Annotated in this window: 75 protein-coding genes, 1 tRNA gene and 4 pseudogenes; 37 read left to right on the top strand and 43 right to left on the bottom strand. The window is 55.7% G+C overall.

Going from position 1 to position 88,184, the window contains the following annotated elements; translation table 11 throughout:
• The first annotated feature begins 163 nt into the window (after positions 1–163).
• Positions 164–965: pseudogene (locus JXR15_RS20380) on the top strand (transposase).
• On the opposite strand, the pseudogene JXR15_RS20385 reads toward JXR15_RS20380, so the two are convergent.
• Positions 963–1,786, bottom strand: a pseudogene (locus tag JXR15_RS20385) (transposase); the annotation flags it as partial. The pseudogenes JXR15_RS20380 and JXR15_RS20385 overlap by 3 nt on opposite strands.
• 354 nt (positions 1,787–2,140) lie before the next feature.
• Here JXR15_RS20385 and JXR15_RS20390 point away from each other — a divergent pair.
• A complete protein-coding gene (locus JXR15_RS20390; protein WP_422055038.1) occupies positions 2,141–2,884 on the top strand; it encodes a substrate-binding periplasmic protein in 744 nt (247 codons plus the stop codon).
• Between the two features lie 77 nt (positions 2,885–2,961).
• Positions 2,962–5,592, top strand: a complete 2,631-nt coding sequence (locus JXR15_RS20395) for an ATP-binding protein (protein ID WP_422055039.1) — start codon at positions 2,962–2,964, stop codon at positions 5,590–5,592.
• Between the two features lie 84 nt (positions 5,593–5,676).
• Here JXR15_RS20395 and JXR15_RS20400 read toward each other — a convergent pair whose 3' ends face one another.
• The 5 genes from JXR15_RS20400 to JXR15_RS20420 form a co-directional block, all read right to left on the bottom strand.
• Positions 5,677–6,081 (bottom strand): response regulator, encoded by a 405-nt coding sequence (locus JXR15_RS20400; protein WP_422055040.1) that lies wholly within the window; start codon positions 6,079–6,081, stop codon positions 5,677–5,679.
• 1,136 nt (positions 6,082–7,217) lie between these two features.
• On the bottom strand, positions 7,218–7,778 hold the full coding sequence (locus JXR15_RS20405) for a DUF3833 domain-containing protein (RefSeq protein ID WP_422055041.1): 561 nt from the start codon (positions 7,776–7,778) through the stop codon (positions 7,218–7,220).
• Entirely contained in the window at positions 7,775–9,001 is a 1,227-nt protein-coding gene (locus tag JXR15_RS20410; protein ID WP_422055108.1) for an MFS transporter, read from the bottom strand. Before JXR15_RS20410 ends, JXR15_RS20405 begins: the two co-directional genes overlap by 4 nt.
• A 73-nt stretch (positions 9,002–9,074) precedes the next feature.
• The gene (locus JXR15_RS20415; protein ID WP_422055042.1) at positions 9,075–10,232 is read right to left on the bottom strand and encodes a class I SAM-dependent methyltransferase; all 1,158 of its coding nucleotides are present in this window, start codon (positions 10,230–10,232) and stop codon (positions 9,075–9,077) included.
• Positions 10,171–11,514 (bottom strand): NAD(P)/FAD-dependent oxidoreductase, encoded by a 1,344-nt coding sequence (locus JXR15_RS20420; RefSeq protein WP_422055043.1) that lies wholly within the window; start codon positions 11,512–11,514, stop codon positions 10,171–10,173. The genes JXR15_RS20415 and JXR15_RS20420 overlap by 62 nt, the downstream gene beginning before the upstream one ends.
• Positions 11,515–11,537: 23 nt before the next feature.
• On the opposite strand from JXR15_RS20420, the gene JXR15_RS20425 reads away from it, so the two are divergent.
• Positions 11,538–12,410, top strand: a complete 873-nt coding sequence (locus JXR15_RS20425) for a DUF1365 domain-containing protein (RefSeq protein WP_422055044.1) — start codon at positions 11,538–11,540, stop codon at positions 12,408–12,410.
• The gene (locus JXR15_RS20430; protein ID WP_422055045.1) at positions 12,407–13,132 is read left to right on the top strand and encodes an SDR family NAD(P)-dependent oxidoreductase; all 726 of its coding nucleotides are present in this window, start codon (positions 12,407–12,409) and stop codon (positions 13,130–13,132) included. Before JXR15_RS20425 ends, JXR15_RS20430 begins: the two co-directional genes overlap by 4 nt.
• A gap of 11 nt (positions 13,133–13,143) precedes the next feature.
• Here the strand turns inward: JXR15_RS20430 and JXR15_RS20435 are convergent, their stop codons facing one another.
• From JXR15_RS20435 to JXR15_RS20485, 11 genes are all read right to left on the bottom strand, one after another.
• Positions 13,144–13,650 carry a hypothetical protein gene (locus JXR15_RS20435; protein ID WP_422055109.1) on the bottom strand — a complete coding sequence of 169 codons (507 nt, stop codon included), beginning with the start codon at positions 13,648–13,650 and terminating at the stop codon, positions 13,144–13,146.
• 108 nt (positions 13,651–13,758) lie between these two features.
• Positions 13,759–14,274 (bottom strand): fasciclin domain-containing protein, encoded by a 516-nt coding sequence (locus JXR15_RS20440; RefSeq protein WP_422055046.1) that lies wholly within the window; start codon positions 14,272–14,274, stop codon positions 13,759–13,761.
• Between the two features lie 179 nt (positions 14,275–14,453).
• Entirely contained in the window at positions 14,454–15,089 is a 636-nt protein-coding gene (locus JXR15_RS20445) for a ChrR family anti-sigma-E factor (protein WP_422055047.1), read from the bottom strand.
• On the bottom strand, positions 15,086–15,721 hold the full coding sequence (locus JXR15_RS20450; RefSeq protein ID WP_422055048.1) for a sigma-70 family RNA polymerase sigma factor: 636 nt from the start codon (positions 15,719–15,721) through the stop codon (positions 15,086–15,088). The genes JXR15_RS20445 and JXR15_RS20450 overlap by 4 nt, the downstream gene beginning before the upstream one ends.
• A gap of 483 nt (positions 15,722–16,204) precedes the next feature.
• Complete coding sequence (gene ureG / locus JXR15_RS20455) at positions 16,205–16,834, bottom strand: urease accessory protein UreG (protein WP_422055049.1); 630 nt, start codon at positions 16,832–16,834, stop codon at positions 16,205–16,207.
• Complete coding sequence (locus JXR15_RS20460) at positions 16,831–17,475, bottom strand: urease accessory protein UreF (RefSeq protein WP_422055050.1); 645 nt, start codon at positions 17,473–17,475, stop codon at positions 16,831–16,833. Before JXR15_RS20460 ends, ureG begins: the two co-directional genes overlap by 4 nt.
• Positions 17,459–17,911, bottom strand: a complete 453-nt coding sequence (gene ureE, locus JXR15_RS20465; protein WP_422055051.1) for an urease accessory protein UreE — start codon at positions 17,909–17,911, stop codon at positions 17,459–17,461. Before ureE ends, JXR15_RS20460 begins: the two co-directional genes overlap by 17 nt.
• Before the next feature lie 11 nt (positions 17,912–17,922).
• A complete protein-coding gene (gene ureC, locus JXR15_RS20470) occupies positions 17,923–19,683 on the bottom strand; it encodes an urease subunit alpha (RefSeq protein WP_422055052.1) in 1,761 nt (586 codons plus the stop codon).
• Positions 19,658–19,990, bottom strand: a complete 333-nt coding sequence (locus JXR15_RS20475) for an urease subunit beta (protein WP_422055053.1) — start codon at positions 19,988–19,990, stop codon at positions 19,658–19,660. The genes ureC and JXR15_RS20475 overlap by 26 nt, the downstream gene beginning before the upstream one ends.
• A gap of 178 nt (positions 19,991–20,168) precedes the next feature.
• Positions 20,169–20,471 (bottom strand): urease subunit gamma, encoded by a 303-nt coding sequence (locus JXR15_RS20480; protein ID WP_299428049.1) that lies wholly within the window; start codon positions 20,469–20,471, stop codon positions 20,169–20,171.
• A gap of 1 nt (position 20,472) precedes the next feature.
• Positions 20,473–21,144, bottom strand: coding sequence for an urease accessory protein UreD (locus tag JXR15_RS20485; protein WP_422055054.1), 672 nt, complete (start codon positions 21,142–21,144; stop codon positions 20,473–20,475).
• 551 nt (positions 21,145–21,695) lie between these two features.
• Here JXR15_RS20485 and urtA point away from each other — a divergent pair.
• From urtA to JXR15_RS20545, 12 genes and pseudogenes are all read left to right on the top strand, one after another.
• Positions 21,696–22,976 carry an urea ABC transporter substrate-binding protein gene (gene urtA, locus JXR15_RS20490; protein ID WP_422055055.1) on the top strand — a complete coding sequence of 427 codons (1,281 nt, stop codon included), beginning with the start codon at positions 21,696–21,698 and terminating at the stop codon, positions 22,974–22,976.
• A 67-nt stretch (positions 22,977–23,043) separates the two neighbouring features.
• Positions 23,044–24,999 (top strand): urea ABC transporter permease subunit UrtB, encoded by a 1,956-nt coding sequence (gene urtB / locus JXR15_RS20495; protein ID WP_422055056.1) that lies wholly within the window; start codon positions 23,044–23,046, stop codon positions 24,997–24,999.
• Between the two features lie 3 nt (positions 25,000–25,002).
• A complete protein-coding gene (gene urtC, locus JXR15_RS20500; protein ID WP_422055057.1) occupies positions 25,003–26,232 on the top strand; it encodes an urea ABC transporter permease subunit UrtC in 1,230 nt (409 codons plus the stop codon).
• Entirely contained in the window at positions 26,229–26,969 is a 741-nt protein-coding gene (gene urtD, locus JXR15_RS20505) for an urea ABC transporter ATP-binding protein UrtD (RefSeq protein WP_422055058.1), read from the top strand. Before urtC ends, urtD begins: the two co-directional genes overlap by 4 nt.
• Positions 26,970–26,972: 3 nt before the next feature.
• Positions 26,973–27,668, top strand: a complete 696-nt coding sequence (urtE, locus tag JXR15_RS20510; RefSeq protein ID WP_422055059.1) for an urea ABC transporter ATP-binding subunit UrtE — start codon at positions 26,973–26,975, stop codon at positions 27,666–27,668.
• Between the two features lie 232 nt (positions 27,669–27,900).
• Positions 27,901–29,016, top strand: a complete 1,116-nt coding sequence (locus tag JXR15_RS20515) for a LacI family DNA-binding transcriptional regulator (RefSeq protein WP_422055060.1) — start codon at positions 27,901–27,903, stop codon at positions 29,014–29,016.
• A gap of 22 nt (positions 29,017–29,038) precedes the next feature.
• A complete protein-coding gene (locus JXR15_RS20520; RefSeq protein ID WP_422055061.1) occupies positions 29,039–30,391 on the top strand; it encodes an ABC transporter substrate-binding protein in 1,353 nt (450 codons plus the stop codon).
• An 82-nt stretch (positions 30,392–30,473) separates the two neighbouring features.
• Positions 30,474–31,715, top strand: coding sequence for a carbohydrate ABC transporter permease (locus JXR15_RS20525; RefSeq protein WP_422055062.1), 1,242 nt, complete (start codon positions 30,474–30,476; stop codon positions 31,713–31,715).
• Complete coding sequence (locus JXR15_RS20530; protein WP_422055063.1) at positions 31,712–32,920, top strand: carbohydrate ABC transporter permease; 1,209 nt, start codon at positions 31,712–31,714, stop codon at positions 32,918–32,920. The genes JXR15_RS20525 and JXR15_RS20530 overlap by 4 nt, the downstream gene beginning before the upstream one ends.
• Positions 32,917–34,185: an MGH1-like glycoside hydrolase domain-containing protein gene (locus JXR15_RS20535; RefSeq protein WP_422055064.1), complete on the top strand. Its 1,269-nt coding sequence runs from the start codon at positions 32,917–32,919 to the stop codon at positions 34,183–34,185. Before JXR15_RS20530 ends, JXR15_RS20535 begins: the two co-directional genes overlap by 4 nt.
• The gene (locus tag JXR15_RS20540; protein WP_422055065.1) at positions 34,185–35,234 is read left to right on the top strand and encodes an ABC transporter ATP-binding protein; all 1,050 of its coding nucleotides are present in this window, start codon (positions 34,185–34,187) and stop codon (positions 35,232–35,234) included. Before JXR15_RS20535 ends, JXR15_RS20540 begins: the two co-directional genes overlap by 1 nt.
• Positions 35,235–35,566: 332 nt before the next feature.
• Positions 35,567–35,749: pseudogene (locus JXR15_RS20545) on the top strand (IS3 family transposase); the annotation flags it as partial.
• 61 nt (positions 35,750–35,810) lie between these two features.
• On the opposite strand, the gene JXR15_RS20550 reads toward JXR15_RS20545, so the two are convergent.
• The 7 genes from JXR15_RS20550 to JXR15_RS20580 form a co-directional block, all read right to left on the bottom strand.
• Complete coding sequence (locus JXR15_RS20550; protein WP_422055066.1) at positions 35,811–36,422, bottom strand: histidine phosphatase family protein; 612 nt, start codon at positions 36,420–36,422, stop codon at positions 35,811–35,813.
• Positions 36,419–37,480 carry an ABC transporter ATP-binding protein gene (locus JXR15_RS20555; RefSeq protein ID WP_422055067.1) on the bottom strand — a complete coding sequence of 354 codons (1,062 nt, stop codon included), beginning with the start codon at positions 37,478–37,480 and terminating at the stop codon, positions 36,419–36,421. The genes JXR15_RS20550 and JXR15_RS20555 overlap by 4 nt, the downstream gene beginning before the upstream one ends.
• A 20-nt stretch (positions 37,481–37,500) precedes the next feature.
• Complete coding sequence (locus tag JXR15_RS20560) at positions 37,501–39,252, bottom strand: ABC transporter permease (RefSeq protein ID WP_422055068.1); 1,752 nt, start codon at positions 39,250–39,252, stop codon at positions 37,501–37,503.
• A gap of 106 nt (positions 39,253–39,358) precedes the next feature.
• Entirely contained in the window at positions 39,359–40,684 is a 1,326-nt protein-coding gene (locus JXR15_RS20565) for an ABC transporter substrate-binding protein (RefSeq protein ID WP_422055069.1), read from the bottom strand.
• A gap of 157 nt (positions 40,685–40,841) precedes the next feature.
• Positions 40,842–42,086, bottom strand: a complete 1,245-nt coding sequence (locus tag JXR15_RS20570; RefSeq protein WP_422055070.1) for a sigma-54-dependent transcriptional regulator — start codon at positions 42,084–42,086, stop codon at positions 40,842–40,844.
• Complete coding sequence (locus JXR15_RS20575) at positions 42,058–44,088, bottom strand: ATP-binding protein (protein WP_422055071.1); 2,031 nt, start codon at positions 44,086–44,088, stop codon at positions 42,058–42,060. The genes JXR15_RS20570 and JXR15_RS20575 overlap by 29 nt, the downstream gene beginning before the upstream one ends.
• Positions 44,088–45,368 carry an ABC transporter substrate-binding protein gene (locus tag JXR15_RS20580; protein ID WP_422055072.1) on the bottom strand — a complete coding sequence of 427 codons (1,281 nt, stop codon included), beginning with the start codon at positions 45,366–45,368 and terminating at the stop codon, positions 44,088–44,090. Before JXR15_RS20580 ends, JXR15_RS20575 begins: the two co-directional genes overlap by 1 nt.
• A gap of 213 nt (positions 45,369–45,581) precedes the next feature.
• Between JXR15_RS20580 and JXR15_RS20585 the strand changes: the two genes are divergently transcribed.
• Positions 45,582–46,088 (top strand): winged helix DNA-binding protein, encoded by a 507-nt coding sequence (locus JXR15_RS20585; RefSeq protein ID WP_422055073.1) that lies wholly within the window; start codon positions 45,582–45,584, stop codon positions 46,086–46,088.
• On the opposite strand, the gene JXR15_RS20590 is transcribed toward JXR15_RS20585, so the two are convergent.
• The 3 genes from JXR15_RS20590 to JXR15_RS20600 all read right to left on the bottom strand — a co-directional run bounded on the left by JXR15_RS20590 (position 46,085) and on the right by JXR15_RS20600 (position 48,951).
• On the bottom strand, positions 46,085–47,386 hold the full coding sequence (locus JXR15_RS20590; RefSeq protein ID WP_422055074.1) for a TRAP transporter large permease: 1,302 nt from the start codon (positions 47,384–47,386) through the stop codon (positions 46,085–46,087). The genes JXR15_RS20585 and JXR15_RS20590 overlap by 4 nt on opposite strands.
• Before the next feature lie 3 nt (positions 47,387–47,389).
• The gene (locus JXR15_RS20595; RefSeq protein ID WP_422055075.1) at positions 47,390–47,914 is read right to left on the bottom strand and encodes a TRAP transporter small permease; all 525 of its coding nucleotides are present in this window, start codon (positions 47,912–47,914) and stop codon (positions 47,390–47,392) included.
• 77 nt (positions 47,915–47,991) lie between these two features.
• Positions 47,992–48,951, bottom strand: coding sequence for a TRAP transporter substrate-binding protein (locus JXR15_RS20600; protein ID WP_422055076.1), 960 nt, complete (start codon positions 48,949–48,951; stop codon positions 47,992–47,994).
• Between the two features lie 106 nt (positions 48,952–49,057).
• Here JXR15_RS20600 and JXR15_RS20605 point away from each other — a divergent pair, with 106 nt between their 5' ends.
• Positions 49,058–52,651, top strand: a complete 3,594-nt coding sequence (locus JXR15_RS20605) for a hydantoinase B/oxoprolinase family protein (RefSeq protein ID WP_422055077.1) — start codon at positions 49,058–49,060, stop codon at positions 52,649–52,651.
• A 94-nt stretch (positions 52,652–52,745) separates the two neighbouring features.
• Positions 52,746–53,384: a hypothetical protein gene (locus JXR15_RS20610; protein WP_422055078.1), complete on the top strand. Its 639-nt coding sequence runs from the start codon at positions 52,746–52,748 to the stop codon at positions 53,382–53,384.
• Between the two features lie 10 nt (positions 53,385–53,394).
• On the opposite strand, the pseudogene JXR15_RS20615 reads toward JXR15_RS20610, so the two are convergent.
• Positions 53,395–54,973, bottom strand: a pseudogene (locus tag JXR15_RS20615) (DUF5928 domain-containing protein).
• Between the two features lie 148 nt (positions 54,974–55,121).
• Here JXR15_RS20615 and JXR15_RS20620 point away from each other — a divergent pair.
• From JXR15_RS20620 to hisG, 4 genes are all read left to right on the top strand, one after another.
• The gene (locus JXR15_RS20620) at positions 55,122–55,940 is read left to right on the top strand and encodes a sulfotransferase family protein (protein WP_422055079.1); all 819 of its coding nucleotides are present in this window, start codon (positions 55,122–55,124) and stop codon (positions 55,938–55,940) included.
• Between the two features lie 164 nt (positions 55,941–56,104).
• On the top strand, positions 56,105–57,607 hold the full coding sequence (gene hisS, locus JXR15_RS20625) for a histidine--tRNA ligase (RefSeq protein ID WP_422055080.1): 1,503 nt from the start codon (positions 56,105–56,107) through the stop codon (positions 57,605–57,607).
• Complete coding sequence (locus tag JXR15_RS20630) at positions 57,607–58,692, top strand: ATP phosphoribosyltransferase regulatory subunit (RefSeq protein ID WP_422055081.1); 1,086 nt, start codon at positions 57,607–57,609, stop codon at positions 58,690–58,692. The genes hisS and JXR15_RS20630 overlap by 1 nt, the downstream gene beginning before the upstream one ends.
• The gene (gene hisG / locus JXR15_RS20635; protein ID WP_422055082.1) at positions 58,689–59,387 is read left to right on the top strand and encodes an ATP phosphoribosyltransferase; all 699 of its coding nucleotides are present in this window, start codon (positions 58,689–58,691) and stop codon (positions 59,385–59,387) included. The genes JXR15_RS20630 and hisG overlap by 4 nt, the downstream gene beginning before the upstream one ends.
• Before the next feature lie 57 nt (positions 59,388–59,444).
• Here the strand turns inward: hisG and JXR15_RS20640 are convergent, their stop codons facing one another.
• Positions 59,445–59,900, bottom strand: a complete 456-nt coding sequence (locus tag JXR15_RS20640) for a cupin domain-containing protein (protein WP_422055083.1) — start codon at positions 59,898–59,900, stop codon at positions 59,445–59,447.
• Between the two features lie 201 nt (positions 59,901–60,101).
• Between JXR15_RS20640 and JXR15_RS20645 the strand changes: the two genes are divergently transcribed.
• Positions 60,102–62,453, top strand: coding sequence for a Tex-like N-terminal domain-containing protein (locus JXR15_RS20645; protein ID WP_422055084.1), 2,352 nt, complete (start codon positions 60,102–60,104; stop codon positions 62,451–62,453).
• 49 nt (positions 62,454–62,502) lie between these two features.
• On the opposite strand, the gene aroQ is transcribed toward JXR15_RS20645, so the two are convergent.
• Positions 62,503–62,940 carry a type II 3-dehydroquinate dehydratase gene (aroQ, locus tag JXR15_RS20650; protein WP_422055085.1) on the bottom strand — a complete coding sequence of 146 codons (438 nt, stop codon included), beginning with the start codon at positions 62,938–62,940 and terminating at the stop codon, positions 62,503–62,505.
• 61 nt (positions 62,941–63,001) lie between these two features.
• Positions 63,002–63,442, bottom strand: a complete 441-nt coding sequence (locus tag JXR15_RS20655; protein ID WP_422055086.1) for an Lrp/AsnC family transcriptional regulator — start codon at positions 63,440–63,442, stop codon at positions 63,002–63,004.
• A 131-nt stretch (positions 63,443–63,573) separates the two neighbouring features.
• On the opposite strand from JXR15_RS20655, the gene JXR15_RS20660 reads away from it, so the two are divergent.
• The gene (locus JXR15_RS20660; protein WP_422055087.1) at positions 63,574–66,987 is read left to right on the top strand and encodes an indolepyruvate ferredoxin oxidoreductase family protein; all 3,414 of its coding nucleotides are present in this window, start codon (positions 63,574–63,576) and stop codon (positions 66,985–66,987) included.
• Positions 66,988–67,121: 134 nt separating this feature from the next.
• Here JXR15_RS20660 and JXR15_RS20665 read toward each other — a convergent pair.
• Both JXR15_RS20665 and JXR15_RS20670 read right to left on the bottom strand, forming a co-directional pair.
• Positions 67,122–67,198: transfer RNA gene (locus JXR15_RS20665), tRNA-Met, on the bottom strand.
• A gap of 217 nt (positions 67,199–67,415) precedes the next feature.
• On the bottom strand, positions 67,416–69,014 hold the full coding sequence (locus JXR15_RS20670; RefSeq protein WP_422055088.1) for a phosphoenolpyruvate carboxykinase: 1,599 nt from the start codon (positions 69,012–69,014) through the stop codon (positions 67,416–67,418).
• Positions 69,015–69,387: 373 nt separating this feature from the next.
• On the opposite strand from JXR15_RS20670, the gene JXR15_RS20675 reads away from it, so the two are divergent.
• From JXR15_RS20675 to JXR15_RS20705, 7 genes are read left to right on the top strand one after another with little or no spacing between them, the layout of a single operon-like run.
• Positions 69,388–70,089, top strand: a complete 702-nt coding sequence (locus JXR15_RS20675) for a response regulator transcription factor (RefSeq protein WP_299428249.1) — start codon at positions 69,388–69,390, stop codon at positions 70,087–70,089.
• 33 nt (positions 70,090–70,122) lie between these two features.
• Positions 70,123–71,808: an ATP-binding protein gene (locus JXR15_RS20680; protein ID WP_422055110.1), complete on the top strand. Its 1,686-nt coding sequence runs from the start codon at positions 70,123–70,125 to the stop codon at positions 71,806–71,808.
• Between the two features lie 3 nt (positions 71,809–71,811).
• On the top strand, positions 71,812–72,276 hold the full coding sequence (locus JXR15_RS20685; RefSeq protein ID WP_422055089.1) for an HPr kinase/phosphorylase: 465 nt from the start codon (positions 71,812–71,814) through the stop codon (positions 72,274–72,276).
• Entirely contained in the window at positions 72,277–73,206 is a 930-nt protein-coding gene (rapZ, locus tag JXR15_RS20690) for an RNase adapter RapZ (protein ID WP_422055090.1), read from the top strand. It abuts the gene before it with no gap.
• Positions 73,203–73,595: a PTS sugar transporter subunit IIA gene (locus tag JXR15_RS20695; RefSeq protein ID WP_422055091.1), complete on the top strand. Its 393-nt coding sequence runs from the start codon at positions 73,203–73,205 to the stop codon at positions 73,593–73,595. The genes rapZ and JXR15_RS20695 overlap by 4 nt, the downstream gene beginning before the upstream one ends.
• Positions 73,596–73,599: 4 nt before the next feature.
• On the top strand, positions 73,600–73,878 hold the full coding sequence (locus JXR15_RS20700) for an HPr family phosphocarrier protein (RefSeq protein ID WP_422055092.1): 279 nt from the start codon (positions 73,600–73,602) through the stop codon (positions 73,876–73,878).
• A 27-nt stretch (positions 73,879–73,905) separates the two neighbouring features.
• Positions 73,906–74,793, top strand: a complete 888-nt coding sequence (locus JXR15_RS20705; RefSeq protein WP_422055093.1) for a lysophospholipid acyltransferase family protein — start codon at positions 73,906–73,908, stop codon at positions 74,791–74,793.
• Positions 74,794–74,841: 48 nt separating this feature from the next.
• Here the strand turns inward: JXR15_RS20705 and JXR15_RS20710 are convergent, their stop codons facing one another.
• Entirely contained in the window at positions 74,842–75,717 is an 876-nt protein-coding gene (locus tag JXR15_RS20710; RefSeq protein ID WP_422055094.1) for a 3-hydroxybutyryl-CoA dehydrogenase, read from the bottom strand.
• Between the two features lie 161 nt (positions 75,718–75,878).
• Between JXR15_RS20710 and JXR15_RS20715 the strand changes: the two genes are divergently transcribed.
• Positions 75,879–76,706: a DUF6473 family protein gene (locus JXR15_RS20715; protein ID WP_422055095.1), complete on the top strand. Its 828-nt coding sequence runs from the start codon at positions 75,879–75,881 to the stop codon at positions 76,704–76,706.
• 72 nt (positions 76,707–76,778) lie between these two features.
• On the opposite strand, the gene JXR15_RS20720 is transcribed toward JXR15_RS20715, so the two are convergent.
• From JXR15_RS20720 to JXR15_RS20750, 7 genes are all read right to left on the bottom strand, one after another.
• Positions 76,779–77,708 carry an electron transfer flavoprotein subunit alpha/FixB family protein gene (locus JXR15_RS20720; protein WP_422055096.1) on the bottom strand — a complete coding sequence of 310 codons (930 nt, stop codon included), beginning with the start codon at positions 77,706–77,708 and terminating at the stop codon, positions 76,779–76,781.
• Complete coding sequence (locus JXR15_RS20725; RefSeq protein WP_422055097.1) at positions 77,708–78,466, bottom strand: electron transfer flavoprotein subunit beta/FixA family protein; 759 nt, start codon at positions 78,464–78,466, stop codon at positions 77,708–77,710. The genes JXR15_RS20720 and JXR15_RS20725 overlap by 1 nt, the downstream gene beginning before the upstream one ends.
• Before the next feature lie 246 nt (positions 78,467–78,712).
• Positions 78,713–79,285 carry a cob(I)yrinic acid a,c-diamide adenosyltransferase gene (locus JXR15_RS20730; RefSeq protein ID WP_422055098.1) on the bottom strand — a complete coding sequence of 191 codons (573 nt, stop codon included), beginning with the start codon at positions 79,283–79,285 and terminating at the stop codon, positions 78,713–78,715.
• Positions 79,286–79,289: 4 nt separating this feature from the next.
• Positions 79,290–79,493, bottom strand: a complete 204-nt coding sequence (locus JXR15_RS20735; RefSeq protein ID WP_422055099.1) for a twin transmembrane helix small protein — start codon at positions 79,491–79,493, stop codon at positions 79,290–79,292.
• Between the two features lie 79 nt (positions 79,494–79,572).
• Complete coding sequence (locus JXR15_RS20740; protein ID WP_422055100.1) at positions 79,573–80,406, bottom strand: SDR family NAD(P)-dependent oxidoreductase; 834 nt, start codon at positions 80,404–80,406, stop codon at positions 79,573–79,575.
• Positions 80,407–80,434: 28 nt separating this feature from the next.
• Positions 80,435–80,923 carry a bacterioferritin gene (gene bfr / locus JXR15_RS20745; RefSeq protein WP_422055101.1) on the bottom strand — a complete coding sequence of 163 codons (489 nt, stop codon included), beginning with the start codon at positions 80,921–80,923 and terminating at the stop codon, positions 80,435–80,437.
• 314 nt (positions 80,924–81,237) lie between these two features.
• Positions 81,238–81,864, bottom strand: coding sequence for an SH3 domain-containing protein (locus JXR15_RS20750; RefSeq protein ID WP_422055102.1), 627 nt, complete (start codon positions 81,862–81,864; stop codon positions 81,238–81,240).
• Positions 81,865–82,024: 160 nt separating this feature from the next.
• Here JXR15_RS20750 and JXR15_RS20755 point away from each other — a divergent pair, with 160 nt between their 5' ends.
• Both JXR15_RS20755 and JXR15_RS20760 read left to right on the top strand, forming a co-directional pair.
• A complete protein-coding gene (locus JXR15_RS20755) occupies positions 82,025–84,370 on the top strand; it encodes a DNA topoisomerase IV subunit A (RefSeq protein WP_422055103.1) in 2,346 nt (781 codons plus the stop codon).
• Positions 84,371–84,684: 314 nt separating this feature from the next.
• Positions 84,685–84,984: a hypothetical protein gene (locus JXR15_RS20760; RefSeq protein WP_422055104.1), complete on the top strand. Its 300-nt coding sequence runs from the start codon at positions 84,685–84,687 to the stop codon at positions 84,982–84,984.
• Between the two features lie 20 nt (positions 84,985–85,004).
• Here the strand turns inward: JXR15_RS20760 and JXR15_RS20765 are convergent, their stop codons facing one another.
• Positions 85,005–85,823: a DUF2189 domain-containing protein gene (locus JXR15_RS20765; protein ID WP_422055105.1), complete on the bottom strand. Its 819-nt coding sequence runs from the start codon at positions 85,821–85,823 to the stop codon at positions 85,005–85,007.
• A 64-nt stretch (positions 85,824–85,887) separates the two neighbouring features.
• Positions 85,888–87,270: a cytochrome P450 gene (locus JXR15_RS20770; RefSeq protein WP_422055106.1), complete on the bottom strand. Its 1,383-nt coding sequence runs from the start codon at positions 87,268–87,270 to the stop codon at positions 85,888–85,890.
• 127 nt (positions 87,271–87,397) lie between these two features.
• On the opposite strand from JXR15_RS20770, the gene JXR15_RS20775 reads away from it, so the two are divergent.
• Positions 87,398–88,033 carry a hypothetical protein gene (locus tag JXR15_RS20775; protein ID WP_422055107.1) on the top strand — a complete coding sequence of 212 codons (636 nt, stop codon included), beginning with the start codon at positions 87,398–87,400 and terminating at the stop codon, positions 88,031–88,033.
• Positions 88,034–88,184: the final 151 nt, after the last annotated feature.

The following is an 88,184-nucleotide window of genomic DNA, read 5'->3' on the forward strand; positions in this document are numbered from 1 at the left end:
CAAATCCTGCTCCCGCAACCAACGATACTTGCGAAACCGCCTCAGCCACATCGGCTACGGCGGTTTTTGCTTTTTTGAGCATGGCCATGAGCTCCCTGTGACCTGCTCCCCTGAGATGTCCGGCGTTTAGGGTTAGCCTGTTCTCTAACTGAGGAGACAGACGATGAAGAGAAGCCGTTTTAGCGAAGAGCAGATCATTGGGATTTTGAAAGAGCATCAGGCGGGGCTTGGCGCAAAGGAGCTATGCCGCAAGCATGGCGTCAGCGATGCGACCTTTGACAAATGGCGGTCCAAGTATGGCGGCATGGAGGTTTCTGACGCGAAGAAGCTAAAGGCGCTGGAAGTTGAGAATGGCAAGCTGAAGAGGTTACTGGCAGAGCAGATGATGGATGTATCGACACTCAAGGAGATGCTGGGAAAAAACTTATGAAGCCCGGATCGCGACGCAGAGCTGCGAGCTGGGCCATGACAGAGAAACGATACAATCAGAAGCGGGCATGCGCATTGGCTGGGATTGATCCTGAACCTGATCGACAACTTCAGCCGTGAATGCCTGGCTGCTGTGGTGGACACTTCCTTGTCAGGCGAACGTGTGGCCCGTGAACTGGATCGCATTGCCGATATGCGGGGCTATCCCTGCTTGGTAGTCAGCGACAACGGCGCAGAGCTGACCAGCAACGCGATCTTGAAGTGGCAGGAGGACCTCAAAGTCGAATGGTACTACATCGCACCGGGCAAGCCGATGCAGAATGGCTTTGTGGGGTCGTTTAATGGCCGGATGCGGGACGAATGCCTGAAATTTAGTGGCGGTATGGCGCATAGACTTCAACCACCACCGCCCACATTCCAGCCCCGCTGGATTGACACCACAGGAATATGCTAACCGGTCAACGGAAGACCAAAACCTGAACAGAACTAACCTAAAATGGCGGACTCTCAGGGGAGAAGGTCAGCATGTTGACTAAATCGGTCAAGGCATCAATCACATCTACAGAGTTCAGCTTCCGATTCACCAAGTTCATCCCGTTGCCCGGCAGGCGATTTGACAAAGCCAAATCTGCCGAGAAGAGGGCAGTACTGGCTGTGCGCATCAAGGACTTTCAGCGTCCGAAAGACCTTGCCGTCATCTGTCCGGCAGTAAACGCAGTCATAAGATCCCGCCGCCTGGAAGCACATGCGTGCAGGTGCGAAAGCAGGACATGGTTTAGATGCTCAGGCCGCAGCCTCACACATGATACATCTGTCCGCCACAGCCGTTTCTTCTTCGGTTGTCTCCGCGGAACCTTCCGCCCCTCTCTTCGCCATAGTCGTTCCAAACGTCCATCGCTGACGGACCAAGCTGCCTCTCGGCGCAAGGCCGCAATCCGACAATAGCCGTATCGACCATTCTGCCTGGCCAACTCGATCAAGTTGGCCTCCAACCGATCCTCATCTGCGCGCTCTCTCGACGCATATCTCTATGTCGAACGATGTTGCCTCAGCACAGGGCAGGCCCGGCGCTCAGACACTTTGATCTGTCTGCGGACATGCTCGATGCAGGCACGGCGACGGGAGGAACTCAGTAGTTTCCTCTTGCCGCGTACCTGAGGAGCAAGTTGTCGAGCGTCAGGTAGAATTTAGTTCTACGCAGCCGGACGTTCTCCTTCTGCCGCCGCTTAAGTTCCTTCAACGGATCTAAGCCCATGCCACCGTATTGCTTGCGCCAGCGGTATTAGGTCTGTTCAACATCGCCAAGCTGTCTGATCGCATCCAGACGAGGCATGTCATGCCAGATCAGCACTTCAATCTGACGTAAATTCGAGGCAAACTCTTCGGGCTACGGTCGTTTGTTCGCCATTCTTGGTCCTCCGTGTCCTAGACGTAGTGGTGAACCAGTTCAGTTGGGCAGGCTCAACGCTATCAAACAGCATCTTGGTGGAATTTGTCCCGTTATTTCAGTGCCCTATTCGATCTCCTTTGTTGCACTAAATGCTATCAACGGAGCGGCATCAAACCGCGACAGGTTCAGTTATGCCCCACGGCTCAACGTTCCTATTTCAGGGGCTTGATCCGGTCGCCCAAAAAGTAACAACATACGTAAACTCATCTCGGTCCTGAGGAGAGCCATTTTTGAAACGGACACAGAGCGGGGCATTTTGCCATGAAACAATCTTTGAACTATGTGGTGTCAATGATCGTCGCTGTGTTCGGAGCGAACGCGAGTACGGCCGAAACTGTTGAGTTCGGAACGTTCGACTTTGCACCTTATGTGCTTCACGACGACCCAGAAGACCGTCTTGGACTCTTTGTGGAAATCATGGCGGCCATTGTTGATCGCGCGGATGTTCCGGTTAACAACAGCGTCCTGCCCATTGCGCGGGTGATCAAAAATCTGGAACGCGGCCTGACCGACTGTGTGATTGCGTTGGAAACACCGTGGTCATTGGAGAACTTGGATCAAGTTTCCGAAATCCACGATCGAATGGAAATTATTATTGCGACGCGTTCGGATTTTGAAATCACTCAACTCAGTGATCTGCACGGCCAACGTCTGGCGATTCCACGGGGAACTTTCCGAGGTTCCCCTGTTACAGCCGAGCCAAATATCGAACATGTTTTGACAAACGGCTACGAGCAAAGCATTGACTTGCTAAAGGCTGGTCGGGTTGATGCAATTGCTGGAACTGCGCTTAGTCTTTACCATAGTTTTACAATCGAGAACGTGAAACGGAGTGACATCGGTGTTGTCGTTCCGGTCGAGAGTAATTCCCTGTGGTTGCAATGTGCCAAAGGTCTGGTTTCGGAAGATACCATGGCAAAAATGGATCAGGCGACTCGTGCTTTGAGGGACGAAGGTGCAATTGAAGCCCTTGTACAGCGCTACATTCCACCAGAGTTCAAATAGTGCCAGACTCGGATAGCACTGAACCAAAAAAGTTTACGAACAGCCTTTCGTTTCGACAGGCACGAGTTGCTGTGCTCGTGGGGTTCGTTTTGGGCATTGGCTTTAGCGCCATCCAGATTTTTTCGGATCTGCGACGCGAAATTCAACAAATTGACACGACGTTTGAGCAGTCCCTGAAAATACTGAAGGACTCCGCCTATCAAGCCGCATATGGACTCGACAATGTGTTGGCCCAGACCGTTGTGGACGGCGTGTTTCACCAGTTGGCGATTTCCGAAGCGACCATCATCGATAGCTACGGCGACACGATGTATTCGCGAACGCGCCCACAGCTGGAAACATCCCTGTCTTGGCTGGCTGAAGGGATCTTTGGAGAGGTTAAGTCGTACTCGACGCAACTGTTAGAGGAGGGAAGCGGCTTCTATGCAGGTGAGTTGATCATCCGCGTCGACACCAATGTTATCGCCAGAGATTTTTTCAAACGCTCCGGGCTTGTCTTGGGTTTTGGTGTCCTCCGAAACCTCTTGTTGGCGACTGTCCTTGCCTTACTTTATCACAGAATGTTGACCAAGCCGCTTCGAGAGATCGCTGACCTTATCCACGAAGGGGCAGCGGAACTGCCTGTTACCAAGGCGCACAAAAACGACGAATTGGGCGAGATTGCGCTTGAGTACAATAAGCTCTCCTTCGACCGCGCCCAGGCTCTCCTGCGCCTCAAAGAAGAGGAGCAGAGATACCGGCGGCTGATCGCAAACAGTCAGGTTTCGCTATCCAACGCCGATTACTCAGAGGTCATCAAATCGCTCAACCAACTTCGCAATGAAGGGGTTGATGATCTGCGGGGCTACCTTGATCTGAACGAGGAAGCGGCTTGGCGTCTATTCTCATCAATAGAAATACTGAGCGCAAACGACGCAACTTTGAAACTGTTTGGGGCAGAGTCTGAAAATGAGCTGATGCAGCAGTCCCAAAAAACCTTTGGTCCAGAAACACTTGAGATGTTTGAGGATCAGCTGTGCGCCATTTGGGACAAACATAGCATGTTTCGGGCGGAGACCGTTTTTCACACATTGGCTGGAGAGGAAATCATTGGTGTGATCTCGCTCCCTCTGCCTGACACAGACGCAGGATTTACCAGTATTCCTGTCAGTATTCTGGATGTGACCGAATTCAAGAATGCGGAAACAGAACTCACGTTCCGAGGCGAGATCATAGAGGTGGTTGGCGAAGGCGTGCTTGTTTCCCGGGTGTCTGATGGCGCGATTATATACACAAACGCGTCGCTTGACGCCACGTTTGGCTACGATCGTGGTGAGCTCAAGGACCAAGTGGTGAGCCTGCTTAACGCCAAAACTGAGACCACACCCGAAGAGGTCTCATCGACCATTGCGGACAAAATTCTGAAAGGTGATCGATGGGAAGGAGAAGTGCTCAACGTGCGCAAGGACGGATCACTGTTTCGCAGTGAGCTGTCTGTGACCGGCTTTGAGCACTCCGTGCATGGGGCTTTGGCTATCGCGGTGCAATCCGATATATCGGATCGAAAGTTGCTTGAAGACCAACTCCGACAATCGCAGCGTATGGAAGCGGTTGGCCAACTGACAGGAGGGGTGGCACACGATTTCAACAACTTGCTGGCGGTGATGCTTGGCAATACCGAATTGCTTGAGGATCTGGCTGACGAGACACCGGAAACAACAAAATTCATCAAGACCATCAAGTCGGCTGTGGACCGGGCGTCCTCGCTAACTGGGCGATTGTTGGCCTTCTCCAGGCAATCGACGCTGGCGCCTGTTCCGGCAGATGTTTGCGATTTGATTGGCGGTATCGAAGACATGCTGCAAAGAACACTGGGGGCCACCATCGACCTGACCGTTGCGTGCCCGGACGATCTCTGGCCGGCGTTGATCGACACCCATGCGTTTGAAAACGCGTTGGTAAATCTCGTGCTGAATGCGCGGGACGCTATGCCACGGGGAGGGCGCCTGACCATCGAAACTCAGAACGCCACTTTGGATGCATCATATGCAGCGCAATCAACAGAAGTTACGCCTGGAGATTATGTGCAGGTGACGGTGAGTGATACTGGGGAGGGGATGTCAGAGGATGTTCAACGCAAGGTGTTTGAGCCCTTCTTCACAACAAAAGATGTCGGTAAGGGAAGTGGCCTTGGACTCAGCATGGTTTTTGGCTTTGCCAAACAGTCAAGCGGGCACGTCACGATCTACAGCGAGGAAGGTCATGGGACCTCTGTGAGCCTCTACTTGCCCCGCTCTAGCGACGTGGCCACCGAACTGACGACAATTCCAAACATGAATATGCACGCGCAGGGCGTCGGGCACATCCTGGTGGTCGAAGACGACGCTGCCGTGCGGAGTATCTCGGTTTCCATATTGCGCGCTCACGGCTACACGGTCCAAGAGGCAGGGAATGGCCAGGAGGCGGCCCAACACCTGCAAGACGGTCAGAAGTTCGATCTCTTGTTCACGGATATGGTGTTGCCGGGAGGCTTCACCGGGATTGAAATTGCCGCGCTGGCCCAAAAAGATCAGCCTGATATCAAGGTGCTTTACACCACGGGATTTGCGGAAAATTCATCTGTCGAGATTCAACAATTGGTCAGCGGTGGATTGTTGATCAACAAACCGTTTCAACGGGCGACCTTATTGGAAAAAGTGCACCAAGTTTTGGACGGCAAACGAACGTGAGGCGTGCAGTCCGGGCCCATGCGAGCTTTGGCTCCCCCTTGCGCCCGGCCGTGGCAAACGCCTTGTTTGGCAAGACCGGAGGCTTCACAAGGATTGCGCTTGCATCTGAGCCAAAGCGACCGCTTCGGTTTTTAGGACGTCTCTCAGAAAGTCCCGAGACAGCGGTTTGTGAATGTTGTCGCCGACATCAATGTCACGCGCCTGCGCAATCAATTTTGCCGCTTCCATGGACGGCGCTCCGCCACCCGTCATAAAGCGCAACCGCATTGGTCGGTTGAGCGCCGCTATTCCGGAGATAACCTCGATCCCGTCCATATGAGGCATGTTAATATCAACAAGCAACAAAGCTGGCTCGTCACCTTTTTTCAGTTTTTCCAAAAGTTTGAGACCGTTGCTGCATATTTCAGCTTCCCACCCATCTCGGGTTGCAACATGCGCCAAATACTCCGCAAACTCGACATTGTCGTCCGCGATGTACAATTTTTGCATCCGGGCTGTCCTAGATAGTTGGGAAAAGACAAATTTAAGCCTACCCAATCCCCGACAAAAAGCAACTCATCGCCCGCTTCCAAGGCCAGTTTCGGTTGCCAAATCGTGTGGGTGAATTTCATTTCTACAAAAGTTTTTTGCCTTATGAAGAGTAAGAACCACATTTCCTAACCTGTTGTTAAAAACATCTTGCGGTTACCCTCACCGAGAGCCTGATTTGGCAGGTCCATTTTGGCTGAGACCGACCACTACACCAGTTGCGGTCAACAGTGGCCTGGTCCGCTTGACGATCTCGGACAAAACGTCGATGTCGCAGGCATAGCGAAGGGCCCGTTCAGTGAGGATGCACTTCTGCGTACCCTAAGCCGATAGACGTCCGCTTTGGGCGGTGAGTTCAATGGACAATTTGTTATTGAGATGTCACCGAACCGCGAATGAGCAAAAAGTGACTACAAGGTTGTTATCTGATTTGGATTGAGGCGTTCCCGCCGTTGTAGCGCGCGGCATATGTGCTGACGAATTTGACTGTGAGCTCTGAAATTACCTATTGGCCGAGATATCTTCTGTGAGGTGTAACAGGCTTGCATTCCTTGAGTGCGACGGAGTGAGAGCTTTAGATCCGCAGCTCGGCGCCTAACCAAGATGGGCTGAAATAGTGGTGCAGCGTGTATCAGAACCCGCTATCTTGCTTCGTTGGGTGTGTCCGCTTTGACACCGAGACACGAAACTGTCGCCTTTTCCATTCATACGACGGGGTGCCGCTATCTGTGAAACCAGCTCACATTCACCCGTGGGTTTGGCAAAAAAGTGTAGGAACCCCTGCCCGCAATTGCAGCAATTGTATTTTGACACGCCAGGTTGTCGGGCAACTGAACACAGCCGCAGGGTGGTTCTGTTGGTGTGTTGCGGCAATCAGTCGAACCCATCGCCCATAGAGAACATTTGGCAATCACACGCTTGCTACAGTGAGGCTGTTCCCAAGCGGACATCTAAAACTATTAACAATAACCCGAACACTGACCCGCTGCCTTCAGGCTTGAGCTACAGGTAGAAACGCAAGCGTGTCGGCATCGAGCTCCCTAAGAAACAGGTGAGCGGCCGATCTATCGTAACGGACGGCCGACCTATTTGGGAGCCTAATTGGCTGGCGGGGATGCGGGGCGCATGGTGGCGACCAGCTCGGCGACCTTCACCCCAAATTTGCGCAATTCGGACCTATTCATGATGACGCCAGTCTCTGTGAGGTACAGCCAATCAGTGACCGACAGAGTATGGCCTCCGGACGCCTCTGGAAGGACAATTTGATAGCTCATCTTGATGGTCGATCCGGACACGACACCTTGAGCCTCGCCAATGATATCATCAGCCGTAGCGGTGAAGGTGTTGCCTTCACTCAGTTTTAAAAACCACTTTCGGCTTTGACGTGTGCCATTGGAATAGGTGAACTCTTCGCTCAATGTCCCAGTGTCCCCCTCCCATTCGCCAACCATTTTGGCAACAAAGCTGTTTGTCACCTTCCCGGTAGGTCCAAAAATCACGCCTTCTGACATGATTGGGCCCGACAGATGGGTTTTCAGAGACACTTTGGGGGCGGTGTCGGCATAGTCCTCAGGGGATTGGGATCGAAAACTGAACAACAGTGTTTTGGCCAACATGGCCAGGACAATCAGCCCGGAAAGAACAACCAAGAATTTCATGACGGTGTGCCTTCTGATGGAAGTGTAAGAACCAGTCCCAACGCAGCCAGCTTCAGGAGGCAGGGAATGACAGCATAGGAGATGTTCAGACTGGCCAGCGCAGAGGCTGTGTTGGACGTGCCGGGTTCGAAACCTTGAGACTCCAGCAACGGCAGGACCAAAAAGGCTGCGAGCGCGAGGCCTAGTTTTCCGGCGAAGGACCAGATACCAAAAGCAAACGAGGGTTCTAATCCTGCCCGATTGAGGGCGACAGAGAACATCGTTGGCAAGATCACCATGTCCGCGCCAAGTGCTGCCCCGGAAGCGATGCAGATCAGGGCGAAGCCCACCAAATTTCCAGTTGATAGAAACGCGGCGCCGACAAATCCCAGGATCGCAAGCGGCATTGCAAGCAGTAGAGTTTGTTTTGCACCACGTCGCTGGCTGAGTTTTGTCCAGATCGGCAAGCTGAGGCCCGCACTGAGAAAGAACAGGATCAACAGAGGTCCCGCTTTACCGGGCAATTGCAGGCGATCTTCGACAAAGAAAAGAAACAAGGTGGAGGTGATTGCAACCGGCAGGCTGTTGACAAGTGCCAGTCCTAACAAGCGCAAAGCCCCCGAGTATTTGAGGTCCGAGACAGTTATTGGCTTTCCCACAACGGGCCGACGTCGCCATATAGGGAATGAGACAGTGGCGCATGTGACGGCCAGTGCCCCCAGGAACACGCCGAAAGCGGGGTAGCCTTGAGTGCTAGCCCCAAGCGCCACAAAAGTTGCGGGCGCAATTGCAGCAAGCACAACGCCTGCCAGCATCCCGCCTTCTCGAAATGTGGCCATTGTCATTACGTCGTCTGGCGCAGGTGTCGCGGCAAGCGTTATGCTTCTGGCATACATCAGGATCATGCCCAAGCTGTAAGACGAAAACAAAAGCACGAGTATCCCGACGAGCCAAACCACCGTGTTGGATCCTTCGGTCAGTGAGAACAGCAGCGGGAAGCCGACAGCCAATCCAAACGCAGCGATAAGTGCAAAACCACGTTGGGCTTGCGGCCACCGGTCAATGGCCCAGCCAAACAGTGGGTCCTGCAGCAAATCTATCAGCCGAATGGCCAACAAAATCGTGCCAATCGTTCCCAGCCCTATACCAAGATTCACCGATGCGAACCGCGGCAGGTGAATGTACAAAGGAATGCCTGCCGCCGCCAACATCAACGCATATATGCTGACACGTGGGTAGTGCATCAATGACATGCCCTACGACGCCTCCATTTGTTGAGGGCGTGTTGGAGGTCGCCCATTTTCACCGTGTGTCAGACTAGGCATGGGCCAGCTCCACTTGCACGACATTGGTGTGTCCCACCGCGAACGATGCAGCACAGATTTCAAGGTAATACTGCCAGTTGCGGAAGAAGTTTTCGGTATAGCCCATCGCTTCAATCCGGCTTTTTTGAGCGCATAAACGTTGGGCCCAGATCCGACAGGTTTGCGCGTAGTCCTGCCCAAAGGCATAGCTGTCCTGCACCGCAAATCCTGCGTGTTTTGCTTGGCGTTCAATCACGCTGTCAGAGAGAAGCATGCCGCCGGGAAAGACATATTGGCGGATGTAGTCAGATGAGTGTCTGTAGGTCTCAAAAAAGCTGTCTTTGACGGTGATCGCCTGCAAAAGTACCCGTCCACCTTCTGCCAAGTTTCGTTTGAGGGTGGAGAAGTAATTTGGCCAGTATCGGGCTCCAACAGCCTCGACCATTTCGATGGAAACGATGTTGTCATACTGGCCGTGGACGTCTCGGTAGTCCCGCAGTTGGATGTCTGCACGGCCGTCCAAGCGGCATTCGGCGTAGCTGTGTTGGTTGTGCGAAATCGTGACGCCGGTTACGTGCCGGCCTTCTTGGCTGGCTTGTTCCGCAAACCCGCCCCAGCCGCAGCCGACTTCCAGCACTCTCTCGCCACCTCCAAGCCGAGACAAAATCCGATCGTTCTTGCGGCTTTGGGCCCGCGCCAGATCGGTGTCTCCAGGTGAAAACAGCCCTGAGGAATAGGTCATGCCGTCGTCGAGCCACAGCGCGTAAAACTCATTGCCGACGTCATAGTGCGACCGAATATTCTTGCGAGACCCGCGCCGAGAGTTCCTACGCAAGATCGTATCAACCATGCGAAATTTGGCTTTGTGTAGCGCATTGGCATGGTCATAGGCACCAAGTGCGTCGCGATTGCGCATTGCCAATGACATCAAGGCTTCTATCGACGGGGTGTCCCACAACCCTTGCACATAGCTTTCGCCTAAACCGACCTGACCCTGCGCCGCCATGGCCGAAACCGCTGCCCAGTCATGAATGGTGAGTTCCGCTTCTGGACCGGATTGACCAAAGTGATAACGTGCGCCTTCTGGCGTCCGCAGGGTTAACTGGCCATCACGCAGTTGCTCGCATGTCGATAGGAAATTTGTTTTCAGCGCCTTGTCCGTAAACCGCATGGTCCGATCCTTCAATTAATTGTGGGGGGGTAAGTGCGCGCACAATGCGCATCGCGCTGGCAATGCCATCTTCGTGGAAGCCATGCCTGTTCCATGCGCCAGCAAACCAAGTATGGTTCTGACCTTGCATATCGCGGATGCGTTGCTGCGCCTTTAAAGCAGCCTTGTCAAAAACCGGGTGATGGAACTGCACTTCATCGTAAATGGCGTCCTGCGGAATTTCGCGGGTAGGGTTCAGAGTTACAAACAAGGGATCATTTTCTGGGATGCCCTGTAGTTTGTTCATCCAATAGGTGACACCAATATCGCCTTCTTGCGAATGGTAAGACCAACTAGACCAACAGGCCTTGCGTCGCGGCATCTGTTTGACGTCGCAGTGCAACACGGCGGTGTTAGGCTGGTAACGAATGGCGCCAAGTGCTGCGGCTTCCTCGCTGGAAGCATCGTTCCCTAGTATCTTCAGAGTTTGGTCTGAGTGGCAGGCAAGGATCAACTCGTCAAAAACGGGCAGCGTGCCATTGTTGGTTTTGATGTGAACGCCAAAATCATCCCGTTGGACATGCGCAACCGGTGTTCCCTTCCGGATGTCACAACCCCGCGCGATCAACGCGGCTTCCAGCCTCCGAACGTACTCAATGCTGCCGCCATCAACAGTCCACCACTGGTGCTCTTTTGCGCCAGCCAAAAGCGCATGGTTGCGGAAAAACCGGACCAGAGATTTGGCTGGGAACTGGTCAACTTCGCTCACGGGGGTTGACCAAATAGCACCGCACATGGGCATCAGGTAATTGTCTCGGAACCATTGTCCCAATTTTAAGTCATCCACCAACTCGCCAATGGTCTTTTCGTCATCCACCGCCGCGGCTTCTGCACGCTTTCCGAAGCGTACGATGTCGGCAATCATCTTGAAAAACTGTGGGCGAAGTAAGTTTTCCTTTTGCGCTGTTATCGCGCTCAGCGTGTTCAGGCCGTACTCCAGCTTGCCGCCGTCGATGCTGGCTCCAAAACTCATCTCGCTCTTGATCACAGGCACATCAAGATCGCGAAATAGACGCGTTAAGAAAGGATATGTCGCGTAGTTGAAGACGATGAAGCCTGTATCGACGGGTTGACTGCCGTGCTTTCCTGCCATCACCGTCCGCGCGTGCCCTCCTAGTCTTGGAGCGGCCTCAAACAAAGTCACATCATGATAGGGGGCCAGATAATACGCAGCAGAAAGGCCCGCGATGCCACCGCCGACAATGGCTATCCTCTTCCGCGGGCCGTGAGTTTGATCGTACATACTGTCCTCGCCATTGTTTTGTTGTGGAGGAGTTACGTAAGGCCTTGGTGTTCGGATCAATTTTCTTTCGGGGAACCGACATGCAAGGTGATCCAAGCGGCGCACCCACGCGTAACATGGTCATGACTTTGGAACACGTTCAGGCCCAAACACATCATGCGCGCCGTGGCGCTTTGAAAAATGCGTTTACGTATGGTGTGGATTATGTGTTGACCGATTTTGGGTCGGACACGCCACATTTACTGTCGCGCAATCGGTTCAATTTGTGGTCGCTGTGGGACCATCATCATGGCGGCAAACGCAAAGAGGGGCGAGGTGTCGAGTGGTTTCGAGCCGAGCTCAAACGACGCGGGCTTGTCACAGACAACCTACAGATCCTGTTACTGACGCAACCCAATTTTCTGTGGTTCCATTTTAACCCCGTGAGCTTCTGGATCGCCCTGGTCGACGGCACCCCATGCGCTTTTGTGGCGGAGGTCAACAACACCTTTGGCCAGAGGCATTGCTATTTTTGCGCCAAAGAGGACTTCGCGCCCATTGGCAAAGAAGATTGCCTTTTTGCGGAAAAGCTCATGCATGTTTCGCCCTTCCAGAAAATAGCCGGCCGCTATGAATTCAACTTCGGGATGACCGATGAGGCGATCGACATACGGATCACTTTCAGGAACGGGGACGCGGGGGTGTTGGCCACGTTGCAAGGAAAGCGCCAGCCTGCGACCAACAGGTCTTTGATTTGGGCTGCTCTTCGGCGTCCACTTGGCGCAATGCGTGTGGTTGCGTTGATCCATTGGCAGGCAGCGATCCTCTACCTTAAACGAGCGCCATTCCTCAAAAAGCAGCTCCCACCAGATCGCTTAATCAGCGATGGTCATGATTTGTTGGATGCAGAGAAATGACCCAGTTTCAGGGAAAAACCGTCTGGCTTATTGGCGCCAGCGAAGGTCTGGGGAGAGCGCTGGCAAAACGGTTGGATCAGGAAGGTGCGCAACTGATCCTTTCAGCGCGCAACACGGGGCGGCTTGATGACTTGCACCGGATGTTGAGCAACTCAAAAGTGGTGCCGCTGGACGTGACCAAAATCGAAGCTGTCAAATGGGCGGCGAAGGTCGCTGGTCCGGTTGACGCAGTGGTCTACAATGCTGGGGTTTATGAACCCATGCGGACAACGGAATGGGACAGCGAAGCCATCTTGCGAATGGCGGATGTCAATTTCTCAGGTGCGCTCCGGGTTCTTGGACAGGTGGTTCCTGATTTTGTCGAAAGAGGTCACGGCGATGTCACGTTGATTGGGTCGTTGTCTGGGTATCGAGGACTGCCGGCTGCGGTTGGCTATGGCGCCAGCAAAGCTGCACTGATCAGCCTGGCGGAGACCATGCGGCTTGATCTGAAAGACACCGGCGTCACAGTGAGGTTGGTAAATCCGGGGTTTATCAAAACCCGTCTAACCGAAAAAAACGGCTTTTACATGCCCATGCTGATGACTCCGGAAAAGGCAGCAGAGCGTGTTTTGGCAGCCATGCGAAAACGACGGTTCCGCACGGATTTCCCGGCACCATTTTCTTGGGTGATCCGCGCGTTCAACTGGCTGCCTGATGCCCTTGTTTATCGCGGTAAGTAGCACGTTGGGTCTTAGATGAAGGGATCGTAAGACCACTGGAGTAACGCTTGGCGCTGTCGCGGCCTACAAAACACATCGCCAGGGTAACAATTAGCTCGAACCTGTCCCGCATGACGTGCAAATCCCTTCCAGCGACCAATTTGAATGCGGTCAATGTCAGGCAGTCTGCGGCCTAGATAGTATCGACAATACCATTGAAACCACCCGCGCGGGTCTGGACCGTAAATCCAACCTTTTTCGCGCCAAACACTCAATGGTTGACGGCTTTTGATGCCAAAATGGTTCAAGCTCACATCCGGCTGATCGCTGATTTTGGCTTCAGCGTACCAAGAGCCCGGAAACTCATTGGTACAGTCGGAGAGGTATTTTCCCTCAAAAACGCCAAGTTTTAACATCTCTTCTGGCGTGTAATGAGGACAAAAATCCGGAGCGAAGCCTTCTCCGGTCTGCGCGACAAGTTCATAGCTATAGTCCGTCTGCATTTTGTCAGACACAATTATTTTCTGGAGGGGTGCCATGATCAATTTATTCTCCGGTTCTGTCGTGGCCTAATGCACTGTAGCCGGTGATCCTGCAAGATCACCGGCTGAATGCGTGTCCATCTGGTTTTCGGTGGTGCCTGCCAATCAGTGGCAGGTTGGGCGTGTGCCGGGCAGCAACACTTTATCCACAACATGAATCACCCCGTTGTCCGCCTCAATATTCGCTATCACGACGTTTGCCATTTCTCCCGTGCCGTCTGCGATCATCACCCCGTCTGCCCCTGACGTGATGCAAAGCCGCTCGCTGGCAAGCAGTGGCTTGAAATAGTTGGATCCAGCGGGGATCATGTCCGCGGTGAGTTTGCGGTCATCGACATGGTACAAAAGCACATCAGTCAGTTGCTGTTTGTTTTCAGGCTTGAGCAACGTATCAACTGTACCGGCGGGTAGAGCAGCAAAGGCATCATTGACCGGGGCATATACGGTGAATGGCCCGGGACCGGACAGCGTATCAGCCAAACCAGCCGCAGTTACAGCCGCCACCAGAGTTGAAAAACGGTCATCGCCGACGGCAATGTCGACGATTGTGTTGGCGTGTGAAGCAGCTGCCGATACGCTTAGTGCTACAGCGGCGATGGTTGTCTTTAGCTTCAATGTCACTGGAATTACTCCTTGTCGATGTGCAGGAATTGCACGGTTTTATATTTGGTTCGTACAAGGAATACGCATCCCTACCGTCGCTGGATTTTCACCTCACGACGCTGTGAATAAGTGTTTGAAGAAAAAAAGAAACCACCGGAATTCCGGTGGTTTCAATAGCGGTAAAGCTGCCTTAGATACTAAATTCGAAACAGCGGCTGCAATAGCCTGGGAACAAGCGCATTAAAGCGCAGTCTTGCGTCTGTGGCCGCCAGGCAAATACAGGGCGCACCAGGGTCCGCGACAGGCGTGTGCTCTACGGTTTCGTCGGCAATTTCCAGATCTCCGACGCCAAACCGACCAGTTTCATCGCTAAAACTGCCTTGCAGGACAAGAGTCATTTCCAACCCATTGTGGCTGTGATCCGGCACAGCTTGTCCCGGCGGAATATAAAGCAAACGAACAGATCCATGAGCGTCCGCCGACAAAATATCTTGCCGCACGCCCATCCCCAGCTTTTTCCAGCGCGGCGCACGCCCCTGCATCGCCTCCCTAACTGGGCCGGGAAAAATCCCGCTACGCTCGTAAACGGGTTCCGGCGTGAATGGCATATCAAGCTGAGCCAGAATGCTGTTTTTCAAACTACTGGACACCGCCATGGCCTCTGTATCTTCCAAAATCACACCACCAACGGCCTGATGCGCTTCAAGTGCCGCGCGGCAGTGAGCGCACAGGGAAACATGGCTGGCCACGGCCACTGCAAAAGCCTGTGGCAGGCTTCCAGCTGCATAGGCTGCCAAAATGGCGTCCGGCACGTGATGGGTTATGGCACTCATTGTGTGAGGTCCTTTAGTTCATGGCGTAACCGCTGCAATCCAAGCCGGATGCGCGATTTGATTGTTCCGAGTGGCAGGCCGGTTTGCGTGCTGATTTCTTGATGCGTCAGCTCGCCTAAGTAGGCTTTCTCTATCACCTCGCGCTGCTCTGGTCTCAGTGACGCAAGTGCTTGTTTCAACTGCGTTGTTTCCTGTTCCAATCCAAGGATTTGGCTGGCGTCAGGCTCAAGCTCCGGTTCTTCTTTCAGTGCCTCCGGCATGGGGCGGTTTTCTTTGCGGGCGATGTCAATCCGACGATTACGCGCTATTTGGTATATCCAAGCTGATACCTGAGCTCGATGAGGATCGAACATGTCGGCTTTTCGCCAGATCGTCAGCATCACGTCTTGAACAATTTCCTCCGCCTGCTGCGGGCTTGCACCTCCTTTTATGATGAAGCCTTTCAGGCGCGGTGCAAAATGGTCGAACAAGGCAGCAAAGGCTTCGCGATCGCGATTGTCACGCACCGCAAGCATCCAAAGGGTTTCGTTCGAGTATTCGGTTTTGACTTGAGACACAGATTCTCTTTCGCGCCGAGGCATGACTTTTTCGCTTTTCGCGAGGTTCTGGCGATCTATGGTCTGTGTCAACATATCTTGTTTACGCAGACGCCTAAGAAGCGGATCACTTTTTCAAGTCCCACCCAGCCTGCAAGTGAAGCAATCAAAATCTATCCTTGAATAGCCGCTTTCAATCCTCTCTTGGGTTATAGTGCAGTTGCAGCGAGCCTCCACTTTCCGCCCATGTTACTTCGGCAGGTTCAATCCCAAGGCCGACATGTCCGATTTGCAGGAAGGGTGAAGAGCGGTCATTCGCTGCGCTCACGCGAAAGTCACAGCCAAGCCTAAGGAGCTGACATTCAGCCAGCGCTTTGCTCCTACCTTTTCGCCCATTGTCGATCTAAGGCAGCTGACCGCATTCAGCGAACGGACAGTCCAAGCCCGTTAACTTGCAGGGGGGCAGCCAGTCGGTGTCTTGGCCAAGCGCCCGCTGGCAATTTCAGTCATTCCCAAGCTTAGACATTGTGTCGCAAACGCTGATAGCACCCAACTGAACATCAGACACTGCCATTGTGTCTACCTTTGCGTTGAAGTGGCCAGACCACCGACACTTGATAGTAGGGCAACAATCTTATCCACGCCTTCCCGTTTGCGCAGCGAAGCAAAGACAAATGGCCGCTCGCTACGCATCCTCTTTGCATCCCGCTCCATGACCTCCAGCGACGCCCCCACAAAGGGAGCAAGGTCAGTTTTGTTGATGACCAAGATATCGGATTTGGTGATGGCAGGGCCGCCTTTGCGCGGGATTTCTTCACCCGCGGCCACATCAATTACATAGAGCGTCACATCCGCTAACTCCGGACTGAAAGTGGCTGACAGATTGTCGCCACCGCTTTCAATCAAAACAACTTCGACATCCGGGTGTCGGTCCACCATCTCAGCCACAGCGGCTAGGTTTATCGAGGCATCCTCTCGGATCGCAGTGTGAGGGCACCCGCCGGTCTCAACCCCGATAATACGGTCCTGTGGCAGGACCTGCATGCGCATCAATGCCTCGGCATCTTCCCGCGTGTAGATGTCGTTTGTGATGACACCAATTGAGTGGGTGTCCCGCAAGGCTTCGCAGAGGGCAGCCGTGAGCGTCGTTTTGCCAGCTCCTACAGGACCACCAATACCGACGCGAAGCGGGCCATTCATCTGTGTCATGTGCGGAAAATCCTTGAGTATTGAGTTTCGTGTTTCATCGCCGCGATATCCGTCAAAAAGCTCGTACTGGCCAAGTCGTCCAGAGTGGCGGTCGTCGCGCTCTCAGCGATCGCACAACATAACGGGGTCAAAGCGCGGATCAGTTTCTGCCCGTCTGTTTGACCAAGGGGCACAAGGCGCATCGCGACCGCGGCGAGATTGGACACGAAGGCTTGCAAGTAGAATTGGATGGTGAGCTCAAGCGGCAAGCTTTTCAGCCGTGCCGCGCGGCCAACGGCAACCGGATAGGTCAGTCCTTTTAAGTCTAAAGCCCAGATTTCACCCGTCACATTACAAAACGCAGCGCCCTGAAGCTGGGTTTCCTTCAACCGCTCTGCCGACGCCGAAAATGCGCGGCTTGTGGCGTCTACCTCGCAAAGGTCTTTGGCGCTTGCGCTGTAGGCCGCGCCAATGAACAGGCTGTCGTTCCATCCGGCACCATGTTGCAACACATCGGCGATCCAGAGACCAGCCTGCTCTGAGTTGACAACGTCTCCGGTATCGATGGCCCACTCCAATCCGTGTGAATAGGCGAAAGCGCCCACCGGAAAGGCAGGGGAGATCCATTGTGTGAGTGTCAGGATATCAGTGGCTGTGGCCATGGGTGCGTCCGTGCCCATAGGCCCCGCCTTCCGGCGTGAAGGGCTCGATCACTTCACGCACTGTGGCGCCAATCTTGTCCAGCATATCGCGGATAACATGGTCGCGCTGAATGAGCAGCCGACCGTCCTCGATTTGGCAGGGCGTATGGCGGTTTCCGATATGCCAAGCGAGACGCGGCAGGTCGTCTCCTGTGACCTCCAGCAAGTCTTCTTTGGCAGCAACAACCTCAATTAGGCGGCCGTCTTCCAAGGCAAATGCATCCCCATGGTCAAGTGACGTTGTATGCGCCAAATCAACAAGGAACTGTTCTGCACGCACTGTTGATAACATTTTGCGCCGCAGGAACCGGTCATCGTAATTAAGCGTCACACAATCATAGGCACCGGACCAATGGCCGGGTTTGCGAATTTGGCGACTGGGGGGAAGCGTGGTCATTGGATGCACCTTCAGAACATGAAATAGCGTTGCGCCATGGGGAGAACCTCGGCGGGTTGGCAGGTAAGAAGCTCGCCGTCAGCACGCACCTCGTAGGTTTCAGGATCCACTTCGACCATTGGGGTTGCGGTGTTCAGAAGCAGATCGGATTTGCCAATGTTACGGGTGTTTTTTACCGCGAGCGTGTCTTTGGCGAGGCCCAATCGCGCACCAATTCCGGCGTCTTGCGCTGCCTCGCTGACAAAGCAGACGGCGGAGTTTTCAACCGAACGTCCATAAGCTCCAAACATCGGGCGGGAGTAGACAGGTTGCGGCGTTGGGATCGAAGCGTTGGGGTCACCCATCTGCGCCATAACGATGCTGCCGCCAAGTAAAACCATCTCAGGCTTCACGCCAAAGAAGGCCGGATCCCACAACACCAAATCGGCGCGCTTGCCAACTTCAATGCTGCCAATTTCATGGGCAATACCATGCGCAATGGCGGGGTTGATGGTGTATTTGGCGATGTAGCGGCGCACGCGGTAATTGTCGTTGTCTCCCGTTTCCTCAGACAGTCTGCCCCGCTGTTTCTTCATCTTGTCGGCTGTCTGCCAAGTGCGGATCAACACTTCGCCGACGCGCCCCATGGCTTGACTATCTGAGGCGATAATCGAAAACGCCCCCATGTCGTGAAGAATATCCTCAGCAGCGATGGTTTCGCGACGTATCCGGCTTTCCGCAAAGGCGACATCTTCCGGAATCGACTTGTCGAGATGGTGACAGACCATCAGCATATCGAGATGCTCTTCCAGAGTGTTCACTGTGAAAGGGCGGGTGGGATTGGTTGAGGACGGCAAGACATGCTCTTCGCCACAAATTTTGATGATGTCCGGTGCATGGCCACCACCTGCACCTTCGGTGTGAAAGGCATGGATTGTGCGGCCCTTTAGGGCTGCCACTGTGTTCTCAACAAAACCGGATTCGTTGAGCGTGTCCGTGTGGATCATCACCTGAACATCCAGGTCATCAGCAACTGACAGGCAGCAATCGATGGCGGCAGGCGTTGTCCCCCAATCCTCGTGTAATTTTAGAGCGCAAGCCCCACCTAGAATTTGCTCTTCCAACGCGGCCGGAAGGGACGCGTTTCCTTTACCGGCAAAGGCGAGGTTCATAGGGAAGGCATCTGCAGCCTGCAACATCCGGCCAATATGCCACGGTCCGGGGGTGCAAGTCGTGGCCAAGGTGCCATGCGCCGGACCCGTGCCACCGCCCAACATTGTGGTCAGGCCGGAATGCAGCGCGTCCTCGATCTGCTGTGGGCAGATAAAGTGGATATGGCTGTCAAAACCACCGGCCGTCAAAATGCGGTTTTCGCCCGCAATGACCTCGGTGCCCGGGCCAACAATGACATCTACACCGGGCTGTGTGTCCGGGTTTCCGGCTTTGCCGATGGTCTGGATACGCCCATCTTTTAGGCCGACGTCCGCTTTGTAAATGCCAGAGTGATCGACGATCAGCGCGTTGGTGATAACCGTGTCCACGGCGCCTTCGGCGCGTGTGGCCTGCGACTGTCCCATCCCATCACGAATGACTTTGCCACCGCCAAACTTCACCTCTTCTCCGTAGACATCCTCTCGCAGGCCCGTTGCACTGAACTGCGCCGCAGTGGCGCGTTCCACGATCAGATCTTTTTCAACCTCAATTATGAGGTCCGTGTCCGCCAGCCGCACTTTGTCGCCCACAGTGGGGCCGAACATAGCAGCATAGTCACTCCGGCTTATCTTGCCCGGCATCTTTCAGCGCTCCCATGATGTGTTGATTAAAGCCATAGATGTGTCGCCGTCCCATAAAGGGCACCAACATCACCTCCCGGCGTTGTCCGGGTTCAAAACGGACGGCTGTGCCCGCAGGAATGTCCAAGCGTCTGCCCAAGGCCGCATGACGATCAAATTCCAACGCTGGATTTGCTTCGGCAAAATGATAGTGACTGCCCACCTGCACAGGGCGATCGCCGGTATTGGCCACCAACACCATACGCGCACTGCGCCCGGCGTTGAGCGTGAGCGCGCCTTCGGCGGGAAATGTTTCACCCGGGATCATGTGCGCCGCCGTTTCCGGACAACAGGCATCGTCCCACCCACGATCACTGCGGACAGAACCACGGCAATCCAAGAGTACTCCCCATGACTATGGGGATGTGCTCCGGAATGGGCCATGGCTGGAGATGCTAAGAACCCACCCAAAAACGGTACAATATGTTTCATTGGCTCTAGCTCCTCTAACGAATTGGTTTGTGAACGGTGACAAGCTTGGTGCCATCCGGGAAAGTGGCTTCGACCTGCACTTCGTGGATCATCTCCGGGATGCCCTCCATGCATTGGTCGGCTGAGACAACCTGTGCACCCGCTTCCATCATATCGGCTACAGAACGGCCATCACGTGCGCCTTCAACAACGCTGTCGGTAATCAAGGCGATGGCTTCTGGGTGATTGAGTTTAACACCCCGTGCCAAGCGCTTGCGGGCCACTTCGGCGGCCATGGCAATCAACAGTTTGTCTTTTTCTCTTGGGGTTAGGTTCATGTCAGATCATCCAGCATCGAGGAAGGTCGCCACCATGCAGCTCTCGCAGAACCGGCAGCAGGGTTTTTCTGAGGGTGAAATCGTCTTCAGCAAGCAGGCGCAGGACCAACACATCCTGTTGGAGCAGGCTCACACCACCGGTTTCCGGAAGCGTCTCTCGTAGCGTGGCCAGATGCCGCTCCGCATCCTTTGCCACCAAAACCACCAGAGCCATCGCCCCAGCGCCGTTGGCGATAAACGGCTTATTCAGATGCGCCTGCACGTTTTCAGCCAAAGACATCGCATCGACAAAGAGGGGGCTGCCTCCACGCCGTACCTCAATCCGGTCGCGAAACCGTACATCGGTCAGCACTTCGCCCATTGCCGGGCGGCCAAAGACCAAAGGCTCGACCATAAGCAGAGATGCGCCCGGATCCAGATCAATGCTCAGGCGACGGTCCAACGCACTCCCGTTGAACAGAATGGTTTCTTGAGGCAACCAATTGAGCCGTGCTCCCACTTCAACCCGAAGGCGGTTGCGGATCTGGCCAGTCTGATTGGGTTGCGCCTTGTACGCCCGTTCGCACGCTTGGGTCGTCAAGGTGAGCGTGGTGTCCCTTGCCAAATGACCCGAGAAGGTGAATTGGTCGCCGCCTGTGATCCCGCCAGCCGTGTTCAACAGGACGACATCCATCGCTGCCCCGCAGGATTTTGGGAACAAACATCTGAACGACCCGGCTTGGTGTAGGTCGTCCAAAACAGAACGGTCCCCAACCATTTTTGTGCTCACGCGCAACGTCCCCTTCGCGCGTGGCGGCTGCGTAGCGTGGTGGGGTGATATGTCTGCGAGACGGGTGATCAGCGTTTCCTCTTGGCGCGTAGAACTGTTCTTGGTTCTGACGTCTTGAGGGCAAAACGCCATCCGAAATGGCAGATTTGCAGCGTCGCGCAAGCTCGTACGTCTATTTTTTGCGCGCTCGCTGTATTTTTTGCCTAAAAAACAAGCATTCACGAAGGCCTGCATGGATTTGCCGGAACTCAGGTTTGCTTATTGCGCCGCGATGCAGAATCGATTGGGCACCTGCCGGCGACACGTTGTCAAAAAGCCGGAGGTGTGTGACGGCCATACGAATTGGACCTCGAAGCGGCCGCCACACGAATTGCAACATGACGTTGCGGGGACAGGTAAGGGAAATCGGCACATATGTGCAAGATCTCTCTCCAGCGCCCTGCCTGGAGGCTAATATGAATTTTCTCAAATCCACTCTCGCCGGATCTATCGTCTTTGCGTCACTGGCCGGTACCGCCATGGCTGACGAAGACACCATCAAAGTTGGCGTTCTGCACTCTCTTTCTGGCACAATGGCGATCTCTGAGACCACTTTGAAAGACACCATGTTGATGCTGATTGATCAGCAGAACGCAAAGGGCGGTCTGCTTGGTAAACAGCTGGAAGCTGTGGTGGTCGACCCTGCTTCAGATTGGCCACTGTTTGCCGAGAAAGCGCGCGAGTTGCTGACGGTGCATGATGTTGACGTGATCTTTGGAAACTGGACGTCAGTGTCACGTAAATCTGTACTGCCGGTGATCGAAGAACTGAACGGCCTGCTGTTCTATCCCGTGCAGTACGAAGGCGAAGAATCGTCTAAGAACGTGTTCTACACCGGTGCCGCGCCAAACCAGCAAGCTATCCCTGCTACAGATTATTTCCTGGATGAGCTGGGTGTCGAAAAATTTGCCCTGCTGGGAACAGACTACGTGTACCCACGCACCACAAACAACATTCTCGAAAGCTATCTCAAAGGCAAAGGCGTTTCCGATAGCGACTTGTTTGTGAACTACACACCGTTTGGCCATTCTGACTGGTCCAAAATCGTGGCTGATGTTGTGGCTCTTGGCGCTGACGGCAAAAAGGTCGGCGTGATTTCAACCATCAACGGTGACGCCAACATCGGCTTCTACAAAGAACTGGCCGCGGCCGGTGTGTCGGCTGACGACATTCCAGTTGTCGCTTTCTCAGTGGGTGAAGAAGAACTGGCAGGCCTCGATACCTCTAACCTCGTGGGTCATCTCGCAGCGTGGAACTATTTCCAGTCTGCGGACGGTAAGGTGAACGCCGAGTTTGTGAAAACTTGGAAGGCCACAATGGGTGAGGAGCGTGTCACCAACGATCCAATGGAGGCCCACTTCATCGGGTTCAACATGTGGGTGAATGCGGCCACAGAAGCAGGGTCTACGGAAGTGGACGCTGTGCGATCTGCCATGTACGGACAAGAATACCCGAACCTGACAGGTGGGACCGCGGTGATGTTGCCAAACCACCACTTGGCCAAGCCGGTCCTGATTGGCGAAATCCAAGACGACGGACAGTTTGATATCATCAGCCAGACCAGCGAAGTCCCCGGTGATGCCTGGACTGACTTCCTGCCTGAATCAGCTGTGCTGATGTCAGATTGGAAAGATCTGGACTGCGGTATGTACAACACCGAGACCAAGACCTGCGTTCAAACGCTGTCGAACTACTAAGACCAGCACTTGCGAAGAGGGCCGACACTCGGCCCTCTTCCATCCAAATGACGCGGACACTTCCGACATGATCAGACTATACTTTGCGGGGCTCGCCTTTCTGTTGTCGTGCCTGACGGCCACCGCGCAGGACGCGCACATCCAGCCCATCTTGCAAGAGTATCAAGCAGAAATTGCCAAAAGCTCGCGCAAGACCATTGGCCCGGTGATTGATGCAATCGCTAACAGTGGATTACCACAGGCTCAGCACATGCTTGAGACGTGGGCCGCCAAAAATATGTGGATGCGCAAGTCAGACGGTCTATTCTTTGTTGGAGAGAAGGCCGACACCAAAAGCTACCTGCTCACAGATTTTGACAGCGGAGATGTTGTTGGAAGCTATCCCAAGAGTGACCTGAAACAACTTAAGCCAAACAGCGGCGTCCGCGCCATGATTGCGACAGCGTTGGTCCAATTCCAATTGATGGATCCGGACGCGGCCAAACGGCAAGATGCACTGACCTCAATTCAACGAGATCCCGGTCCCACGCTTCTCGCCCCTTTGCGGGCCTCGATTTACAGTGAACCCGATCCGACGCTGAAGGCGCAGAAACAACGGCTCGAGCGCTTGCTCACCATTGGCTACGATGAAGACACCAAAGCGCGTGTCGCTGCCATCGAAGACATGTCAGGCGACCTTGGAGTCGATGTCCGTGCGACACTCAACCCGTTGGTGGCAAAGACACTCAATGTAGCAACCGGGAACATTCCAACCGGTGTAAACGTGGCCGCAACACTGGAGCCCGGCACTGATCAGTTTTCCAAGACCGACGCCTATGACCTGTTGGTGGTCAAAGGCATGGCTCCGGCGCTGATTTCTTCTGGCGATATGCGCTCAGCACTGGCCGCAAATATTGAAGGCGGCCGTGTTGGCGGAATACCGGTGGCTCAACTAGATACCGACGCTGCACGCAATGCTGCATACGCGGCGCTCGCGGACGCCGGAAAAGTGCCCGCACTTATCACACCAGCGGACATGGACACCGCGCTTGCAAGCCACGTCTTCTTCGAAACTTTTGCAGAACCTTCAGCTGAGGTGACAACGGCGGCCACCGATGCGTTGGAGGCCATTAACCTGAAAGTTGGATTGAACCAAACCCTAGACCTGACTCTTGACGCTCTGTCCTTGGCGTCGATCTATTTTCTCGCGGCCATCGGCCTCGCAATCACCTTTGGTGTCATGGGCGTGATCAACATGGCGCATGGCGAATTCATCATGATGGGCGCTTATACAGGCTACGTGGTGCAACAGATCATCCCGGATCACACTTTGTCGATCATTGTCGCAATCCCAATGGCCTTCGCCGTGACCTTTGCGGCGGGTGTGGCAATGGAGCGGTTGGTGATCCGATGGCTGTATGACCGCCCACTGGAAACGCTGCTTGCAACCTTTGGCATCTCAATTGCGTTGCAACAGCTGGCAAAAAACATCTTTGGCACGCAAGCCCGCCCTTTGACCGCGCCGGGCTGGCTTGATGGCGCACTTGTGGTGAATGATGTCGTCTCGATCAGTTTTATCCGCATCGCCATCTTCATCCTTGCGCTCGTTTTCCTTGGTGTTTTCCTATTCATCATGAAGCGCACGAGGCTGGGGCTGGAAACCCGCGCTGTGACCCAAAACCCACGCATGGCTGCCTCAATGGGGATCAACCCCGGCAAAGTGAATATGCTGACCTTCGGCCTTGGATCAGGCATTGCCGGCATCGCCGGTGTCGCTATCGGTCTCTTTGCCAAAGTGACGTCCGAGCTGGGCAACGATTACATCGTGCAAAGCTTCATGACCGTGGTGGTCGGCGGGGTTGGCAACATCTGGGGTACGCTTGCGGGCGCTGCGATGATCGGATTCTTCCAAAAAGGGATCGAGTGGCTGAACCCGTCAAACACGCTCGCCGCGCAGACCTACATGATCGTCTTCATCATCATATTTATTCAGTTCCGGCCAAGAGGCATTATCGCCCTCAAAGGCCGCGCGGCGGGGGATTGATCCATGCAACGATCTTTCATTGCTAAGAACCCTTCGATTCTGATCTTTCTTGCCTGTCTGGCCTTGTTCACTCTGATTGTGACGGTTCTGTCCGAAGGCTTGGGTGTCGGGGTAATTTCAACCAGCTTTGTCAAAACACTGGGTAAGACGCTTTGCCTGTGCCTCGTCGCAGTGGCCATGGACCTGATCTGGGGATTCACCGGCATCCTGTCGCTTGGCCATTTCGCCTTCTTTGGCCTGGGGGGCTACATGATTGGCATGTGGCTGATGTACGAGCGCACCCGTCTGATCGTGGTCGAGTCGCTCAGCCAAACAGAAATCCCTCCCACCGGTTCTGAAATTATTGATGGCATTGGAAATCAAATCTTCGGTGTGGTCGGCTCCAGTAATTTTCCTCTGATCTGGGCTTTTTCTGATAGTCTGGTTCTACAGCTCGCAATGGTGGTTCTGGTGCCAGGAGTGTTGGCACTGGTGTTTGGATGGCTCGCCTTCCGAAGCCGCGTCACCGGGGTTTACCTGTCAATCCTGACCCAGGCGATGACGCTGGCTCTGGCTTTGTATCTATTCCAAAACGACAGCGGTCTGCGTGGTAACAACGGGCTCTCAGGCCTGCAGAACCTACCAGGTGTGGGCGCTACTCAGGACGAGGTGTCCCTGTGGTTCCTCTGGGCCTCAGCTTTGGCTCTTGGCCTTGGATATTTGCTGGCGGCTTGGGTTGTTTCCGGCAAACTTGGCTCTGTTATTATTGGCATCCGAGACAACGAGGCACGGGTGCGCTTTCTTGGCTATTCGGTCGAGACCTACAAGCTGGTGGTCTTCACATTTACCGCCTGTATCGCCGCCATCGCTGGAGCGCTCTACTACCCGCAGGCAGGGATCATAAATCCCGCTGAAATCGCACCTATCGCGTCGATCTATCTGGCGGTCTGGGTCGCAATTGGTGGGCGTGGTCGGCTTTATGGTGCTGTAATCGGCGCCGCCTTTGTCAGTCTTCTCAGCACGTGGTTCACCGGAGGCCAAGCACCGGACATTCCGCTGGGGTTCTACACAATCAAATGGGTGGACTGGTGGCTGGTGCTTTTGGGTTTGTCTTTTGTCGCTGTCACCCTGTTTGCGCCCAAGGGTATGGGAGGGCTGGTGGATCTTCTGACGCAACGCAAAAGCCCCAATCGTCATGGCGCAAACCTGGGTCCTGATGACGGCGCTTTGCGCGAACAGGAGGCCAGCCAATGAATACGCTCCTTGAAGTTTCTGGCGTGTCAGTCACCTTTGACGGCTTCCGCGCCATCAACAATCTATCGTTCCAGATTGGTGAGGCTGAGCTGCGCGCGGTTATCGGCCCCAACGGGGCGGGCAAAACCACCTTTATGGATATCGTTACCGGAAAAACCAGGCCGGACGAGGGCAGGGTGATCTGGGGGGACAAATCCCAGTCCCTTCTGAAAATGAATGAAGCAAAAATTGCCCAAGCTGGGATTGGCCGAAAGTTCCAGAAACCCACGGTGTTCGAAGATCAGACGGTTCAAGAAAACTTGCTGATGGCCCTGAAAAAGCCGCGTGGCTGGCTGTCAGTGCTGATGTATCGACCCAGCACTACAGACCTTGAGAAAACGGCCAACCTGGCACAGGAAATCGGTTTGCTGGACGCGCTGAGCCGCAAATCCGGAGAGCTGAGCCACGGACAAAAGCAATGGCTGGAAATAGGCATGTTACTGGCGCAGGAACCGCGTTTGTTGCTGGTGGATGAACCGGCAGCAGGGATGACACCTCAAGAACGCGAACACACGACCGACCTGTTGCTGGAAGCGGCTAAAACCCGCGCTGTGGTGGTGGTCGAACATGACATGGAATTTGTACGCCGCCTGAATTGCAAGGTGACCGTACTACATGAAGGGTCGGTTTTGGCCGAAGGCAGTCTTGACCATGTCACCTCCAATCAAAACGTCATTGATGTCTATCTGGGGCGCTGAACTATGTTGAAACTTCAAGACCTTACCTTGCACTACGGGCACTCTCAAATTCTCAACGGAGTTTCGATGCAAGCTGACCTCGGAGAAGTGACTTGCGTGATGGGCACCAACGGAGTTGGTAAAACCAGCTTGATCAAAGCCATTTCGGGCACGCACGCGAGATCAGGCGGCAGCGTCGAGCTGGCAGGCAAAATGCTGGACGTTATGCCAGCGCACAAACTGGCGCATAAGGGGATCGCTTATGTGCCACAGGGACGGGAGATCTTTCCTCTTCTGACAGTGCGCGAAAACCTAGAAACCGGGTTTGTTTGTTTGCCACCCGCCGAGCATTTCATACCGAATGAGATTTTTGAACTCTTCCCGGTTTTGAAGCAAATGCAGAGCCGGCGTGGCGGGGATTTGTCCGGCGGACAGCAACAACAACTGGCTATTGCCCGGGCACTAATCACCAAGCCGCGGTTGCTGCTTTTGGATGAACCCACAGAGGGCATTCAACCCAACATTATTCAGCAAATCGGTGAGGTGATCCGACAACTCAGAGATAAAGGTGACATGGCAATTGTTCTTGTGGAGCAATATTTTGAGTTTGCCTATGGGCTGGCAGATAGGTTCGTGGTCTTGCGTCGAGGCGAAGTCATGATGGCTGGCAAAAAAGGCGCTGTTGCAAAAGAAGATTTGCTTAAAGGTGTCTCTGTGTGAGGTGAAGAAAACATGCGGTAAACAAGCCGTGCGCGCCAATTGAAGTGAGGTAAAACACCTCATCTGCGGCGGACAAGTAGCCGTCAAAGCCGAAAGGCTTCTGATCTCAGATTTTTGATCCAATTTGCACCAACCGCCAACGGTCGTTTCAACCAAATTGCAAAAAGTCGTCAAAACCTCTTGCCGAAACCGGTTTCGGAAACTTTTCTAGTCATCCAAGGGAGGATGACGCGTGCAGACTGGTTCGACAAAAACATCTAATGAACAGCCGCGGCGTGCCCGTACACGGGTGACAATTGCGGATGTTGCCAACCATCTTGGCGTGACCAAAAGCACGGTAAGTCGAGCGCTGAACGGCTATGCCGATATTTCGGACTCCACACGGCTGCGCATCAGTCGGGCGGCGGAGCGTCTTGGGTATCGCCCGCTCAGCCATGCTCAAGCAATCCGCACGGGACGGGTGCGGTCGCTTGGGCTGGTGCTTCAGGTCGACAACGAAGACAGCGCGCGCCCTTTTCTTGCGGATTTCATTGCAGGGGTCACTCAAGCAGCGAGTGCCGAGAATTGGACCGTCACAATTGCAACCGCCGAAACCGAACGCGGGGTGCAGGAAACGCTGTCGCGTCTTGTCGACGAGCACAAAGCGGACGGATTTATTCTTCCGCGCACGCGGTCACGTGACAAGCGCGTTGAGGCTCTGCGTGCGCAAGACATCCCGTTTATCATGTTCGGGCGTACCGAAGATCCGTCAGGATGTTCTTGGTACGATATCAAAGGCGAAGACGCGATGCGTGCGGCAACGGCACGCCTTGCGAGCCAAGGGCACAGGCGGATTGCGCACGTACCAGGCGGCAGTGAATACACCTATTCCAAGCTGCGAATTGACGGGTTCCGCGACGGCTTGACCGCCGCCGGCCTCTCGATTGACCCGGCCTTGATCACTTCACCTGCGATTACACATGACGCTGGAGAGGCTGCTACGCGGTCCCTTTTGATGTTGGCAGAGCCACCCACAGCGATCACCTTCGCTGTGGATCGCGCCGCACTTGGTGCCTACCGGGTGGCGCAAGACTTGGGACTACGCATTGGAAGCGATTTTTCAGTGATTGCTTATGACGGCATTCCTGAAGGCGCCTATGCGAACCCTGGCCTTACGACCTTTGCGGTCAACAGCCGTCAGGCGGGGGACCGGCTAGCATCATTATTGATCAAACGAATTCGGGGTGCCGCTCCGGAAGAACTTCGCGAGTTGGCTCCGGCCACGCTCGTTGAGCGGGGGTCAGATGGGCCTCCACGTCTGACACCCGCCGAATTGGCGCAGTGTCTAAAGGACATACAAAAAACGTGAAGTCCAATGGGAGGAACCAACAATGAAACTTCAGAGAAAAACCAAATTATTGAGCAGCGCAGCACTTGCGCTGGTGATGGTGTCGGGTGCCGTCAATGCGGATACGATCCGGTTCTGGACAACCGAAGAGCAACCTGAGCGGCTCGCTAAGCAGCAAGAAATGGCGGCTGAGTTTCAGGCGGCCACCGGCACCGAAGTCCAGGTCATTCCGGTGACAGAATCCGACCTGGGCACACGCGCGACGGCTGCATTTGCCGCCGGCGATCTGCCTGACGTGATTTACCACCCGCTGCAATATGCGCTGCCTTGGGCAGAAGCCGGTATCTTGGATACCGAGGCTGCATCAGAAGTTGTCGAAGGACTTGGCCAAGGCACGTTTGCACCTGGCCCACTTGCGATGGCAGCTGTTGAAGGGGGAGTAGCCTCCGTTCCTGTAGATGGTTGGACCCAAATGATCGTCTACCGTGCGGACAAGTTCGAAGAAGCTGGCCTAGAAGCGCCAACGTCGTTCGCCAATGTCGTTGCGGCACTCGACAAGCTCCACAACCCACCAGAGATGTACGGTTTTGTTGCCGCAACAAAAGTGGATGAAAACTTCATGTCACAGGTGCTGGAGCATGTGTTCCTCGCCAACGGCGTTTCGCCTGTGAACTATGACGGGGCGGCTGCGCTTGATCCGGCTGCAACCACCGAGGTGCTCGAATTCTACAAGGCAATTGCCGAAGCCTCTCCTCCCGGTGAGTTGTACTGGAAACAATCGCGTGAGCTGTTCTTTGCCGGACAAGCGGCGATGATCATCTGGTCACCATTTATTCTGGATGAGTTGGCCGGTTTGCGCGACAGCGCTCCGCCCACAATCAATGACGACCCTACATCGTCCGAGCTGGCATCAAAGACCGGCATCGTAACCAACTTCTCTGGACCGTCGAACCCAGATGGGGCCGCATGGGGCGATGTGCGTTACTTTGGTATCACCAATGATGCTGACACTGATCTGGCTATGGATTTTGTGAAGTTCTCTATGGATGAGGGCTACACCCAAACACTGTCGATTGCGCCGGAAGGGAAGTTCCCGGTGCGTCGCGGCACGGCAGATGAGCCTTCAAAATTCTCAGAGGCCTGGTCGATGTTGCCTGTTGGTGTGGACCGCAAAGCACCTCTTGGCGACCTATACGATCAAGCAATGATCAACGAAATTGTTGGTGGTCTGGATGTCGCCAAGCGTTGGGGTGTTGCCGAAGGTCAGCTGGGACTCGCCTCCAAAATGATCAACAGCCAAGTCATCAACCGCGTGGTGCGACTGTACATTGACGGCGAAATTGATGCCGCCGCCGCTGTGGCCGCAATGAACGAGCAACTTTCTGCAGTCGAGTAGAAGTTGGCTCCATGCCCTGCTCCGACATCTGTCGGGGTAGGGATACCAATTATTCCGACCAATGGGTTGACCGGAGACCTTCATGAACATTGCAACCCCTCCTAAAGGGCGCGGCCCGCTGGCAAAGCGCGAAGCCCGGCTGGCGTGGTCTTTGCTGTTGCCAACGATCACGATGGTGTCGTTGGTGGTGATTTTACCGCTGCTTGCGATTTTCTGGATCAGTTTTAAGCCCATTGGACTCGCCGACCTGCGACCTCCTGCACCCGTGTTGCGCGAGAGTTTGCGTGGATCGGGAGACGACTTACGGATCGAATATCGGTTGCGAAATTCGAGCCAAGAAACGGAAATAACCGACGTCACGATACGTGACACCTGGCCTGAAAGTCTGATTGTTGCCGGCGACTTACCTGCAGGATGTCATTTGGAAGGCACCGTATTTGCCTGTGACCTGGGCACTTTAGAACCTGGTTTCAATGAACGGCTGCGTGTGCCGGTTGCGTTAGCTGATGGCGCCGACAAAGATACGGCGGAAGACGCCGCCGAAGGCAACAAACCGCAGGTGCAGGGCAACGCAGAGTCTATCCTGACAAACTTCGAGTTTACGCTCGACAACTTCGCCAAGGTTTTTGACGGGGACGAATTCTGGTCGGTGATGTGGGTCACGATCTTTTACACAGTGTTTGGTACCGTTGGGGCATTGCTTTTAGGCCTGTTTGCAGCACTGCTTTTAAACAAGAGTTTCCGGGGGCAGGGCATCCTGCGCGGGCTCTACCTGTTTCCATATGTGGCCCCGGTGATCGCGGTGGCATTTACCTGGGTCAACCTGTTTGATCCGTTCTCGGGGTCTGCGAATGCGCTGCTTCTGCAGATGGGAGTGACCAGTGAGGCCATCAACTTCTTTGGACAGCGGCCGCTCGCGCTCATCATGGTGACTGTGTTTGAAATCTGGCGCTATTTCCCGCTCAGTTTTCTGTTCATCCTTGCACGGCTTCAATCAATCGACACCGACATGTACGAGGCCGCCGATATGGACGGAGCCTCGCCGTTTCAGAAATTTTGGTACCTGAGTTTGCCAATGTTGTTGGGCATCCTGTCGGTCCTCTTCCTGCTGCGATTCATTTGGACGTTCAACAAGTTTGACGACATCTTCCTGTTGACTGGCGGCAACGCAGGAACACGCACATTGACCGTTAACGTCTATGAACAAGCGTTTGCGGTCTCAAACATCGGTGCGGGTGCTGCGGTGGCGGTTATCATCTTTGGCTGTTTGTTGGTGTTCAGTGTTTTCTTCTTCAAGTTTATCAGCCGGGAGGAAGGGCTATGAGCCTCTTACGGTATGGATATGTGAGTGGCCCCGTCATCGGCGCAATTTGGCTCTTTGTCCTCGCGACCACCATGTCGGTCACAATGTCCTTCGCCACCGGCGACGCGTTTAGACCAGCGTTGGCATCATCATTGGTTTTGGGAGCTCTGGCAGGTTGGATCGCAGTGATGCCCCAAAACAAAATCACAAAAATTGCCATGATCTCGGTTTTTGTTTTTGCAATATCCCTCACCGGGTTTGGCCCGACCGTGATGCAAAGCACCGCAACGTCTCAGGGATTTGTCGCAATCATGCTTGCCCTTGTGATGGGCTGGTCAATTGTCGCGATCATGGCAGACGTGCCGTTTGGCAGCTTGTCGCGGCATGAAATGGAAGAGGCCTGGATCCGTTTTTTGACTGGGTTTGGCTATATTTTCTTCACCGCAATCGTGTTGATCCCGTTCTATGTGATGGTGATGACTTCGCTGAAGTCCCAATCAGACCTTCTGCAAAATCCGCTGGATTTCTCGCTGGATCTCGACAAAGGCGCGGCCCTGTTTCGCAGCTACTATGAGCTGTTCCGGGACTTCAATTTTGGCACCTATATGTGGACCAGTTTCTATGTCTCAGTGCTGACTGTTCTCATCACGCTCGCGTTCTCCATCCCAGGGGCTTACGCCGTCGCGCGCTTGAATTTTCGCGGTCAAAAGGCCTTCTCGCGCTCAATTCTCTTGATCTACATGGTGCCAATGATCGTTTTGGCGTTGCCAATTTACATTGCGTTTTCTGTCACTGGCCTGCGCAATACGGTGATCGGCATCATTCTGATCTATCCGGTCACAACGATCCCCGTGGCGCTCTATATGTTGCAAGGCTATTTTCGTGGCTTGCCGCCGGAGGTGGAAGAAGCGGGGCTTATGGACGGTTTGAACCGCCTGCAGGTTATCTGGAAAATCACACTGCCTTTGGCTTTGCCCGCGCTGGCATCGGTGAGCCTGTATGTCTTCATGATTGCCTGGAACGAGTTCCTGCTGGCTTTCATGCTGTTGGACGATCCTTCGAAATTCACACTAACGCGTGGCGTCGCCATGCTTAACAGCTCAGAAATTCCCCGCGAACATCTGATGGCAGGGGCGGTCATTGCGACCGTGCCGGTCATGGTTTTGTTCCTCGGGTTGGAGAAATTCATGACCAAAGGTCTTACTGCAGGGAGCGTGAAAGGATGAACGCGCAAGCTATGCCAGATATGGATGAACAAGCGCGCGCGATTTTGCGCGGCAATGATCGCGGCGGATACACCGTGCCGACCGCTGGATTATACCCTTATCAATGGAACTGGGACAGCGCCTTTGCCGCCTGGGGATTTGCGACCTTCGATGTCGAAAGAGGCTGGGATGAAATTGAGACTTTGTTCTCAGGCCAATGGGGCAATGGCATGGTGCCCCACATTCTGTTTCATCGCCCTGATCCCGGCTACTTTCCGGGACCTGAGGTGTGGGGCGGCATAGGGCCCGTCGCCTCATCAGGCATCAGCCAGCCACCTGTCGCCGCGAGTTTTGCGCGGCGGATTTTTGATCTTGATCCAGAGGCCGGCCTTCCAGTGGTGGCTCGTCTCTATCCCAAGATGCTGGCGTGGCACCGGTGGTTCATGGAATGGCGTCTGGATCAGGGCGCTGTCTGTATCACGCATCCATGGGAAGCAGGCCGAGATAACACGCCAGATTGGGATGGGGCGATGGCGGGCATCGATCCCAAAGATGTTGGGGACTACACTCGTCGAGACACCTTCCACGTTGATCCGGAGATGCGCCCCACGAAGTACGATTACGACAGATATGTCTGGTTGGTGCGACTGGGCCGTCGTTTAAACTGGGATGAGGCGGCCTTGCTGGAGCAAAACCCCTTCCGCGTGGCCGACCCGACAATGACATTCACCCTTTTGCGCGCACAGCGTGACCTGGCGGCGCTGGGCCGTATTCTGAAAGAAGACGTCAGCGAAATCGAAGCTGCAATCGCCGTTTTGGAGGCCGGGGCCGAGACGCTTTGGAACGCCGAACTTGCCAGCTATGACGCGCGCGACGTGCGCTCAGGCCAATGGGCCAACTGCGTATCCAACGCCTCCTTTCTGTGTTGGTACGCCGGTATCCAAAACCCGGCCATGGAAGCGCAATATGACCGCATCACGTCGGTCTGCACCTATCCGGTTCCCAGCCACGACCCTAGCTCTGACCGGTTTGATCCCAAACGCTATTGGAGAGGGCCAACCTGGGGCATCATGAACGCGCTCATCGGGATTGGCTTACAGGACTGCGGCCTTGTTGAAAGAGCAGAAAATCTGCGCACATCCACGGCTGACTTGATCCGTGAATACGGTTTTGCCGAATATTTCGACCCTCTTACAGGAGACGCCGCAGGTGGGGGCACATTCACTTGGACTGCGGCTGTATGGCTGGGCTGGGCCTCACCGTCACGTCCAAAAGGAGCGTTCTAATGGGATCGATCAAGCTTGAAGGCGTCGAAAAATGGTTTGGCGATGTCCAAGTCATCAAAGGCATCGATCTTGACATAGAGGACGGCGAATTTGTCATTTTTGTCGGCCCGTCCGGGTGCGGAAAATCCACACTGCTGCGGATGATCGGTGGCCTTGAGGAGACCTCACGCGGAGCCATTCGGATCGACGGTCGCGACGTGACGGCCGAGCCACCGGCAAAACGTGGCCTGACAATGGTGTTCCAAAGCTATGCGCTTTATCCGCATATGAGCGTGCGCGACAACATGGGGTTCTCGCTCAAAACCGCTGGTGCACCCGAGTCTGAGATTGACGAAAAGGTCAATCATGCAGCCAGTGTGCTGAAGCTGGAGCAATACCTCGACCGACGCCCCAAGGATCTGTCTGGCGGCCAACGTCAGAGGGTTGCGATCGGGCGCTCAATAGTACGCGACCCCACGGCCTTTTTGTTTGACGAGCCATTGTCGAATTTGGACGCGGCACTCCGGGTGGAGATGCGTTACGAAATTGCCAAACTTCATCAATCCCTTGGATCAACGATGATTTATGTGACGCACGATCAGGTCGAAGCGATGACGCTTGCGGACAAGATCGTGGTCCTGGAATTTGGCAAAGTTGCACAGGTCGGCTCGCCACGGGAACTTTATGAACGTCCTGCCAATCTTTTTGTGGCGCAGTTTATTGGCTCACCAAAAATGAATGTCATTCCATGCAGCGTAAAAGGGTCTTCGTATAGCCTCCCTGGCGGGCGTGGCGGCGACTATCAGGGTGCTGGCGAAGCTACCCAGCTTGGCATTCGCCCAGAACACATGGAAATTGTGTCTGTTGGAGAGGGCGCGTTGGACAGTGTGATTGATGTCGTCGAGTATCTAGGCGCCGACTGTTTTGTCATCTTGGACTGTGGCGCGTTGGGGAAATTAACCGCCCGCGTATCTGGAGAAACCAGTTTGAAATCGGGCGACAGAGTTGGCTTGAGTTTCCCGACTGACCGAATTCATTTCTTCGACAGCGACGGAAAGACGGTTTGCTGAATTTAAGCCTCGAGGCGCCGCCGCTTTACCGCCTCGGCAATCGGCAAAGCGTCTTCAAACTCGACACCATGGTATTGGACAGTGCTGTCCATCTAAGTGGTTTTCTCATCGGCCACTCCTGTGTGGTTACGGTGAGCAACAAACCTTCTCTAAGTGAACAACCCAATTTGGACCCTTTCGCGCCGACGTCAGACATTTCGCGCGCCAAAAGCCATGAGGTTTAGGTTCATCGAGGCACCCCGTAACAGCTTTCTCACCTACCGGCTGTGTAACGTCATGAAGGTCAGTCCCGGAGGCTTACGGGCTTTCCGTAACCGTCCAGCCAGCCGCCTGCAGCGGTCGAAGCCTACTTCAAGACAATCAAGGCTGAATTGCTGTGGCCGCAATCTTGGCGGGCGCGTCGCGACGCTGAAATGGCCACCTTCGATTAAATCAATGGGCCCTATAATCCGCGCCGCCGACATTCAGCCCTCGGATGGAAATGCCCCTTGGCCTTCGAACGAAAGGCCGCTTAAGTGAGCAATCGGAGCGGCACCAAAGCGCAACAGGTCCATTTGGCCTTTCGACCTGATGGCCTCAGGCGCAGGTAGTCGGAACGCCATGTGGCGACCAGAGCGTTTCTTGTCCCATTTTTACGTCGTAAACCACGCCCTGCGGACGATCCAAGGCCTCTATGTCTTTTTGTGATAGGCCACGAATGAGACCGCGGATCATACAAAGCGTCACGGAATGGGACACAAGGATGGTTGGGCGCTCGAGTTCACTCAAAAAAGCCGCACATCGGCCGCGTAGCACGTCAAAGCCTTCGCCTCCAGGTGCCGTCAGGAAGAGCCGCATCATCTCGCTGTCTTCAAAGGTGTCGTCAGACCCCACGATGTCCCGGTAAGTTTTGCCTTCCCAGGCGCCAGCATTGATCTCTGCCACCAAAGGATCCAGCCGGGGCAGTTTGCCAACAGGCCCGAGCGCGATGCGCGCGGTTTCTTGGGCGCGACCTAAGGGGCTGCACACCGCATCAAAGCGTTCAATGCCATTGATCTGTTTCAGGATTTCTCCCTGTTGGCGGGCTTGCGCCCGCCCCAGGTCCGTGAGTGGTGAGTTTTTGCGGCCCTGAAGCCGGCCCTGCCGGTTCCATTCCGTCTCGCCGTGACGCAACAAAAGCAGGCGCGGGCCGGAGTACGTAAAACTCATGAGGCAACAATCACCGCTTCATTGGTGTTGACCTTCAGGTGCACATCACTGCCGGTGTCATGCCAGTCATGGCCCACGTGGTGGAACTGATCGACAATCATCTCTGTTCCGGAAGTGCGCACGATGTAGCGCACCTGGCTGCCCATAAACTCGCGGTGCAGGATGGTGCCGGGCAGGGTGTCAGCGCCTGCCTGATCCACAATCTGCATGTTCTGAGGTCGCAGAACAATGGAACCCGCCCCTGCGTGGCCGTCACTGAGCGGCAGCACATCGCCAGCACTGGTGCGGAAACGCTTGGCGCTGCCGTCGCTTTCCACCTGTCCACCTAGGATATTGGCGGTGCCAAGGAACTCCGCCACAAACAGGTTTTCCGGCGTGTCATACAGAACCTGTGGTGTGCCAATTTGTTGGATCACGCCTTTGTCCAACACCGCCATGCGATCGGCAGTGGTGTTGGCCTCTTCCTGATCGTGGGTCACAAAGATGGTGGTCAGGCCAAGCTTGCGTTGCAGAGCCAGCAATTCGCGGCGCATTTGCACCCGCAGGCTGGCGTCCAGGTTGGACAGTGGTTCATCGAGCAACAACACTTCCGGTTCCACAACCACAGTGCGCGCCAAGGCGATCCGCTGTTGCTGTCCGCCGGAGAGTTGGTTGGGCATCCGGTCAGCCAGATGGCTCAACCCCACAAGGTCCAGCGCGGCGTCTACCCTTGGCGCAATCTCCGATGCAGGCATTTTGCGTTCCTTGAGACCAAAGCCGACGTTGTCGCGCACCGACATATGTGGCCACAGCGCGTACGACTGGAACACCATACCCACATTACGCTTCCACGGCGGCAGGTTGACCACATTGCGCCCACCAATGCGGATGCTGCCTTGCGGTGTTGGTCCAAACCCCGCAATGGAGCGCAAGAGTGTTGATTTTCCAGAGCCGGAGGGGCCGAGGAAGGCGAAAAATTCGCCCGGTTGAATGTCGAGGTTCACCCCGGTCAACACCTCGGTGTCTCCAAAGGAAAGGTGCAGATCGTTGATTTCAATTCCGACCATTTGATTTGTCATAGTTCTATACTCCCGCACCTTTAGTGCGACTGATCCGTGGATTTGAATTTCTTGTCACGCTCAATCATCAGCTGCGACAGGAAGGTGCCGAGGCCGACGATGATGACTGCAACCACACCAAGGGCTGCGCCAGCGCCACGTCCGGACGGCGTTTGCATAAAGAGGTAGATGCCATAGGCGAGCGGCGCGTCACTTTCTGAGCTCACCAGCATGATGGTGGCTGAGAGTTCCACCGCCGCAGTGGCAAAGGAGGTCACAAAGCCTGCCAGAATGCCGCCCGACATCAGCGGGATCACGATCCGGCGGATGGTGGACCCTTTGGTTGCGCCAAGGCTCTCCGCAGCTTCTTCCAAAGCGAGCGACACCTGTTGCAACGCGGCGGTACAAGCACGCAATGCATAAGGCAGACGTCGGATCATCAGGGCCAACGCAATGATCACCCACCAGCTCGCCATCGGCTTATCCGTGAATGGGATGTCGATGGAGTGGAACACCCGCAGGTAACCAATGCCCAACACGACACCCGGCACAGCCAAAGCGGCGGTCGCGAGGTAGTCCAGAGACTTGCGGCCCCAGATGCCGGTGCGGATCACGATATAGGCAATAGCGGTGCCAATGATCACATCCAGCACAGCTGCGATGCCCGCATAGATCACCGTGTTGGTGATGAACTGCTTCGAGTTCTCCCACATCACGATGTAGTTCTGGATGGTGAACCCGTCAGGCAGCGGCGCAAAGCTCCAGATGGTGGCAAAGCTGAGTAGTGTCAGGCCGATGTGTGGGCTCAGCACCAGAATGAGGATGAAGGCCACAACCGCGAAGGCGGCAATCTTCTCCCCGGTGCGCAGGTCACGCCGAGACAGACCGCCGCCACCCTTTTGAACCGTGGAGTAGTCTTTGCCACGCATCACAAGGAAGGACGCCCAGAGCGAGAAGATTGAGAAAGCCACCAGGATAAAGCTGATCACATAGCCCATCGGGTCGCTGATCCCGATCGAGCTGATCCGCAGGAAGGCCTGTGGTGCGAGCATGTTGTTCACGTTGAGCAGCAGGGGGGTGCCCAGATCGTCAAACACCTTGATGAACACCAGCGCGGCACCCGCCACATAGCCGGGCATGGCCAGCGGGAACACAATCCGGCGGAACAGACGCATGCCTTGCGAGCCAAGGTTTTGCGCAGCCTCTTCCATCGAGCGGTCGATGTTGCGCAGGCTGGTGGAGAGGTTGATCAGGATAAACGGGAAGTAATGGATCGACTGCACCAGAATGACGCCGTTGAGCCCCTCCATAAAGGGGAGGTTGATGCCAAACTTCTCTTCCATCAGCAGGTTGAGCGTGCCGTTGCGGCCGAAAATCAACTGCATTGCCACCGCGCCGACAAACGGCGGCATGATTAGTGGGATGAAACCTAGGCTTTGGATCACCACCGAGCCGGCAAAGTTAAAGCGGGTGGTGATGTACGCCAAGGGCAGGGCGATGACGGTGGCAAAGACCACAGACATGGCGGAGACGTAAAACGAGTTCCAGAAGCTTTCACGGAACAGCGACGTGCGGAAGAAATCCACAAAGTTCTGCAGCGTCAACGCGCCGGTGTTGGGGTCCAGAAAGGCAACGTAGATCACCTGAAGGACGGGGATGATCAGCAGACCGATCAGCAGGATGGCAATGATCAGCGCGGCGGCATGAAGCCCGGTGACGCGCGGAAAGATCGACGCCGGAAGACGGTCAAGCAGAGACTGACCGCCGGTGGAGTGCGGCGAGGCATTCGACATGGGAAATTACCCGAGAATTTAGAGGAGAGTGGCTTTGGTGCCGGGGAGTGACCTGCACCACAGCGCGAAGGGCGGGGCAGCATGGTGCCGCCCCGCGGGAGGTGCGTTACAGAGCGGAGGCTTTGTCAGCCAGCTCTTTGGCTTTGCGGTAGTTTTCCACCACCATAGCGTCCCAGCGCTGTTCAACTTCGGCCTGGCGCTCGCCAACCGTGTCGGTGGCTTTCTTACGCTTTTTGGTGAAGATGCCAGCAAACTCCGGATCCAGGGATTTGGCTTCGTCGATCGGGTTGGCGTCGATCAAGGCGCGGGCCTCTGCGATCAGCGCTTTGGCCTCCGCATTGTCCCCACCGGCGTGCTTGGCCTCAGCAACTTGAACCGCACCAACGGCGGCACGCAGATCGTCCAGACGGTAGGTGATCATCACGTCAAACATAGAGTTCACCAGATTGTAACGTGCACCGGATTTGGCAACGTCAAACTTCACAGCCGCCCCAATGGAGCCATCCTCAAACGGGTTTGGGAAGCCTTCTGGTGCACTTGCGTAAGTCGCTGGGTTGATGGGCAAGCGCATGATCGCCGGATCCAGCAGCACTTCCTGACCGGCAGGGGTCAGCAGGTATTCCACAAAGGTTTTGGCAGCTGTCTCGTTTGGTGCGTTGTTCACCACTGCGATGTTGGCGGGCACCAGGGCTGTGACCTCAGGATACGCAAAATCAACCGGGAAACCGGAGGCTTTGGAGCTGAAGCCAAAGAAGTCGATCACAATGCCGAGGCCGAAGTTGCCGGTGTTCACGCCATCCGGCACACCAAAGGAGCGTTCGGTCACGGTGGAGAAGTTGCCGCCAATCCATTTCCATTCGGCCCAGCCTTTGTCCCAGCCTTCGCCTTGCAGTACTGTTTCCACAGTCAGGTGGGTGGTGCCGGAGCGCGATGGCGCGGACATGCCAACGTGGCCATGATAGGCCGCGTCTTTGAGCTCTGCCCAGTTTTTGGCAGGCGCCAGTTTCTTGGCTTTCAGGTAGCGGTCGTTCCACATGATGCCGTACCCGGCAGCGGCAAAGCCATAATATTTGCCGTCTGGATCATTCATCGGATAGGCACCGATTTTTTCCGGAATGCCGTCGGAGTTGATCTCGACCGAGGCCAGCAGCCCGTCACCTTTGAGCACTTCAAAAGCGTCCGGTGCGGAGGCCCAGAAGATGTCCGCCGTGTTGGCGTCTGAAATTTCTTGAATGTATTTCACACCTGCGGAGGTCTTCTTGTTCAGGATCTCCAGATCAATGCCCGGGTTGGCCGCTTCAAAAGCCGCCTCAATTGGACCGGTCATCGAGTTGGGGAACGAGGTGACCACAACCACCTTGTCCGCCGCAAAGGCTGCGGATGCGGAGCTCAGGGCCAGAGCGGCCACAGATGCGCGAAAAGTTCGTTTCATATTTTCCTCCCATGGATGGGCATCACAAGTATAGCCCAACAATGGCCAAACCCTAGCGAGCCAATATGAATTGGCTCAACGGATGATTTCGAAACCGTTTTGATTGTGGGTTTGGGTCAAATTTGACACGTGCAATTGTGTCAAATTTGACCGATTTTCAATCGATGCCGCAGTGCTTTAGGCGCAGGTAAAGCCGCTTGCGCGGGACACCAAGCAACTCTGCCGCCGCCGCCTTGCGTCCACCGCTTTGAATCAGCGCGTTGCTGAGCAGCTCGCGCTCGTGCCGCAGCATGGCCTCGTCATAGGTTTCCGTGACGGCTGCTGAGGCCCGTTCGTCCAGACGTACGGTCAGGCCCACCACCAGCTTTTCAGCCACATTGCGCAGCTCCCGCACGTTGCCGGGCCAGGTGTATTTGCCAAGCGCATCCAGATCCGGCACCGGCAGCGCCTTTTGCGATTTGCCATGGCGTGCGGCGGCGCGCTGAATGAAGTGGTCCAGCAGGACAAATACATCCCGCCCACGCTCTTTGAGCGGCGGCATCTCAATCTGGGCCACATTGATCCGGTACAGCAAATCGCTGCGCAGCTTGCCCTCGGCCAGAAGCTCCTCTGGCTTCTGACTGACCGACGCCACCACACGCGGCGCATCCCTGCTGTCAAAAATCCGCAGCAACTGCGCCTGCAGTTGATCGGACAGGGCTTCGACATCCTGCAAATGCAAGGTGCCGCCTGATGCCCGCGCCACCGCGCCACCCTCTTCAAACAACGTGCGCTCAATCGTGTCTTGCGACACGGCGGAACAGTTCACCACAACAAAGGCACCACCTGCATTGGGGGACAGATCGTGGATTGCCCGCGCGGCGGCGGTCTTGCCGGTGCCATCTTGCCCCCACAACAACACATCCACTTGCAAGGGCGCCACCGCTTGCAGGTCGCGTCGCACAAACCGCATGACTTTGGAGCGCCCAACTAGCCGTTCTTCCAACGGCAACGTATCGCGCGTCTTGTGTTGCAGGTTGGTCAGTTCTACCTGCAGGCTGCGCATCTTTAAGGCGCGCAAAACCACTTGATGCAGGTGATCTGGATGCACCGGTTTTTCCAAGAACTCAAAGGCCCCGTTGCGCATCGCCTGCACCGCAACCGGCACATCCCCGTGTCCGGTGAACAGGATCACCGGCACATCCGGCGCAAGCCGTTTGACTTCTTCCTGAAAGGCCAGCCCATCCATGCCGGGCATGCGTATATCGCTGAGCACCACACCGGGCCACTCCGGGTCCAATGCTTCCAGAGCGTCCGCCGCGCGGGCAAACCCTTTGGCGGCCAGTTTATGCTTTTCTAAGGTGTCCAGAACCGCGTCGCGCAGATCGTCGTCGTCATCCACCAAAATTATCTGCGACTGCATCTGCTCCCCCTGTGCGTAGAACAAGCGTTGCCGTTGCGCCCGGCCCATCCGTGTTGGGGCTCAGTTGCAAGTCGCCGTTCAGGTCTTTCATGATGTTGTAGGAAATCGACAACCCCAATCCCAGCCCCTTTCCAACCTCCTTGGTGGTCACAAAGGGGTCCAGCGCCTCGGCAGCGGGGATCAGGTCAAATCCCGCGCCATTGTCGCGCACCGTGAGATGCACGGCATTGTCGATCAGTTGGGCGCTGATGGTGATCTGGCTTGGCCGCTCTGCTTGCTGGGTGGCGTCCAGCGCGTTGGAGAGGATGTTGACCAGCACCTGTTCGATCAGGATTTTATCCCCGATCACAGCCAATTGGGGCAGGTCATCCGTCACCGTGATCTCGGTGGCCTCCTGCGCAATCCTGGCTTTCAAGAGCGCAAGAGAGTCGCTCACCAGTTCATCCAACGGAAGCCTGTCTTCGCTGAATTCCGAGCGTCGCGCAAAGTTGCGCAGATAGGCAATGGTGCGGGTCATGCGCTCTATCAAACCATCCAGACGTGACAACTGCCGCGCAGTCATCTCGGCATCACCTTCCGCCACATAGCCGTCCAGCAATTGCAACCGGTGCTGCATCGCGGCCAGAGGTTGGTTCAGCTCATGGGCAATGCCGGCCGACATCTGTCCCAGCGCGGCCATCTTCCCAGCTTGGATCAATTCCATCTGCGTTTGTTTGAGAGTCTCTACTGCGCGGCGGCGTTCCTGCACCTCCCCTTCAAGTGAGGCCAGAGCGGCGTCACGTGTTTCAATGGAACGCTCAAACTCGGAAATCGCCACCGAAAGCTGCACAATCTCGTCGTCTTCTTTGTTTGGTGGCAGTTTTAGATTCTGACCTTGTGCAATGTCGCTGAGGTTTTTGGTCATTTGCCGCAGCGGGCGCACAATGCCACTGCGCACATAGCCAAACAAAACCACCACCCCCACTATGGCGGCCAACAGGGTCAAACCCACCAGCCAACGGATTGCGACAGCAGACGCCCGTCGGGCTTTATCGGTGTCGTCAAGAATGCGCGCCCGTTGCTCTGCGCCTGCCGTGGACAGGGTCGATTGCAGTTTACTCAGATCGGCCTGCAACGTGGAGAGGCTGGTCAGAATCTGCGCCTGTCCGTCCAGCCAGGTGCGACGCAGGCTGAACACCCCTGTCTTGCTGGTGGCCACCGGCACCAACGCATCAACCGATTGGCGCAATGTGGCCAACTCCGGTTTGTGGGGCAATTGTTGTTGCAACAGCGACATGCGGACCAGTGCGTCATCAGTCAAACCACGCAGTTGTTGCAGCCGGGGGAGGCTTTCCGCAACAGCTGCCTGAAACACTAGGGTGGCGACATTGGCGGTGCCGTCTCCCAAACGCCGGACTGTGTCCCTTTGGCGGGCTTCCCCTTCGATCAAAACCGCCTGGCGCGCGCGGAAATTGGCGTCGGCGCTGTTGACGATGCTGCTCATGGCCAGCGCAATGTTGAAGGAAAAGTCACTCAGAAGCGGATCCACCTCATCCTGTACATCCGCATTGAGCCACCGCAGCGCATTGAGCTGCGTGCCCATCTGTCGCTCCGCCTGCGAAATGGCCGTTTGCAGCGCCTGAATGTGGCCCAACTCGTCTGTGACATGAGCCACCACCTCAGCAGCTTCATGGGTTTCGTTGGTCTGTGTAATGGCCTCCAGGCTGCCCAACAGCGCCTTTTTGATGTCCAGAAATTCGCCACCGGTGTTTGTACCTGTGCTCTGCCCCACAATCTGCGTGGCCATGGTGGAGAGCTGTGCCGAGTGTTCGGCCAAGGCGCTCACCGCTGCCAATGCTGGGATTTGTTCTGAGGCGATGGCGGCATAGTCGCGCTGGGCTTTTAGGAAGAATACAATTGAGACCGCCAGTACCAACCAGACAATCAAAATGATCCCGGAAATGCTGAGCAACAATCGGTTCCAGACCGACGCGCGTGGGCGTTTGGTAAAAACCGCCCGCATCAGTCGCGCACCACGTCTTGTGCAACCCGCTGTTCCAAAACGCGCAACAAACTATCGGCCTCGTGCAAACTGCGTTGCGACGCCGTGCGCCAAGATTGCACGCTGTCTTTCTGTTGGTCCGACAGGGTGGCAAAAGCATTGCCACTGGTGGTCTGTCCTTCGTTGCCAACATCGGCCTCCCCAATTGGGATGGATGTCAAAAGGCGTCGAATTCTGTGCATCTCCACTGTGGGCGCTTCCCGTTGAGCTTCCAGGGCCCGCAGTCGGCGCCAAGCCTCTCGACGTGTCTCAAACACCTCAAATACAAAGGCATCAAACAAGGCATTCACTGCCCAATACCGTTCACTGGCCAGAGCCGCATCATATTCCAGCCAATTCAACGTCAGCGCATCCTCCAAGACCTGATGATACGGCGCCGTGGCTTCTGCCCGAATGCTGGCGGAATGCGGCGTGCGGGCAATATCAGGCGCGGTCAGCAGCCTTTGGCCGGCGTCGGAAATCACAAAGTCAACAAAGTGGCGCGCCGCGGTCGGTGCGTTCCCGCCCGCCAGAATGCCTACCCGCGCGGGGGTGACCATCACCGGTGTGCCATAGACAAACGCCAGATTGTCCTCTGTCCGGGCATGGGCCAGAAAATCGATTGTCAGACCCACATCAAACCGTCCATTGGCGACGCCGTCCAACACGGTGAAGCTGCGCGCCGTGATGGTGCTTAGATTGCCGGCCAGTTCCAGCAGGTAGGCCCACCCTTCCTGCCAGCCGCGCACCTGCAACGTGCGTTCCAGCATCATATGGGTCGAGCCGGAGCGCGAGGGCCGTGCCATCGCAATGGTGCCGGTTCTGTCGGATGACAAAAGCGCGTCCCAGCCTGCGGTTTTGGCCGCCGGGCCAGACCGTTTTTGGGTCCAGCCCAAGGCAGAGTAGGCAAAGGAGTATACCTCCGGCGCCCCGGAAGTTTCTGACACCGCCAAATGTCCATTTTGGAGCAACAGCTCAAACGCTTCCGGAGACGAGGACCAAAACACATCAAACTGCCGCTCATTGCCGCGCAGCAACTCATCCACGGAGGCATTGGTGTTTTTGTTGAGCATGGCCACTTCGACATCCGGAAAACGCGCGCCAAACGCTGTCACAAATGGTTGGTAAAAGCTGGGGGGCATGGAGGTCAGCACACGCAGTTGTTCCGCCTGTAAAGTTGTGCCGAATATGCTCAGGAAACAGGCCGCAAATGTCATGGGGCCTTTGAGCCACGGCATCGCCTTCCACATCAAATTTGTCACTGTATGCCTCCCCAAGCCGATGCAATCTCTCCGTTTGGCCGAAGGGCAGGCACCGTGGCTTGGCAGCATAGCGCGCAAGTCCAAGCTGGCAACCGATGACGTGAGTCAGGTGTTTGCCGAAAAACGTACAGGATTTACTGGGTTTGCATGTCCGCAATCATGGGGGTACGCTGAGAACACGCTGGCAATTTACCGATATGATGGGGTCATACCATGGAAAAACGACGCATTGTCTCTTCGCGCCATCTCGCCGAAGGCGACGGCTGGGAAGCCTCGGAAGTCGAATACGGCATGATCATTGCATATAACGCCTTTTCGCGTTGGATGACCCGCTGCATGGCGGCGGCGGGCAATGCCGATATGACACCTTTGGAAATTTTGGTGCTGCACAATCTCAATCACCGGGATCGGGATAAGCGTCTGACGGATATTGGTTTTCTGCTCAATATCGAGGACAGTCATACCGTCAACTACGCGCTCAAAAAGCTGTTGAAAATGGGGCTGATTGAATCCGAGAAACGCGGCAAAGAGGTGTTTTATCGTCCCTCTGAAACTGGAATTGCGCTGTGTGAAGACTATCGCACCGTGCGGGATCGTTGCTTTGTCGAGGGGCTCTCGCGCCTTGATATGACCGGAGACGACATGCGTGACATCGCCTCCAGTCTGCGTTTGTTGTCCGGCCAATATGATCAGGCCAGCCGGGCGGCCGCCTCGCTTTAGCGGCTCATCAGTTCGGGCAGGTAGGTCACGATCTGCGGGAATACCGCGATCAGACCCACGCCCACCAGCAGCAACAGGAAGAAGGGGAAGGCCGCCTTGGCCACCTCCAGGATGTTGATGCCGGTCATGCCTTGGATGACAAACAGGTTGAAGCCCACCGGCGGGGTGATCTGGCTCATCTCCACCACGATCACCAGATAGATGCCAAACCACAGCGGGTCGATGCCCACGGCGGCGATCATTGGCATGATGATGGAGGTAGTCAGCACAACCACCGAAATACCGTCCAGGAAGCAGCCCAGGATGATGAAGAAGATGGTCAGCGCAAACAGCAACATCGGCGCGGAGAGGTTCATCTCGGCGATCCAGGTCGCAAGGTTACGTGGTAGACCGGTGAAGCCCATCGCCACAGACAGATAAGCCGCACCCAGTAGGATAAAGGCAATCATGCAGGAGGTGCGCGTGGCTGACAGCAGCGCATCCATAAACAGCTTCCAACTAAACCCGCCTGATAGCCACGCCAGCAGGGTCGCCAGAACCACACCCAAAGCCGCCGCGTCTGTTGGGGAGGCGAGGCCGGTGTAAATGGAGCCAATCACACCAATGATCAGCAATGCAACGGGGATCAGGTTGCGGGAGGCTTTGATGCGCTCTGCAAAGCTGAACTGTTTGGCTTCTTGTGGGATCAATTCCGGGTTCATCCAGGCGCGCACCGCCACATAGCCTGCAAAGAGGGTGATCAGCATAACGCCGGGCAACACGCCTGCGATGAACAGGCGCGCAATCGATTGCTCAGTCGCCACGCCATAGACAATCAAGATGATCGACGGCGGGATCAGCAGGCCCAGCGTGGCAGAGCCTGCCAATGTGCCAAGGATCAGGCTCTGCGGGTATCCGCGCTCGGTCAACTCGGGCACCGACATCCGGCCAATCGTGGCGGCGGTGGCAGCAGAAGAGCCAGACACGGCCGCAAAGATTGCGCAGCCAAAGACGTTCACATGCAAAAGCCGTCCCGGTGCGCGGCCAAGCCACGGAGCAAGACCGGAGAACATGTCGTTGCTCAGGCGTGAGCGTAACAGGATTTCACCCATCAGGATAAACAAGGGCAGGGCGGTGAGTGCCCAGCTGTGGGAATGCCCCCAGAATGTGGTGGCCAATACCAATCCAGCCGGCGCGTTGGAGAAGGCCAACAGCGCAACAAGCGCCACAGCGCCAAGGGACAAAGCCACCCAAAGACCTGCCGCCAAACACAGAAGAAGCAGCCCCAACAGGACCAGAGCAATAAGAGGATCAGCCATGTCTTAAACCTCGTCTGGGGTGTTGAGAACGGGGGAGCCTGTTGTCACCAGCTCCCCAAGCGTGTGGAGCAGGGCGACAAGCAGCAACCCAATACCAAAAGTCATGGCGGATTGCGGCAGCCAAAGCGGCACGGGGATGATGCCATTGGAAACATCGCCGTAATGCAGGCTTTCCAGAACCAAAGCACCACTGAAGTAGAGCGCGTAGCTGACAAAGACACTGGCCACGGTGAGGGCGAGGAATTCAGCAATGAGGACAACGCGGGGAGACAGGCGCTGCACCACGAGGTTCACGCGGATGTGCCCGCCAGAACGCAGCGTGTAAGCCATCGCCAGGAAAGTGGCTCCCGCCAGCATGAAACCGGCGAAATCTGCGTATGATGGGATGGTCGAGGGCAACACACCGGGCATCAAACGGCCCACGCCATTGAGTACGATCTGCGCGCTGATCAACAGGCAAATTGCCAGGATCAGAAAGGCGCTGAACATTCCTGCGGCCTTATAAGTTGCGTTTAGAAAACGGTGCATACAAACCTCTCCCCATCGGTTTGGTGATACAAAAAGACCGGCGGCACGGGGTGTCGCCGGTCTTTCGTGAGTGGTGGTTATTGCTGGTACGTGGTCAGGATCGACAGTGCAGCGTCAGAGGCATTGCCTTTCCAGTTGTCCAGCATTTTGGTGCCGATGCCCTGCAGGCCTTCGACCAATGCCGCGCTTGGCTCGTAAACGGTGATGCCGTTTGCTGCGAGCTCCGCGGTTTTTGCTTCAGCTTCCGCTGCAGACATCTCCCAGCCGCGGGTTTCCGCGGTGGCTGCCGCTGCCAAAACAGCCGCTTTGGTGTCGTCGCTCAGCTTGTCAAACACACGCTGGTTCACAACCACGATGTTCTTAGGAACCCACGCGTTGATCGGGCTGTAGTGGGTCACAAAATCCCAGGCGGTGGAGTTTACGCCAGTGGAGGGCGAGGTGATCATCGCCTGCACCTGACCAGTGGAGAACGCCTGAGGAATGTTGGAGGCTTCCACCTGTACCGGCGCGGCACCGGCCAGCGTGGCAAACTCTTCCAACGCGGCGTTATAGGCGCGGAAACGCAGACCGTTCAGATCGTCGACAGTGGCAATTTCGCCATTGGTATAGAGACCCTGCGCTGGCCATGGCACGGAAAACAATGGCACCAGGCCTTGCTCTGCCAGCAGCTCGGTCACAACCGGCTTCTGCGCGTCCCACAGCTTCTTGGCTTCGTCATAAGACGTCGCCACCAGCGGCTGGCTGTCGATGCCATAGGCCAGGTCTTCGTTGGACAGGCGGGACAGGAAGAACTCACCAGCAGGCACCTGACGTGAACGCACAGCGTTTTTGATCTCTGCGTGCGGAATCAGCGAGCCCGCAGTGTGCAGGGTGATGTCCAGATCGCCATTGGTGGCCTCACGTACGTCATCAGCAAACTGTGCGATGTTCTGGGTGTGGAAGGTGCTGTCGCCATAGGGCGTTGGCATGTCCCAGGCATCAGCAAATGCAGGGGCGGCGCAGGTCAACGCCGCCGTGAAGGCGATTACATGTTTCATAGGTTGCTCCCTGTTCGTTTTTACGATTCTGATAATTACATTACGTTGACAAATTGTCAGCGTTATAAACATAAAGCAACAGTAAAGTTGATTCGAGGAGAACGGCATGTCCACGCAACCAGCAGAGAAGTGGCAGTTTTGGGTCGACCGTGGCGGCACGTTCACGGATATTGTGGCCAAGGCCCCGGACGGTGCGCTGCACAGCCATAAGCTCTTGTCAGAAAACCCGGAAATCTACCGGGATGCGGCGGTGCACGGCATCCGCACGCTATTGAAACTCGACGCCGACACAGCGATTCCCGAAGGCAAAATCGCTGCTGTAAAAATGGGCACAACGGTTGCGACCAACGCACTTTTGGAACGCAAAGGCGAGCCAGTGGTGCTGCTGATTACCAAAGGTCTGCGCGATTTGCTGCGGATCGGGTATCAGAATCGCCCGAAACTTTTCGACCTCGACATCCAACTGCCGGAACTCCTCTATGATGAGGTCATCGAAATCGACGAACGTCTGGATGCGGACGGCAACATCATCACAGAACTGGATGAAAGCGCCGCTCGCGCCGCGTTGGCTGAGGCGCACGCCAAAGGCTTCCGCTCTGTTGCCATCGCGCTGATGCACGCCTACCGCTTCCCGGACCATGAACAGCGGCTTGGCAAACTGGCCGAGGGCATCGGCTTCTCTCAAATCTCTCTCAGCCATGAGGCCAGCCCGCTGATCAAGCTGGTGGGGCGCGGCGACACCGCTGTGGTGGACGCGTATCTCTCGCCGATCCTGCGCCGTTATGTGGATCAGGTCGCCGATGCGCTGGGCACCGATCAGGGGGGCTGTGACCGTCTGATGTTCATGCAGTCCAACGGCGGCCTGACCGACGCCAGCCTGTTTCAGGGCCGCGACGCTATTTTGTCCGGTCCCGCCGGCGGCGTTGTCGGCATGGTGCGCTCCGCGGCCGAACTGGGTTTTGACCAACTCATCGGCTTTGACATGGGCGGCACCTCCACCGACGTCTGCCACTACGCGGGCGAATACGAACGCTCCTTTGAAACCGAGGTTGCCGGCGTGCGCATGCGTGCCCCGATGATGTCGATTCACACTGTTGCAGCAGGCGGTGGCTCGATCCTGTCCTATCGCGACGGCCGCATGCAGGTGGGCCCAGAAAGTGCAGGCGCTAATCCCGGACCCTGTGCCTACCGTCGCGGCGGCCCGCTCACCGTCACCGATTGCAACGTCCTGTTGGGCAAACTGCACCCGGATCACTTCCCGCATGTCTTTGGCCCCAATGGCGACCTGCCGCTGGACGCGGACGCCGTGCGCGCCAAATTCGAAGCGCTGAAGGCTGAGATTGGCACCGACAAATCGGTGGAAGACTTGGCCGAAGGCTTCCTGCGCATCGCGGTGGAAAACATGGCCAACGCGATCAAGAAAATCTCGGTGCAACGTGGCTATGACGTCACCCGCTACACCATGAACTGCTTTGGCGGCGCGGGCGGTCAACACGCCTGTCTGGTGGCCGATGCGCTGGGGATGGAAAGCATCTTCATCCACCCCTTTGCTGGCGTGCTCTCTGCCTTTGGCATGGGGCTGGCCAACATCCGCGCCATGCGCGAGGCCCAGCTGGGCTGCGCGTTGGAAGACAGCAACGCCGCGGAGCAGCTGGCGGAAATCGCCGCCGCCGCCCGTACTGAAGTCGCCAGCCAGGGTGTGGCCGAAGCGGACATCATCGTGGAGCAACGCGCCCATATCCGTCCGCAGGGTGCACAGCAAAGCCTGCCGGTGGAGTTTGGCAACGCCGATAAAATGCGTGCCGACTTTATCACCGCCCACAAACAACGCTTTGGTTTTGCGCCGGACACCGATGACCTGATCATCGACGTGTTGGAGGCAGAGGCCGTGGGCCAAACCGGCGAGCCTGTGACCATGCCCAACCCCACTGGTGGCACGCGCACAGACGCAACTGTGCCGTTCCACCTCTATGGTGGTTGGCAGAACATTCCTCTGGTTGATCGTACTACCCTGGCTATTGGTGACAGTGTCACCGGTCCAGCGATCCTGACAGAACCCACCGGCACTAATATGATCGAAGACGGGTGGCAGGCCACCTGTGCGGCAGGCGGCAACCTCGTGCTCAAACGCATTGTACCGCTGGCTCGCAAAGAGGCGATTGGCACCTCGGTGGATCCGGTCATGCTGGAGGTGTTCAACAATCTCTTTATGTCGATTGCTGAACAGATGGGGGCCACTTTGGCCAACACCGCCTATTCGGTGAACATCAAAGAGCGTTACGATTTCTCTTGCGCCATGTTTGACCAAAATGGCGACCTGGTGGCCAATGCGCCCCACGTGCCGGTGCACCTCGGTTCCATGTCGGAAAGTGTGCGCACGGTGCTGAACACCAATGCAGGCAAAATCCGTCCGGGTGATGTGTTCATGATGAACAACCCGTTCAACGGCGGCACCCACCTTCCGGATGTGACTGTCATCACCCCTGTGTTTGACGCGGCGGGGGAAAACATCCTCTACACCGTGGCGTCCCGTGGCCACCACGCCGACATTGGCGGCAAGACCCCGGGTTCCGCGCCGCCCGACAGCCGCACGATTGATGAAGAAGGCATCGTGATCGACAACTTCCTGTTGGTGGATCGTGGCACCCTGCGCGAAGAGGCCGCGCGTGAGTTGCTGGCCTCCGGCCCATATCCGTGTCGCAACGTTGATCAGAACATGGCCGATCTTGCAGCACAGATTGCGGCCAACGAAACCGGCGCATCCGAGCTGCGCAAGATCACAACGCAGTTTGGCCACGGAACGGTGCAGGCTTACATGGGGCACGTGCAAGACAACGCCGAAGAAAGCGTGCGCCGTGTGCTGGACGTGCTGCATGATTGCAGATTCTCCTATCCACTGGATGATGGCGCCAAGATCGAGGTGGCTATTTTCGTAGACAAGGCCGCGCGCAGCGCCACCATCGACTTCACCGGCACCTCCGATCAAAGCCCGCTGAACTACAACGCGCCCATGGCGATCTGTCGGGCCGTGGTGCTCTACGTCTTCCGCACCATGGTGGGCAGCGACATTCCGATGAACGAAGGGTGCCTGAAGCCGCTGAGCTTGATTGTGCCCGAAGGCAGTATGATCAATCCGCGCTATCCAGCTGCGGTGATCTCTGGCAACACCGAAGTCAGTCAGGCGATCTGCGACACGCTCTATGGCGCGCTGGGCGTGATTGCCGGCAGTCAAGGCACCATGAACAACTTTGTCTATGGCAACGACACGCGTCAGAACTATGAAACCATCTGTGGCGGTACAGGGGCAGGGGACGGTTTTGACGGCACCAGCGCGGTGCACAGCCATATGACCAACACCCGCATGACCGATCCTGAGGTTCTGGAAACCCGCTTCCCGGTGCGCGTCGACGAATTTTCGATCCGTCACGGGTCCGGCGGGCAGGGGCAAACATCCGGCGGCAACGGCATTGTGCGCCGCTTGCGGTTTAACGAGCCAATGACCGTGACCGTGTTGTCATCGCACCGAGTTGTGCAGCCTCATGGCGCGCAGGGCGGTGGTTCAGGCGCGGTTGGTGAAAACAGCGTTGTGCGTGTCGACGGTGCGGTTGTTGCTCTTCAAGGCAATGACCAAGCAGACCTTGAAGTTGGGGATGTGTTTGTGATGAAAACGCCCGGCGGTGGCGGTTTTGGCGCGCTCTAGGCGCCAAAATACGCACCTCCGTGATACAGTCGCGATACAGACGTAATACCGACGTCCCAAATTCGTACATTTGGGACGTCCTTTGAGGGGCAGAATGACACAAAAACCAACCATCCTGGTGTCCGGTTACGGCTCTTGGGCCAAAGCCAGAAACAACCCCGCCGCCTTGGTCGCCGCGCGGTTGGGGCAAGAAAAGTTTGACTGCTGCAACCTTGTGGCGGTCGAGCTGGAAGTTGACACTAACGCCCTGCAAGATAACGTAAATCACCTTCTGGACGCGCACCAACCTGATGGCTGGATTGGTCTTGGCGTGTCCGGCGCGGCGGTGGTGCAGCCGGAAATGGTCGGCATCAACTGGCGCCATTTCAGCGTTCCCGACGTCACCGGCGCCCAGCTGCGCGCCACGTCAATCGTCGAGGACGGCCAGGCCGCCTACAACGCCACCCTCCCATGCGTCGAAATGGTGGAAAAACTCCGCGCCAACCACATCCCCGCCGCCCTCTCTTTTTCGGCTGGGACACACCTGTGCAATCAGCTGATCTACACGCTCGCACACACAGCGGAGAAGCGTGGAGGTGCCCTGCGGAGTGGGTTTGTCCACATCCCACAATCACCTGAAAATATTTCGGAAAAGAGTGGTTTGGAGGAGTATGGCGCGTCCATGGATCTGGCAATGTCCACGCGAGCCATCAGGCTTTGCGTTGAGCTTTTGGCAGCAGAATTAACCGCCTGAACCAGCTCAATCAGTCGGCAAAAAGATATTCAGTTCGCGCAATTTCACGCGCCTGATCTTCGGAGATATGTAGGAAGTCCATCACCGCCGCAACATGCTCCTCTTCGCTGCCGGACTGCACCATGCGGCTGACGTTTTCGAACTCAGCGTCCCGAATGCGATCACTTTCACTCAGGATATCGCGCCGGATGGTGGGCAATAGCCGCTCCAGTGTTTCTGGCGAAGTTTGTTCCCCTGCGAGCCCAATGCGGATCGCATGGCCTGTCAGGTACTCGTCCGTGAAATCACATTGTATTTCCAGCATTCTCGTGGTGGATCGGTCGCCAAAGAAATCCTGCATCAGGTCCATGGCGCTGGGGTCCAGGCAGACGACAAGCCGATTGGTTTCATAATAATCAAACAGCATCCGCATCAAGGCACGGCGGTGCCTTGTGCGTTTGCCCAGCGTCGATTGAATGCCGCCCAGATCGGGCAGAGGTGTGCCTTCTTCATTGAACAGGTAGGCAATGGTCGGGCGGTCCGTGACTTGATCGACCTTTTCCAGCAACCGCTTGGCAACGTGCCACTTTTTGCAGACTGATTAGCATCAGTTCCCGGTCGCGTCCCAGCGAGCTTTCGGTTTCCCAGAAGCGGCTGGCAAAGCGTTTCCCCTGTCGCCCGCGGCCGGTTAAAAACTTGAACAAGCTCGGGCCTTCCGCCGAGATTTGGAAGTTTACGCCTTCCTCGGCATACAGCTGGCCGAGCCGTTCCTTAAGATCCAAAGCGTCCGGGCTGATTTTTCGGGCAAAGAGATAGTCTTGACTGATCAGCAAGTCGTAGTGGTCGTTGTAAAACGTCAACGGCATTCCGTAGTCCGTGAACATCAAGAAAGTGAGTGTTCGTGTGCGGATTTCGGTGGATGGCACCAGATGGCGCACAATGGTCTGAAAAAACGTCTCGTCAGGAATCCAGGTTGTCTTGAAGAACCGCATCACATCACGACGAGATTCGGTGAAATGTAGAACGGCTTCAATGGTTTGGCGTCGCAAGCACCACCATTGACTGCCAATCATGACTTGAATATCTGCCGGAATTTCGCGGGTCAGACCCAGCTTTTTTTGAACATTGAATGTCGCGTAAAACCGGCGTTTTTGGGTGCGTTCGTTAAACCAATGGCGATAGATCAACCGCTCGGATTTCATACCGGTTTTTATCCAGTCGCTCTCGAAAAAATCGAAACTTTCAATGAAGTCGACGTCGTTGTCGTCCAGAAATTCGTGGATGTATTCCGACGACTTAATCACCATGCAATCGCCGGAAAGCATGTAAAAATGGGAGGCTCGCGGAAATTTTTTGACCGCTGTCTGCACCGCATAAAGTGTAGCTTCAACGAGGCTCCATTCCCCCCAGCCGCATTTGATCCGCTTCTCAGAAAACGCAACGTTTGGGTTTGGACCAAGAACCTCTTGCAACATTGAAAAATGCTCAGGCTTTGCACGGGCGTCAAAGTGAATGGAGATGTAGTCCCCTGTTGCCGTAAGCCGTTCTGCCTGCTTAATGATCGCTTCAGGATCCTTGTGGCACAGAAGAATGTAAGCAATTCTCGCCATCTAGCTTCTTCGATCCCCACTTTGACGTCTTGTGTTTATCCATTTAAAGATGAATGCGCGTTGAATAAACAGGCTTTGTTCGGAATTTTTTGATACGCGCTAAGACCGTGACCTAAGAAGTAACCACGGCGGCTATGGAGGCAGAAACATGGGATTTCCCGGCACTTGGATGACGGAAAGCGAAAGTGTGGTGTATCGAGTTGTGCCAAAATGCGCATGCTCCACCATCGGCCAGATCATGTTCTACTCGGACCATGGCGAGTTCTTTGACGGCGATATCCACGATGCCAAAGGCGGCATGCACAAGTGGGCCATCGAAGAGAGCCACAAGCCGATCACAGATAACGTGCGTGAGCACCGCTCTTATGCGTTCACCTGCGTACGCAATCCCTACACGCGTATTTTGTCGTCTTTTTTTGACAAGATTTGCGGCATCCAGAGAAACGGCAAGCGTTACCGGGGTAACTTGGTGCCGATGCTGATCCAGAAATACGGCATCGAAGTGGGTGGCGATGATGGCAAACAGGAGTTTGACCAGATTCAAAGCTTCCGCCGCTTCTTGTTGTTTGCCCGTGACACCATCCGCTGGCGGCGCCCAATGGACCCAGACATTCATTGGTCCGCCATGTCCGGCCACGTGTCGACCTTTATCGTGAACGGTGGCGCCTATGACAATATATTCTGGACCGAGCAGTTTAACGACGGAATGCAGGGCGTTTTGAATAGTATTGAAACGCCACATGCTGTTGATCTGAAACAGATTCCTCGGTTCAATGAATCCGAAGGGCATGGGCCAAAGCGGGCTCACCCAGTGGAAGACTATTTCGATGATTTGTCGATGCATCTAGTCTATGAAATCTACAAGCGTGATTTTCAGCTGTTCAAATATGACTTTGAAAACCCTGGAAACAAGTTGCCAATTGGCGAAATTGACTTGGATGAAGTGCACGCAAAGCTGGGCGATTAAGTCAGCCAGTTTTTGGGTTTGACACCGTTGAGGCCGCGCTTTTGAACGAGCGCGGCTTTTTGATGTTTGTGTGACGTTTTGGTTGCCAAGAGGAGCCTCTCCTTGCCCATTGGCACCCCATTCGCTAAAGGCACTGACGTAATTATTTCACAAGGACCATAGCGATGGCCAAGCAGAAGAAAGCCCCGCGCCCTAAGGCAATCACGCCAAAGGGCTTCCGCGACTATTTTGGTGTTGAGGTGACCGAGCGCACCGAGATGCTACATCAGATCGCCGGGGTGTATCATCGCTATGGGTTTGAAGCTTTGGAAAGCAGCGCGGTGGAAACCGTTGAGGCGCTCGGGAAGTTTTTGCCGGATGTGGATCGCCCCAACGAAGGTGTGTTTGCCTGGCAGGAGTTTGACGAGAAAGACAACGGCGATTGGATGGCGCTGCGCTATGATTTGACGGCGCCTTTGGCGCGGGTTTACGCGCAGCACCGCAACGATTTGCCAAATCCCTATCGCCGCTACGCGATGGGGCCGGTGTGGCGCAATGAAAAGCCGGGGCCAGGGCGCTATCGTCAGTTCTATCAGTGTGACGCAGATACAGTGGGCACCGCCTCCATGGCGGCGGACGCTGAGATTTGCGCAATGTTGTCTGATACGTTGGAGACAGTTGGCATTCCGCGCGGCGACTACCTGGTGCGGGTGAACAACCGTAAAGTCATGAATGGTGTGTTGGAAGTCATGGGGCTTGGCGAAGACCAAGTTGCCAAGGACAACGTCCTGCGCACCATTGATAAGTTTGATAAAGTTGGTGAGAGCGGTGTGCGTGAGCTGCTTGGCAAAGGACGTTTGGATGCGTCGGGTGCCTATATCGACGGCGTGGGACTGTCTGACGATCAAATCGAGCCGGTGATCGCGTTTTTGACCTCCAAGGCGGATGACGTGGCCAAGACCTTTGAAAACCTGCGCGGGGCTGTTGGCGCCTCTGCTGTGGGGGCCGAAGGCATTGCGGAGCTGGAACAGATTGGTGATCTTCTGGCTGCGGGTGGCTATGGCAATGATCGGATCGAGATTGATCCAAGCATTGTGCGCGGCTTGGGCTATTACACAGGACCCGTGTTTGAAGCTGAGTTGACCTTTGAAATCTTTGATGACAAGGGCCGCAAGCGGCAGTTTGGCTCTGTGTCTGGCGGCGGGCGCTATGATGATTTGGTCAAGCGTTTTACCGGTCAGGCGGTGCCCGCGACGGGGCTGTCGATTGGGGTTGATCGCCTTCTTGCGGCACTACGTGAGAAAGGGCGTATGGGCGGTGTCTCCGCAGGCCCTGTGGTGGTGACCGTGATGGATCGCGACCGCATGGCAGATTATCAGGCCATGGTTACGGAACTCCGCAATGCGCGGATTCGTGCCGAGGTTTACCTTGGCAATCCGAAGAACTTCGGCAATCAGCTGAAATATGCAGATAAGCGTAATTCGCCTGTGGCAATCATCGAAGGTGGTGATGAAAAGGCCAACGGCGTGGTGCAGATCAAGGATTTGATCCTCGGTGCCAAGATCGCTGAGACGGCCACCCACGAAGAGTGGAAAGAACGCCCAAGTCAATTTGAGGTGCCGCGTGGTGATTTGATCGCGAAGGTGCGTGAAATTCTGGCCAGTCAAAATGAAGGGCAGGCCGGCTGATGACCCAAAAATCGAAAATCAGGGCGCGCGCTGCTGCACTGGCTTCGGATTTTGAAGCTGCGGGCGCGCTGCCGGTAGAAACGCCGGTATTGCTCCCGGCCGAAGCATTGCTTGATCTCTACGGAGAGGACATTCGTGGACGGGCGTATGTCACGTCGGATGCCCTGCGTGGGGAGCAGATGCTGCGCCCGGACTTCACCGTGCCGGTGGTGCAAATGCACATGGCGCATGGGGCGGAACCGGCGCGCTATACCTATGCGGGTGAGGTGTTTCGGAGGCAAGAAGATGATCCGGCTCGGGCCAATGAATATATTCAGGTGGGCTACGAGGTTTTTGATCGTGAGAACCCTGCGGCAAGTGATGCTGAAGTTTTTGCGGTGATGCAGGAGGCGCTGAAAGGCGTCGAGTTGCGCGCCGCAACAGGTGACATTGGCATCCTCGCCGCCGCAGTGGCTGGCTTGGAAACAACCGAGCGTCGCAAGCGTGCGCTGGCGCGCCACATCTGGCGGCCGCGGAAATTCAAGGCGTTGTTGGATCGGTATTCCGGCAGAGTTGAAATGCCTGGCAGCCGCGCTGCTATTCTGGCTAAAGACGACCCAATGGCGCATGGCTTTCCCGACATTGGCTTGAGGTCGCAAGCGGAAGTGGCAGAGCGGATCGACGGCTTGCGTGACGAGGCCGCTGCAGATCCGATTTCACCGTTGCAAGTGGAACTCATCGAAGCCCTGTTGAACGTGTGTGAAACCTTGCCCAATGCGCTTGAGCATATTCGTGATTTGGCCGTGGACATGCCAGCGATTACGGAAGCTACGTTTCGTCTAAGGGATCGGATGCATGCGCTTGAGGCGCGTGGGGTCGACGTTGCGAGCCTTGAGTTTGAAGCGAGCTATGGCCGCACGTCGATGGAGTACTATGACGGTTTTGTCTTTGGGTTTTATGTCCCCGGTCGAGCAGACTTGCCGCCAGTGGCCTCCGGCGGGCGTTATGATGCGCTGACCCAGGTGCTTGGGCAAGGAAAAGAAATTCCAGCTGTTGGTGGCGTGATCCGCCCTGGCATTCTTGTTCAACTGGAGGACGCGCTATGACCATCAAACTGGGAGTGCCTTCCAAAGGGCGTTTGATGGAGAAGACCTTTGATTGGTTTGGCGCACGCGGTGTGGCTCTGAGCCGGACCGGATCGGACCGCGAGTATGCCGGGGCCGTTGATGGTGTCGAGGGCGTCGAACTTGTCTTGTTGTCCGCGGGGGAAATCCCTCGTGAATTGGCCGCTGGGCGCATTCACCTTGGTGTCACTGGCACTGACTTGGTGCGCGAAAAGCTGGGTCAGTGGGAACAGCAAGTACAGGAGAAAGCAGAGCTGGGTTTTGGCCATGCTGATCTGATCATTGCCGTGCCCGCCTGTTGGGTGGATGTGGATACGTTGGAGGATCTGGATGCGGCGTCTGCGGCTTTCCGGAAGAAACATGGGTTCCGTTTGAGAATTGCAACCAAGTATCACCGGCTGGTGCGTGAGTATTTGCAGGACAACGGTGTTGCTGACTATCAACTGGTGGACAGCCAGGGCGCGACCGAGGGAACGATCAAGAACCTGACTGCTGAAGGCGTGGCGGATATCACCTCAACCGGAGACACTTTGCGCGCCAATCACCTGAAAATCCTGAGTGATGCCCTTGTGTTGAAATCCCAAGCGACGCTTTTCAAAAGCCGTAAGTCGAACATGGATGATGCGGAACGCGCGGTCATGTCCGCTTTGATGTCAAAACTCGGTCTTGAGGGATAGGCGCCTTGCCTTGGTATCTGGAGCGTGCCTGTTTTTAGGCCCGCTCCAACGGCTCGTTTAAAGAGGTGGGCCAACAAAAGTTTGCCCATGAGACTGTGCGATTTCTGCCATATCGGTCTCACTGATTTCGCCACCTGCGGCCGCTTTGTGAAACGCGTGAAACATGGCTTCCATTTTTAAGGCTGGCGAAAAAATGTACCGCAGCCGGCCAACGGTTGTGCCGACGTTCTTGAAGGCATGGACAGTGCCGCGGGGGATAAAAGCAACGTCACCTGGGGCCATTTCGTGTACTGTGCCGTCGATTTCTACGATGAAGTCACCCTCGAGAAAGAAAAATGTTTCATCTTGATCGTGATGCACGTGGCGGCCGGGGCCAATTCCAGGTTGCACGATGTCCTCGAAGACTTCTTGGGCGCCGCCTGTCTCTTCTCCGCTTAGGAGGATGCGCAGGGTAATCGCTCCAGGAAAATCTAAGACTTCGCTATTGGTGTATCTGCTGTGAGTGATGGGCATTGATGCGTCTCCTTGGCGTTTCGTACATCCTAAATTGCGTTTCCCTTTGAACAATTGGGTATTTGAGGAGGTTGTATTGTGCGTTTTTGCGCGGGTGGGCAAAGCCTGTCGGCTGGTTTTTTCTGGCTGGCAAAATCGGTGCTTGGCGCGGTGGATGGCAATGCTAATAAGAACGCTCCATCGCAGATCAGGAGAGCCCCTTTGGACACGAACACGCGTATTTTCCGGACCATTGCGGGGGAGATCTCCGCACAATCACAGCAAGTGGCTGCAGCGGTGAATTTGCTGGATGAGGGGGCGACGGTTCCATTTGTGGCGCGTTACCGGAAAGAGGTGACTGGCGGGCTGGATGACACGCAGCTGCGCACCTTGGCGGAGCGATTGGCCTATTTGCGTGAGTTGGAAGCCCGTCGGGAAACTGTGGCGGCATCCATTTCTGAGCAAGGCAAGATGACGGATGATCTGGCAAAGGCCATTGTTGGCGCGGAAACCAAGGCAGCCTTGGAAGACATTTATCTGCCCTACAAGCCGAAACGCCGTACCAAAGCGATGATCGCGCGGGAAAATGGGCTGGAACCTTTGGCGCAAGCCATTTTGGCGGATCGATCTGCCGCGCCGGAAGCTCTGGCATCGGCTTACCTTTCAGAAACTGTGGCCGACACCAAGGCGGCTTTGGATGGTGCTCGCGATATCGTTGCGGAAGGGCTGACTGAGAACGCCAAGTTGTTGGGGGAGTTACGGGGCTTCCTTCAAAAAGAGGCGATTGTGGCGGCCAAAGTCATTGCAGGTCAGGAACAATCGGGCGCGAAGTTTTCTGACTATTTTGCGCATTCTGAACTGTGGTCCAAAGTGCCAAGCCACCGTGCGTTGGCGATGATGCGCGCGTCTAAGGAAGGCGTGATTACGCTGGATATCGGGCCGGACCCGGAAGGCGGCAAGGAGCGCGCGGAAACAATGGTTGCGAGTTATCTCGAAACCCGCAGCGACGCACCTGGGGATGTTTGGTTGCGCAAGGTTGCAGGCTGGACGTGGCGGGTGAAGTTGAGCTTGACCATGACCGTGGATTTGATGGGCGAGCTGCGCGCCCGGGCACAGGAAGAGGCCATTCAAGTTTTTGCTCGCAACCTTAAAGATTTGCTTTTGGCCGCACCAGCTGGGGCAAAGGCGACATTGGGGTTGGATCCGGGCATTCGGACCGGGGTGAAGGCGGCCGTGGTCGACAGCACTGGGAAGCTGTTGGAGACGGCGACGCTCTACCCATTCCAGCCCAAGAATGACATCCGTGGGGCTGAGGCTGCCATTTTGGCGTTGGTTGCAAAGCACAACGTAGAGCTTGTCGCGATTGGCAATGGCACAGCGAGCCGGGAGACTGAAAAGCTGGTGGGAGAGACGCTCAAACTCCTGCCGAAAGCCGTGAAGGCACCAACCAAGGTTGTTGTGAGCGAGGCCGGGGCTTCGGTGTATTCCGCATCTGAGTTGGCGGCGCGCGAGTTCCCGAATTTGGACGTGTCGTTGCGTGGGGCTGTGTCTATTGCGCGGCGCTTGCAGGATCCGCTGGCGGAGCTGGTGAAAATCGAGCCAAAATCAATTGGTGTGGGGCAATATCAACACGACGTGGACCAACATCGACTGGGCAAATCGCTCGAAGCAGTTGTTGAAGACGCAGTAAACGCCGTGGGGGTGGACCTCAATATGGCGTCGGCGCCTTTGTTGGCACATGTGTCGGGGCTTGGGCCTGGCTTGGCTGAAGCGGTCGTTGCACATCGCGATGCCAACGGCGCTTTTGGCACGCGCAAAGATCTTCTGAAGGTTGCCCGCCTGGGCCCCGTGGCGTTTGAGCAATGTGCTGGGTTTTTGCGTATTTCTGAGGGGGAGGAGCCGCTGGATGCGAGCTCGGTTCACCCGGAAGCCTATGATGTCGCGCGTAAAATTATCTCGGCTTGCGGCCGGGATGTGCGCAGCCTGATGGGGGATGACGGGGTGCTAAAACGTATGCGCGCGGAGGATTTTGTTGATGACAAGTTTGGTTTGCCCACCGTTCGCGACATTCTGAGCGAGCTTGAGAAGCCAGGCCGGGATCCGCGACCAACCTTCAAAACCGCTACGTTTACGGACGGTGTTGAAGAAATTTCAGACCTCAAACCAGGCATGTCGCTAGAAGGCACAGTGACCAATGTGGCGGCTTTTGGGGCGTTTGTCGATGTTGGCGTGCATCAGGATGGTTTGGTGCATGTGAGCCAGTTGGCTGACCGCTTTGTGAAAGACCCACATGAGGTGGTGAAAGCCGGGGACGTGGTGCAGGTGACCGTGGTCGAGGTTGATGTGCCACGTAAACGGATTGGTCTGTCAATGCGCAAGGATGGTGGAGCAAGCGCGAAAGAGGATCGTAACGCGCGCGCAGGCTTTGGCAGCAAAGGGTCGGGCGCTGGCCCGCGGGGTAAGTCTCCGCGCGGCGGCGGGCACTCTTCGGCCAAGCCTAAGCAGGGTGGTAAAATCGACGCAGGCAATGGCGCACTGGGTGCGGCGCTGTTGGATGCGATGCGGAAGAAGTAAATCGACGAGCCTTGATTGCGCCTCCGAGGTTGATTGCCTCGGGGGCGAATTACGCCAACAAAGTGCCCATGTGCTGCATCGCCAAGGCATATCCGTTGACGCCAAAACCGGCAATCACGCCGTCCGCACGGGCAGAGACATAGCTGTGATGGCGGAAGGTTTCGCGTTTGTGGATGTTGGAGATATGCACCTCCAGTACCGGCCCCTCAAAGGTGTTGAGCGCATCAAGGATTGCCACGGATGTATGGCTGTAGGCAGCCGGATTGATGATTATGCCTGCAGCGTTTTCTCGGGCCTCATGGATCATTTCGACAATCTCGCCTTCGTGGTTGGATTGCTGTAGTTTCACCGATAGCCCTAGGATCTTACCTACAGCGGCGCAATTTGTCTCCACATCGGCCAAGGTGTCATGGCCATAGATTTCCGGCTCACGCTTACCCAAAAGATTCAGGTTGGGGCCATTCAGGATGTAGATCATTTTGCTCATTGCAGAAGCTCGCTTTGCCTTTGCTTCAGAAGTAGCCGGGAAATTGGCGCGAGAGCAAGGCTTAGGGCTTTAAGTCTCTGAGTATGACGTTTGTCTGTGCCGAACTTACCGCAGGCAAGGTAAAGAGGAAGTCCTCGAGGAAACGGTTGTATGCTTCGATGTCGGTGCAGCGCACGCGCATGTGGTAGTCTGCTGTGCCGGTTGTGGCGAAACACATGCGGATTTCTTCTCTGGCGGTGATCGCTTCGATGAAGCGTTTCAGATTGGCTGGATCGTGGCGTGTGAGTTGAACGTGCACAATCGCGTGAAAAGCGAGACCGAGCTTCTCTGGTCGCAAGCGCGCGCCGTAGCCTGCGATGAGCCCTGCATCCTCAAAGGCGCGGATCCTGCGCCAACAGGCAGAGGTCGACATGCCAATTTCGGAGGCCAGTTCCGCGTTGGATAAACGGCAGTCTTTTTCCAATAAAGCGAGCAACTTCCGGTCTTTCGAGTCCAAGTTCATGGCATAACGATCCAGCTTCGTGGGGGTTTTCGGTTTTCTGAACCATTACTATACCGGAACCATGGTGATTTGGAACGGCAATCCAGCAATTTCGTGAGATCCTTTCAGAATCTAGGAGGAGCGCGCGACCAATGACCAAAGCCAGCCACAATTTTGAAAGTTATGCCCTGTCAGACCGATATGATCGTACGGAAGGGAGAGTGTTCCTGACCGGCACGCAGGCGCTGGTACGGATCATGTTTGATCAAGCGCGACGCGACCGAAACGCTGGGCTGAACACAGGGGGCTTTGTGTCCGGATATCGCGGGTCTCCTCTTGGAGCGCTGGACTTGGAGTTCTGGCGCGAGCGGGATCGGGTGAAAGATCAGAACATCACCTTTATGCCCGCTGTAAATGAAGACCTTGGCGCAACAGCGGTATTGGGGGCACAGCAAGCAACGCTGGACCCTGATTGCGACGTCGAGGGGCTGTTTTCCATGTGGTATGGCAAAGGACCGGGCCTGGACCGGTCCGGCGACGCTCTAAAGCACGGCAACGCCTATGGCTCCTCCCCCAAAGGCGGTGTGCTGGTTGTGGCCGGCGATGACCACGGATGTGTCAGTTCCTCGATGCCGCACCAATCGGATGTGGCGTTTATGTCGTGGTTCATGCCAACCCTCAATCCGGCCAGCGTTGATGAGTATCAGGCTTTTGGTGAATATGGCATCGCGCTATCGCGTTTCTCGGGAACTTGGGTTGGGTTCAAGGCGATTTCTGAAACGGTGGAATCCGGGCGGTCTGTGGAATTGGTCCCGGACCGAGCGTTTGTGACGCCAGAATTTGACATGCCTGCAGGCGGTCTTCACGTACGCCCCAGCGATTTGCCCAGCCCGGAAATCGAGACCCGCATTGAACATAAGTTGAATGCGGTGGAGGCATTTGTTGAAGCCAATCCAATTGATCAGCGTATCTACGACATTCCGGAGGCTACATTTGGGTTTGTAACCACCGGTAAAGGGCATTTGGACCTCATGGAGGCGTTGCGTCTTTTGGGCCTTGATGAGGCGACTTGTCGGCGATTGGGCATAGACGTCTACAAAGTGGGCATGGTGTGGCCGTTGGCGCGCCGAGACGCGTTGGCCTTTGTGCGCGGCAAAACAGAAGTGCTGGTCGTGGAAGAGAAGCGCGGCATTATCGAGAGCCAGTTCAAAGAGTACTTTTATGACTGGCCAGGTGATAAACCGGAAAAGATGGTTGGCAAACACCGGGCCGCGGGCGATCCTTTGTTGCCTTGGACCGGCGAGCTGTCTCCTAAAGTTTTGGTTCCGGTGGTGGCTGAGCGGTTGGCCCGTCTTTTCCCAGACGAAGGCTTGCTGGAGAAGGCAGCGGTGCTAACCGAAGAGCAGCCGCCTTTGCTAAATGTTTCCGGGGCGAACCGCACGCCGTATTTCTGTTCTGGTTGTCCACATAACACCTCCACCAAATTGCCTGATGGGTCTAAAGCGATGAGTGGCATTGGCTGTCACGTGATGGCCAGCTGGATGAACCGGGAAACCGGGGGCTACGCCCAGATGGGCGGAGAAGGTGTGCCTGTGGCCGTTGCGCAAAAATACAATGGCAACAAGCATATCTTCCAAAACCTTGGCGAGGGGACCTGGTATCACTCTGGGTCATTGGCAATCCGCCAAGCGGTGGCCGCAAAGGCCAACATCACCTACAAAGTTTTGTTCAACGACGCGGTGGCAATGACCGGTGGACAGCCTGTGGACGGTCCTGTTTCGGTGCACGGCATCGCTTGGAATGCACGCGCTGAGGGGGTGGCGCGGATCGCCTTGGTCAGTGACGACATCTCCAAATTCTCCAAAGGAGATTTCCCGCCGGACACATCTTTCCATGACCGCAATGACATGGATCCGGTGCAGCGCGAGTTGCGCGACATCGAAGGTGTGACGCTGCTGATTTACGAGCAGACCTGCGCGACCGAAAAACGCCGCCGTCGCAAGCGCGGCACTATGGAAGATCCGGATACCTTTGCTTTTATCAACGATTTGGTTTGCGAAGGTTGTGGGGATTGCTCAAAAGCGTCCAATTGCCTGAGCGTGGAGCCGGTGGAGACTGAATTTGGCCGCAAGCGTAAGATCAACCTTTCGACGTGCAACAAAGACTTCTCCTGTGTTGATGGGTTTTGCCCAAGCTTCGTGACGGTGACAGGGGCCAAACGACGTCGCAAGGATGGGGCAGAGGTTGATGTGACCTCATTGTTGGCCCATGTGCCGGCGCCTGCGGTGCCAGCCTTGGACAAGCCATTCGATTTGTTGGTGACCGGCGTGGGAGGCACAGGGGTTGTGACCGTCGGGGCTTTGATCACAATGGCCGCGCATTTGGAAGGCCTTGGCAGTTCTGTTCTGGATTTCACCGGATTTGCCCAGAAATTTGGCACGGTGTTGAGCTACATCCGTCTGGGCATAAGTCCATCGGCGGTGAACCAGGTGCGTATTGAAAGTGGCGCCGCGGATGCTGTGATTGGCTGTGACGTAGTGGTAAGTTCCGCGCCCAAGGCCAGTGTCCACTATCGCGAGGGCGCACAGGTGGTGCTGAATACGGCGGAAATGCCAACCGGCGATCTGGTGCTCAATCGTGATGCGGACCTGAAGGTTGGCTTGCGCGAGCAGGTTATTCGCAAGGCGGTTGGCGCAGATAACGTGCGGGCCCTCAATGCGAATAATATGGCAGACAAGCTCATGGGAGACAGTGTGTTTGCCAATGTGATGATGCTTGGATTCGCTTATCAGCGCGGGCTGGTTCCGGTCAGCGAGGTGGCGCTAAAGCAGGCGATCCTTCTTAACGGCGTGGCTGTAGAGAAAAACGCCAAGGCGTTTGATATCGGGCGGGTGCTTGCGCATGATCCGGAGGCGATCTCGCTGGAAACGCCCCATGCTGCGGAAACCTCAGAATCTGTGATCGCAAAGCGGGCTGCTTTCCTTACCGACTACCAGAGCGCGTCTTATGCAGTACGGTTTGAGGATCGCATGACGGCGCTGGCACAGGTGTTGCCAGAAGAGTTGCTGATCGAAGCTGCAAAGTCTCTGTTCAAACTCATGGCTTATAAGGATGAGTATGAGGTTGCGCGTCTTCAGTTGGATACCGGTTTTGCCGCGCGTTTGAATGAGGAGTTTGAGGGCGACTTTAAGGTGAATTACCACATGGCGCCGCCAATTTTGCCCCTGGGGCGTGATTCACAAGGCCGCCCAAAGAAGATCAAGCTGGGGCCGTGGATGCGCCCGGTGCTCGGGGTGCTGGCAAAGGCACGTGTCCTGCGTGGCTCGATCGCGGACCCGTTTAGGTTCAGCGCTGATCGCAAGCTGGATCGTGACCTGCTGGAGTGGTTTGAAAGTGTTCTTGATTTGGTCGAGAGCGGTTACAGCGAAAAGGATCGTGAGTCCTGTTGGGCGCTTTTGACTGCGCCAAAGGACATCCGTGGATATGGCGTGGTTCGAGAGGAGGCCGCGGACAAAGCGCGCAAGAGTGCAATGATGCTGGAGACGATGTTGTCGGCAAAACACTAACACTGGCCCCGATTGAAGGTGGTTTTGAATAAGTGCGTGCGGCGGGTCCAAGGGGTCCGCCGCTTTGTTTTGTGACGTGGCTTTTGGGCCAAAAGAAAAGCCCGGATGGCGGTCCATCCGGGCTTAGGAATTCTTGGTGGCGGTACAGGGACTTGAACCCCGGACACGCGGATTATGATTCCGCTGCTCTAACCAACTGAGCTATACCGCCGCAAGTGAAGTGCGATTTAGGCGCTTCCAGGGATGGGGTCAAGAGAGAAATCGCATCGAATGCTCAGGTTTTTTTGTTTCTTGGGACCCCTGTTCAAAATGGGAAATCTGCGGCTGCTTTCTCCTGGCTTTGCAGGCGCCAATGCACCCCTATCTGCGCCTAAAAAAGAAAAGCCCCGACAACTGTCGGGGCTTTTCGAAGCAAGAGCTTAGGGCGTTTAGCCGATGGCGGCTGCTTTCACGTCTGCGTCAATGTAAGGCAGGTACTGCTCAAAATTATCGGCGAACATACCAACCAACTTGGCTGCCTGCGCATCATAGGCATCTTTGTCCGCCCAGGTGCCGCGTGGATCCAGCAGAGCACCGTCTACGCCTGGTACAGAGACCGGCACCTCAAAGCCAAAGTTGGCATCCTTGCGAAACTCAACGTGGTTCAGGGAGCCATCCAGAGCCGCCGTCAGCAGAGCGCGGGTGGCTTTGATTGGCATTCGGGAGCCAGTGCCGTAGGCGCCGCCGGTCCAGCCGGTGTTCACCAGCCAGCAGGTGGTGCCAAACTCAGCGATCTTCTGGCGCAGAAGGGCGCCATAGACTTCCGGGCGACGTGGCATGAACGGCGCGCCAAAGCAGGTGGAGAAGGCTGGTGTTGGCTCGGTTAGGCCGCGCTCGGTGCCTGCCATTTTGGCGGTGAAGCCAGACAGGAAGTGGTACTCGGCTTGGGCTGGTGTCAGGCGAGCCACTGGCGGCAAAACACCAAACGCATCACAGGTGAGCATGATCACGTTCTTTGGGTGACCGCCAAGGCCGTTGTCCGACGCGTTCGGGATCGAGTCCAGCGGATACGCGCAGCGCATGTTTTCGGTGAGGCTTTTGTCCTCAAAGTCGAGCTCTTTGGTTTCTTCGTCAAAAACCATGTTCTCGATCACGGTGCCAAACATCTTGGTGGTGGCGTAGATTTCCGGCTCGGCCTCAGGGTTGAGGCCGATGGTTTTGGCGTAGCAGCCGCCTTCGAAGTTGAAGGTGCCGCGATCAGACCAGCCGTGCTCATCGTCACCAATCAGGGTGCGATTTGGATCTGCAGACAGTGTGGTTTTGCCGGTGCCGGACAGGCCAAAGAACACCGCGCTGTCGACAGGGTTGTCTTTGGCGTGGTTGGCCGAGCAGTGCATTGGCATGATGCCTTTTTCCGGCAACAGGTAGTTCAACAGGCCAAAGACGGACTTTTTGTTCTCACCGGCGTACTCTGTGTTGCCGATCAGGATCATCTTTTTCTCGATGTTCACAGCAATCACGGTTTCGGTGCGGCACCCGTGTTTGGCGGGATCGGCCTTAAAGCTCGGGCAGTTGATAATGGTGTAGTCCGCCACAAAGCCATCCAGCGCGTCCTGATCCGGGCGACGCAGAAGGTGACGAATAAAGAGGTTGTGCCAGGCCAGCTCGTTCACAACGCGCACGTTGATGGCGTGAGACGGGTCAGCACCTGCGGTCAGGTCCTGAACGAAGTAGTCACGGCCTTTCATGTGTTCCAGCATATCGGTATGCAGGCGATCAAAAGCGTCAGATTCCATCGGGGCATTGTTTTCCCACCAGATGGTGTCTTCGGTCATTGGGGTCCGGACAGTGAACTTGTCTTTTGGAGAGCGACCGGTGAATTCGCCGGTGCTGACCAAAAAGGCGCCGCCGTTGCCCAGAGTACCCTCGCCGCGTTTTAGCGCAGACTCAATGAGGGCAGGCTCCATAAAGTTGTAATAGACATTTCCCAGACCTTCGATCCCTTGATCTTGCAAGCGGAATTGCGGGTTTACCCGTCCAAATGTCATTATCTTACTCCTGTAGCCGCGTGTCCTGTTGCGGCGGTCCTTGAAAGTCCTCGGGGCGAAATATTCTTGCGCGTCAAAGCACCCCGAAGTGCGACAAGGGCCTCATAACATGCCAAATATTGATAAGAACAGGACGCTTTGGCGCAGTTAGCGCAACCAAATGCAGGTTAGCGCAATCAAGCGTTCCGATCGGAAAGTGCGCGTCGCGATTGTTGTCAAAAGTGAGACAATTTAGCCATTGCTCAAGGAATTTCGGGCTAAATAGGTCGGGTTTGTTACCCGAATCGCACTTTAACGTTGATTGCCTCAGCCTGAATTGCGCATAATGCCGCAAAAAATAGACATAATAAGAGCAGCAATAAGGACCGATCCCATGTCGAAAATTGCCCTTGTGGATGACGACAGGAATATCCTGACGTCGGTTTCTATCACCCTTGAGGCGGAGGGGTTTGAAGTCGAGACCTACAATGACGGTCAGCAGGCGCTGGACGCATTTAACAAAAAACTTCCTGACATGGCTGTCTTGGATATCAAAATGCCACGGATGGACGGCATGGATCTGCTGCAGCGCTTGCGGCAGAAAACAAGCATGCCTGTGATCTTCCTGACCTCCAAAGACGACGAAATCGACGAAGTGCTTGGGTTGCGTATGGGGGCGGACGACTACGTCAAAAAGCCATTCAGCCAACGCTTGCTGGTCGAACGTATTCGCGCTTTGCTGCGCCGCCAGGAAGCTGTCGACGGCGAGATCGTCGGGGATACAGAAGATACTAAGATTATGGAGCGCGGTGATCTGACCATGGATCCGCTACGCCACTCTGTGAGTTGGAGGGGGCAGGATGTGACCTTAACGGTCACCGAGTTCCTCTTGCTTCAAGCACTTGCCCAGCGTCCAGGTTTTGTAAAAAGCCGGGATCAACTGATGGACGTGGCTTATGATGATCAGGTTTACGTGGATGACCGGACAATCGACAGCCACATAAAACGTCTTCGTAAAAAGATGCGGACTGTGGATCGGGACTTCTCTGCAATTGAGACGCTCTACGGCATCGGTTATAGGTACAACGAAGAGTAACGACACAAGGCCGGAAGGACCAACGTGCAAGACATGGCCCAAGGGCGGGACGGAGACGTTGTTTTGGGCGATGATTGGGTCGCTCCAGCAGGCAATGTCGAAGAAGAATTGCAGGGCCGGCGCGAACGTCGCCGGCTTTTGCCTCTTGGTAAGTCCCCACTAACACGTAAAATCATTACCTTTAATATGATCGCACTGCTGGTGTTGGTCGCAGGTATCCTATTTCTCAACAGTGCGCGGGACAGCTTTGCTGTGCAGCGGGCAACGGGGCTTGTTACAGAGGCGCGGCTCATTGCGGGCGCCTTTGAGGCGCAGCTGCCGTCTGGCGCGCCGGCAAATCTGGCGACCAATGATGGTGTGGATGTTGCTGCGACACTTGAAAAACTGCCTTTGCAGGTAGGCACGACCGTGCACGTTTTTGATGCGGCTGCTCAAACCGCCGGCAAAAAGGAAGGCAAGGCCTCCGCGGAGGCTGCGGAGGTACTGGCGGAGCGTCCAGACGGCGCACCGTTGACGTCCGCACTCAATAAAATCTGGAGTTCGATTTCCGGCAAGGGTGGTGGTCAAGACACCGGTGTAGGGCAGTTAAACAACCAGCTGGAAATTATGGCGCAATCCGCTGTGAATGGCACCGAGGCTCTGGAAACGCTTGTTGCCGCAGATGGCGGTCACGTCTTTGCCATGGCCGTGCCTATCCGCCAGAATGACCGGGTGGTAGGCGCGGTTGTTCTGTCCAGCGCTTCCGGTGAGTTGGACCGGATGGTGAGTTCGGAGCGTGAACGTGTCTTACAGATGTTCCTGATCGCAACTGTGGTATCCGTTGGCCTGTCCATGGTGCTGGCTTCCACCATTTCCAATCCACTCTCAGATCTGGCTGCGGCAGCAGAGCTTGGTCGCGATAGTGACAGCCGCAAAGTGAACCCAGGTCGGGTGCGTATCCCGGATCTGACGGCAAGGCCTGATGAGATTGGACGTTTGTCGGGTGCATTGCGGGGCATGGTGTCAGCTCTCTATGAGCGGATCGACAGCAACGAACAGTTTGCCGCTGATGTCGCGCATGAGATTAAGAACCCGCTGGCTTCGTTGCGCTCCGCTGTGGGCTCTCTGCGCGTGGTGAAGAAAGAAGAGCACCGTGAAAAGCTGCTCGATGTTATTGAGCATGACGTCCGCCGATTGGACCGACTTGTCAGCGATATCTCCAACGCCTCTCGTCTGGACAGTGAGCTGGTTAAGGAAGAAGAGGAAACCTTTAATCTGCTCGGCATGGTTGGCAATTTGACCCAATACCTGGGCGAAGATGCCAAAGGCAAAGGCATTGATTTTATCACCGATCTGCCTGAAGCCGCCATAGACATCACTGGGTTGGAAGCGCGATTGGCACAGGTCTTTGTGAACCTTATCACCAATGCCATTAGCTTTTGCGAAGACGGGGATGCCATTCGGGTTTGGGCGCGCAAGCGTGAGAACCGTGTGCTGGTTGTGGTCGAGGATACCGGGCCAGGCATTCCGGAGCAGGCGCTCAACAAGATTTTCAATCGCTTTTACTCCCACCGTCCAGAAGCGCAGTTTGGCAACAATTCTGGTTTGGGCTTGGCAATTTCAAAGCAGATTGTTGAAGCACATGGTGGCGTGATCTGGGCCGAGAACATTCGCCCAACCGACGCTGACGTCACGTCTGAGCCACTTGGCGCGCGGTTTGTGGTGGGGCTGCCGGTGTAAGGTATGGCGCAGGCGGATGACTTGTTTTCTGTGGCGCCCACAAATGCTGATGAGGAAAGCCTTTTGCATGCATCCTGCGTGTCAGATGGCGGGCGCGCTGTTCTCATTTGTGGGGCTTCCGGGCGCGGCAAGTCCGGGCTTGCGCTTCAACTGATGGCCTATGGGGCGCAACTGGTTGCGGATGATCAAACCATTGTCCGTCAAACGGGAGCGCAACTGTTGGCCTCGGCGCCGGACACAACAAGTGGCTTGATAGAGGCGCGTGGGGTTGGGATATTGCGCGCGGTTCCGGTGAAGAACGTGCCTGTACACTTGGTGGTGGACCTGGATCAAGTTGAGGATCAAAGACTGCCTCATCCAAAGGACGTTCACATAATGGGCCTGGTGCTTCCGGTAATTTACAAAGTGGACGCGCCGTATTTTGCCGCGGCAGTGCTGCAGTTTCTACGCCATGGAAGGAACGCATAAATGACCAATGCGAAAGGTCCGCAAGACGAGCTCCCGTTGGTGTTGTTGACTGGCCCTTCAGGTGCGGGACGCTCCACGGCCATCAAGGCTCTGGAGGATGCAGGGTTTGAAACCATTGACAATTTGCCGCTTGGCCTGCTGCCGCGTTTGTTGTCTGGGCAGCCTCCAAAACGGCCGATGGCGCTGAGTTTGGATGTCCGCAATCGGGACTTTTCACCCGCCGCGATAATTGATGCTTTGGAGCTCGTTGATGAGTTTCCCAATGTCGCCCCAGAGTTACTGTACCTGGATTGTCGTGCCGAGGTTTTGCGGCGGCGCTACAACGAAACCAGACGCAATCACCCACTTGATCGCAAGGAAGATCCAAATGCCGGTATCGAAAGAGAACTCGCTCTTTTGGAAGATGTGCGTGCGCGTGCGACGGTGTTGATGGACACTTCAGAAATGACTCCACATGAATTGCGTCATGCAGTTCAGAGCCGGTTTGCCCCGCATACGGATCAAGCGATTGGTATCACCGTTCAGTCGTTCAGCTACAAGCGTGGATTGCCTCAAGGGGCGGATCTGGTGCTTGATTGCCGTTTTCTACACAATCCCCATTGGCAAGATGGACTGCGTGACATGGATGGCGGAGACGCTCCAGTTGGGGCTTACATCGCGACGGATCCTGGCTTTGCACCATTTGTGCAATCCATCGAGACGGCACTGGAGCATGCGCTGCCTGGATATGTCCGCGAGGGCCGCAATCATCTCCAGGTCGCATTTGGTTGTACGGGAGGGAAACACCGGTCCGTTTTCCTGACTGAGACCATTGCCGAATCCCTTGCAAATAGGGGCTGGCGGGTGTCTATAAGACATCGCGAACTCAATCGTTACGCCGTGCTTGGCGCGGCGCCGCAGGTCGCAAAAGATGGGGAACAGATAGCTTGATCGGTATCGTGATCGTGGCACATGGTGGGCTTGCCAATGAATATTTGGCGGCCATGGAGCATGTCGTTGGCGCGCAAAATGGCGTCAGCGCGATTACTATTGAGCCAGATCACGATCGTGCCCAAAAACAGCGTGAAATCTGTGCCGCGGCAGATGTTGTGGACCAAGGCGACGGGGTCGTTGTGGTCACTGATATGTTTGGCGGCTCTCCGTCGAATTTAAGTTTGCGCGCCTGTGCCCCTGCCAATCGGCGCATTCTTTACGGTGCAAATTTGCCGATGTTGATTAAACTGGCAAAAAGCCGTCATCTCGACGTTGCAGATGCGGTCAGAGCGGCATTGGAAGCTGGTCGCAAATATATCGATAGTCAGAATATTCAAACAGGGTAGGCAGATGAGCAAGGTCATCCAACGCACGATGCAAATCGTGAATGAAAAAGGCCTGCATGCGCGGGCATCTGCAAAGCTGGTTGAGGTTGTTGAAGGCTTTGACGCGACGGCAGAAGTGTCAAAGGATGGCTTGAGTGCAGGGGGCGACAGTATTATGGGGTTGCTGATGCTGGCAGCTTCCAAGGGTACCAGCATTGAAGTGGAAACCTGCGGGCCTGATTCGCAGGCCTTGGCCGATGCCATTGAGGCGCTTGTTGTTGACAAGTTCGGTGAAGGGTTCTGAGTTAAACGGCAGCATAGGAAGACGAACTTGGTAGATACGGTGCCAGAGGCGCAGGTTGGCAAGCCTGCAACCGAAACGGAAGGTCAAATCTATGACCGCCGGACGCTGACCTATGCCAATTCGTTTGATGACCGTTGGACGTCGTTTGCTATTCGCACAATTGAGTGGATGACTGGCAAACTGAAGATATTGCGCATGGTCAACAAATTTGAGCGTGATAACGAACAATACCGTGGGCAGAAATTTTGGCGCGGCGCGCTCAATGTCATGGGCATTGAGCTAAAAACCCCGCTTGAACAGCTGCAGAACATCCCGACCGACGGGCCTGTTGTGGTTGTGGCCAATCACCCTCACGGGATGGTTGATGGCATGATTTTTGCCGATTTGATTGGGCGTGTGCGGCAGGATTACCGAATTCTGACGCGCTCGGTTCTGACTGGGCTGGACGAAGCAGCGTCCAGTTTTATGATTCCGGTGCCGTTCCCGCATGACCCTGATGCGCAACGCAAAATGGTCGAGATGCGCGGCAAGACAATGTCTCATCTAAAAGATGGTGGCGTTGTGGCCCTGTTTCCGTCCGGTGTCGTGATGAGCTCTGATACATGGTTTGGTCCGGCGGTTGAGCAGGAGTGGAACGTGTTCACGGCACAGCTGATCCGCCGCTCAGGGGCCCGTGTTGTGCCGATTTTCTATCCGGGACAAAACAGTCGCGCATATCAGATCGCGAACAAAGTGTCCCCGATTTTCCGGCAGGGTCTGCTGCTGCATGAGATTGTGCGCTCTTGTAACAAGCCTCAGGCCCCTGTTGTTGGGGAGCCGCTAACCGACGAGCAGATGGCCCAACTGCACACCGATCCGCGCGGATTCATGGCGTGGCTGCGGCAGCATACGCTTGATTTGGGCAAAGAGGCCTGATGGACAGACCAAATAAAAAAGCGAGGCCCAGGCCTCGCTTTTATTTGGTCACCGTGTCGGGAGTGGCGTGTCGCCGCGGTAGTCGTAGAAACCTCGTTTGGTTTTGCGTCCAAGCCACCCGGCTTCAACATATTTGGTCAACAGCGGGCAAGGGCGATATTTCGTGTCAGCTAAGCCGTCATGCAGCACGTTCATGATTGCGAGGCAGGTGTCCAAGCCAATAAAATCAGCCAGTTCAAGTGGCCCCATTGGGTGGTTTGCTCCAAGTTTTAGGGCGTTGTCGATAGACGCAACATTTCCCACCCCTTCGTACAACGTGTAGCAGGCCTCATTGATCATTGGGATCAGGATACGGTTCACGATAAATGCAGGGAAGTCTTCGGAACTGGCCGCCGTTTTGCCAAGTTTCTCAACAATGTCATGGCAGGTTTTATAGGTCTCTTCGTCGGTGGCGATGCCGCGGATCAGTTCGACCAGTTTCATCATCGGAACCGGGTTCATGAAGTGGAACCCCATAAACCGTTCAGGACGGTCGGTGCGCGAGGCCAGTCGGGTAATAGAGATCGAGGATGTATTGGATGTGAGGAGCGTGTCTGGGCCGAGATGGGGCTTCAAAGTATCAAAAATTTGATGTTTGATCTCTTCTCTTTCGGTTGCTGCTTCGATTATCAGATCGGTACCGCCAAGAGCCGGCAGCTCCAGAGTGGTTTGAATGCGGCCCATCGCGGTGGCTTTTTCAGGCTCTGAAATCAGCTCTTTGCTGACCTGGCGTTCCAAGTTTTTGTCGATCCGCGCGACAGCTGCATCAAGCGCGTTCTGGTTGATATCATTCAATAGTACATCATATCCAGCAAGCGCCATGACATGCGCGATACCGTTGCCCATTTGGCCTGCTCCAACGACGCCAATCGACTTGATGTCCATAGTTGATATCCTCTCAAAATGCCTGGCTGACCATAGGCCTGCGGGCGCGGAACCTGCAAGAGGGCAGGGCCTCTAAAACTTGCCTCAAAGTGACCCATTAGCTTTTTCGCAAGGGCTTTCGGCGATTCTCTATCTTGGGTGAGAAAAGTAGTGGTGAGAAAATGTCTTACGAGAAGATGTCGGGCACCGAGCTCAATTACGAGCCGTGCCAATATGGGGAATCGCGTTTATTGTTTCGTGGTCCCAAAAAGGAGTTGGATGCTCCCTTTGTTGCGTTTCTTGGGGGTACTGAAACCTACGGAAAATTTGTACCCCAGCCGTTTGTGAGTCTTTTGGACGCGGCTTTGCCAGTAACATGTGTGAATTTCGGATATGTGAACGCGGGCATCGATGCCTTTCTGGCTGAACCGTCGGTACTGCACACTGCACAGCAATCGGACGTGACCGTGATACAGGTTATGGGGGCACAGAATATGTCCAACCGGTATTACAAGGTGCATCCGCGCCGGAATGATCGCTTCATCGGCGCGTCAAACATGATGCAAATGGTGTTTAACGAGATCGACTTCAGCGAATTTCACTTCACGCGACATATGCTGGGTACTCTGTGCGCCCGTGCGCCCGATCGCTACGCGATGGTGCGGGATGAGTTGCGCATGGCGTGGAGCGCGCGCATGAAGCTGTTGCTGAACACCATTGGCGGCAAAATTGTGCTGTTGTGGGTGGCAGATCATGCGCCAGAAACCGCCATGGGCACCAGTGGACTGGGACCCGATCCGCTGTTCGTGGATCGGTTTATGATCGAAGAGCTGCGCCCAATGGTGGATGACATTGTGGAAGTGGTGGTGAGCGAAGATGCGCAAGCCAAAGGGATCGAAGGCATGCAATGCACTGACATGGAGCGGGTTGCGGCGCAACGCATGTTGGGGGTCGCGGCCCATCAAGAAACGGCCGAAGCGCTTCAGAAAGCGCTCTCGGAACTGACCTAGCACCAAAGCACGGTGCCAACAAAAAAGGCCCGCCAGGGTGGCGGGCCTTTGGTATTTTGGAGCTGTGTTGGCTTAACCGAGTTTCTCGGTCAGCGCGGGCACGGCGTCAAACAGATCGGCAACCAGACCAAAGTCCGCAACCTGGAAGATTGGCGCTTCTTCGTCTTTGTTGATGGCAACAATGATCTTGGAGTCCTTCATGCCTGCAAGGTGCTGAATTGCGCCGGAGATACCCGCTGCAATGTACAGCTCAGGAGCAACCACCTTACCGGTTTGACCCACTTGCCAGTCGTTTGGCGCGTAGCCGGAGTCAACTGCCGCACGGGACGCACCAACAGCGGCACCCAGTTTGTCAGCAAGAGCTTCGATGATTTTGAAGTCTTCTTCCGAGCCAACACCGCGGCCACCGGAGACAACCACACCTGCGGAGGTCAGTTCTGGACGATCGCTTTCAGCTACTTTGTCTTCAACCCATTCGGACAGGCCGGGGTTGTCAGCTGCATCTGTGGTTTCCACAGAGGCGGAGCCGCCTTCACCAGCTGCGTCGAAGGTCGAGGTGCGGAAGGTGATGACTTTGGTCGCGTCCGAGGATTTCACAGTCTGGATTGCGTTGCCGGCGTAGATCGGGCGCTCGAATGTGTCTGCGTCAACGACGGCGGTCACATCAGACAGCACCATCACGTCCAATAGCGCAGCCACACGTGGCATCACGTTTTTGGCGTCGGTGGTCGCTGGGGCCACGATGTGGCTGTAGTCGCCTGCGAGCGAAACGATCAGCGCAGCTGTTGGTTCCGCCAGGCGGTGGCCCAAAGATGCGTCCTCGGCAACCAGAACTTTGGCAACACCGTCGATCTTAGCGGCGGCTTCACCAGCTGCAGCAGCAGAGGCGCCAGCGGCTAGAACGGTCACGTCACCCAGCGCTTTGGCGGCGGTGACAGCTTTGGCGGTGGCGTCCAGAGCCAGTTCGCCGTTGTTGACTTCTGCGAGAAGAAGAACAGCCATTACACAGCCCCCGCTTCTTTGAGTTTCTCAACCAGCTCGTCCACGGAGCCTACGATGATGCCAGCAGCGCGCTCAGATGGCTCGGATGTTTTTACAACTTCCAGACGCGGCGTGACATCCACGCCGTAGTCACCAGCGGTTTTCTCATCCAGCGGCTTTTTCTTCGCCTTCATGATGTTTGGCAGGGACGCATAACGCGGCTCGTTCAAACGCAGGTCTACGGTGATGATGGTTGGTGTGTTGACCTTGATGGTCTGCAGACCGCCATCCACTTCGCGAGTTACAACAGCTTTGTCGCCGTCGATGTCCACTTCGGAAGCAAAAGTCGCTTGGGACCAGCCCAACAGCGCTGACAACATCTGGCCTGTGGCGTTCATGTCGTTGTCGATTGCCTGCTTGCCGCAGAGAACAACGCCTGGCTGCTCTTCTTCGACAATTTTGGCTAGAATTTTGGCAACGGCCAGCGGCTCGATGTCCTGGTCAACGCTGTCCGCAGCCACAACCAGAATAGCGCGGTCCGCACCCATGGCCAGAGCCGTGCGCAGGGTTTCCTGAGCTTGCTTCACGCCAATTGAAACGGCGACGATCTCGTCCGCTTTGCCTGCTTCCTTCAGACGGATGGCCTCTTCAACGGCAATCTCATCAAATGGGTTCATGGACATTTTCACGTTGGCGAGATCGACACCTGTGCCATCCGCTTTCACGCGGACCTTCACGTTGTAGTCAATCACGCGCTTGACAGGTACCAGTACCTTCATGGGCGTAGGACTCCTCAAAGTTTGTCAAAGCCGCCTAAGGCAGCTCATCGGAATGCTCTCTCCGCGTTGATATAGTGTGCGGCGCAGCTGAAACAGAGCAAAATCGTCACGTTTTAGGGCAACGACGTCGCGTACCAGCGTTTTCACGCCACGTTTCTTGCAAGAATGTTTCCGCACTGCAGAAAAGTTACGTAAGGGGAATTTGCGTCAATGGATTTGTTGGCGCTAACGGCATGATTCAACCTTTCAGCGATTCGCTCCTGGCACCCAAAGCACGTCTGCACGGCCTTCATCATTGGCAATGCGCGCAGCAACAAAGAACCAGTCGCTGAGGCGATTGAGGTAGGTCACAGCATCGGCATTGATGTCTTCTGTCTGGGACAGTTCAACCGACAAGCGTTCGGCACGACGGGCGACGGTGCGGCAAACATGCAGCTGTGCCGCCAGCGCAGACCCGCCGGGCAGGATAAAGCTGCGCAGCGGTTCAAGCTGGGCGTTCATCACATCAATTTCGGTTTCAAGGCGTTCGACCTGTGACGCGACAACGCGCAGCGGCGGATATTCTGCCTCCGCATCTTTAGCCATGTCTGGCCTACAAAGGTCTGCGCCCAAATCAAAAAGATCATTCTGAATGCGGGCTAAAGCTGCATCCGCGTCCCCGTCCGCATGCAGGCGGGCAACGCCTAGAAATGCGTTTAGCTCATCCGTGGTGCCATAGGCAGCCACCCGTGCGTCGTGTTTGGCAACGCGGTCTCCATTGCCCAAGGCGGTGGTGCCTTTGTCGCCGGTCCGTGTGTAGATCTTGTTGAGAACCACCATGAGATCACCCTCCGCTGCGCAGCCAGACAAAGCCGACGATCAAAACCACAGCCACAAATTGCGCCATTAGGCGGAGGCGCATGATTTTGTTGGCATACTTTTTGTTGAACTCGCCACCTTTGGCGAAGCCGCCAATACCAACCAGCAAAATAAACAGCACGGCAAGGCATGCCACAGCGGCAAACCAGAACAGGGGATCATTGGCCATTTGAGACTCCATCTTCAGCGGTGACACCGGTGTAACTTGTCATGGCGTGGAACTGAACCACCTTTGACATGACGTCGCATCAGGCCTTGGAGACCACCCAATCAAGCAGCGATGTGGGGAGCACACGGCGAAATACATTCATGACATGGGCAGGGGTGGTCACCCGATAGCGCGCACGGGGGTGCTTGGCCTCCAGGGCATGGATCAGCTTTTTGCAAACGGCCTCCGCCGGAAGTTCAAACGGGTCGAGGCCTTCCTGCTTTTCGGTGAACCGTTTGACCAGTCCTTGCCTGTAATCCTCCGCGAAGGCCGAGTTTTCCCAATCAATCCATTCAAAGAACTGCGCCGCGTTGTTTTTGCGCATATCTGACGTGATCGGGCCTGGCTCAATGAGGCTGACGTGGATTGGCGTGTCGCGCAGTTCAATTCGCATGCTGTCAGTTAAGCCTTCGAGCGCGTGTTTGCTGGCGACATAAGCGCCACGATAGCGCATGGATACATAGCCGAGAACCGATGAGTTTTGCACGATCCGGCCATGTCCCTGCGCCCGCATTACCCGAATCACCTGTTGGGTGAGGTCATGCCAGCCAATGATGTTACTTTCCATGAGGTCTCGCAATCCATCGGCCGGTAGATCCTCAATGGCGCCGGGCATGCCGCGGGCCCCATTGTTGAAGAGAGCATCCAAAGTGCCGCCCGTTGCTTTCAGTGCCTCGTGCAGTCCAGAGCGAATACTGGCGCTGTCTCGCAGTTCGATATGTGGGCTTTCGAAGCCTTCCGATATCAATCGCGCGCAGTCCTTTGGATTGCGACAAGACGCAAACACACGCCAACCGCGGGCCCGCAAACTATGTGCTGCAGCCAATCCTATGCCGGAGGAGCAGCCGGTAATCAAAATGGATCTTTGTGTCATTTCTTTTCCGGTTGCCCAGCTATTAAGGTTAGTCGTCAGCTTCGTCGGCGCTGTCGGCGTTCAATTGACCGTAGTTTTGGGCGCCAATCGCATCGTGAAGCTCAAGTTGCGTTTCGAGGAAGTCGATATGCCCTTGCTCGTCATTGATCAACTCTTCGAAAAGGCCCATCGAGGCGTAGTCACCAGCCTCTGCACAGAATTTTCGGGCTTCATTGTAGAGCGCAACAGCTTCCATTTCTGCTTCGAGATCACACGCAAGCGTCTCACGAACGTTTTCACCGATCCGCAGCGGATCCAAGGTTTGTAAGTTTGGGTGCCCCTCGAGAAAAATAATGCGGTCAATCAGCTTGTCCGCATGCTCCATTTCTTCGATGCTTTCTTCGCGCATCTTCTTGGCCAGTTTGCCATAGCCCCAATCTTTCTGAAGACGGTAGTGCAGCCAGAACTGGCTAACTGCGGTGAGTTCAACCCGCAGCGCCTTGTTGAGATACTCGATAACCTTTGGATCGCCCTTCATTGCCAATACTCCTTCTGGCTGGCTCACTTCGCAACCCGCGAAGCTCTGCTGGTACTTCCAGATTAGTATTGGTGCGCATCTTGGCAACAAAAAGCTTCATGCAGCCGCCGCACTCCGGCGATTTTCCGAGGGCATGATAAATTTTTCCCGGAGTGATTATGGTCGCTTCATCCGCGCAGCGCATCCAATCAATGGCGGCGTGAATGTCATGGTCGCTTATCGTTTGGCAATGGCACACAATCATAGGCTCGTCCTTGCTGGATGAGCTGTTAATTTACTAAATCAGTCAGCAAGTCAATCCTGACTAAAATACTCTAATTGCTTGCGGCGATATCACGGGCGGTGAGCATCTTTGCTGCCATCCAACCAATTCGCCCGCTGCCCGTGTCACGCAGTTTCACCCAGCCGGACCCGTTTTCACGGAGGACTTCGACTTCGCTATCGCGCGCCAACACCGTCAGTACACTGTAGGATGTGCCGGGCCCTCCGCGCATATTCACGCGGGAGCCGCGCACGCGTCGAAAATCCTTTAATTGCTGAGTCTCCAGCGCCAGGGCAACCGAGTTTTCAATGGCTGCGTCCGTAGCAATCGAACTTGCAAGCACTGGCGTACCAGGAGTCGCAAAAGAGTCCAGCCCGGTTGCCAAAGACGCAATGACGACCGGCGCGGCCTCAGGCTGCGCCTCGCTTCCAGCAATCGCAACGGTTGTCGGCAAAAGCTCGGATGTTTCAGCGGTATGGGTGACCGCTGGTGCCGCCGTGACTTTGGTAATTGGTACAGAAAGGGAGGCACGCGAGACGATAGTCGCATCTTCAATTTGCCGAGGTGTACTGTCCTCGATCACTTGAGCGCGCGATTTGGGTTCGAAATCAGACCCTCCGCTGAGCTCCCAAAATACCCACCCCAACAATGCAAGACTTAGAAATACAAACTTATTCACAATTCAACCCCCAGGAGAATCACCTGTTCACACACCAGTGTCGGCTAACAGGTTCTAGGAAAGGTTTACACTGCGGATATCTTATCATGTCGGGGAAAAAATCACGAGTGTTCCCTTGCATCTGCTTTACCGGCGCACCGTCAAAAGCTATCAGCAGGGTATGACTGATCTGATCGATGATGACCTCCCTTCACAGAATGTGACCGAGCCGCTGCGACGCGCTATTGGTGACCGCTACCTGACCTATGCGCTGAGCACGATTATGCACCGTGCTTTGCCGGATGCGCGGGACGGGTTGAAGCCAGTTCACCGGCGTATTCTCTATGCAATGCGTGAACTAAAGCTTAGCGCGACGGGCGGCTTCCGGAAATCGGCGAAGATTTCCGGCGATGTGATGGGCAACTATCACCCGCACGGTGATGCGGCGATTTACGACGCCATGGCGCGTTTGGCACAAGACTTTAACGTGCGGTATCCACTGGTCGATGGTCAGGGGAACTTCGGCAATATCGACGGTGATAACCCGGCGGCGAGCCGATACACAGAAGCGCGGATGACTTCTGTTGCAGAGGCTCTGCTGGATGGGCTCAACGAAGATGCCGTTGATTTTAGGGAAAATTACGACGGCACTCTGCGCGAGCCGGTGGTTTTGCCAGCAACATTTCCCAACCTTTTGGCCAATGGCTCAAGCGGTATTGCTGTGGGTATGGCCACCAACATTCCGCCGCATAATATCAGTGAGCTGTGTGACGCCTGTCTGCACATGATCAAAACGCCGGACGTGCGGGAAGATACACTGCTCAACTACGTGCCGGGGCCGGATTTCCCAACCGGGGGCGTGATTGTTGAGCCGCCCGAAAGTATTGCGCAGGCGTATCGCACAGGTCGTGGGTCGTTCCGTCTGCGCTGTAAGTGGGAGAAAGAAGATCTTGGGCGTGGGCAGTGGCAGATTGTGGTCACCGAGATCCCGTATCAGGTTCAAAAGTCCAAACTGATCGAGAAGCTGGCGGAGCTGATCCAGACTAAGAAGGTGCCCATTCTCGCCGATGTGCGCGATGAATCGGCAGATGACATTCGCGTGATCTTGGAGCCCAAAAGCAAGAACGTTGAGCCAGAAGTGCTCATGAACATGCTTTATCGCAGCAGTGATCTGGAGATTCGATTCTCTTTGAATATGAACGTCTTGATTGATGGGGTGACGCCAAAAGTCTGCTCCATGAAGGAAGTTCTGCGGGCGTTTTTGGACTTCCGCCGCGAGGTTCTGATCCGTCGATCCAAGCACCGGATGGAGAAGATTGATCACAGGTTAGAAGTGCTGGATGGGTTCATCATTGCCTTCCTCAACCTGGATCGTGTGATTGATATCATCCGCTATGACGATGCGCCCAAACAGGCGTTGATGGCGGAAAATTGGGATCTGGATCATCCGCGTGCACGAGATGAGAAAGACTACAAATCGCCGCTACTAGGCTCCGACAAGACGCAACTCTCCGAAGTGCAGGCCGAAGCCATTCTCAACATGCGACTGCGCAGTTTACGGCGTTTGGAAGAGATGGAACTGGTGCGAGAACGCGATGCGCTTCTGGAAGAACGTGCTGGAATTGTTGCGCTTTTGGGCAGTGATGAGTTGCAATGGCAGCGTATTTCCGAGCAGCTCAAAGAAGCTAAAAAGACCTTTGGCAAAGACTACGAAGGTGGCGCGCGGCGCACGGTGTTCTCTGAGGCGGCTGAGGTTGAAGAGGTGCCGATTGAGGCCATGATTGATCGTGAGCCCATCACCATTGTCTGCTCTGAAATGGGGTGGATTCGGGCGATGTCAGGCCACATTGATCTGAAACGCGAGTTGAAGTTCAAAGACGGCGATGGGCCGCGGTTTATCTTCCATGCGGAGACCACGGACCGGCTTTTGATGTTTGGCTCCAACGGGCGGTTCTACACGCTGAGCGCGGCGAATTTGCCGGGCGGGCGCGGCATGGGCGAGCCTGTTCGCTTGATGGTCGATTTGCCGAATGAGGCTGAAATCATTGATATTTTCGTGCATAAGCCGGATCGCAAGTTGCTGGTGGCCAGCAGTGCGGGCGACGGGTTTGTGGTGCCAGAAAAGGACGTGATTGCGCAGACCCGGACGGGCAAGCAGGTGTTGAACGTCAAAGACGACAACCGCGCGATGATCTGCCATCCGGTGGCGGGTGATCACGTGGCTGTGGTGTCCAAAAATGGCCGTTTCCTTGTCTTCCCAATTTCCGAAATGCCAGAACTTGGCCGCGGAAAAGGTGTGCGAATTCAGAAGTATAACATGGCGCGCGGGCGTCAGGGGACGCTGGAGCTGGACGGCGGGCTGTCTGATATCACGACCTTTGAATGGGAGAACGGTCTGACCTGGTCGATGGGGGGCAGTGGCAAAACGCGGCATGAGCCGGACCTGTCAGATTGGCTTGGGAAACGGGCCGGGGTGGGTAAGAAAGCCCCCTACGGGTTCCCCAAAGACTACAAGTTCGACACATAAATTTCGGGGGCCGTTGCGTCCCCGTTTTTCATTGAAATGGCACGTCGGTATTGTGTCGGTATCACGACTGTTTTGCGGAGGTGCGCGTTTTTGCTGAAAAGCGACAGGCGCAACGGTCGGTGTGACTACGAATCGTAGCGATTCTGCGCGTTTGGGTTGAGTGCCTAAAAAGCCGTAGGGGACACAATTTGGAATGTGTCTGGCTCAAAGTCCGAAATGATTGGCGGCTTGTCTCAAGGTAAGATTCCTTTGCATCGCCATCTCTCTCTTTAGGAGGGAACGAAGCCCTCTTCTGAATTGCGGAGGGAGATGACATGTCAGATTGGATCGCAAAAGGAGCAGAGCGCGCCTATTGGGACGCCTGCAGGACCGTTGCCGAAGGAACCTATTTTGTCGAGGGGTGTTGGGCATGGAAGGCTGATGACGAACCGTCTGAAAATGTTTCTTTCGAAGTGACCTCTTTTGAGGGGCAGAAAGAGGTTGAGGTTATTCAGGCACTGAACACGCAATACATTGATTGGTGCGCGGCGAGCGGTTTCAAGCCGCGCAAGACATATGCTTTTGAGGGTCTCACAGAAACGCTGGATGGGCGCGCGATAGATCTGCGCGCCTGACCGATAGCAGGGGCATTGGGCTAATCGACTGTCGGCTCCACAGCCCGTTGATACAGATGCCACGTGGTGTGGCCTAAAATCGGTAAGCTGAAGATCAACCCCAAGAAAGCAGGTACCAGCGACAGCAGCATGGTGGCGGAGATGATTGCGGACCATGTCAGCATGACCACGGGGTTCTCTTTGACCACGTGCACAGAGGTCAGCATCGCGGTCACAAAGTCGGTTTCCCGATCCAACAGCATCGGCATGGCGATCACGGTCACGGAAAACAGGGCTGCGGCGAGCAGGGCGCCGGCGCAGGTGCCAATCGCGAGGAAGATCCAGCCTTCAGGCGTGAGGAAGACCACGTTTAGGAAACCGGCGAAGTCGGAGAAAGACGCGTCCTGTAGGACGATCGCGAGCCAGAGGCGGATTTGGTAGACCCAGACCCAGAAGATGAAGAGCGTTACAAAGGCCATCCAGCCCAACTCGCGTGTGCGTTGGCGGGCCATGACGGTGAGGATGTCGGACCAGTTGAAATTTTGCCCCGTTTGGCGGCGACGGGACATTTCATAAAGGCCTGCGGCGGCAAAGGGCGCGACCAGCGGGAAGCCAACTGAGGCCGGGATGATCATCCAGATTTTCCCAAGCCAGGCGAGACACCAGACAAAAAGGATGCCGAAGGCGGCATAAAACAGGCCGAAGAAGCCGCTCATCACAGGGTGGGCGAGGAAGTCGACAATCCCGGCTTTGAGCGCATCGGTGATGTCTTGCGGCGTCAGTTTGTTGGTGTCGGGGACGAGCTGCGGCCGTGGGGGCAGCTTTTCTTGCGCGCTGGGCTTGGTGGTCTCGGATGTCATGACATGGGCCTCCCTTGGCAGGAAGTGTGCGGCATGGGGCGGCGATCCGGCAAGGGGTGTGTTCTCAGGTTAGTGGTGTCGCTTGCAACCAAACGCCCCCTTCAGGGCGCAGGGTGAGGATCATCACAGGTTTGGGCGGCTTGCCCTCGACCAGGTCAAAACGAAAGCGATTGAGCAAAGTGGCGAGCACAATCACGGCTTCCTGAATGGCAAAACTGGCGCCGATGCAGATGCGGGGGCCGTCGCCGAAGGGCAGGTAGGCGTAGCGGTCGATGACTTTGCGGTCGGCAAAACGCTCCGGTTTGAACGCGTCGGGGTCGTCCCAGAGCAGGCGATTGCGCTGCAAGGTGTAGATCGGGATCATGACGGTGTCGCCGGGGCGGATGTCCCGTGCACAGAGCATGTCATTGGACTGTGCGGTGCGCGAGATAATGCCCGCCGGTGGGTAGAGGCGCAGGGTTTCATCGATGATCTGACGCACGAAGGTCAGCTGCATGGCCTGTTCACCAGTGATCGGGCCGTCATCGCAGATGTCGGCAATTTCGGCGCGGGCTTTTTCCTGTACGTCCTGGTCAAAGGCACAGAGATAAAGCGCCCAGGCGAGGGTGAGCGCTGTGGTTTCGTGGCCTGCCACAATAAAGGTCAGCAGGTTGTCGCGCAGTTCCGCAGTGTTCATGGTTTTCTTGGTTTCCGGATCGACACCGGCGAGCAGCAGATCAAGCAGGTCGGGCGTGTCCTTGGCGCCGCGGGCTTTTCGGGCTTCGATTGCGGTGTCGGCGACCTGCTTCATGTCGCCCACGGCGTTGCCGGACATCATGCGGCCGGGACGCGGCACCCAGTCGGGCACACCCAGCATATCCAAAAGCGAGATCTTGCCCGCCTCGGCGATGTAGTCATCGATGGCTTGATGCACTTTGGAGCTGTCAAAGCTGCCATCGCCGGAAAATGTCACTTCGCTAATCACGTCAAAGGTGGTCTGCACCATCTCACTCATCATATCGACGGCCTGGGGGGCTTGGTCTGCGATACGGGTGGCGGCGCGCTCGGCGGCCTGGGCCATGACCGGGGCGAGATTGGCGATGTTGCGATGGGTGAACACCGGGGCAGCGGCGCGGCGTTGCCAGCGCCAGTGGGAACCTTCGGCGATGAACAGACTGTCGCCAATCGCCGGGCGCAGGATGTTTTTGGTGGCTTTGGACTTTGGGTAGTCGTCAACCTTCTCCAAAAGAATGCGGCGGATCGCACCCGGGTCCATGACCATGTGCCAGCGAATGCCGGTGCGGCCGGAAACCATGGGTTGGCGCACAGCCAGTTCCGGCAGGATCGAGAGCAGGTTGCTGCGGGCGGCTTTGAGCGAGCCAAACAGGCCAAGCGGCTCGGTCGCGAGCTTGGCGTGCACGGGCAGGGGGGGCTTTGTGTCGTCAGGGACGGGCGCGGGATGAGACATCATGGTTCTCCTTACGCACCAGAATAGGCGAGGGATCAGAGCACACAAAGCCTTTGATTGCGCGGGCACAGGCAATCCGATATGTCAGCCGCTAATAATTGAGGAAGAGCGGCGGAGAATAATGCCCATGATCAGACTGGTAGCATGCATCGCGGCATTGGCTGCGCTGGTGTCTTGTACGGCGCCCACAATTGAGGTCACGGATGAGACGCTGGATTTGGGCGATTTTGTGCTGGGCCACAACATCGTGGTTGCGCCGGATATTCAGAAAGGCCCGCTGTCGCGTGAGGCGGACACCGAGGCGTTTATTGCCAGCATGAAAAACGCGATTGATGCCCGCATGGGGGCCGCGCGCTATGACGGTACGCGGTTGGTGCATTTTGGTGTGAACATCAACGGCTACGCGCTGGCGCAAAAAGGCGTGCCGCTGATCCTGCAGCCAAAGTCGGCGATCATCCTCACCGTGACGGCGTGGGATGACCGGGCGGGCGGCAAGTTCAATGAAGAGGCCAAAGAGATCTTTGTGTTGGAAAGCTTCACCGGATCTTCGCTGATTGCCTCCAGCGGCTTCTCGATGACCGCGGAAGAACAGATGGCCAATTTGACCTACAATGCGGCCCTTCAAATCGAAAAATGGATGCATGAAAACCGCGCCTGTTTGGTGGATGATGTGTCGGCTGCAGACCTTGCTAACTGTTGGAATGACAACAAAGACGAGGAAATGCGGAACCGGCTGCGCGAGCATAAAGAGCGCCAGGGTTAAAGCAGGCTTGATTTTTTTCGCGTTAGGCCATATGTCGCGCGCGGTAGAGGAAAACGGGTCAATGTGACCCAACCACAATGAGAAGGCGCCCGAGATGGCTAAGGAAAAGTTTGAGCCCAGTAAACCGCACTGCAACATCGGCACCATTGGT

The sequence above is a fragment of the Shimia sp. genome, from assembly GCF_049116215.1.
GTDB lineage: Bacteria > Pseudomonadota > Alphaproteobacteria > Rhodobacterales > Rhodobacteraceae > Shimia.

Coding starts and splice junctions, on each gene's coding strand:
- JXR15_RS20595 (WP_422055075.1), bottom strand. CDS start 47,914: ATGCACCGTTTTCTAAACGCAACTTATAAGGCCGCAGGAATGTTCAGC.
- JXR15_RS20720 (WP_422055096.1), bottom strand. CDS start 77,708: ATGGCTGTTCTTCTTCTCGCAGAAGTCAACAACGGCGAACTGGCTCTG.
- JXR15_RS20570 (WP_422055070.1), bottom strand. CDS start 42,086: ATGCAGTCGCAGATAATTTTGGTGGATGACGACGACGATCTGCGCGAC.
- hisS (WP_422055080.1), top strand. CDS start 56,105: ATGGCCAAGCAGAAGAAAGCCCCGCGCCCTAAGGCAATCACGCCAAAG.
- JXR15_RS20610 (WP_422055078.1), top strand. CDS start 52,746: ATGACACAAAAACCAACCATCCTGGTGTCCGGTTACGGCTCTTGGGCC.
- urtA (WP_422055055.1), top strand. CDS start 21,696: ATGAATTTTCTCAAATCCACTCTCGCCGGATCTATCGTCTTTGCGTCA.
- JXR15_RS20530 (WP_422055063.1), top strand. CDS start 31,712: ATGAGCCTCTTACGGTATGGATATGTGAGTGGCCCCGTCATCGGCGCA.
- JXR15_RS20770 (WP_422055106.1), bottom strand. CDS start 87,270: ATGTCTCATCCCGCGCCCGTCCCTGACGACACAAAGCCCCCCCTGCCC.
- JXR15_RS20620 (WP_422055079.1), top strand. CDS start 55,122: ATGGGATTTCCCGGCACTTGGATGACGGAAAGCGAAAGTGTGGTGTAT.
- JXR15_RS20760 (WP_422055104.1), top strand. CDS start 84,685: ATGTCAGATTGGATCGCAAAAGGAGCAGAGCGCGCCTATTGGGACGCC.
- JXR15_RS20725 (WP_422055097.1), bottom strand. CDS start 78,466: ATGAAGGTACTGGTACCTGTCAAGCGCGTGATTGACTACAACGTGAAG.
- JXR15_RS20740 (WP_422055100.1), bottom strand. CDS start 80,406: ATGACACAAAGATCCATTTTGATTACCGGCTGCTCCTCCGGCATAGGA.
- JXR15_RS20585 (WP_422055073.1), top strand. CDS start 45,582: ATGGAAAAACGACGCATTGTCTCTTCGCGCCATCTCGCCGAAGGCGAC.
- JXR15_RS20555 (WP_422055067.1), bottom strand. CDS start 37,480: ATGACAAATCAAATGGTCGGAATTGAAATCAACGATCTGCACCTTTCC.
- JXR15_RS20775 (WP_422055107.1), top strand. CDS start 87,398: ATGATCAGACTGGTAGCATGCATCGCGGCATTGGCTGCGCTGGTGTCT.
- JXR15_RS20435 (WP_422055109.1), bottom strand. CDS start 13,650: ATGGCACCCCTCCAGAAAATAATTGTGTCTGACAAAATGCAGACGGAC.
- JXR15_RS20710 (WP_422055094.1), bottom strand. CDS start 75,717: ATGGACATCAAGTCGATTGGCGTCGTTGGAGCAGGCCAAATGGGCAAC.
- JXR15_RS20525 (WP_422055062.1), top strand. CDS start 30,474: ATGAACATTGCAACCCCTCCTAAAGGGCGCGGCCCGCTGGCAAAGCGC.
- JXR15_RS20715 (WP_422055095.1), top strand. CDS start 75,879: ATGTCTTACGAGAAGATGTCGGGCACCGAGCTCAATTACGAGCCGTGC.
- JXR15_RS20735 (WP_422055099.1), bottom strand. CDS start 79,493: ATGGCCAATGATCCCCTGTTCTGGTTTGCCGCTGTGGCATGCCTTGCC.
- JXR15_RS20410 (WP_422055108.1), bottom strand. CDS start 9,001: ATGCACTACCCACGTGTCAGCATATATGCGTTGATGTTGGCGGCGGCA.
- JXR15_RS20730 (WP_422055098.1), bottom strand. CDS start 79,285: ATGGTGGTTCTCAACAAGATCTACACACGGACCGGCGACAAAGGCACC.
- ureG (WP_422055049.1), bottom strand. CDS start 16,834: ATGACACAGATGAATGGCCCGCTTCGCGTCGGTATTGGTGGTCCTGTA.
- JXR15_RS20670 (WP_422055088.1), bottom strand. CDS start 69,014: ATGACATTTGGACGGGTAAACCCGCAATTCCGCTTGCAAGATCAAGGG.
- JXR15_RS20390 (WP_422055038.1), top strand. CDS start 2,141: ATGAAACAATCTTTGAACTATGTGGTGTCAATGATCGTCGCTGTGTTC.
- JXR15_RS20590 (WP_422055074.1), bottom strand. CDS start 47,386: ATGGCTGATCCTCTTATTGCTCTGGTCCTGTTGGGGCTGCTTCTTCTG.
- JXR15_RS20680 (WP_422055110.1), top strand. CDS start 70,123: ATGGCCCAAGGGCGGGACGGAGACGTTGTTTTGGGCGATGATTGGGTC.
- rapZ (WP_422055090.1), top strand. CDS start 72,277: ATGACCAATGCGAAAGGTCCGCAAGACGAGCTCCCGTTGGTGTTGTTG.
- JXR15_RS20765 (WP_422055105.1), bottom strand. CDS start 85,823: ATGACATCCGAGACCACCAAGCCCAGCGCGCAAGAAAAGCTGCCCCCA.
- JXR15_RS20485 (WP_422055054.1), bottom strand. CDS start 21,144: ATGGATGTCGTCCTGTTGAACACGGCTGGCGGGATCACAGGCGGCGAC.
- JXR15_RS20660 (WP_422055087.1), top strand. CDS start 63,574: ATGACCAAAGCCAGCCACAATTTTGAAAGTTATGCCCTGTCAGACCGA.
- urtC (WP_422055057.1), top strand. CDS start 25,003: ATGCAACGATCTTTCATTGCTAAGAACCCTTCGATTCTGATCTTTCTT.
- JXR15_RS20430 (WP_422055045.1), top strand. CDS start 12,407: ATGACCCAGTTTCAGGGAAAAACCGTCTGGCTTATTGGCGCCAGCGAA.
- ureC (WP_422055052.1), bottom strand. CDS start 19,683: ATGCCGGGCAAGATAAGCCGGAGTGACTATGCTGCTATGTTCGGCCCC.
- JXR15_RS20685 (WP_422055089.1), top strand. CDS start 71,812: ATGGCGCAGGCGGATGACTTGTTTTCTGTGGCGCCCACAAATGCTGAT.
- JXR15_RS20405 (WP_422055041.1), bottom strand. CDS start 7,778: ATGAAATTCTTGGTTGTTCTTTCCGGGCTGATTGTCCTGGCCATGTTG.
- JXR15_RS20540 (WP_422055065.1), top strand. CDS start 34,185: ATGGGATCGATCAAGCTTGAAGGCGTCGAAAAATGGTTTGGCGATGTC.
- JXR15_RS20550 (WP_422055066.1), bottom strand. CDS start 36,422: ATGAGTTTTACGTACTCCGGCCCGCGCCTGCTTTTGTTGCGTCACGGC.
- JXR15_RS20630 (WP_422055081.1), top strand. CDS start 57,607: ATGACCCAAAAATCGAAAATCAGGGCGCGCGCTGCTGCACTGGCTTCG.
- JXR15_RS20700 (WP_422055092.1), top strand. CDS start 73,600: ATGAGCAAGGTCATCCAACGCACGATGCAAATCGTGAATGAAAAAGGC.
- JXR15_RS20445 (WP_422055047.1), bottom strand. CDS start 15,089: ATGAGTGCCATAACCCATCACGTGCCGGACGCCATTTTGGCAGCCTAT.
- urtE (WP_422055059.1), top strand. CDS start 26,973: ATGTTGAAACTTCAAGACCTTACCTTGCACTACGGGCACTCTCAAATT.
- JXR15_RS20450 (WP_422055048.1), bottom strand. CDS start 15,721: ATGTTGACACAGACCATAGATCGCCAGAACCTCGCGAAAAGCGAAAAA.
- hisG (WP_422055082.1), top strand. CDS start 58,689: ATGACCATCAAACTGGGAGTGCCTTCCAAAGGGCGTTTGATGGAGAAG.
- JXR15_RS20415 (WP_422055042.1), bottom strand. CDS start 10,232: ATGCGGTTTACGGACAAGGCGCTGAAAACAAATTTCCTATCGACATGC.
- JXR15_RS20640 (WP_422055083.1), bottom strand. CDS start 59,900: ATGCCCATCACTCACAGCAGATACACCAATAGCGAAGTCTTAGATTTT.
- JXR15_RS20605 (WP_422055077.1), top strand. CDS start 49,058: ATGTCCACGCAACCAGCAGAGAAGTGGCAGTTTTGGGTCGACCGTGGC.
- JXR15_RS20560 (WP_422055068.1), bottom strand. CDS start 39,252: ATGTCGAATGCCTCGCCGCACTCCACCGGCGGTCAGTCTCTGCTTGAC.
- JXR15_RS20480 (WP_299428049.1), bottom strand. CDS start 20,471: ATGAACCTAACCCCAAGAGAAAAAGACAAACTGTTGATTGCCATGGCC.
- JXR15_RS20600 (WP_422055076.1), bottom strand. CDS start 48,951: ATGAAACATGTAATCGCCTTCACGGCGGCGTTGACCTGCGCCGCCCCT.
- JXR15_RS20520 (WP_422055061.1), top strand. CDS start 29,039: ATGAAACTTCAGAGAAAAACCAAATTATTGAGCAGCGCAGCACTTGCG.
- JXR15_RS20420 (WP_422055043.1), bottom strand. CDS start 11,514: ATGTACGATCAAACTCACGGCCCGCGGAAGAGGATAGCCATTGTCGGC.
- urtB (WP_422055056.1), top strand. CDS start 23,044: ATGATCAGACTATACTTTGCGGGGCTCGCCTTTCTGTTGTCGTGCCTG.
- JXR15_RS20565 (WP_422055069.1), bottom strand. CDS start 40,684: ATGAAACGAACTTTTCGCGCATCTGTGGCCGCTCTGGCCCTGAGCTCC.
- JXR15_RS20755 (WP_422055103.1), top strand. CDS start 82,025: ATGACTGATCTGATCGATGATGACCTCCCTTCACAGAATGTGACCGAG.
- aroQ (WP_422055085.1), bottom strand. CDS start 62,940: ATGAGCAAAATGATCTACATCCTGAATGGCCCCAACCTGAATCTTTTG.
- bfr (WP_422055101.1), bottom strand. CDS start 80,923: ATGAAGGGCGATCCAAAGGTTATCGAGTATCTCAACAAGGCGCTGCGG.
- JXR15_RS20400 (WP_422055040.1), bottom strand. CDS start 6,081: ATGCAAAAATTGTACATCGCGGACGACAATGTCGAGTTTGCGGAGTAT.
- ureE (WP_422055051.1), bottom strand. CDS start 17,911: ATGACCACGCTTCCCCCCAGTCGCCAAATTCGCAAACCCGGCCATTGG.
- urtD (WP_422055058.1), top strand. CDS start 26,229: ATGAATACGCTCCTTGAAGTTTCTGGCGTGTCAGTCACCTTTGACGGC.
- JXR15_RS20655 (WP_422055086.1), bottom strand. CDS start 63,442: ATGAACTTGGACTCGAAAGACCGGAAGTTGCTCGCTTTATTGGAAAAA.
- JXR15_RS20675 (WP_299428249.1), top strand. CDS start 69,388: ATGTCGAAAATTGCCCTTGTGGATGACGACAGGAATATCCTGACGTCG.
- JXR15_RS20535 (WP_422055064.1), top strand. CDS start 32,917: ATGAACGCGCAAGCTATGCCAGATATGGATGAACAAGCGCGCGCGATT.
- JXR15_RS20475 (WP_422055053.1), bottom strand. CDS start 19,990: ATGATCCCGGGTGAAACATTTCCCGCCGAAGGCGCGCTCACGCTCAAC.
- JXR15_RS20460 (WP_422055050.1), bottom strand. CDS start 17,475: ATGGCCACAGCCACTGATATCCTGACACTCACACAATGGATCTCCCCT.
- JXR15_RS20575 (WP_422055071.1), bottom strand. CDS start 44,088: ATGCGGGCGGTTTTTACCAAACGCCCACGCGCGTCGGTCTGGAACCGA.